The sequence below is a fragment of the Thalassospira alkalitolerans genome (assembly GCF_002115745.1).
Lineage (GTDB): Bacteria > Pseudomonadota > Alphaproteobacteria > Rhodospirillales > Thalassospiraceae > Thalassospira > Thalassospira alkalitolerans.
This window is the reverse complement of record NZ_JFKB01000001.1, coordinates 1-115,343: the sequence shown is the minus strand read 5'-3', so window position 1 is coordinate 115,343 and position 115,343 is coordinate 1. Positions and strand designations below refer to the sequence as shown.

Here is a 115,343-nt window from a genome sequence, read left to right as displayed (position 1 = left end):
TCATGATCGGTCATCATGCCTTCTTGTTGGTGGCGATGCTGTTGCTTTTGATGCTGTCTGTTGTGGTTTCGCTGGGTGTTGGCGGGGCGGATATTGGTGTTGGCAAGGTGCTGGTTCATCTTGCGCATCGGATCGGCTTGATTGGAGCCGGGGTTGATGATTTCAGCGCCCGGGTTCTTGATAGCTTGCGATTGCCGCGTATTTTGCGCGGGGTCGTCGTCGGTGCCGGGCTTGGCGTTTCCGGGGCGGTGATGCAAAGCCTGTTTCGCAATCCGATTGCCGATCCCGGCTTTGTCGGGGTGTCGGCCAGTGCTGCCTTTGGTGCGGTGGTGATGATTGTCGCAGGCGGGGCAGTCCTTGGATCGTATTATAGCCAGTTTGGCCCCTTTGCGGTGCCGGTCGCGGCCTTTGTGGGGGCTGTCTTGGCGACCAGTCTTATCCGCATGTTGTCACGCCAGGATGGCCATACCGATGCGGCCTTTATGTTGTTGATCGGGGTTGCGATCAATGCGATTGCCTTTGCCGGTGTCGGGATATTTACCTATATGGCCAATGACGCCGAATTGCGCAGCCTGACATTCTGGCAAATGGGGACGTTGTCGGGCGATGGTCCGGCGGATATGCCCGCACTTGCGATTATGACGGTTGGTATCTTGTATCTGGTCACGCTGGGAACGCCGCTTAACCTTTTCCTGCTGGGCGAGGCAGAGGCACGCCACCTTGGTATCGATGTTGAAAAACTCAAACGCCGGGCGACGGTGGTCACAGCACTTGTGGTCGGGGCGGCGGTGGCAGTTTCCGGGATTATCGGGTTTGTCGGCTTGGTGGCGCCGCATCTGGTGCGTTTGGTCACTGGGCCGGACAACAAGATGGTGTTACCGGCATCTGCCCTTGGCGGGGCGATTATCCTGACACTGGCTGATGCGATTGCGCGCATCATTGTTTTGCCCGCTGAATTGCCGATTGGTCTGGTGACGGGTATTCTGGGCGGGCCATTTTTCCTTGGCCTGTTGTTGCGGGAAAAAAGGCGGCGGCGGATATGACGCTTCAGTCCCAAAATGTGACTTATGCCGTGCGGGGCACGACACTTGTCCATGACATTTCAATTGATGTTATCCCCGGTCAGGTCACCGCCATCCTTGGTCCGAATGGTGCGGGAAAATCAACCTTGCTGAAACTGCTGTCGGGCGAGATGGCGCCAACAAGCGGGCATGTGATGCAAGGTGGTCGTTTCGTAGGCGAAATGTCGGCTTTGCAATTGGCGCAACAGCGTGCGGTGATGCCACAGGCGACATCAATGACCTTTCCCTTTGTCGTGCGGGATGTGGTTGCCTTGGGTCGTGCGCCGTTTCGCAAGCAATCATCGCGCAGGCAAGACAACGATCTGGTTGATCAGGCGATTTCTCTGGCTGATATTGGCCATCTTGCGGACCGGGCCTATCCGGCACTTTCGGGCGGGGAAAAACAGCGGGTTCATCTGGCGCGTGCATTGGTGCAACTTTGGGGCATGGACAATCTGGCGGAACCAGCCCTGACAGGCCGTGGTGATCGTTATTTGTTGCTTGATGAACCGACATCCGGGCTTGATGTCAGCCATCAGCACGCCTTGCTGTCGATTGCACGCCGCGAGGCCCGTGATCGCGGTGCCGGTGTTTTGATGATCCTGCATGATTTCAATCAGGTAACCACCTATGCCGATCAAGTCGCAATCTTGCATCGTGGGGCATTGGTGGCGTTTGGCGCGGTTTCGGCGGTCATGACCCCGGCGATGCTTAGCGAGGTATTCGCCCATCCCATTCGTGCCATTGCCGACCCGGCGGGCGGGGTGGTTCTGGTCAGTCAGGCACCAAATCAGGCCTTCTGATTGTGATCCTGATTTTGCCCCTAATCCTGATCTTTGGACTGATCCGTGATTTCCCGGGCTTCCTGCGCAAGGCGGTCAAGCTGTTGTAAAACATCAAGGGTTGCAGTTTCCATGCGGCCAAAGGCGGCCTCGGCGGTGGCGATATCGTGTTTTTCAAAGGCAGAAATCGCGTCGTGGGCGGCGTCGTGCTGTGCCTGATGGGGGGCGCGGATGGCGGAAAATGATGGCAGGTGGCGGAACGGTTCTGATGCCGGGCTATCATACCATTTGCCAAACCGGCATGTTTTGGCATCCCCCATATGGATATCGGATGGCTTGCCCAGTCCGGCCAGAAGTTCGGCCACGGATTTGAAAAAGACCGCATGTTCCGCGCGTGCACTTCGAATGGTGCGGTTGGGGATTTCGTATTGCACCAGTTCGGAAACCTGCGTGTCGATCAATCCTTCGACCTGACCAATCACGCCAATCGCGGATCGGATCGCGGCAACCTGTCCGCTGGTTTGGCCCGCGATACTGGTAATGCCATCACGTACCGCGTCGGTTGCCTTGTTCTGTTCATCCAAAATGGTCGAAATATCAGCGATTCGGCGCGTGGTATCTTCCATCTTGTTGCCGATATCGCTCATTTCGTGGGCGACTTCATCCATCACGGTCTGACCGCGTGAAACTGCATTATTGCCACGGTTCATGGCATCGACAATGCCCTGTGTTTCGCCTTGAAGATTGGTAATGCGATTGCGAATTTCCTCGGTTGCGCGGGCGGTTTGCTGGCTTAATGCCTTGACTTCACCCGCCACCACGGCAAATCCTTTGCCGGCGTCACCCGCACGGGCGGCCTCGATGGTTGCGTTTAGGGCCAAAAGGTTGGTTTCGGCCGCAATCGCCTCGATCGATGCGACGATTTCGCCAATTTTTTCCGATGCCTCGGCCAAAATATCAACCCGTTCCGATGCGTCGGATACAGCACCTGCGATTTCATCCATGCTGCTAACCGCGTCGCGCACTGTTTGCTGACCATTGCGGGTTGTGGTGATGGCATCGGAGGCATTATCGGCGGCAACCTTGCCATTTTCGGCGATGTGGCTAATGCCTGATACCATTTGATCGACGGCGGCCGAAATGGATTGGGCCTTGCGATCGACATCTTCGATTACATTCATCATACGCGCGTTTGATACCGCACTTTGATTAATGGCGACCGAAAGGTCCATCGTGCGATCAAGCTGTTGATCGGCAAAGGCATTTTCCGACGCATTATGGCGTTTGATCGCGCTGGCATCGCAATAGGCTGTCAGGGTCAGTTCGATATCAAGCAACATGACCGAAGTTAGCGAGGTAACGATTTTGGCCGCTTGTCCAGCGTTCCAGCGAAACCGGGTGATGATCGCCTTGATCAGGTCATCTGTGATGGCGTTATAGGTCGCGATATAAAGTTTTGGCGTGATCCCGTGTGTTTCGTGGATTTGGCCGATGGCCGCCGATTGGGTGACGAAATCTTCGTCAATTTTGCCGTTGAACAACTGTTTCCAGTGATGTTGCAGCGATTTTATCAGGGATGCGATGTCGCTTTTGGAAAGCGGATTGCCTTTCAGGTCGTCGCTTTGGCTGATGGCCTGATAGAATTTTTCGGCGCGTTTGGCCGATTTTTCATGGATCAGGCTGGAAGCCTTGCCAAGGGCGGTAAATGTCCCCGGTTCGATACCATACAGTCCAAGGCGATTTTCAAGCTGCGACACAAGCGATTCCCTTTATCCCAATCTTCCCCGAAAGGATCTCGTTTTCTTTTTAAAAAAGGGATCCTCATCTGACCGCGTGAATGGCGGTTCTTATATATGGGCGGGAACTTTAGGGTTGGTAAATTCAATCGGCAATGAAATTCGTCGTTGGGGTGTGTGACGTTAAAGGATCTATGCCGCGGCGGATGTATCCGGTTCTGCCTTGCAGGTGGCTATGATCCAGTCACGGAATGCCCGAACGGCAAAGTTGTTTTCCTTTTCTTCGGGGTAAACAACGTAATAGGCATGCCGATTGGGGATCGATACGTCAAAGGGCGCAACAAGCCGACCGTTATCAAGTTCTTCACGGACCAGAAATTCCGGCAACAGAGCCAGCCCCAATCCGGCAACGGCGGCCTGAATAACCATGTGGAAATGCTCAAACCGGGGACCGGCCAGTTCATCAACCACTGCAACCCCGGTTGCGGCCAGCCAATCCTGCCAGGCGCGCGGGCGGGTGGAATGTTGCAACAGGGTGCAATTGCGCACCCGTTCACGCGCAATTGGCAGGTCGTCATTTTCCTTGAGGATTTTGGGCGCACAGACCGCAATCAGGGTTTCGCCCATCAGGCGATGGAAAACGCAGCCCGGCATATTCGCCTCGCCAAAATGAATGGCGATATCGATGCCTTCGCGCGCAAAGTTGAATTCGCGAGCCTGGGTGATCAGGTTAAGCTGAATGTCGGGCCAGGTTACTTTGAAGTCCCCCAGTCGCGGCACCAGCCAGCGTGCGCCAAAGGTCGGCAAGGTGCCGACATTGAGCATCCCGCCCGCATCGGAATAGGCCATGACCTGTAAGGTTGCGGCCTCGGCCCTGTCCAAAAGGTCGCGGACCTGTGTGGCATAGGCTTCGCCCGCGGGGGTTAATTTCAGGCGTTTCTTGATCCGACGAAACAAATCCCGGCCCAGATATTCTTCCAATGCCCGGATTTGACGGCTGATCGCACTTTGCGTCACGTTTAGTTCCTCGGCCGCACGGGTAAAGCTTAGATGCCGGGCGGAACTTTCAAAAAACTGCAAGGCTGTCAGGGATGGCAAGACACGACGCATGGGATTTCACCACAAAGTTCATTCCGAAATGGAATGATATGGTGCGAATATATCGTTTGTCGGATTTCTTGCCAAGTCATAGCATTTCAATGGTTCAAAAGCATCTTGTGCCATCACATGACCTTTTGGGACCGTGCCTTTGATCCGGTGATTGATAATTTTACGGAAGGAGTGGCAGGAATGCCGCAATCCGCAGCCCAGCCCGCAATCCAAGCCCGGCTTAACAATAGTCAACTTGGTGCTGTTCTTAAGGTCGCCCTTGGGGTGGATAAGGCTGATTATCTGTTTCGCATGATTGACGTTCAGGGTCGCCTGCTTGCCGAACCGATGGACGAGGCTGGTCAGGTCAGCCGTTTGGTCCTTGCCCAGGCACTAAACATGGTACTGTTTGATGGCCTTCTGACGGCTGTGCCCGACGGCAAAGCCTATTGCGAAGATAAACTGGCGGCGGGCGAGGCAATCATTTTTGATCATGGGGCAATCCGTACGGTTGATGGCCCAATGACCGGTGAATTGCCGCGTGGTTATCAGGCGGTGGCGCGTATTTTAATCCCGCTTGGATTTGAGGTTGCCGGGATTTATCCGCTGCCGCGCTTGAAAATGACCGGTCGGGCGTTTTGCCATCGCGATGCGCCGCAATTGGTCGCGCAGTTCTTTGTGTCCGAACTTCATGTCGAACAATTTAGCCCGGCATTTGGGCGCGCGGTTGCCAATACAATCGGCGGATCGGTTGATCCATTATCACCTGGTGCCAAGGCATTGCTTGATCAATTGAGTGAAAGTGGCACCATCAGCTTTGCCGATGCGACCAAGCTTTTGCCGGTGCTGGTTAAATGTTTTGGCGTGCATCATGGCCCGGTATCCGAGGCCGATTATGAAACGCTTTTGGCGGAATCGCCTGAAATGGCGTGGATTTCGACCGAGGGAAATGCGTTTAACCACGCAACGGATCGCGTCAGGTCTATTGAAGATGTTGCCAGTGAACAGCGCGCCAAAGGCCGCCCGATGAAGGAAAGCATCGAAATTTCCAGTACCGGCTTGGTCCGCCAGACCGCGTTTAAGGCCGCCCGCGTGATGCGCCAGATGCGTAATGCCGATGGGGGACTGGTAACACGCGACGTGCCGGGATCGTTTTACGAATTCATCAGTCGGGATTACCTGTGTGATGACAGGACCGGGGAAAAGAAACTCGACCTGCGCTTTGACAGCAGCAACGCACAGGGCATCTTTAAAATGACCGCCGGAAACAAGGCGGCCTAGGCAATAAAAAAGGCCGGAATGCCGGAATGGTAAATACTGTTTCGGTTTAAAAACAATAAATCAGGTGATGTGGCAATCATGGGATCAGTGGATGAAAATTATGACGTCATCATCGTCGGCGGGGCGGTTATCGGAAGCTCTGCCGCATGGTTTTTAACCGGGCGCGATGATTTCAACGGACGGGTTCTGGTTATTGAAAAAGACCCGAATTATGAATTCTGTTCGACCGCGCTGTCGGCGGCGTCGATCCGGCAACAATTTTCGACCCCGCTTAACATCGATATGTCGGGGTTTGGCATTGAATTTCTGCGCAATCTGAAACGTGACCTTGATCCCGAAGTCGAGATTTCATTCCATGAAAAGGGTTATCTGGTTCTGGCAACCGAACCCGGCCGCGATATTTTGCGCCATAACCATGCCACCCAGATCGAACGCGGCGCGGATATCATCTGGATGGAGCCCGACGAACTGGCTGCTAAATACCCATGGATGAATACATCCGATCTGGCTGCCGGGTGTTGGGGTAAAACGGGCGAGGGATGGTTTGATGCCTATTGCCTGATGCAGTCCTTTCGCAAACAGGCGCGGCGTCAGGGGGCTGATTATATCGACGGCGAAGTCGTTGACGTCCTGCGCGATGGTCCTCAAATCATCGGGGTGGTTTTAAAAGACGGCAGGCGCTTTGGCTGTGGTGCGTTGGTCAATGCTGCCGGGACCGGTGGATCAAAACTTGCGCGCATGGCCGGGCTTGAAATCCCGGTTGAACCTCGAAAACGCTGTATTTTCGTGTTTGATTGCCGCGATGCTGCCGACATTAGCGCCACCTGTCCGATGCTGATTGATCCAAGCGGGCTTTACGTCCGCCCCGAAGGCGAGTTTTTCATAACCGGCATCGCCCCGCCCAAGGATCGTGATCCCGAATGTTGGGATTTCGAGGTTGATTACAGCCTGTTTGACGACATTATCTGGCCGGGCCTTTATCAACGCTGTGAACGGTTCGAGGCGATCAAAGTCATCAATGCCTGGGCCGGGCATTATTCCTATAACCTGCTGGATCAGAACGCGATTATTGGCCCTCATCCCGATGTGAAAAACTTTTTCTTTGCCAATGGGTTTTCCGGACATGGTCTGCAACAAAGCCCTGCGGTTGGCCGGGGGCTTTCGGAATTGCTCGTCGCCGGGCGCTATCAAACGCTTGATATGTCGGTGTTTGGCTATGAACGTATCCGCGATAACGCCCCGGTTCTGGAACTGAATGTAATTTGATTTGATTTCGTAATGAAATCGAAAATTCGCCCGTTTAACGATGAAGGCCGGAGCAATCGACATGCCCCGTGACGATATGACAAACCAGAACGCCGCGGCCGCAATGGATGCTGCCGCCATCAATACGCGCCGGAAACACAGCGTTTCAAACGGTGTTCGCAATCTGCATCCGATCTATCTGGATCGGGCATTGAATGCCGAAGCATGGGATGTTGATGGCAATCGCTATATTGATTTCATCGGCGGGATCGGGGTGCTTAATACCGGGCATCGCAACCCGGTGGTGATGGCGCGTGTGGCCGGGCAATGCGAACGGTTTACCCATTCGTGCTTTAATGCGCTGCCCCATGAACCTTATGTCGCGGTGACCGACTGGCTGGCGCAAAATTGCCCGATTGAAGGCCCGGCAAAATCGATGCTGACCAATTCCGGGGCCGAGGCGATGGAAAATGCCCTGAAACTGGCGCGGGCCTTTACCGGGCGAACCGGCGTTATCGCGTTTGACGGCGCATTTCATGGCCGCACGTTGGCGACACTGGCCCTGACCGGCAAGACAAAGCCGTATAAAACCGGGCTTGGTCCGCTTCCGGGGCCGGTTTACCATCTGCCATATCCCTGCCGCGAAACCGGTATATCCGTCGCCGATGCCATGGATGCGATTGCCAAACTGTTTGCGGTGTCGGTTGATCCGGGCTGCATCGGGGCGGTGGTGATTGAACCGGTGCAGGGCGAGGGTGGTTTTCGGGCCTGTGACGGCGAATTTCTGGTCGCATTGCGCCGTCTGTGCGATGCCTATGGTATGGTTTTGATTGCCGATGAAATTCAATCTGGCTTTGGCCGCACCGGCAAAATGTTTGCCATCGAACATGCCAATGTCTGCCCCGATATTATCGTGATGGGCAAGGGCATTGGCGGTGGTTTCCCGCTGGCGGCAGTCACCGGGGCGCAAGATGTGATGAACGCACTGGCACCGGGTGGATTGGGCGGGACCTATTCCGGTAATCCGGTGGCCTGTGCTGCAGCAACCGGTGTCTTCGAGGTGCTGGAAAAGAACGAGATTTTAAAACGTGCCCGGCAACTGGGCGAAAAATATGCCACCCATATCGCATGGTTGCGTGATCTGCCCGGCGGGCATGTGATTGGCAATATGCGCGGCATTGGTGCCATGCGTGCCTTTGAACTGATCGCAGATGATGGGGCACCGTCGCCCAGACGTCTGCAAACATTATTGCAACTGGCCCGCGCAGGCGGGCTATTGTTAATGCCAAGTGGTGAACACGCCAATGTGGTGCGCCTTTTGGCCCCGCTGACCATACCGTTTGATCAGGTCGATGAAGCATTTGCCATCATCGGCAAGTTGTTGCCCCAACTGGCAGCAGTCTCGGACGGGGATGACCGGTCGTGATCACTTTAAAATTCAAAAAGAAGGGAGTTTAACCATGAGCTTCAAAAGCATTCTGACCGAACTGGGCCTGACGGATGCCGAGATTGCCAATGGCAGCCTTAAAGTTCAGACCCCGGTCGATGGTTCTGAAATCGCCGCCGTTGCTGAAACCGATCCATCGGCGATGACCGATATTATTGCGAAATCGAAACAGGCCTTTATCCAGTGGCGTCAGGTGCCCGGGCCGCGTCGTGGTGAACTGGCGCGCTTGCTGGGTGAAGAACTGCGCACCGCCAAGGAACCGCTGGGCCGTCTGGTGTCGCTGGAATGTGGCAAGATCTATCAGGAAGGTCTTGGCGAAGTTCAGGAAATGATTGATATCTGCGATTTCGCGGTTGGTCTGTCGCGCCAGCTTTACGGTCTGACCATCGCATCCGAACGTCCGGGCCACAAAATGATGGAAAACTGGCATCCGCTGGGTGTTGTCGGTGTGATTTCCGCCTTTAACTTCCCGGTTGCGGTTTGGTCATGGAATACCGCATTGGCGCTGGTCTGCGGCAACTCGGTAATTTGGAAACCATCGGAAAAAACCCCGGTTGTGGCGCTTGCCTGCCAGAAAATCTTTGAAAAAGCCTTGGCGAAATTCGGCGATGCGCCCGAAGGCCTGCATCAGGTTGTAATCGGTGATCGTCGCATTGGCGAAGCCATGACCGATAGTCATGATGTCGCACTTGTTTCGGCCACCGGGTCAACCCGCATGGGCCGCGAAGTTGCCCCGCGCGTTGCCGAACGTTTTGGCCGTACCATCCTTGAATTGGGTGGCAATAACGCGATGATCGTCACTCCGTCGGCGGATATCGATATGACGGTGCGTGCAGTGGTCTTTTCCGCTGTCGGCACTTGCGGCCAACGGTGCACAAGCTTGCGTCGGGTGATTGTCCATAAAGACGTCAAAGACGAATTGCTGCCGAAAATCATCGCGGCTTATAAATCGGTGAAAATCGGTGACCCGCTTGCCGATGGCACGCTTGTCGGCCCGCTGATTGACAAAGACAGCTTTGACAACATGCAAACCGCCCTTGCGAACGCCAAAAAAGACGGCGGCACGGTTCATGGCGGCGAACGTGTATTGGCCGATCAATATCCGAATGCCTATTACGTGACCCCGGCGGTCGTTGAAATGCCATCCCAGACCGCAACCGTGCGTCACGAAACCTTTGCGCCGATCCTGTATGTCATGACCTATGAAACGCTTGAAGAAGCCATCGCACTTCAGAACGGTGTGCCACAGGGCCTGTCATCCTGCATCTTCTCGACCGATCTGCGTGAAACCGAATTGTTCCTGTCGGCGGTGGGATCTGATTGTGGCATCGCCAATGTTAATATCGGTCCGTCAGGTGCGGAAATTGGCGGCGCGTTCGGCGGTGAAAAAGAAACCGGTGGTGGTCGTGAATCCGGTTCGGATGCATGGAAAGGCTATATGCGCCGTGCAACCAACACGATTAACTATTCCCGCGAATTGCCGCTGGCACAGGGTATCAAGTTTGATATCTGATCTTGATCAGGCTGGAATTTTTGAACCCTCGCCGGGAAACTGGCGGGGGTTTTCTGTTTTTGGTCCTGTCGACAAGTCCGCCCTTATTGCGATACACTGTATTGCGATGTATTTCATATGACCACAAAGGTGAGAACGATGAGCAAGGAAACGTTGGCAGTCCGTGTCGATGACGATATGCGTTTGCGGCTGGAAACATTGGCGGATGCGTTTGGCCAAACACGTTCGGCTGTGATCAATGATGCCTTGCGGCAATATGTCGAATATCAGGAATGGCAGGTCGACATCATTCGCAGTCGTCGTGATGCTCTTGCGGCGGGTACAGCGAAAACTGTAGCGCATGAAGACGTTCTGGCGGAATTTGATCAGCGATTTGCCGATTAATGTCGCGTATGAAAATTGAATGGCATCCGCAGGCCGTAATCGAATTGCGCGATATCGTTGATTATATTGATCATCGTAATCGTGTGGCGGCCAAGGCAACATACCAACTGATATCGGGATGTGTGTCGCAGCTTGCCATTCATCCGTTTATGGGTCGTGATGGCCGGGTCAAAAATACCCGCGAATTGATTATTGGTGGCACGCCCTATTTGATTGCCTATCAAATAGACGGTTCCGTCATTACCGTTCTGGCGGTCATGCATGCGGCGCGGCGATGGCCCGATGATTTGCCAGTTTGATAAAAAAAGCGGCCCCCGAAGGGACCGCTTTTTGGAATCTCGTCTCAAAGCTTTGGGCTAATTAGCCAGCTTTGGCGAAACGCTCTGCAACATATTCCCAGTTAACCAGGCTGTTGAGGAACGCTTTGATATAGTCCGGGCGCGCATTGCGGTAATCGATGTAATAGGAATGTTCCCAAACATCGCAACCAAGCAGCGGGGTCTGACCATGAACCAGCGGGTTTTCCGCATTCGGGGTTTTGGTCACAACCAATTTGCCTGACTTGTCCATTGCGAGCCAGCACCAGCCAGAACCGAACTGGGTCATGCCAGCTTGGGTGAAAGCTTCTTTGAAGGCATCGACCGAGCCGAAATCTTCTTTGATTTTCTTTTCCAGTTCGCCCGGAATGTTGCCGCCGCCATTTTTCTTCATCATTTTCCAGAACTCGATATGGTTCCAGTGCTGGGCAGCGTTGTTGAACAGGCCGACTTTGGCGGCATCGCCATAGGATGCGACAACGATATCTTCGAGCGACTTGCCTTCAAGGCCCGATCCTTCGAGCAGCTTGTTGCCGTTCACAACATAGGCGTTGTGGTGTTTGTCGTGGTGAAACTCTAGGGTTTCAGCAGACATGACCGGTGCAAGCGCGTCATATGCATATGGAAGTGCTGGGAGTTCAAGTGCCATGATACAGATCCTCGACTTTCGTTATTGGTTTGTGCGGTGAGCACGAGGCTACCGCAACATATCCCCATTACCGCCCGCCGTAAAAGTGAAAATCCCGTGCAAACTGTTGGAAAGCTTGTTGCTGTCGGGGAATACGGCTAAATGGCCAGCTTGGGAACGGTCAGAAAGAAATCCTGTCGGTTCCAATTCTGATCTTTATCTAGGTCAAAGGCGCAATGGCTGCGCAATCGCCTTGACCCAATCGGGCTGGATTGGCCCGGTTCTTATTCTGTAAACAAACGGCCTGGTATTTCGTTCCATCTATTTGGAAAAATTTTCGAATTTTTGTATCTGTACCGCCGATCCATGCCGATGTTCTGACAAGGGCCTTATTCCTTATACAGGCTGACCATGTTTTGAATGTCGGTACCATTGCGGATCATCACGTCATATTCGCCTTTTTGCAGGCGGGAAATATCGATACGGCACGGGAAAGAGCCGCAGTTCTTATTCATTGCAATTGATCCGTCCTGATAGGACAGGATGACCTCGCCTTTTGGCTGGTCTGCATGAATGGTGACACTGTCGGTGATCGCCTTTGGGGCGACGCGGATCGCAGCCAATGCGGCTGTCGTCACTGTCAAAACACCGACCAGGGCGATTACAACCGGTTTGCTGCGCAAAGATTTCAGCATGATGTTTCCTCGCGCGTTCTTCTTGATAATGTAAAGATGCGCGGCGAAGACGGGAAAATGGCGGCGCAATTGCGGCATTTCCGTGCCAGATGTTTCGACATTTCATGCATCACAGGTAAAAAGCCCCCTAAACAAAAGGTTAGGAGGCTTTCTACAATCGGTGATGTCGCAAAAAATTAGTGAAAGCGACTATTTACGTCGTTCCATGGCCGCTTTAAGGGCGGCTGCCATCGTACCGCCGTCACTTCCCGACATGCTTTGGCTGCTGCTATTGTTGTTGCGCGCGGTGCTGCCTTGGTTGGCTTGACGGTTGCCGCCCCCCTGATTGCCGCGCCCTGCATTGCCACGGTTGTTGCCGCCCCCATTATGACCGCCGCGTGTTTCGGTTTGGCGTTCACGGGTGGCTTCGTAATCCGGGGCTGATTTCATCGACAGGCCGATGCGTTTGCGCGGTGCATCGACTTCCATGACGGTGACCGAGACGATCTGACCCGCCTTAACGACTTCGCGCGGGTCGGACACAAATTTGTCAGCCAGTTGCGAGATATGGACCAAGCCATCCTGATGCACGCCGACATCGACAAAAGCCCCGAAATTGGTGACGTTTGTAACCGTACCTTCAAGCCGCATACCGGTTTTAAGGTCCTTGATCTCGTTCACACCATCGGTGAATTTCGCGGTTTTAAATTCCGGGCGCGGATCGCGGCCGGGTTTATCAAGCTCGGCCAGGATATCGCGGATGGTCGGAACGCCAAAAACATCATCGGCATAATCATCGGGACGCAGGGTTTTGATAAACGGCGAGTCGCCAATCAAGGCTGCCAACGGTTTGTTTGACCGTTTGCTGATCCGTTCGACGAGTTTATAGGCCTCGGGATGAACGGCCGAGCTATCAAGCGGGTTTTCCCCGCCGCGAATGCGCAAAAAGCCTGCACATTGCTCGAACGCTTTTGGGCCAAGGCGTTCGACCTTGCGCAGATCAGCACGTGACCGGAATGCGCCATTAACGTCACGATAACCAACGATATTGCGTGCCAATGTTTCTGAAAGCCCCGCGACACGGACCAGAAGCGGGATCGACGCGGTGTTAAGGTCAACACCGACCCCGTTTACGCAATCCTCGACCACGGCATTAAGCGATTTCGCCAGTTTGGTTTCCGACACGTCATGCTGATACTGACCAACGCCAATGGATTTGGGTTCGATCTTGACCAGTTCGGCCAGTGGGTCTTGCAAACGACGCGCAATCGATACTGCTCCGCGCAGCGTCACATCCAGATCGGGGAATTCTTCGGCGGCAAATTGGGATGCGGAATAGATCGATGCCCCCGACTCGTTGACAATGACCTTGGTCGCCTGAAGGGCCGGGAACCGTTTCAGCATCTGACCGGCCAGATCGTCGGTTTCACGCGAATAGGTGCCATTGCCAATCGCGATCAGTTCGATCTTGTGACGTGCGGCAAGGGCGGCCAATGTGTTGATCGCACCGTCAACGTCATTGCGCGGCTGGAACGGGTAAACTGTTGCGGTATCAACCATCTTGCCGGTGGCATCAACCACCGCAACCTTAACCCCGGTACGCACCCCCGGATCAAGACCCATGGTGGCCTTTTGCCCGGCTGGTGCGGCCAGCAACAGGTCTTTAAGGTTATCGGCAAAGACCTTGATCGCGTCTTCTTCGGCACTTTCGCGAAGCGAACCAAACAGATCAAGTTCGATGGATAACGATAGCTTGACCCGCCAGGTCCAACGCACCGTATCGGCCAGCCATTTATCCGCCGCCCGGCCACGATTGGAAATCCCGACATGGGCGGCAATCATCAATTCGGCCCGACCCGGTTCGTTGCGTGGACGGTCTTCGTCGGCCGCACCCAGGGTCAGTTTAACTTGCAGGATATTTTCGTTGCGGCCTCGGAACAAGGCAAGCGCCCGGTGCGATGGACAGGTTTTGATCTTTTCCGAATGATCGAAATAGTCCGAGAACTTGGCACCTTCGGCCTGTTTGCCGTCAATGACGGATGCACTGATTTCGCCGTCATTCCATAAAAGATCACGCAGCTTGGCGACCAGATCGGCGTCCTCGGCAAAGCGTTCCATCAGGATTTGACGCGCCCCATCAAGGGCGGCTTTGGTATCTTCGATGCCTTTTTCGGTATCGATGTATTTTGCGGCCTCGATTTCCGGATCAAGGTCGGGATTGCCATACAGATCATCAGCCAGCGGCTCCAGCCCGGCTTCGCGGGCAATTTGGGCCTTGGTGCGGCGCTTTTTCTTATAGGGCAGGTACAAATCTTCAAGGCGGGTTTTGGTGTCGGCCTCAAGGATTGATTTTTCCAGTTCCGGCGTCAGTTTTTCCTGTTCTCGGATGCTGTCAAGCACGCTTGAGCGGCGGTCTTCAAGTTCGGTCAGATAGCGCAGGCGTTCTTCCAGCGTTCGCAATTGGGTATCGTCAAGGCCGCCGGTCTTTTCTTTGCGATAACGCGAGATAAAGGGAACGGTCGATCCTTCGTTCAGCATTTCAATGGTGGCGATGACCTGTTCCGGCCGGACTGAAAGTTCTTCGGCGATACGCTGGGGAATTGGACGCATGGTTTCTCCTTGGTTTGCTCGTCTGCTTGAAATAGCGGCTTTCGGGCGCGCGCGAAAGAGCCTGTTTCGTTTAACGGTCTGATCGGATTTTGCACGGAATTCCAGTTTTGAATTTCAAGGTGCTGAAATCCCATGCATTTCATGCAATCCCGCCAATTTCTGTTGCCTATAACTTGCCCCGGCGCTTTGGGCAGGCTATTTCTAGGGCAGCAGATTAATCGGGAATACCCCGAACAGACGGAGATCCAAGATGGCCGGAAAATTCCGCGAAACCGTTATTCATCGCGTTCAGCAAGAAAAAGTCGAGCCGAAAACCTCGGAAGAAAAGAACGTTGAAATCGCGGGTGCGGATGTTGCACCTGTTTTGTCGCAAGATGCGATCAATGCCCTTGCCGAAGCCAAAGCAGCGAAGGAAGCCATCGAACGCCAACGCGAAATTGGCGGCCCCAAAGGCCCCGAACCAACCCGCTTTGGCGATTGGGAAAACAAGGGCCGCTGCATCGATTTTTGATGCGCTGCCCCGTAAAAGTACATTTGCTTGAAAGGATCGATGAGCTGTCGATCCTTTTTGGTTTTGCGGCTTGTGATGACAAAAGCTAAAAAATTAGCTATATTGTTAGCTAAGTTCGGAGGTGCCGCATGAAAATCGTGAAAATGCATGATGCGAAGTCGCAGCTTTCTGCCTTGATCCGGGCCGCGGAAGAAGGCGAGGAAATTATAATATCGCGGGGGAACGAGCCGGTCGCGCGGTTAACCGCCATTCATCGCAATGCCCGCATTCCCGGGTTGCTTAAAGGCAAGCTTGCCATTCCGGACGGGGTGTTTGACCCGCTGCTGGATGATGAAATTGCGGCCTGGGAAAATTGATGCGGGTGTTGCTTGATACCCACGCGCTGTTCTGGTGGTTGATTGATGCGCCACAGCTTACGCCAATGGCCCGCCAAACGATTGTTGAGGCCGACACGGTTTTGATCAGTGCGGCAAGCATGTGGGAAGTTGCAACCAAGGTGCGTTTGGGCAAATGGCCGGAAATGGCGGCGTTGCTGCCTGATTGCGAAAACTGGGTTTCGCAATCAGGATTTGAATCGCTGCCAATCAGCTTTGCCCATGCCCGTCTTGCCGGTGAAATGGACATTCCCCATCGAGACCCGTTCGACCGGATGCTAATCGCACAAAGCAAGATAGAAGCAATGCCGCTGATCAGTAATGAGGCTCTGTTTGACGATTTTGAAATTACTCGAATATGGTCATGAGCAAACGTTTTTGGTGATACGAAAATGAATAGGGCCGGGTATTTTTGCGCCGGCCCTATTCATTTTTGAATTGCCTGATAAAGCTGTCCGACAGGCTTAGTTGCCGCGGATGGCTTTGATATTGTTGGCGTATTCGGACGGTCCGCCTTTGAAGGTGGCCGATCCGGCAACAAGGACATTTGCACCGGCTGCAATCACCTTGGGTGCGATTTCCGGGTTTACGCCGCCATCAACTTCAAGGTCGATATCGCGCCCGGTGGCGTCGATCATTTTGCGGATGCGCTTGATTTTTTCAAGCTGGCTGGGGATGAATTTCTGGCCACCAAAGCCCGGATTGACGGTCATGACCAGCACAAGGTCAACCATGTCCATGACATATTCAATCACGCTTTCGGGCGTTGACGGGTTCAGCGACACCCCGGCCTTTTTGCCCAGCGACTTGATCAGTTGCAGCGAGCGATGCAGATGCGGACCGGCTTCGGCATGAATGGTGATGATGTCTGACCCGGCATTGGCAAAGGCTTCGATATAGGGGTCAACAGGTGCAATCATCAAATGCACATCAAACACCTTGTCGCTGTGCGGGCGCAGTGCTTTGACCACATCCGGGCCGATGGTGATGTTGGGCACAAAATGGCCGTCCATGACATCGATATGGATGTAATCGGCCCCGGCGGCATCAACCGCGCGGACGTCAACGCCGAGCTGGGCGAAATCGGCTGAAAGGATCGACGGGGCAATTTTGATGGCGTTTGATGCGGTCATGGCGCGGCACAGGTCCTGAAAGCGAAATGGAATATGGGAATTTCGCGGTTCTCATACCCCAAAAACACGGTCCTGTCACCCAAACGGGGTGAATGGCAGCCTTGTTGTGGATCGTTTCAGGGGGGCGATCAGGATTTTTTGACCAAACGCGCACAGAAGAAGCCATCGATCCCGCCATATTCTTGCATATATAGCGGCAGAATGCGCAGTTCGCCCGCATCGTTGATTGCCTCGTCCCAGCCACCAAGTTCGTCGGCGGTGATCGGTTTGCGTTCGTAATTTGGATGATCGGCCAAAAACGATTTGATCTGATGTTCGCCTTCTTCGGGTTGCAGCGAACAGGTGCAATAGATCAGCTCGCCGCCAACATTTAGAAGCTTGTCTGCCTGATTAAGCAGCTTTGTCTGGATCGGCAAAAGCGACCGCATCAATTTGTCATTCTGGCGCAACAGAATGTCAGGATGACGGCGAATGGTGCCGGTTGCGGAACAAGGCGCGTCGAGCAAAACAGCGTCTGCACGCGGGGTATCAGGGGCCAGATCCGTGGCATCGCCGATGACAACAGCCGCGCCAAGTTCCACCCGTTCAAGGTTTTCATAAACCCGTTTCAGGCGGCCTTCGGATTTATCAACCGCAATAGCCTGCGCGCCCATGGCGGCAAGCTGCATGGTTTTGCCACCCGGTGCGGCACAAAGGTCATAGATGGTTTTGCCTTCATAGGCTGCAAACAGCTTGGCCGGGATCGATGCGGCGGCATCCTGGACCCACCATTTGCCGTCTTTATAGCCTGGAAGTTTACGGATGCGTCCGCGGCCTTCAAGGCGGACCGTGCCGGTTGGCAAGACAACGCCATCCATTTCTTCGGCCCAATGCGCGGCTTCTGCCGGGTCTTTGACCGACAGATCAAGCATGGCGTAGCCAAGGCTTGCCTGTGCAATGCCTTGGGCCATTTCCGCGCCATAGGCTTTTTTCCAGGATCCGCGCAGCCATGCCGGAACGTTTAATTGCCATCCTTCGACATTTTCCGGCCATTCAAAGCCGTCGCGCTGAAGCCCGCGCAACACGGCATTGATCAGTTTGACATACCGATGAAGCCCGGCATCGCGCGCCAGATTGACCGTACTGTCAACCGCGCCATGATCGGCTGTATCCATGAAAAACAACTGGGCAACGCCAAGGCGCAGGATATTGGTCAGGCGGGACGCCGTGCGATCCTGCGGCGGGTGATAACGCGGTGCCAGCATGGCATCGATTTCGCCCAGATGGCGCAATGTGGTGCCAAGCAATTGGCGCAAAAAATTGCGATCCAGCGACGGCAGGCCAAAACTGTGTTTTGACAGAAGTTCGTCCAGCGTAACTTCGCCCCCGCGCAATTCTTGCAGGGTTTTGACGGCCAGCATGCGCGGATCGGGAAAATCTTCCGGTTGGGCATGACGGTTATCCGGGCGGGCGCGACGTTCTGTCAAAGGGGTATCTCCGGTTTCGGGTTATGTGCTGTAGTTAAGCGTCAGAGCATCAAGTGTAAAGTGCGAAGCAAAATGTTATCGGGCATGGCAGGGCTGCTTTGTATGCGGTTATGAATATGTCGATGGTGTTGAAAAGCCTTGCGATGGGGGCAGGTGCCCGGTAATCCAGACGTGTATTTTGACGATGATGGAAACGGAACGGGCGACACAGATGTCTTTTGCCGCACTTGCGATTTTTTCGGGTTGCTTTTTGATCGGTACGATGTTGCTGACCTGGGCGGTGTTGCTGTATCTGCGGCGCAAGGCAATTCTGGATATGCCCAACCATCGTTCAAGTCATGCCGTGCCAACCCCGCGTGGCGGTGGTTTGGCGGTGACACCGCTTTTGGTGGTGATGGTCGGCGCGGTATTTTTATGGTCGGGCGATACCGATATTGCGCGCTGGGGCATGTTGGCTGCCGCTGTGGTACTTGGCGGACTTAGCTGGCTTGATGATCGCCATGATTTATCACCGGCTATTCGGTTTGCCTGTCAGTTTATTGCCGTAATTGTCGGTGTTTTTGCTATTGATGGCCCGGTTCTTCAAGGGTTGGTGCCGATGTGGCTGGATCGCATTTTGGTGGTTCTGGCCTGGGTCTGGTTCCTGAACCTGTTTAATTTCATGGATGGGATCGATGGCATTACCGGGGTCGAAGCCGGGTCAATTGGTGCGGGCGTTTTTGTTCTGGCCCTTTTGGCGCCACTGCCGGAATTCATTGATCTGGGGTATATCGGCCTTGGTGTTCTGGCGATCATGGCCGGTTTTCTGATCTGGAACTGGCATCCGGCGAAACTGTTTCTGGGCGACGTCGGATCGGTGCCGCTGGGTTTTGTTCTGGGGTGGCTGTTATTCGAACTGGCCGCGCGTGGCGCATGGATGCCCGCCTTGATCCTGCCGTCTTATTATCTGGTCGATGCGACCTTTACCCTGATCAAACGCGGGCTTCGGCGTGAAAAAGTCTGGCAAGCGCATCGGGAACATTTCTATCAGCAGGCGACCCAGCGCAGCATGAGCCACGCACAGGTATCGTCCCTGATTACGTTGTGCAATATCGCGCTGATCATTATTATCTTCCTGCCAGTCGGAATAGCACCGTGGGTACGTTTGGTGCCCGCCGTGATCGTGGTCGGGCTTTTGATCTGGGCGATGAAATGCCTGCCGGTAAAGGGTGCGCCGTCTAAGCCACAGTGATGGCTTTGTTGCATGTTCCGTCAGGTGACTTGGCTTGACTTGTGCCGGGTCGGGCGCGAAAAGAATTTCCGTGCCTGTACCGATTACGTGTAAGTAATGTGGCAGGCATTACAAGATAGATAAATTCCGGTAAGGGACCGCATGTCGCGTTTGTTGCAACGTAGCCATATCGCCTTTGTCCATGACGTGATGATGGCGGCCATTTCGTTTCCTGCGGCCCTGTATTTGCGGGTTGGCGATGGTGTGGTCTTTTATGATCCGCAAAACATCCTGTTTTCTGCGTCGATCTTTACGGTTATTTCCGCAATTTCGTTCTGGTTCTTTGGGCTTTATCGCGGCATCTGGCGCTATGCGTCGCTTAACGATCTGACACGGATCGCCAAGGCGGTGACGGTTGGCGTTGGTGTCTTGTTCCTGATCCTGTTTTTCACCACGCGACTTGATTGGTTGCCGCGATCAACCCCGATCATCCAGTGGTTCCTGTTGATGGCGTTGTTGGGTGGGTCGCGTTTGATTTACCGGGTTGCCAAGGATAAAACCACGGCACGCGCGATGGTGCGTCAGGGAACGCAGCGGGTGCCGGTCCTGTTGATTGGTGCGGGGGACGAGGCCGAGGCCTTTATTCGTGAAACGCGCCGTTCGGCCGATACACCGTTTGATGTGGTGGGCATTGTTGCACTGACCGAGGGACGGGTGGGCCGCAATATGCACGGTGTTGATGTTCTGGCGACAATCGACAAGTTGGAAGAAACGCTGAACAAGCTGGAAAAGAACAAGCGCGGATTACCCCGCCGCATGGTTCTGACCGGTGATGCACTGCGTCATGAAGACATCACCAAGTGGGTTGAAATCGCCGATCACCATGGCATGACATTGGCACGCTTGCCGAAACTAGGCGACCTTCGTGAAGGGCTTTCTGATCCGTTGCAAATCCGTCCGGTGGCGATTGAAGACCTTTTGGGGCGGCCCCAGGCACGTCTTGATCGTGATAAAGTACGCCAGATGATTGCTGGCCGTCGGGTTCTGATTACCGGGGCGGGGGGATCCATCGGGTCGGAACTGGTGCGCCAGATTTCCGGCTATGGCCCGGCTAGCCTGACCTTGGTTGATGCCGGGGAATACAATCTGTATGCCATCGATATGGAGATGTCGGAAAAATATCCCGATTTGCCGCGGGACAGTGTTTTGGGCGATGTGCGTGATCGCACCCGGATTGATCAGGTTTTTGCCAAGCAACAGCCCGAAATCGTTTTTCATGCCGCGGCCTATAAGCATGTGCCATTGGTTGAACATAATCCGAACGAAGGCATCCTGACCAATACATTGGGGACGCGCAATGTTGCCGAAGCCTGCCGTGCGGCGGGGGTTGGCACGATGGTTTTGATTTCGACCGACAAGGCGGTGAACCCGGCCAATGTCATGGGGGCGTCCAAACGACTGGCAGAATGTTATTGTCAGGCGCTTGAAACCCTGCCTGACGATCAGCGCGGCCCGACGCGGTTTGTCACCGTGCGGTTTGGTAATGTTTTGGGATCAACCGGATCGGTGGTGCCATTGTTCCGTCGACAGCTTGAAGCCGGTGGCCCGTTAACGGTGACCCATGAAGGCATTACGCGGTACTTCATGACGATTGCCGAGGCGGTTGAGCTTGTCCTTCAGGCCGCCGAACTTGGCAATCATGGCGTGACTGATGGCGGCAAGATTTTCGTTCTCGATATGGGGCGCCCGGTGAAAATCATCGATCTGGCGCGTCAGATGATCATGTTGTCGGGCCTGCGCCCGGGCAAGGACGTGGATATCAAGGTGACGGGCCTGCGCCCGGGCGAGAAGCTTTATGAAGAACTTTTTCATGATGCTGAACCGCCCGAACCCACTGAAACCGATGGTTTGATGCTGGCCGCACCGCGTGTTGTTGATTATGCCTTGATCAAACAGGTGTTTGCCGAGCTTGGTGAAAGTGCGCAAAGCCGCGATACGCATAAAACGCTGGAATTGATCAGTCGCCTTGTCCCGGAATTCCAGCCGCCCGAGATCGGTGTAAAATCGTTTTTTGCTGATGATGCCCCGGCCAAGATTGATCAGGCGGCTGGGGGCCTTTAGGCCGGTTACCGCTGTACTGTTTTAAATGTCTGCGTCAGGCTGCACACCGCCATGCAACATTTCGGGGTCCACTTTTTGACCGCTGCGTGATAAAGCTCCGCGCGAAACATGGTTCGGACTCATTGATCATGTGTCGGCCCGAACGGGACCAAAGCCGGGATTGAACCAATTTCCCGGAAGACGTTTTCGTTTCGATGCAGGCCGGTTGCCCGGAACGTATGGCGTGCGCAGGCGCTTGATCGGGTCGATATATCATCAATGGGTCCGCTGCCTTCATCCATGACGATGTATTGAAAGCGAACCCGATGACTGCTCGTATTGCGCGCGCGCTGATTTCCGTTTCCGACAAGACCGGTCTGGTCGAATTTGCCAAATCCCTTCATGAACAGGGTGTTGAAATCCTGTCGACTGGTGGTTCCGCCAAGGCCATCGAAGCGGCCGGTATTCCTGTAAAGGAAGTTGCCGACCATACCGGTTTCCCTGAAATCATGGATGGTCGTGTTAAAACGCTTCATCCGAAAATCCATGGCGGCCTTTTGGGGCGCCGTTCTCTTTCAAGCCATATGCAGGCGATGAAAGATAACGACATTTCCCCGATCGATCTGGTCGCGGTGAACCTGTATCCGTTTGAAGAAACCGTTGCCAAGGGTGCCGATTTTGACACTTGCATTGAAAATATTGATATCGGCGGCCCCAGCATGATCCGTTCGGCGGCGAAAAACCACGAGACGGTTACCGTCGTGGTTGATCCGGCCGATTATGGCCGTGTGGTTGCGGAAATGGCAGAAAACAACGGTGCGACCTTGACCGAGACCCGCCGCGTTCTGGCGGCCAAGGCATTTTCGCGCACGGGTGCTTATGACTCGGCGATTTCAACCTGGTTTGCTGGTGAACTTGGCGAAACCTTCCCGCAGCGTTTGAATGTTTCATCCGAACTGAAACAGACGCTCCGTTACGGTGAAAACCCGCATCAGCAGGCCGCGTTTTATACCAACGGTAAAAACCGTCCGGGTGTTGCCACCGCGACCCAGCTTCAGGGCAAGGAACTGTCGTTCAATAACCTGAACGACACCGATGCCGCGTTTGAACTGGTTTCGGAATTTGGCACAAAACCGGCTGTAGCGATCATCAAACACGCCAATCCTTGCGGTGTTGCCGAAGGCGATAGCCTGATTGATGCCTATCACAAGGCGTTGTCATGTGATCCGGTTTCGGCCTTTGGCGGTATCATTGCGGTCAACCGCACACTTGATAAAGCCACTGCCGAAGAAATTGCCAAGCTGTTTGCTGAAGTCGTGATTTGCCCGGATGCGGATGATGCTGCGCGTGAAGTTTTGTCGGCCAAAAAGAACCTGCGTGTTTTGATCACCGGCGGCATGGCCGATCCCGAAGCCGAAGACATGACGCTGCGTTCGCTGGCCGGTGGGTATCTGTTGCAAAACCGCGATGCGGGCCGTGTAAAGCGTGAAGACCTTAAAGTCGTTACCAAGCGCAAACCGTCTGATGCAGAACTTGATGATCTGTTGTTTGCCTTCCGTGTTGGCAAACACGTCAAATCAAACGCGATTGTTTACGTTAAAGACGGCAAAACCGTCGGTGTTGGTGCCGGTCAGATGAGCCGCGTTGACAGTTCGCGCATTGCCGCATGGAAAGCTGAAGAAGCCAGCAAAAATGCCGGTGAAGCCGAATTGCGCACCAAGGGTTCGGTCGTATCATCTGATGCGTTCTTCCCGTTTGCCGATGGCCTTTTGGCTGCGGTCAATGCCGGTGCAACGGCAGTGATCCAGCCGGGCGGCTCGATGCGCGATGAAGAAGTCATTGCCGCCGCGGATGAACATGGCATCGCCATGGTCTTTACCGGGATGCGTCATTTCCGTCATTAATTTGGTGACGTGATCCATATGTAAAAAGGGCAGCAGACATTAATGTCTGCTGCCCTTTTCTTTGTTTGGATGCGGATTTGATCAGGCCGCTGGTTGGCTGTCTTTGGTTTTGGTATCTGCGGTATCCGTTGGGGGGGCATTTTCGATAATCGCGCCGTCCTGCTTGATCGCAGCAGGTTGTTTGGGCGCGGTCTGTTTGGATGCCGGAGTATCGTTATGCACACGGAGCGGCGCACGCCAGTCGATGCTGCCAAAGGAATGACAGGACGGGCAGGTAACAGCCCATTTATCGGTTTCTGCACCACATGCCCCGCAACGCCAGCCCGGATCAGGATTGGCATGGCTGGCCTTGACCAGAAGTTCCCGTGCCTTGGCGGCGTCTTTCTTTTCGCGAAATTCAAGATCGGAAAGCAGGCGGTAATGGCGCGCCTGTGCTTTATTGGCAATGGCCTTTTCCAGATTGCCACGCGCCATGCCCCAAAGATCGGCGGCAAGGGCAGCCTCGGCAATCAGAAGCTGGCTTTCGATATGGTCGGGGTTGGTCGCAATCAGTTTTTCAACCGCTTTGACCTTGGCCAGGGCATCGCCATCAAGGCTGTTCACATAAATCGAACCAAGGGCGGCCGATGGCGATGTTCGCCAGCTTTGCAGCACAACATCGCGGGCCTTGGCGGCCTGATTGTTATCGGCATAAAGCTTGGCCAAAAGCACAGCCGCGCCGATAAAGTCCGGGCGGGCGTTTAGTGCTTTGCGCAGAAGTTTGATGGCTTCGGTATTTTCACCATCGGTGATGGCATCTTCGGCCTTTGCCGTGATCAGAAGCGCACGACGACGGGTAAGTTCGTCTTCGTTGAAAACATTGGCTTTTTGCGCATCAACCAAAAGGGTCAAGGCACGGTCCCAACGTTTGGCGCCGAGTAAAAGATCAAACAGGGTCACCAGAACGGCCGGATTGCGAGGGCGCAAACGATGGGCGCGTTCGGCATAGTCAAGTGCGGCTGATCGATCATCGGCCTTTAGCGAAAGTTGCAACAAACCACGCAGCCCGAAAAAGGCCGAGTCCGGTTTTTCCAGCATGGCTTCGAACTGGCGTTTGGCGGCATTGTTATCGCCATCCAGTTCTGCGGCCTGTGCGGTTAGAAGCCGGGTCAGGGTGTCGTCTTCGAGGTAACGATCCACCGCACGGGTATGTTTTAACGCCTGACGGACATCACCCGACGCCAGTTCCAGCAAGCCCATGGTCAGAGCCTGTTGGCCTTTTTTACGGCGGCGACTGCCCAGAATACGGCCAAGCCAGCTTGGTGAATTGGCAATTGCCGACCAGCAGCGCCATAAAACAACCAGCAGGGCGGTTAATGCCAAAAGACCAAGGGCAACCATGCCGATGGACCCGTCAAACCGATAGCCCAGCCAAACAATGGTCATATTGCCCGGATTGTTGGCAAACCAGACCGTGCAGGTCACCAGAAGGGCCGTGATCAGGATGAAAAAGCCGATACGGATCATTGGCTATCCCCCGTATTTCCTGTTCCGTTCCCTGTTCCGTCGCCGGTCAAAAGGTTAATTGCATGCGCGCTTAGTGTTGAAATCGCACCGTTTAGAACCTGACGGTTTTGGGCATTGCCAAGCCATGTGTTGATTGCGGCCCTGGCATTGTCACCTTCGACACCGTCAAGGGCGGAAATTGCAGCATCAAGGTCGTTGTTTTCAAGCGCTGTTTCCGCCGTGACAAGCCGCCCATCAAGCGAACCTTCGCCTGCAACGTCAACACGACGGATCGGGATCAATTTTTTGATATTGGCCCAAGTTGCGTCAAGGACCGTGCCGGAATGATCGTCACTTGCGGCTTTAATAGCTTCTTGCGCCATGACCGGGAAGGACTGGCGCAGTTTTTCAACAGTTGGTGCCCCTTGATCAGCAAGTGGTTTCAGGATTGCGATCTGTTTTGCAATTACCGGATCGTCCGATCCGCTGCGTTCAAGCTGGTGAAGGGCGATCATGAATGGCCCGCCACGTTGCAGGGCATCACGCAAAATGGTCACGGCCATGGCGATTGCCTGACCACGGCTTTCGACACGAAGACCGGCCGTTGCGCGGACTTCGGCTTCCATGGTGGAAAGACGGGCAGAAAGCTCGCGCATTTCAGATGCGACACCGGCCAGTTCCGCTTCGACGCGCGCCAGTTCTTCGATCGGGGCGGTACGGGTTTCGATTTCCGCAATCCGCCGGGCGACCGAATTATTTAATGTGTCGCCACGTTCGCTGTTTAGCCGTTCACGCAGGGCGTTGATCGTACCTTCCAGACGTGACAGGCGTTCGGTCAATTCAGGATCGACAACAACCGGGCTATCCTTGGCCGCCGTCATTGGCATATTGCCGCCATTTGCCAAGGTGCCGTTATTTTCCGGTGGGGTCAGATTGTCTTCATTGCCGAGCATGGCATCATCACGTTCCACGACATCGGATGAGGTGTCTGTGTTTGTTGCTGTGTCTGACCCTGAGGGGGTGCCGGTACTCGTTGGGCTGGTATTGCCGGTATCTGCGTCGGATGTAACCGTGCCCGATGTTAATTCGGAACCGGTTCCGGCTTCGGGCGCGATTTCGGCAAGGATTTCAGCCGGGACATATTCGCTTAGAACCGGTTCGGCATCGCGCCACCAAAGGGCGCGGGTTAGCCATCCGGCGGCTAATGCGCCGGCAATGATGATCACAAACAGCAAGATCGCCTTGCCACCACGTTTTTGGCGGGCGGGTTCGTCTTTGGCCTGTTTGGCTTCGTCCGAAGATGGTTTTTGGTTTATGCCCGGTTTGATCTGGGGTTTTGTATCGGTTGCCGGTTCGGATGCCCCAGATGGCGCTTTTGGGCCGTTACCCGTCGCGCTTGCAGATGCGGTTGCTGCTTTCGCTTTGGAAGCGGCATCGGATTTCTGTTCGGCAGCTTCCTTGGCAACGCTTGCATTGCCTTTGCTGTCGATTGAAATGGTTTCAGATGGCCTGGCTTTTGGCTCGGCCGGATTTGCGGAAGCGTCGGGTTTTGGCGTTTCTGGTTTTTTCACGGTCGGACCATTGCAGTTTGCGGTTGTTCCGGGACACTACCTGGATGCTGAAAAGTCAGGCAAATGCGGTGTCTAGTGCAGAAAGAAGGTATTCCTGTGTCGGACGTTTTGCGAGCATTGTCTTATGCCATGTAAGAACGCCAATGCGATCTTGCACTGCCATGCTCAGACAAATTGCACGTGTGCCGAGCAGATCGTGCTCCAGCTTGTATCGTTTGATCAGTTTAACAAAGCTTTCTGCAGTTCGGGGAGAGAAAAATAAAACGGCATCAATGTGATGTGCGGAAATTGCATTGATTACATCATCGGGCAGGTCATCGACCGGGATTGCATCATAGACGGTTTGACGTCGAATATCGAAATTGCGATCCTTTAAAAGCGTTGCCAAATCCCCGGCAACCTTGCGGGCCGCCGGATGGAACAGAGCCCCGTTCAAGGGATCAATTTGGACGTCAATCAGATGTGCAAGATCATGAATATCGCCATTCGCACTGTAGATTTCGGTGAAACCGACCTGTTTTGCCATCCGAGCGGTAGAATCGCCCACGCATAAAACTGGAAAATTGCGATCATGGCTGTGATGGACAAAGGCCCGCACCCCGTTGGCCGAGGTAAAGATCAAGGCCTGTACGCCGGCAAGATCAAGTCCGTCAGGACAGGGGGGGAATGCAATCTGTAACATCGGTGCCGACAGCAAGCGATACCCACGCGCCAATAACGTGGTTTCAAGTTCCTGCGAGTCGGTTTCTGGTCGGGTGTTAAGGATCAATTGTCCCATATTGTCCCTGTTTGACGCCTCTTTGTGTGGTCAGCGGGTTCTCAGGCCGAAATAAAGTCGGGTCCGCCACGTGTTTTAAGCTCGTTCCCGGCATCGGTTCCGGCATTGGTCGCATTGGTCATGTCCGGATCGTCAATCAGACGTTCGGTATCAAGCCGTTCGCTGCCATCCGGGCGGATAATGGACACCCGCAGGCGCATTTTGCCATCCGGCAGGTATTCTGCAAGCGCGGCAATCGGTGTGCGGCATGATCCATCCAGCGCCCTAAGGGCGGCCCGTTCGGCGCAAACACGAATGGCCGAGGTCGGACAATGCAAAATATCAAGCAAGTTACGGGTTTTGGCATCATTTTCGCGGATGGTGATGCCGATCGCACCCTGAGCCACGGCAGGCAACATATCGTCTTCGGCAATCGCGGCGGTTGCAACATCCGGGCGGCCCAGACGGTTCAGCCCGGCCATTGCCAAAAGGGTGGCATCAACCAAGCCTTCTTCAAGCTTGCGCAGGCGGGTCTGAACATTACCACGGAAGGTAATGACCTTAAGGTCGGGGTATTTGTTCAGGATTATCGACTGACGGCGAAGTGACGCCGACCCGATCACCGATCCGGCGGGCATTTCGGCAAAGCTTTTGTATTTAAGCGAGATAAACGCATCGCGGACATCTTCGCGCGGCAGGATCGTTGGCAAAATCATGCCATCGGGCAGCACGGTTGGGACGTCTTTCATGCTGTGAACGGCAAGATCAACCTCGTTGCCCAAAAGGGCATCGTCGATTTCTTTGGTGAACAATCCTTTGCCACCGATTTCCGATAGCGCCCGATCAAGAATTTGATCGCCGGTGGTGGAGATCACCGTAATGGTAATCGCGCCTTCGGCGGCGAATTCCGGATGGGCTTTGGCAAGTTTGTCACGGACTTCATGTGCCTGGGCCAAAGCCAAGGGGGAGCCACGGGTGCCGATGCGAAGTTTTGCGGGTTCAGATATGTTTGTCATGTCGCCGAGTTGTAGTGATAAAAGTAGTTGAAAACAAGGGTGGTAGCGTAGGTTGCAATCTGTGCCGACCAAGCCCGATTGGTGTCGGATTATAACGGCGAATGTCCGGGCTTCATTGACTTATGTGGTAGTCTTTTCGTCCTAACGTCTTTCCTGCATGGGGCCAATGCGCAGGCCCGGGGTGGAAAGCTTGCGCAGTTTGAGCTACATCACTGCCAGAATTATTGTCAAACTATTGTCAATCGGGGCGCGTCAATATGGCGCGACACATTGCGGGTCCACATGACATGATCGTATTGGGTATCGAAACAAGCTGTGATGAAACAGCCGCGGCTGTTGTTAATGACAAGCGCGAAATCCTGTCAAACAGGGTCTTGTCGCAGCTTGACGATCATCGCCCCTATGGCGGGGTCGTGCCGGAAATTGCCGCACGCGCACATCTGGAACATCTTGATCGTCTGGTGGCCGAGGCGATGGACGATGCCGGTGTTGATTTTGCCGATCTTGATGCGGTCGCCTGTACTGGTGGGCCGGGCCTTATCGGTGGTGTTATGGTTGGGGCCATGACCGCCAAGGCGATTGCCTTTGCCGCGCAAAAGCCGTTTCTGGCGGTTAATCATCTTGAAGGTCATGCGCTTACCGTGCGGCTCACCGATGATGTGGCCTTTCCCTATTTGCTGTTGCTGGTATCGGGAGGGCATTGTCAGGTTCTGATCGTCGAAGGTGTCGGTCTATACAAGCGGATTGGCACGACGATTGACGATGCGGTTGGCGAGGCGTTTGACAAGACCGCCAAAATGATGGGCCTTGGATATCCCGGTGGTCCGGCGCTGGAAAAAGTTGCCGAGACCGGTGATCCCAACCGGTTTAGTTTGCCGCGGCCGTTGCGCGGGCGTCCGGGCTGTGATTTTTCGTTTTCCGGTCTTAAGACCGCCGTTCGGGTCTATCTTGACGGATTTCCAGTCGAACAGCAGACCCCTGAAGTCAAAGCCGATCTGGCTGCATCTTTCCAGCGGGCTGTGGGGGAAACCCTGATTGATCGTACGCGCAATGCGATTTTTGATTTCATGCGCGATTACCCGACGGGTAAAACATTGGTTTTGGCTGGTGGCGTTGCCGCGAATAAATATTTGCGGGCCCGGTTAAGTGAATTGACCGATCAGGCGGGCATGACTTTGGTGGCGCCCCCCTTGGAACTTTGTACCGATAATGCCGCGATGATTGCCTGGGCCGGACTTGAACGGTTTCGCCTGGGGCAACATGATGGACTGGATTTCAAGCCGCGTCCGCGCTGGCCGCTTGACCCCGAGGCACCAAAACGCCCGGGGGCCGGTGTGAAGGCCTGATCGACGCATCACCACAGAGTTACACGTAAACTATCATCGGGATCGGGAAGAAACATGTCGGGCAAGCGTATTACAGTTGTTGGTGGAGGGGCATGGGGAACCGCACTGGCCATTCAGGCTGTGCGTGCCGGTGCCGATGTTGAACTTGTCTTGCGCGACAATGCATTGGCGGGTCGCATCAATGCCGACGGTGAAAACGATCTTTATCTGCCCGGTATTAAACTTCCCGAAGCATTACGGGCGACCACTGCCATTGATGGCATCCGCGATTCGGATGCGGTTCTTTTGGTAACACCGGCACAGCATTTGCGCGCAACACTGATCAAGCTTGCGCCGCATTGGCCCGAAACCCTGCCAGCCATTATCTGTGCAAAAGGGATCGAAAAAAATACCGGTGCCCTGATGGCCCAGGTTGTTGCCGAAACGCTTGGCGATGTTCCGGTGGCGGTTTTGTCCGGCCCGACATTTGCCCAGGAAGTTGCCAAAGGTTTGCCTGCTGCGATTACGCTGGCCTGTTCGGATCGTGATCTTGGCCGTGATTTGGTCGAATTGATCGGTACACCAGCATTCCGGCCTTATTTCAGTACCGATGTTGCCGGTGTTGAGGTGGCGGGGGCGATCAAGAACGTGTTGGCCATTGCAAGTGGCGTGGTTGCCGGGCTTGCGCTTGGCGATAATGCACGTGCGGCTCTGATTACCCGCGGACTTGCAGAAATGTCGCGTTTGGCGGTTGCGATGGGCGGGCGGATTGAAACCATGATGGGCTTGGCCGGTCTTGGCGATTTGACCCTGACCTGTACCGGGTCACTGTCGCGGAATTACACCTTCGGTGTTGCCCTTGGCCAGGGGCGCAAAGCCGGGGATATCCTTGCCGAACGTCGTTCGGTAACCGAAGGGGTCCATACGGCGGCCTCGATCACGGCGGTGGCGGTTAAATACGGGATCGAGATGCCGATTTGCCGTGCGGTCGATCAGGTTGCCAATCATGGTGCGGATTTGCGCAGTACGATTGATGCACTTTTGCAGCGCCCGTTCCGTGATGAACTTGAAACCGGCGCATAATCCGGTCACTTCCGCGCTATGATGACATGGTTCGGCTTGAGCCTTTGCGACGGTTCTGTCAATTTAGCGGCATTGAAGCCAATTTTTGACAGGAAACGTTTCCATGCATTTCTATATTCGTTGTGTCGATAAACCCGGTCACCTTCACGTGCGTAAGGCCAATCGCGATGCGCATCTGGCCTATATCAAGGATGGTTTCGCCGACAAGATTGTTGCGGCGGGTCCGACCCTTGATCCTGACCTCGAAGGGATGAATGGCTCGGTTTTCATTATCGAGTTTGATACGCAGGCCGACGCCGAAAAATTTGCCGCCAATGATCCTTATGGCAAGGCGGGGCTGTTCGAGTCTGTCATCGTTCGTCCGTTTAAAAAGGTATTCTGATCCATGGCATTCTGGCTGATCAAAACCGAACCGGGAAGCTGGTCGTGGGACGATCAGGTCAGGAAGGGTGTTGAAGGTTGGGATGGGGTTCGCAGCCATCAGGCGGCAAAGAATTTGCGGACAATGCAGATTGGCGATCAGGCGTTCTTTTACCATTCGGTGAATGAAAAACGGATCGTCGGCATTGTCGAGGTTGTGCGCGAAGCCTATCCCGATCCAACCGATGCCAGCGGCAAATTCGTTCAGGTTGATTTCAAAACCGTCAAACCGTTGCCAAGCCCGGTGACCCTTGCCGATATTAAGGCCGATCCACGTTTTGCCGATCTGGCATTGCTTCGGCAATCACGTCTTTCGGTCATGCCGATTGATGCATCGTCATGGGCGGCTATTTGCCAGATGGGCAGGGTATCGCCATGATGGCGGGGCTTCCGCCATCCGGAACGGTGCTTTGTGATGTGGCGGATCTTGATGCGACCGGTGCCAAGGGAATTTCGCTTGGCGATGGTGCGGATAGGATGGGCATATTCATTGTGCGTGATGGTGCGGGGGTCTTTGGTTACGTTAACAGTTGCCCGCATATCGGTGTGCCGCTTGACCTTGAGCCTGATGAATTTATCAGTAATCTGGGTCATGATATCATCTGTTCAACGCATGGCGCGCGTTTTCGGGTTGAAGACGGCCATTGCATTTCCGGCCCCTGTGCAGGTGATGCACTGGCGCCGGTTGCGGTAAAGATCGACAATGAAAAAATCGTTTTGGCCTGATGATCAAAATGACGTGTGACGGTCCGGTCGCTGGTTACGGGGTCGTCACTTTTTCAATGACCTCATCAAGATGTTTTGTGATGACGGCAAGCTGATCTGGTTCAGACAGGCGATGGTCGCCAGTTTTGATCAGGTCAACACGGACATCCTTGGAAACCAATGCATCGGTCAGGCGAATGGCGGTTTGCCAGGGTACATCAGGGTCCTGCATGCCCTGAACCAAGCGGATCGGGCAATCAAGGTCAATTGGTTTGCGTAAAAGCAACTGATTGCGACCATCCTTAATCAAGGCATGGGTAATTGTATAGGGATCGTCGCCGTATTCTGTCGGCTCGATCAAGGCACCTTTTTCAGCGATTTCGGATTTCTGGGCGTCGGTGAACTGTGCCCACATCAGGTCTTCGGTGAAATCGGGTGCGGCGGCGATACCAACCAGCCCGGCGACACGGTCCTTGCGGGCAAGCGCGGCCAGTAACATGATCCATCCCCCCATTGATGAACCGACCAAAATTAGCGGGCCGCTTGTGATTTCATCAATTACGGCAACGGCATCGCGTGCCCATTGACCAATGGTGCCGTCTTTGAATGCGCCTGCTGATTGTCCGTGACCCGTATAGTCAAAGCGGGTATAAGCCAGCCCCTGCTTAATGCAATGGGCCTCAAGATGGGTGGCCTTGGTGCCGGTCATATCGGACATGAAGCCCCCCAGAAACAGGATGCCGGGCTTTTGATCGCCTTGTACATCTGTCAGCTTGCCGGGAGTCGCATGGTATGCGATTTTTAATCCGTCAGGCCGGTCGAGATACTGAGGCGTCGGCATGTCATGTGTCATCCGGGAAGGGTATCCTTGGGTGTTAGTGATTGGAAGTGAATGAGCGCGTCAGAAATTAAGACCCAGTCAGTTTATCGTTCGGAACAGCAGACGCAAGGTGCGGACTATCGCCCGGCGGTAATTTTGCAGGTTCTGCCCGAACTTGATACCGGTGGTGTCGAGCGTGGAACGGTTGATATCGCACGTGCCATCGTTGATGGCGGCGGGGTGGCACTTGTTGCATCTCAGGGCGGGCGGCTTGAGCGTGAGCTTGAGCGATTTGGTGCGCGTCATATTACGCTGCCGCTGAAATCTAAGAATCTTTTTACAATGCGCCGCAATGTGGATGCGCTGGTAGAATTGATCCGCACTGAAGGTGTCGACATCATTCACGCGCGGTCACGCGCCCCCGCCTGGAGCGCCTATTTTGCCGCGCGCAAAACCGGTATTCCGTTGGTTACTACGTTCCATGGTACTTATTCAGGGTACAATAACCTGATCAAGAAACGTTATAATGCGATCATGACCATGGGCGATCAGGTGGTTGCCATTTCCAATCACATTGCGGCGCATATCCGCAAGTTTTACAAGATGGATCCGGAGCGTCTTAATATTGTGCCGCGCGGTACCAATACCGATCTGTTCAATCCGGAAAATGTCAGTCAGGAACGGCTGATTTCCTTGTCAAATCAGTGGCGTCTTAGTGGCGAGGAATATGTCATCATGTTGCCGGGACGTATCACGCGCTGGAAGGGACATTGTTTCCTGGTGAAGGCGTTGCCGGCTGTGCTTGAGGCGCTTGGGCATCGTAATGTCCGGTGTTTGATGGTTGGTTCCGATCAGGGAAGGACGGGGTATCGTGACGAGGTTCTGGACCTGACCAAAAAACTGGGACTCGAGGATATCGTTCACATCGTCGATCATTGTGCAGATATGCCTGCGGCCTATATGCTGGCTGATGTTGTGGCATGTCCATCGATTGAGCCCGAGGCCTTTGGACGTATTCCATCCGAGGCTCAGGCCATGGGGCGCCCGGTGGTTTCGACGGCGCATGGTGGGGCCATGGAAACTGTTTTGCCCGGTGAAACCGGTTGGCTTGTCACCCCGAACGAAGTTGGGCAATTGTCGGTGGCGTTGACACAGGTCTTGCGGTTGACGCCGGAAAAACGTGCGGCATTGGCCCAGAAGGGTCGCAAGCATGTGATTGAAAATTATTCCCTGATCCAGATGGCTGAGAAAACTTTGGCGGTATATGAGAAGGCGCTGAAAGGCGCGATCAGGAACGCAGCATGACGAGTTCGACGATCTTGAACACCGCGCAGGAAGCCGAAATTGTTGCGGGTGTGGCATCTGATGACGCCACACAGGAACGCATTCTGGTTATCAAGCTTTCTGCGCTTGGCGATGTCATCCTTGCAATGGGGGCCTTTGCCGCCATTCGGGGTGCCCATCCTCGTGCCCATATTACGGTTCTGACAACTAAACTCTATGTCGATCTGATCAAATCAAGCGGCTATTTTGATGCCATTGCGATTGATCGGCGCCCGAAGCTGTTTCAGATACGTGAAGTTCTTGCCCTGCGCCGGTTCCTGCGCAAGGGCAATTTTGACCGTATATATGATTTGCAGACATCGGATCGAAGCGGTTTTTACTATCGCCTGTTTTGGCCGGGGAAAGCGCCGGAATGGTCGGGAATCGCCCGGGGCTGTTCACATCCGCACAGCAATCCGGATCGTGATAGCCTGCATGTAATTGATCGTTTGGCAGATCAATTACACTATGCCGGGATTGAAAATGTGCCGCTGCCATTCCTTGCCGGAGCGGATATTGATCTGGATCGCTTTGGTATCCGAAGCCCGTTTGTGTTGATCTGTCCGGGGGGCGCACCGCACCGCCCGGCAAAGCGTTGGCCGGCGGAACGCTTTGGCTTGCTGGCCAAAAAGCTGGCCGACTATCGCCTGACGCCGGTCTTGATCGGAACAAATAACGAAGCCGAGGTTCTGGGCAAGATTGATGGCATGTGTCCCAAGGCGCGCAATTTGATGGGCCGGACCGGTTTCCTTGATATCGCCGGGCTTGCCGCGCGTTCGGTCTTGGCAATCGGTAATGATACGGGGCCGATGCATATTGCTGCGGCTGCCGGGGCGCCCTCAATCGTTTTGTTTTCGAGCGAATCTGATCCGAAACTAAGCGCGCCGCGCGGCACAACGGACAATGCTGTCAGTATTGTCCGCGAGAATGATTTGCGCGAACTGACCGTCAACCGGGTGATGGACGAGGTGCGCCGTCGTTTGGATCTTGTTGACTGATCGGGGATATTGCCCCGGGCAGCTGCAAGGCGGCAGGGGCGTGACAATGAAGTGGCGGACTGCAAAGGTTTGATCGCCAATGCAGAAGTCTAAAATCATTGCTTTCTGACTGTGGCCCGATATGCTAGGCAATGGTCCGTTCCATAGGATATACAGCGCGATGAGCGCCCCGGTGACGGATTTGTTGCCTGCAACTTGTTTCTGCGCTTTTTGTTTGATTACCATAGGAGATTATCCATAGCACGACCACGCAAACCGATGCAGCCGACCAAGGACGGTCCGCGCGTCAATGAAGATATCAAATCCCGCGCCATATGTGTTGTCGACGGTGAAGGCAACATGTCAGATCCGATGACGGTTCGTGAAGGCATTGAAATGGCTATGGAAGCTGGACTCGACCTTGTCGAAGTCGCTCCAAATGCCGAGCCTCCCGTCTGTAAACTGATTGATTTCGGCAAGTTCAAATACGAACAAAGCAAGAAACAGAACGAAGCTAAGAAGAAACAGAAGGTTATCGAAGTTAAGGAGATCAAACTCCGCCCTAACATCGATATCCATGATTACAATGTGAAGCTTCGTGCCGCACAAAAGTTTCTTGGCGGTGGAGACAAGGTGAAAGTTACTTTGCGTTTTCGTGGACGTGAAATGGCTCACCAGGATCTCGGTCTTGGCATGTTGCAACGGTTCTCGGGAGATCTTGAAGATCTTTCCAAACCGGAAATGATGCCCAAGATGGAAGGCCGCGTGATGATTATGGTACTGGCGCCGCGTTAATTCGCGGCGTTTTGCCTTTCCAAGTAAGAGGGAATGCCATGGCCGCCGGGAATGATCTTCTGATCGTCGGAGTCGATGACGACCCCAAAAGTCTCGTGCTATTGAAGCGAATCGTCGAAAGTGGCGGTTATAGTTTCGTTGGTGTTTCGTCTGGCAAGGAGTTGCTTCAGACTCTTAAGTCAAAAAAACCGCGTGTCATTTTGATGGATATCATGATGCCCGGTATGAACGGCTTTGAGGCCGCGATACGGGTGCGCACGGGTTTCCCCGATCTTGCCTGTGCGATTATTTATGTTACCGCGCGCCAAGGGGAAGAAGACCTGCGTGGTGGTGTGGCGGCCGGCGGGAATGATTTTGTTCTCAAGCCGATTAATCGTGAAAAGCTATTAAGCCGAATCGAGAAATGGATCGGTCGGGTTCACACCATCAAAACGGCAATTTGATCGCAGCATTCCGGCAAACACCTGATTTCCAACGATATATCACGGACCCTTGGCAGCCCATGTTGCAATGGGGTTTATATATAATGTGAACAGTGAAAAGCTGACCACACCGATTGCTGTTGTGATCAGGACAATGGACGAGCTGCGCACAACATAGCGATCATATGTTGCCGCAATGACAAACACATTGCCTGCTGTTGGCAAGGCCGCAAGCAGAAGAACGGCTTTTACTTCGATCTCGCTAAGCGAACCAATCAGGTAAAAGGCGGCAAAAACAATCAACGGGTGCAGCACAAGCTTTGCAATCGCCATGGCGCCAAGTTCGGCGCGCTTTTCTGCGATCGGGCGTCCAACCAGGGCAACGCCGATTGCAAACAGAGCCGCAGGACCCGCCCCGGCGCCGAGTAATTCCAAAAGATAATCAAAGCCGCCCGGCCAGTCGAGGTCACAGGCACTGGCAATGACGCCACAGACAATCGCAATTAGCACCGGGTTCGATACTGTGCCGCGCAGGATTTTTGGTAGCGGGTTCGGGCCCACCGTCCCCGTGGTTCTTTTGTGTTTGGCGCTTTCCAAAAGCATAAGACTGACTGGCAGGGTGACGATCAGATCAAAGGCCAAGGCGACAATCAGGGGGATGGCCGCGGCCTCGCCCAAAAGACCGATGATTAGTGGCAGCCCCATAAAGCCGGCATTTGAAACAGTTCCGGCAAAGCCGAATAATGTGGCGCAGGAACGATCAAGCTGAAACATCCGTCCGGCCAGAAAGCGCAGGCAAAAGAATAATACGAGTGTCGCAGAGCCATAGGAAATCAAAAGATCCGGTTGCCAGATCAGATCGAAATCCCGGGAGCCAAGTGCCCGAAACAAAAGGGCCGGCAGGGCAAAATAAAACACAAAGCCGTTGATGCCGCGCATGCCTTCATGGCTCACAATTTTGCTTTTTCCCCCGATCCAGCCAAGGGCGATAAGGCTGAAGAACGGCAGGATGATAGATGTAATTTGGGTCATGTCTGTCTGTGATCCGTGACGGGGACGCCACCATGGCGGGCAAGACCGGCGATAGGCAAGGAGAAAGCACATGAAAAGTCCCTTGAAAAAGGCAAGGGTGGAGTCTATAACCACCCGTCCCCGAAAAGGTGGTGAGGCTGGAAAGATCAATGGTCTTTCAGGGCATGCCCAGCCGCCGTGGGGGATTTCGTGTTTCATTGCTTATGCAAGGATAGAAAAATGCCCAAGATGAAGACCAAAGCGAGCGCTAAAAAACGCTTTAGCCTGACCGCAAAGGGTAAAGTTCGTCGCAATGTCGCTAACAAGCGTCACTTGCTGACTGCGAAACCCACCAAGATGAAGCGCCAGTCACGTGGCACAGAGATTCTCTGTGCAGCAGATGCCCGCATCGTCAAAAAATTCCTGCCGTACGGTTAGGCTAAGGAGAGTTAAATGGCTCGTGTAAAAGGGGGCGTGTCTTCACACGCTCGTCACCGCAAGGTTATTAAGGCTGCCAAGGGTTACCGCGGTCGCCGCAAGAATACTTACCGCACAGCAGTGCAGGCTGTCGAAAAAGGTTTGCAGTATGCATATCGCGACCGTCGCGTTAAGAAACGTCAGTTCCGCAGCTTGTGGATCCAGCGTATCAACGCCGGTGCTCGTGAAAACGGTCTCAGCTATTCGCTGTTCATGAACGGCCTTAAGAAGGCTGGCGTTGAGCTTGACCGTAAAGTGCTTGCAGACATCGCCGTGCGCGAACCCGAAGCTTTCAAAGCTTTGGTTACCCAGGCGCAGGCTGCACTCGGCTGATAAACCTTTTGTAAAAAGGTTTAGACGGGACTTGCCTGATTTGATCGGGGGCAGCCATATTGGCCGTCCCCTTTCTTTTTGTTTATTTCTTTTCCCTTGAAGCAAAGCGTCGGAAGTTATGGAAAACATCGAAGCATTGCGCGAAGAGGTTCTGGGTGAAGTCGGAAAAGCAGCCGATTTGCAGGCGCTTGAAGACGTTCGCATCAGCGCCCTTGGCAAAAAGGGCCGCATTACCGGCCTGATGAAAAACCTTGGCCAGATGGATCCTGATCAGCGCCGTGAATTCGGTCAGACGCTGAACGCGGTTAAGGACACGGTTGCCGAGGCGATCGAAACCCGTAAAGCAAGCCTTGAAGATGCTGCGTTGAATGCGCGTCTGATTGGCGAGCGGATCGATGTCACCTTGCCCGCACGCGCAGACGAGACCGCAGGCCGCATTCACCCGATCAGCCAGACGATGGACGAAATTGTTTCCATCTTTGGTGAAATGGGCTTTGCCCTGGCCGAAGGTCCCGATGTTGAAGACGATTTTCATAACTTTACTGCCCTGAACATCCCGCCGGAACATCCCGCGCGTGAAATGCAGGACACTTTTTATCTGCCTGAACAGGAAGACGGTTCGCGCCTTGTGTTGCGCACCCATACATCCCCGGTGCAGATCCGTACCATGCAGTCGAAAACGCCACCGATCCGCATTATTGCACCGGGTCGGACCTATCGTTCAGACAGCGACATGACCCACACCCCGATGTTCCATCAGGTCGAAGGTCTGGTGATCGACAAGAAAACCCATATGGGGCACCTCAAAGGTTGCCTGCTTGAATTTGTTAAAACCTATTTCGAGCTGGATGACGTTCCGGTGCGTTATCGCCCAAGTTTCTTCCCGTTTACCGAACCCAGTGCTGAAATGGATATTGGTTGTTCGCGCAAAGGCGGAGAGCTCAAGATCGGCGAAGGCGACGACTGGCTTGAGATTTTGGGCTGCGGCATGGTTCATCCGCGTGTTCTGGCGGCCTGTGGCCTTGATCCTGATGAATATCAGGGCTTTGCCTTTGGCATGGGGATCGAACGTATTGCGATGCTGAAATATGGCATTCCTGATCTTCGCACCTTCTTCGATACCGATCTGCGCTGGCTGAAACATTATGGTTTCGTGCCGCTGGATGTACCGAATATGGTAAGGGGCTGAGACCATGAAATTCACACTCGACTGGCTTAAACAGCACCTTGATACCGATGCATCAATTGATGTGATCGCCGAAAAATTGACCGATGTTGGGCTTGAAATCGAAGCCGTGACCGATCGGGGGGCGGCGCTCAAAGACATCCGTGTTGCTCATATCATCGAAGCTGGACAGCATCCCGATGCTGACCGCCTGAAATTGTGCAAGGTTGATACCGGCGATAAAGTCATTCAGGTGGTCTGTGGTGCGCCCAATGCGCGCACCGGGATTAAAGTCGCCTTGGCCCAGCCCGGCGCGATCATCCCGATTGATGGCTCGAAACTTAAACCGGGCAAAATCCGGGGTGTCGAAAGCCAAGGGATGATGTGTTCAACCCGTGAGCTTTGCCTGGGTGAAGATCATGATGGCATTATTGAATTGCCCGAAAATGCCGAAATTGGCGCACAGGTGGCCTCGGTTTTAGGCGCTGATGATCCGATCCTTGAAATCGGCCTGACACCAAACCGCCCCGATTGCACGGGTGTGCGCGGTGTGGCGCGTGATTTGGCGGCGGCGGGTCTTGGCACGCTTAAAGCCGATCCGCGTCAGGAAGCCGTTGTGGGTGCTTTTGATAGCCCGATTGGTGTCACGATTTCGACGGACATTACTCAAAATGCGGCTGCGCCCGTATTTTATGGACGCTATATTCGTGGTGTTAAGAACGGCGAAAGCCCGGATTGGTTGAAAGCCCGTCTGGAATCCATCGGCTTGCGCCCGATTTCTGCCCTTGTTGATATCACCAACCTTGTGACCCACGATCTTGGTCGTCCGTTGCATGTGTTTGATGCCGATAAATTGGCGGGGGATATCAATGTTCGCTACGCCACCAATGGTGAAAAAATTGCGGCGCTTGATAACAAGGAATACGCGCTTTCCGACACGATGGTGGTTATTGCCGACCAAGCCAAGGCGCTTGGTATTGGCGGGATTATTGGCGGCGAAGAAACCGGCTGCCTTGCTGAAACGACCAATGTGTTTGTTGAATGCGCCCTGTTTGACCCGATCAGTGTCGCTAAAACCGGTCGTAAATTGCAGATCAATTCCGATGCGCGCTATCGTTTCGAACGCGGTGTTGATCCGCAATCGGTGATCTGGGGCATGGAAGTTGCCACCCATCTGATTACCGAGATTTGCGGCGGTGAAGTTTCTCATGTCGTCAAAGCGGGCGAGGTTCCAAACCCGCGCAACAGTTTCGATTTGCGGATTGACCGTATTCTTGAGCTTGGCGGCGTTGCCGTTGACGCAGATCGTGCAATTGAAATTCTGAAATCGCTTGGTTTCGAGGTTAGCGGTTCAGCATCGGTGATCACAGCTATCGCACCGACCTGGCGCCCGGATGTCGTGGGCGAAGCCGATCTGGTCGAAGAAGTCCTGCGCATTGTCGGGTACGACAAAATCCCAACTGTCCCGCTTGAACGTGAAACCAGCCTGCCTGTTCCGGCCCTGACCCCGTTCCAGAAACGGGTTGGTCTGACGCGCCGGGTTTTGGCGGCGCGTGGCATGTATGAAACCGTGACCTGGGCGTTTACCGACTCGCGCTGGGCCAAACTGTTCACGGATCTCAAGCTAGGCCTGTTTCTGGCCAATCCGATCAGTTCGGATCTTGATGTGATGCGCCCGAACGCGCTGATCAACCTGATCGCTGCCGTTGGGCGCAATCAGTCGCGCGGCTTTGCCGATCTGTCCCTGTTTGAAGTGGGGCCGGAATTCTTTGGCGATCAGCCTGGTGATCAGCGTTTGGTGGCTGCGGGCCTTCGCGCCGGGGCAACCACGCCGCGCAGTTGGACCGGGTCGCGCCGTGATGTCGACCTGTTTGACGCCAAGGCCGATGCGGAGGCCTTGCTTGAAGCGCTTGGAACGGCGGCGGCCAATGTGCAGGTCAATGTTGATGGCGCGCCACAGTGGTATCATCCGGGTCGTTCGGCTGCCTTGCAGTTGGGGCCGAAAAATGTGCTTGGCTATTTCGGCGAATTGCATCCCAAAGTGTTGAAAGCACTGGGTGTGAAGGGCCGGGTTATGGCGTTTGAGCTGTTTATTAAAAATGTCCCAAGCCCCAAGAAAAAAGGCACCGGTCGCCCGGCATTGAATGCGTCAAGCTTCCAGTCGGTTGAACGTGATTTCGCCTTCTTGCTGGACGTGGATGTAAAATCTGATGCCATCGTCAAGGCGGCACGCAGCGTTGATCGTAACCTGATTACTGATGTGACGATCTTTGATCTTTATGCGGGCAAGGGTATCGAAGACGGCAAGAAATCGATTGCCTTCTCAATCACCTTGCAGCCAACCAAGGCGACGCTTACCGAGGAAGAAATCGACGCGGTCAGCAAAAAGGTCGTTGCGGCGGTCGAAAAAGCCACAGGCGGTGCATTGCGCGCCTAGATGTGATGCATGGAAATGCCATTAAAAAAACGGGCTGCCCCTTGGGTGGCCCGTTTTTGTTTGTTCGGAAACGGTATAAAAACCGCGGTTGGGGAATATTTTACCGGCCAGGTCGTTTGCGCAGAACGGCAAACTCATCTTCATCGAGATCAATTGCGATCAAATCTGGCCCATTGGTGTAAATCCGCCATTCCATATCGGTATCATCGCATTCAAGGTTCAACTGGTCGACCATGCTGTTCCAGATGCATTTTTCGCGGTCATCATCGGCTTCAAGTCGCCCGGTCCCGTTGTCGGATAAATGCATGACCAGCAGTTCTTCATCTTCATCCACTGAATAGACAGCATATGTTTCGTTTGCAAAACGGTAGTTGATTTCTGCACCATTCAATTGCCGCCAGCCACGTGGCATCGGCGCATCAACATCGCGTTTGGCAAACAGATAGGCAATCGTCTGCATGTGATTGTCGGGCATTGTTCGCATGTCCGACCCACAAGCCGCCAGCAGTGATAAACCCAACAGGGTCAAGATTGTCCGAAATGCGATGCGTGTCATACGATGCTCCGTGGCGTTCAGGGGTCATTGCAGCCGTCTGCAGGCAGGTTTTACCGACCCGCAATGATTTGGACATTCCCAAGCAATAAGCTTGCCACGGTTTGAATGGCACAAGGGGCTTAAGGTGTCGCACGCAGCGTGAAGATAAAGGTCGCCCCCGGATCGGTCAGCGGACGCGAGGTATCAAGCCAGATGCGCCCGCCATGCTGTTCGACAATCTTGCGGCACAGAGACAGGCCAAGACCGGTGCCGGAAAATTCATCTTTATGCAGGCGCTGGAATAGCCGGAAAATCCGATGGGCATGTTCGGGGTGAATGCCAATGCCATTGTCGCGCACTGAAAAACGCCAGAAACCGGGCGTGTCCGGATCGACTGAAACCTGTATGTCGATATGGGGTGGAACGCCCGGGCGGCTATATTTGATCGCATTTGACAACAGATTCTGGAACAGGCGTGACAGGCTTATTCGGTCCCCGGAAATTGTCGGGAGTTCGGTATGGGTGATAGTGGCCTGTTCTTGGGCGATAATGGATTTAAGGTCGGCTTGTGCTTCGCTCAGAGCCAGATTGCAGTCGATCTCGGTTCCATCATCGCTGCCACCGGTTTTGGCGTATTCCAATAGGTGACTGATCAATTTGTGCATGCGTTTGGCGCCATCGACGGCATAATCGATATATTCATCCGCTTCGGGGTCAAGCGCCCCGCCGTAGCGACGTTTAAGAAGCTGGGTATAGCTTGCCACCATGCGCAGCGGCTGTTGCAGATCGTGTGAGGCAACATAGGCAAATTGTTCAAGGTCTTCGTTGCTGCGTTTAAGCTGATCAAGTGTGTCGCGCAGTTTATTGGCATTTTCGACAAATTGCGTCACGTCGCGCGCACTGCCAAACATCATGTCATCGAAGGGCCCGATACAGTGCCATGCAAGCCAGCGGATGCCGCTGTTCTGGCTGCGAATGCGAAAGATCAGTTCGCGTTCATGGTCCCGGTGTTCCATGCATTCCTGAAAGGCTGCAATCGCACTTTCCTGGTCTTCGGCTTCGAAGATTCTGAAAAATGGTTGCCCGATCAGATCATGAATATTGGCCCCGATAAGGTGTTCGAGTGCCGGGCTAAGCCCACGCAGGATGCCTTGCGCGTCAACGGCAACGGATGGTTCGGGTGTATGGCGCAAATAGGTTTCAAACGGATGGCAAAGTTCTTGTTGTTCTGCCGTTTCCAACAGCATCACCGTGATGGTTTCCTGGGTGCCCTGAATGCGCCGATGCGCCATCATATAGAAACGTTGGGTGTGATCGGCCGAGGTGTGCATATCCACCATGGTGCCGATGCGATTGGCCGGCCATTCATTTTCAAAAAGTGGACCGCGTAATTGTGCGCGCGATGCATCGCTAAGCCGAGATAGAAAGCTTTCAGCCGTCGGTTTGATATCGCTAAAGGCAAGGCCAAGTATTTCCGGCCAGTTCAGACGCACGCCAAATGCCGTATCGGGGGCATCTGGGGACCAGCTTAGAATGGCACAACCGCATTCAGAAAGGGTGTTTTCAGAATCGCTGAAATGTTCGGCAAGGTCGGCGGCGCGCAGATGTTGCCGTTTCAGACGTTGCCATAGCCAGATTGAAAGACCGGCCATGATCGTAAGGACAATCAGGAATAGCGCTGCATGTAAGATGATTGCTTGTCGCCAGCCATCCAGCAGCAAGCGCCTTGGAATATAGGTGACGACGATCCGGTCAAGTTGCGGCAGCGTGCTGTATCCCATCAGCATGACGGTGTTGCCATGCATGCAGAAAACGGTGCCGCGATCGGTTTTTTGCGTGGCAATGGCATCAAACAGATCGCCGATCAGATGGGGGGGGATGATGCCGCTGATCTGGGTGCGGTTGCTATCAATGACACCGACTGAAAGATTGGGGTTTTCATCGATGACGCGTTGCAGGTTAATGTCGATGTCTTGTGCCAGAACCGCACTTAGCTGATATGTTATGGCCATCATTTGTGCGCGCGCCTGATCAATGGCGCTGTCATAAAGCGTTTTCTGAATGAAGAAGAAAGAAAACAGCAAGATGACCATGCCAGTCAGGGTCAGAGCCGCCAAACGTTTGCGCAATATGCTTAGCCCGCGTCGGGACAAGGATGGTTCTATGGATGTCAGAAACATTTTCTAAGATGTACTCTTGTCAAAATCGACCGCGTTGTCCCTGATCGAAAGCCTATTTCCTTTTGACCCGGTTGAAAAGCATTCAACCGGAAATATCATCAACCATATGGGATAAAAAACGGCACGATGACAGAGGCTTGTGGCGGTTTTAGCCCGACGGGATGTGGTATGTCCTGTCTATCATGCAAATCCGGTGCAGGGTGTGGGCAAGTTCACCGGACGGAAATCAAACACAGCACTTCTAATTGGTATGAAAACCCCCTATAAACCCGCTGTCGGCGATTGCGATCTAATCGCCTTGAATACCAAGACGATCCGAAATTGCCGGTATCGCCCGATTGCGCCACAGCAGAATATGATTTTTTGCTGCGTTTTTCCCCGAAGTCGCTGCCGTGAACTGGTGGGCTGACCGGGGTGATGCAAACGGCGTGACACCGGCTTTGTGATAAGTGATCGATTAAAACGCGATCATGATTTGGCCAATGCCGAACCGAATTTTTAACATAACCTTTGCCCAGTGCCAGAAGCAGCAATATGACCGATCTTAAGAATATTCGAAATTTCTCGATTATCGCGCATATCGACCACGGTAAATCGACCCTGGCTGACCGTCTGATCCAGTTAACCGGTGGTTTGACGGATCGCGAGATGTCTGAACAGGTCCTCGACTCGATGGATATCGAGCGCGAACGCGGGATCACGATCAAATCCCAGGCCGTGCGTTTGAAATACATCGCCAAGGATGGTCAGGAATACACCCTGAACCTGATGGATACGCCGGGCCATGTTGACTTTGCTTATGAAGTCTCGCGGTCATTGGCGGCCTGTGAAGGATCGCTTTTGGTGGTGGATGCCGCCCAAGGGGTTGAAGCACAGACGCTTGCCAACGTTTATCAGGCGATTGAAAACAATCACGAAATCGTACCGGTTCTGAACAAGGTCGATCTGCCAGCCGCAGAACCCGAGCGCGTCAAAGAACAGATCGAAGAAGTGATTGGCATTGATGCCAGCGATGCGGTGATGATTTCGGCCAAGACCGGTCTTGGCGTGCCTGACGTGCTTGAAGCATTGGTCCATCGTCTTCCGGCACCAACCGGTGACGCGACTGCACCGCTTGAAGTTCTTTTGGTTGATAGTTGGTATGATGCTTATCTTGGCGTGATGATTTTGGTGCGGGTCAAGGAAGGCACGCTGAAAAAAGGCCAGAAAATCCGCTTTATGAATGCCAAGGTCACCCACACGGTTGACCGTGTTGGGGTGTTTACGCCCAAACCGATTTCACTTGATCAAATGGGGCCGGGCGAAATCGGCTTTATCAATTGCGGCATGAAAACCGTGGCGGAATGTGAAGTTGGTGATACGATTACCGAAGAAAAGCGCCCTTGTGCCAAACCATTGGCTGGTTTCAAACCGTCCATTCCGGTCGTGTTCTGTGGTATGTTCCCGGTTGATACCAGCGAATATGATGTTCTTCGCGATGCGCTGGAAAAGCTGCATCTTAACGATGCGTCGTTCCAGTTCGAACCGGAAAATTCGACCGCATTGGGTCTTGGTTTCCGTTGCGGCTTCCTTGGTCTTTTGCATCTTGAAATCATTCAGGAACGGCTTGAGCGTGAGTTCGAACTTGACCTGATCACGACGGCCCCGTCTGTGTCGTATAAGATCACGATGATGAAAGACGAGGAAATCACGCTGCATAATCCGGCGGATTTCCCCGACGTCACCAAGATCAAGGCGATCGAAGAACCTTGGATTAAAGCATCGATCATGGTGCCCGATGAATACCTTGGCGGTATTCTGACCCTGTGTACCGAACGTCGTGGGATTCAGCAGGACCTGACCTATGTCGGGAACCGGGCAATGGCGGTTTACAAATTGCCATTGAACGAAGTGGTGTTTGATTTTTATGACCGTTTGAAATCAATTTCACGTGGCTATGCTAGCTTCGATTACGAATTGGCCGGTTATGACGAAAGTGATTTGGTCAAAGTATCGATCCTGGTTAATGACGAAGCCGTTGATGCCTTGGCGTTGATGGTTCACCGTTCGGCCGCCGAACATCGTGGCCGCGAGATTTGCAAACGTCTTAAGGACCTGATCCCGCGCCAGATGTTCAAGGTCGCCATTCAGGCGGCCATTGGCGGCAAGGTGATTGCCCGTGAAACGGTATCTGCGATGCGCAAAGACGTGACAGCCAAATGTTATGGCGGTGACGTGTCGCGTAAACGCAAACTTCTGGATAAACAGAAGGCCGGTAAGAAAAAGATGCGTCAGTTCGGCAAGGTCGAAATTCCACAATCGGCCTTTATCAATGCGCTTAAGATGAGCGACGATAAATAAACCGAAATTACGATATCGAAACAAAGGCTGTATTCCCTTGCGGGTGCAGCCTTTTTGTTTGGTGCTTTTGGCAAATTCACATCCTGCGCTATGCATAGTGAATTGCCGTATTTCCCAACAGGAGCCCGTCATGGATCTCGATCTTCTTAATCATCAGGAACATATTCTGGTCTTTGATCGCTTTGACGAGGATACGGCATGGGAAATCGGGTCGGCCCTTGTTGCTGTGGCGCGGGGGCAAAAGGCCCCGGTTGTGGTTAATATCCGCACATCTGACCGCACTCTGTTTCATGCGGCCCTTGCCGGGGCTGTTCCGGCCAATGATTCCTGGGCGCGGCGCAAAAGCAACCTGACTCTTCGCGAACATCAATCATCGATGAAGTTCGGCATGGCTTTGAAAGCCAAGGGCAAGACGCTTGCCGATCACGGCATCGATTTTGCCGATTACGCCGATCATGGCGGTAGCTTTCCGGTCCGGGTCAAGGGTGTTGGCGTGATCGCGGCGATCACGGTTTCCGGTCTGGCCTCGGCCGAGGATCATGCAATGATTGTTGGCGTACTTGCCGACTGGTTAAAGGTGGATGTTATCTGATCCAAGCACCGGATCGGATTAACCATGTGGATTATTCTTCCAAGATTGCCTGTACTTTGCGCGATACCCATTTCGAGATAATGGTCGAACCGGCAACTAGAAGGCCGATGGCGACAGCTGTGCCAATGACAACGATGAAGCTGCCCGCAGATCGGCCATGCATCATCATTTCAAGTGCGGCCTGAACCGTCACCATCAAAAGAAGCGTTCCAAGTAGCAAGGTGCTTGACCCAAAAAGAATCAGTTTATGCATGTTGTTAATCGGGTTCGGCTTTTTTTGTGCTTCCTGACTTTGGTCACTCATAAAGGCCCCCTTAATGGCGTTGTGTGCAGATTTCTATTGTAAGTGGAATTTTGCAGCCTGACATGAATGCACGCCAAGGGCCAGAGCCGAAATCCCTTATTTATACTGTGTTTGGTGAGGTTTGATTGAGTGCAACATACTCTGGGCTTGAAAAGGTTCAGCTGCCCTGATCGAAATGGTCGATATCGGGATCAATCTTGGAGAACCCGGACAGGGCCGTGCTGATCCAAAGGTGTTTTTGTGCTTTAAAGGGGGTTGGGTCATCAAAGCTGCCAAGACGCAGGTCGATGGTATTGGCATCTTCGACGCTCCGCCATGTCAGGCTGGAACCGCATTTTGGGCAAAAACCGCGATATTTACCCGGTGAGCTTTCGTAATCGGTTGGGTTGCGATCCCATGTAACAGCATTTGCCGGAAACGTGACAAAAGTCGAAACGCCCGATCCGCTATCCTTGCGACACATGCCGCAATGGCAATGATTTCCACCGGTCGGCTCACCTGAAACGCAAAAGCGCACCGCGCCACAAAGACAGCCGCCAGAATGAAGGGGGGAGTCTGTGGGCGACATGGCGCGCTTTTCCTGTATTGAATACCAGCGGTGGATTATTCGTTCGGAACGCCGGTCGTGGTTGAATATTCGAAGTGGAATTCCTTGTCCGGGAACAGATAGCTGCGTGCGGCATGGATGGCACTGGCACCTTCGGCAAAGCCCGACAGGATCAGTTTTAGTTTGTGGTCGTAATTGGCGATATCGCCAATTGCAAAGATGCCGGGGACCGAGGTTGCCATGGTCGCCTGCGTTACCCCGATATGGTTTTTATCAAGGTTCAGGCCCCAGTCGGCAATCGGGCCAAGTTCCATGGCAAGTCCAAAGAACGGCAACAGGTGATCGGCTTCAAGTGCCAGTTCTTCGCCTTTAAGGGTTGCGACAACAACGTGGGAAAGGGTGCCGTTTTCACCTTTAAGGCTTTTAAGCTGATAGGGGATGACCATTTCGATCTTGCCGGCTTCGGCCAGTGCCTGAAGTTTGGCACTGCTATCGGGGGCTGCGCGGAATTTCGGGCGACGGTGGACAACCATCACCTTTTCGGCGATATCATGCAGCGACAAGGCCCAATCAACGGCCGAATCACCGCCACCGGCAATCACGACCTTTTTACCTGCGAAATCCGCACGGCGTTTGACGTAATATTGAACCCCGCCCGATCCTTCGTAATCTTCAAGGCCTTCCATCGGTGGCTTGTTCGGGCCAAACGCCCCACAGCCCGCCGCAATGACCACCGCACCGGCATCAATTACGGTCCCGACCGAGGTTTCAAGCGTGAAACGGCCATCATCACGTTTTTCAAGTTTGATAACCTGTTGGCCCAGATGATAGGTCGGTTCAAACGGCGCGGCCTGTTTGGCCAGTTGATCGATCAAATCCTGACCGGCAATCTGCGGATGGGCCGGAATATCGAAAATCGGCTTTTCCGGGTATAGCGCGCTGCATTGGCCGCCAACCATTTCAAGCGCATCAATGACATGCGTATTCAGCCCCAGCATCCCGGCTTCGAATACGGCGAAAAGCCCAACCGGGCCGGCGCCAATGATGGCGATATCGGTGCTGTGCGACGCGTCTGACATGTTCATTCCATCCAAATATCATCAAGTCGGTAAAAACGACGGTGATTTATAGCCTGATTTATACATCAGCGAGATAGCATTTTGCCCCTCATGTCGCAATGTAAACCGGCCTGTTTTGCGGTTTGGTGTCGCGCCATGGTCTTGTGATTGGCAATGGGTGTAAAATCATTGCGAAGGGTGGTCCCGTCGCCCTACAACAGAGGGCAGGATATAATTTAACGACGGATATCATGATCAAAACAGTCGCAGTTGGCGATCAAAACGGTACGGAAATCCTTGCAGGGCAACTTGCTGCATGTGCGAAACCCGGCGATGTGATCCTGATGCATGGGACATTGGGGATGGGGAAAAGCGCGTTTTGCCGGGCCTATATCCGCGCGTTTGCCAATAATCCGCATGAAGAAGTCCCAAGTCCGACCTTTACCCTGGTGCAGGTCTATGAACTTGACCCGGTTCCGGTTTGGCATTTTGATCTTTATCGGCTGTCCGATCCCGAAGAAGTTCATGAACTTGATATCGAAGATGCCTTTGCCGATGGTGTCAGTCTGATCGAATGGCCGGATCGGTTGGAATATCTGACGCCGGAAAACCGGCTTGATATTCATATCGAACCCGGATCAAATGTGGATGGTCGGGTGTTTCAGTTGATACCGCACGGCGAAGACTGGGAAAATCGCATCGCCAAACTTGGCGGGGACGGGGCATGAGCATGGTAAGCGATGTCGTTTCATCCCGCGCAGACGCGATCAAGGTTTTTCTGACGACCAATGGCTGGGCCGGGGTGGTGCCGGTTCCGTTGGTTGATGATGCCTCGGCGCGGAAATATTACCGGCTGGATGATGGACGTCAAACCGCGCTTTTGATGGATTTTCCGCCTGACGCGGTCAGTGTCGATCCGCATGGTATTCATGAAAATCCCGAACGTTTGGCATCCGTTGCCCCGGTGATCACAACAACCGCCCTGTTTTTGCAGGCCGGTTGGCGGGTTCCCGTGATTTATGCCAGTGACGTCACACAGGGTTTGGTTCTGATCGAGGATTTTGGTGATCTGACCCTGACGCATGCGCTGGAACTGACCCCAACATCAAAACCGGCCCTTTATCTGCGGGCGGTTGATCAGCTGGTTGCCCTGCATCGTCATTGTGGCGCCGGGATGGAAACCGCGCGGGGGCATTTGGTCCATTACCAACCCGCCAATTTCAAACGCATGCTGGAAAGTTTCAAGACTGATTACCTGCCGCTGATTGTGCCTGCTCCGGCAAAGCGCGTGGCGGCCATTACCGATTTCGATGCCATGCTCGATCGTGTCTTGCCGCAATGCTGGCGGGTGGGGGATGTGATTATCCATCGTGATTATCACGTCGATAACCTGATGCTGGTTGAAAATGACGAGGGCGAGGAAGATTGCGGTATTATCGATTTTCAGGATGCTGCGATTGCACCACGGCCCTATGATCTGGTGTCGCTTTTGCGCGATGTACGTCATGATATCGGCCCGGAATTGGAATCTAGCCTGAAGAATCGGTATTGCGCAGCATTTGACGACCTTGATCGTTCTGATTTCGAAACATCATATGCGGCGTGCAATATGGTCCGGAATTTCAGGATATTGGGCCGATTTGGCTGGTTGGCGATCAAGGCGGGCAAGCGGCGCTATTTTGATTTTATCCCGCATTGCTGGGAATTGATCCTGCGCGATGCCGATCAAAACCTGCCTGAACTGGCCACATGGATTGCAACGTATATCCCGGCCGAGGCCCGGCTTGCTCCGACAATGCTACCGACCGATGAAGGGGCGCAGTGATGAGCGACACCAATTCAAAGCCACGAACCAAAGCCCAGGCAATGGTTCTGGCCGCCGGGTTTGGCAAACGCATGCGCCCGATCACCGATCATATGCCAAAGCCATTGGTGCCGGTTGCGGGCAAGCCAATGCTTGATCATGTGCTGGATAAGCTTGCCCTTGCCGGGTTTGATCAGGCCGTCGTCAATAGTCACTATCTGGGCCAGATGATTGTCGATCATGTTGCAACCCGCATAATGCCAAGGGTTTTGACATCCCCCGAGGAAGACTTGCTTGAAACCGGCGGCGGGGTGAAAAAGGCCCTGCCGATGATGGATGATCAAGCGGTGCTGGTGGCCAATGCCGATGTGTTTTGGACCGAGGGGGCGGAACCGCTTTTTGATCGCCTGACCGAGGCTTTTAATCCCGAGCATATGGATGCACTTTTGGCGATTTATCCGGTCGAGGGGGCATTTGGCTATGACGGGGTGGGGGATTTCTTTTGGCAGGTTGATGGCCGGTTGAAACGTCGCGGCGATGCACCGTCGGCACCCTATTTCTTTACCGGGGTTCAAATCCTGTCGCCGCGTCTGTTTGACAATACCCCCGATGGGGCGTTTTCATCAAATGTGGTCTATGACAAGGCATTGGCAGCGGGACGGTGCTTTGGCCTTGTCCATGACGGGCGGTATTTTCATATCGGTACACCCGGGGCGCTTAAAGACGCCGAACCGGCGATTGCCGATGCATTGGCCGAGGAACAGATCGCCAAATCGGCGGTCTTAGCCAAAGCCGGGGGTGTTTGATGGCGGATCTGTTTGATTACATGGATGCGGCGGATAATTTTGCGGCCCCGGGCGCAACACCAGAAAACTTGTTTTACATTCCACCGGGGCAGGCCTTTGCCGATCTGATTGCCAAACAACTGATTGTCGAAACGGCTGATCAGCCGGTCCGTTTGCCCGATTATGTTTTGATGGTACCCAATCGCCGTTCGGCCAAGGTGATGCGCGATGCGTTTTTGCGCCAATCGAATGGCGCGGTGACGATGTTGCCGACCATTCGTGCGCTGGGCGAGGCCGATGAAGACGAACTGGCGATCTATGGCACCGGTGGTGAGCAGGCTGCCCTTGATTTGCCGCCATCCATTCCGGACTTGCAACGAAAACTGCTGCTGACCCGGCTGATCATGAACCGACCCGATCATAAGGGTGAAAGACCAACCGCGGATCAGGCGGCGCGCCTGGCCGGGGAATTGGCGCGATTTTTGGATCAGGTGCAAACCGAAAACTGTAAATTCGATGATCTTAAGGGGCTGGTGCCCGCCGAGTTCGCCGAGCATTGGCAACTGACCCTTGAATTCCTGCAAATCCTGACCCTGCATTGGCCAGCCATTCTGGAAACCCAACAGGTCAGTGACCGGGCGATGCGTCGCAATGCCCTGATTGCAGCCCAGATTGACCTTTGGCAGGATAACCCACCGCAAACGCCGGTGATCATTGCCGGGTCCACCGGGCCGTTTCCGGCCCTGCGCGATTTGATGAAGGCGGTTTTGGGAATGCCACAGGGGCGTGTGGTTTTACCGGGTTTGATGGCCGGTTTGGGCCGTGATGATTGGCAGGCGATAGGCGAGGACGCGACCCATCCGCAGCATTTGCTGGGTAAGACAATGGGCCATATCGGGCGCGACCCGGCCAGTGTCCTATTGTGGCCTTCAGTCCCCGATGCCGCGCATCATGAAGACGAACGTCGTCGTTTGGCGCGTGAAGCACTTCGCCCGGCTCAGACCACCGATCAATGGCGCCATATTACCAATTTTGCGCCCGATGTTCTGGATGGTGTATTGCGCGTCGATTGTTCCGGTGCGCGTGAAGAGGCTGCAACCATTGCGCTTATGATGCGCGATGCATTGGAAAATCCCGGCAAAACCTGTGCGCTGGTGACACCGGATCGGGGGTTGGCGCGCCGTGTCGCAACCGAGCTGCGCCGGTGGGAGGTCGAAATCGATGATTCGGCCGGTATCCCGTTGCATGATACCGCCCCGGCGATTTATCTGCGCCTTGTGGTGCGCGCGGTGCAAGAACAATTTGCCCCCGTGCCGTTGCTTGAACTTTTAAAGCATCCGCTGAGTGCGGCGGGCCTGCCGCCGGAACAATTCCGCGTTTTGACCCGCCAGATGGAACAATATGTGTTGCGCGGTGCGCGCCCCGGACCGGGGCTTGACGGGCTTCAAACTGCATTGGATGGCTGGCGCGACGAAACGATTGATCGCATTACCGCAAGCGGCGCGGATAACACAGCCCCTCGAATTGAACGTATTCGGGATGATTATGCACGGTTATCGGATCTTATTACACGGTTTAGGGCCTGTTTGGCGCCGTTGCTTGACCTTATGGATGAAAAATCGATCTCGCCGATTGGGGCCTTGCGCAGCCATGTCATGGCCGCCGAGGCACTGGCCGCAAGCGATGTGCAGGATGGGGCCGAACGGCTTTGGCGCGGCGAAGCGGGCGAAGCACTGGCCGATTTTATCCACGAGCTGTTGCAGGCTTTGACGGAATTTGTTGCCATGCCGGGCATTCGATATGCCGCCTTTATTGATGCATTGATGGCCGATCGTGCGGTGCGTCCGCGTTATGGCAAACATCCACGCCTGTTTATCTGGGGCACGGTCGAGGCCCAGATGCAACAAGCCGATCTGACCATTCTGGGTGGTCTGAACGAAGGCGTCTGGCCCCCCGAAGCCGGTGCCGATCCGTGGATGAGCCGCCCGATGCGGCGTAAATTTGGTCTGCCAGCACCGGAGCATCGGGTGGGCCAATCGGCCCATGATTTTCAACAGCTTTTTTGTGCGCCTGATGTGGTGATGACCCGTGCATTGCGGGTTGAAGGTACACCAACCGTGCCGTCACGGTGGTTGTTACGGATTGAAAACATTCTGCGGAAATCGGACGTTCCGATGGAAAAACCCGATGCTCATGCCTGGCGGGAACTTGCCGAAATGTTAGATGAGCCGCGTGATGACATGCGCCGCAAAATTGGCCGCCCCGCGCCAACGCCACCGGTTTCGGCCCGCCCGAACAGGCTTTCAGTGACCCAGATCGAAACGTGGATGCGTGATCCCTATGCGATTTATGCCCGTCATATTTTGGGTTTACGCAAACTGGACGGGGTGGATGAAGACCCCGGTGCGGCCGATTACGGCAATCTGATCCATGATGCGCTGGATCAGTTCATCTCAAAACATCCTGATCATTTGCCAGCTGATGGTGAACATGAGCTGATCATGATTGGCCGCGAAGTTTTCAAACCATTGGCGGCGCGCCCCGGTCTTTGGGCATTTTGGTGGCCGCGCTTTGAACGGATTGCCCGCTGGTTCATCCAGACCGAGGCGGCGCGCCGTGACCATGTGCGCAAATCCTATACCGAACAATCGGGCACCCTTGAAACCGCCACGGGGTTTGAAGTTTATGCCCGTGCGGACCGTATTGATGTTTTGCGCGATGGCGGGGTGGCGATTATCGATTACAAAACCGGTATGCTGCCCAGCCAGACTGATGTTGCCAATGGTTTTGCCCCGCAACTGCCGCTTGAAGCCGCGATTGCGCAAGATGGCGGATTTGGCGATGTACCGGCCGGTCCCCCGGCATCAATGGCGTTTTGGAAACTTTCCGGCGGTGATCCGGCCGGTGAAATCCGCGAAATTGATACCAAACGTATGAAAACTACCCCGGCGGAATTGGCGCGTGATGCGGTGGCGGGGGTTAATGCGCTGGCCAAGGCCTTTGCCGATGAAAATACACCTTATCTAAGTGTTCCACATCCCGATCATGCACCGAAATATTCCGATTACGTTCATCTGGCACGCCTGCGTGAATGGATGGGTAGCGAGGATGTTGGCCCGGATACCGATCAATCTAGCCAAAAGGATGGTGACGCATGACCGAAATTCGCGGAACTGATCCCAATATCTTGCAACGTAATGCGTCTGATCCGATGGCATCTGTCTGGGTGTCGGCATCAGCCGGGGCGGGCAAGACCAAGGTGCTGTCTGACCGGGTGTTGCGCTTGATGCTGTCGGGGACTGAACCTCATCGTATTTTGTGTCTGACCTTTACCAAGGCGGCGGCGGCTGAAATGGCCAACCGTGTTAATGAACGGTTGGGTCACTGGGCCACGATGGAAGATCGTGACCTTCACGACGATCTTTTCAATCTGGCCGGAATCGCGCCAAGTGGCGATGAAACGCGCCGGGCGCGCCGCCTTTTTGCGTCGGTTCTGGATGCGCCGGGCGGGATGAAAATTCAGACCATCCACGCATTTTGCCAGTCATTATTGCGCCGTTTTCCGCTTGAAGCCGGTCTGGCCCCGCATTTTGACATCATGGATGACCGCACCGCGGCCGAAACCATGACCGATGTGCAGGAAGAAGTTCTGGCCTTTGCCCGAAATGGGCGCGATGACGGTTTGGCGGATGCGTTGTCGGTTGTGACCGGGCAGGTCCGCGAAGGCGCCTTTGGTGAAGTCATGGGTGAATTGGCCCGTGAACGCGGCCGGTTGAAACGTATGTTGGCCCATCATGGTGGTGCGGCGCGTATGCGTGACGCGGTCTATGCCGCCCTTGGGGTTCCGGTCGGCCAAAACGAGGATGATGTGCTGCGCAAGGCGCTGTCAGATGACGCCTTTGATCGTGATGGTTTGATGCGCGGGCTTGCCGCGCTTGAAGCCGGGACCAAAACAGATCAGGACCGGGTTCCGGCATTGGCGCAATTCCTTGAAAAAACCAGTATCGAAGATCGGCTGTCCGTTTATAGCGATTATCGTGGCGTATTCTTTACCGCTGCCGGGGAACCGCGCGCAAAACTGATTACGAAAAAGGCCGCCGAAAATCACCCGATGGGGGCCGATGCGCTGGAAGCCGAATGTGCGCGTCTGGTCGAAGTGGATCGGCTGCGCAAGGCGGCGGCAATGGCAGGTGCAACCGCGGCCCTGATCACGATTGGCAATGCGATGCTGGATCGTTATGCCGCCAAAAAGGCCCTGCATGCCCGCCTTGATTATGACGATCTGATCCTGATCAGCCTGCAATTGCTGCAACAACAGGTCGGGATTGCCGGCTGGGTGTTGTTCAAACTTGACGAAGGTCTTGATCATATCCTGATTGACGAGGCACAGGACACCAACCCTGAACAATGGGAAGTGGTACGTATTCTGGCCGAAGAATTTTTTGCCGGTGCCGGGCAACATGATGAAAAACCGCGGACAATCTTTGCCGTTGGGGATGCGAAACAATCTATTTATAGTTTCCAGCGCGCCGATCCGGAAAAATTTGTGCAAATGCGGGCCTATTTCCGCGAACGGGCACGTGAAATCGAAGCCGAATGGCGCGAAGTGCCGATGAATATATCGTTTCGGTCCACGGATGCGGTTTTGGGCACAGTGGATCGTGTTTTTGCCGGACTGATTGCCAAACAGGGTGTCGGGGATGATGGTGCCGACGTCAGTCACAGCCCATTTCGCATCGGGCAGGCCGGGCGGATTGAATTATGGCCCGCGGTCGAGCCACAAGAACGTGCCGCCGAAGACCCGTGGACCCCGCCAACCCGCATTGTGCGTCTTGAAGACCCGGAAATCAGACTGGCGCGTGTGATTGCCGGGCGTATTCGCCATGCGATTGACGCCGGCGAGGAACTGACATCACGTGGCCGTCCGGTACGGGCCGGTGATTTCATGATTTTGGTCCGCCGTCGGACCGCCTTTGTTGATGAAGTGGTTAAGGCGTTAAAGGAACGCAATGTCCCGGTTGCCGGTGTTGACCGTATGCAAATTACCGATCAGTTGGCGGTGATGGATCTGATTGCCTTTGGTCGGTTCCTGTTGATGCCCGAAGATGATTTAACGCTGGCCGAGGTACTTAAAAGCCCGCTGATCGGTTTTGATGATGATCAGTTGTTTGCGATTGCCCATAACCGCCCCAGAACGCTTTGGCTTGCACTGCGTGAAAAGGCGGGTGTGGATGGTGTTGATCGGGCATTTGCCAGGGCCTATGAGTTTTTGTTCAAATGGTTGGGGCGGGTTGATTACGAACGTCCGTTTGAATTGTTTGCCGAACTTTTGGGCGGGCGTGGGGATGATGCGCGTGGTGTGCGGGCGCGACTTGTCGGGCGTCTTGGGATCGAAGCCAATGACCCGATTGATGAGTTTCTTAACCTTGCCATGGGCTATGAAGCCGATCATGCCCCGACCTTGCAGGGCTTTCTGCACTGGTTGATGGCAGGGGACGCCGAAATCAAGCGTGACCTTGAACAAAGCGGGCGTGATGAAGTGCGGATCATGACGGTGCATGGGGCCAAGGGGCTTCAGGCGCCGATTGTGTTTTTGCCCGATACCATGCAGGTCCCAACCCAATCCCCCAACCTGTTCTGGCAGGAAGACCGGGATTTGATGTATTGGCTGCCGCGTGTGGCGTTGGAGACCGAGGTTGTTTCACGTCTGCGCGATGGTATTTCGATCAAACGCGATCAGGAATATAACCGTCTGCTTTATGTTGCGCTGACGCGCGCCGAAGACCGGCTTTATCTTTGCGGCTGGCAGGGCAAGCGCAAGGCACCTGATCATTGTTGGTACAATCTGTGCCAACAGGCGATGGAAGGTTTTGCGCGGCCCGAACCGTTTGATTTTCATCTCTATTCCGGTTCCGGCTGGGATGGGGATGGCTGGGTTTGGGAAACCACACAGCGCGAAGCCCCAAAGCCCGACAAGGTCAAAATCACAAGCGGCCTAGCGGATTTGCCCAAACGCAGGTTGATCCGTGAAACTGCCCCTGTTGAAGCCTTTCCGCCCAAGCCATTGGCGCCAAGCCGCCCGCTAGAAGAAGAACCATCTGTGCAATCACCGCTTGGCGGGGATCAGGGCCAAAGCTTTAAGCGCGGGATCCTTATTCACAAACTGTTGGAACTTTTGCCGGATCTGCCCGATGCTAAACGCCGGGCCGCAGCCGAACGTTTCCTTGCCCAGCCGGTGCATGCGCTGGAAGCGGATCAGCAACGCGAAATCACCGACGAGACAATCGCGATCTTTGAAAATCCGGAATTTGCGCCGGTATTTGATGCCGGATCAAAGGCCGAGGTGCCGCTGGTCGGGATCGTTGGTGGTGACGTTGTTTCGGCCCAGATTGACCGTCTGGTTGTGCGTGAAAACGAGGTCATGATCGTTGATTTTAAAACAAACCGCCCGCCCCCGCGCGATGTTGACGGCACACCGCGTGCCTATCGCCGTCAGATGTCGATCTATCGGGCGGCATTGAACCAGATGTATCCTGACAAACTGATCCGCTGTTACATCCTTTGGACCAATGGTCCCTGGATGGTTGAACTGCCCGATCATTTGCTGCGTGCTGATTGACTGTCGCAAGACCGTAACGCGCGCTTGACGTTTGGGCCGGTGCTGCCTACCTTTGCCTCCATACAGCGGATCGAGGTAAGTGGGGATACCCTAACTTGGCCTCGTAACAATCAGGAACTGATAGTATGACCACGATTAAAGTATCTGATACTTCGTTCGATTCCGACGTTCTGGGTTCCAGTGACCCGGTTTTGGTCGATTTCTGGGCGGAATGGTGCGGCCCGTGCAAACAGATCGCGCCGTATCTGGAAGAAATTGCCGGTGAACTGGGTGGCAAGCTTAAGATCGCCAAGGTGAATATCGATGAAAACCCGAACACTCCGGCGAAATACGGTGTGCGCGGTATCCCGACCCTGATGATCTTTAAGGATGGCGAAGTTGCTGCGATGAAAGTTGGCGCGCTGCCGAAAAGTGCGCTGGTTGAGTGGATCAACCATTCGCTCTGATCACATGGATCGGTGACGATCATTAAAACATCAAAAGGCGGGCTGTGTGATGCAGCCCGCCTTTTTCTTTGCGCGGTTTATTGGGGCGTTTTGTTGGGCTTTTGCTTTGGCCGACGGGCGTAACGCGCTAAAAGATAACGGTGTGATCGGGTTTATGGTGATTTAAGGGGACGGTATGAATCTTAAGGCGTTGCGCCTGTTTCGATTAACAGTCCTGCACGGAACTCTTTCCGGTGCCGCAGCGGCCGCAAATCTAAGCCAATCTTCGGCCAGTCGACTTATCGCAACACTTGAGGCAGAGCTTAAAATACCGCTGTTTGAGCGCATCAATCAGCGTCTTGTCCTGACCCCCGAAGGCGAACGGTTCTTTCAGGAAGCTGGTCATATCCTGAACGGTGTCGAAGAAATTCCCAAGATCGCGCGCGAAATCCGCGAAGATGTTTCTGATACGCTGCGTATCATCACGGTTGGTCCGATTGGCGCGTCATTACTGCCACCGATTATCGACATTCTGCACGACGAAAATCCTGATTTGAAATGCAAGATCGATATCGGAACGCGGGCCGATGTGGAAAATCTTGTCGGATCGCGGCGCTATAACCTTGGCCTGTTATCGCTTCCTGTGCGCAATGCGGTGGTCGAATTGGGGATTGAACCGGTCTTGGAAGCCCGCACACAGGTTTTGTTGCCTGTCGGGCATCCGCTGGCGAAACTGGATTCGATTTCGGCCGACATGCTGGTCGGGGAAAAGTTTGTTTCCCTGCGCGCCAATCAGATTTGGCGCCAGCGTCTGGACCGTGTGTTTGAAAGCATTGGCAAAATCCCCGATATCAGCCTTGAAATCGGGTCGAGCCTGCTGGTGCCGAAATTTGTTGAAAGTGGCTATGGGCTTGGCGTTATGGATTTGATCAACAGCGCGTTTAGCGACCCAACCCGAACGGTGCTTCGCCCGATTGATCCTGAATTCTGGTTGCCATATGCCTGCATCATGCCACCGGCGGGCAAAAACGGTGTCGCCATGCGTTTTATCGAACTTTTGCGTGACTATGTTGCCAAGCGGTGCCGCGATGATATGGCCTATGGTGCGGGTGTTCGCCCGTTTCAGGCAGTATAAGTTTCAAATGCATCGATGTGGCCGCGAAGATACTGCCCCGCGTTTGTTGCACGGTTCGCGCTATCAAGGGCGATGTCGCTGCTGCACCCCGTGTAACCGGTTGGATCAAGCGCTTTTTGCAGGGATTTGATATCGCCATAATATTGCTGAACGGCGGGTTCCCTAAAGAGGGCTTCTTCAAACAATACCCCGTCCTTTTCAGTCATTACGATGGCGTGATGAACGATGTCATGGGCGTTCTGGCGTCCGGTTTCTGTGGCCAGTTCCAACATGATCTTTTCTGACATCAGCGGGGCCGGATTGGCCATAAGGTTGCGTGTCATGCCGATACGATTGGGTTTAATGTGCCGCAATAGCGTTTCCAGCTTGGTCGCAACCCCATAGCCGGAAATCCCGGCGGTATCGATCAAATCGTAAAGCCGGAAATTATACGCCGCATCGCCTTCGTGGCTTGGTCGGCAGGCTTCAAGTGCCGGTGCGGCCATGGAACGCAAACCGGCACTTTCGCTGAGCAGGGCGACAACATATTTCGGGTTTGTTTTGTGCGGCATCGTGCTGCTGCCGACGATATTGGCATTCTGGATTTCACGGACTTCGTCAAATTCATTCGACATCAGGGTGTAAAGCTCGGTGCCTATGCGTTCACAGGCAACGGCAAACAGGCCAAGGGTCGTGATATATTCGCCAAGTCCGTCATTGGCAGCCCGCGAATGGACGTCCGATACGCCAAGGCCAAGTAATTCACCCATGCGGCGCGCCAGATCATATCCCGCCTTGCCATAGCTGTGCATGGCCCCGCTTGCCCCGCCAAATATCAGGGTAAAGGTGCGCTTTTCAACTTCTCTCAGGCGTTCGGCACAGCGCAGGAATTCATCAATCCATCCTGCCACTTTATAGCCAAAGGTAATCGGCAGGGCCTGACGGCGGTTAGTGCGTGAAACGGTTGGCCAATCGGCAGTGTCTTTGGCAAGATCGGCCAAAAGATCCAGACTGTTAGCCAGCCTAGATAACATCATCGCATGTGCCTTGCGCAGTTGCAGGACCTTGCCGGTGATGATGATGTTTTGGGTGGTTGCCCCCCAATGAACATATCCCCCCGCATCGCCATCGCATTTTGCCGCAAGGGCACGAACAATGGTCATGATCGGGGACATGCTTTGTTCGATATCGCGTTCAAGTGCCGCTAAATCAAAGCCATCAATTGCAAGATGACGGCGGATTTCGTCGCTTGCAGCAACGGGGATCATGCCCAGATCCCCCTGTGCCTGTGCCAATGCCCCCTCGACGTTAAGCCAGGACTGCCAAGTTGCCGTTTTGGTAAACAGGTCAATGGTGGTGGCAGGCAGTTTTTTATCGGTCATGTCAATTTGCTCGTATTTGGTGGCGTCAGATAAGGGCAACGGGGCATTGGCACGTATGGTTCAGGTCATGCGGCCGTCAGGAACAGCACATTATAGGTGAACAGCACGATCAATGCGCCGATCAACGGAATGGCGGTTCGTTTGACGATATCAATCGGTGAACATCCCGCAACCTCGGCAACGGCGATAATCACACCCGATACCGGTGACAGGGACCGGGCAATACCGGCGGTAAACTGCAATGGTAAAAGCAGCGATACCGCACCGGCGGTGCTGTTGGCGGTAATTTGCGGTGCCAGATTGGCAAAGGAAAAGAACGCCGCATTGCCAGAACCGGTCATCACCGCGGTAACGGCGACCAGAATACAGGCAACAAACATCATCCCGACAATGCCAAACCCGGCATTTTCCGCCGTTGTGATCATAAAGCTGATGGCGCCGATTGCCTTAAGGCCAGCGGCAAAGAATTCAGCACAGATGATCAGGGAAATGATGCCCGAAAACATGTTGCCCATGCCTTTGAAGAACACCATAAAGCCCTTGAAAACGGCGCGCATGTCATGACGACAGCGGATCATCTCAAGGAACAGACCAAGCAGCGCACCGATAACCATCGCCGTGACAACGCCGATTTCAATGTGATCGATGAACAGTTTTGAAAAGATCAGAATAAGGGTCAGGGGAAGGATCGGCAGCAGGGCATAAAACCCCGGTGCAGTTCTTGTTTCCCCGTCACTGTCGGGATCGCCCATACCTGTGTCGATGCTGCTTGCCAGAACTGTGTGACCATCACGTGCGTCAAAATATTTGGCACTGAAATAAGTCAGAATACAGATCGTCGGAATGATGAAAGCCGCAAGCGGGATCTGATATTGGGCAAAAAACAGCGCCACATCAATATTGGCAGTGCTGGCCGCAAGGTTGGCCGTTCCCGATGCCGGGCCAAGGTCAAGGACCGATGTTGTGCCGATCATGGCCGCCGCAGCGGCCTTGCTGACACCAAGGCGCACCAGCATTGGATAAAGGGTAACCAGAAGCAGCATGGCAAGGCCAGCCGCACTGGGGATAAAGATATTAAGCGCCTGTCCGACCGCATATCCCAGAGCCAGCACAACATAAGGCGCACCGACAAAGGCAAGTGGCCGGGTGCAGATATTCACCATCGCATTGGTGGCGCCGATATGGTCCATATATTTGGCAAAACCACCGGCAGCCATGATGATCAGGCCCAGTCCCGCCAGACGATAGGACATGATGCCGTGAATATGTTCAAAGATGTCAAACCCGATCCAGCCGGTCGGATCGGATTTGCGAAAGACAACATCCTGCGACGGGAAAAAGATGGCCGTGGCAACAAACAGTGCCAGACCCGCCAAAAGCAGAACGGTATGTGGTTGGTATTTTTTGACAATTAGGGTAGCCGCAATCGCCGTAACGGCGATTGCAATCAAAAATTCGATCATTATTTCCTCCCAGACGTTTCCGCGGCCACGATATGGGCGGGGGAAGTCCGGTGTATATTGCTATAACGCGATAAACTGATCGCATTTTTGCATCATCGTAAACATGAAAAAGGCGGGCTGAAAATCAGCCCGCCCCAAAATTATCAAATGGTTTGCCTGATCAGGCCGCTCGGATATCGGCCAGGAATTTGTTGATCTGGTCCAACAGAACATGTGACTTGTCGCTAAGACTTTCAGCCGCATCCCGGACTTCACCCGAAGCCCCGCGTTCGTCTTCGGCCGAATGACGCAGGCCGTTGACATTGCGCGACACTTCTTTGGTGCCGGTCGCGGCCTCGGCGACGTTGCGCGCAATTTCACCGGTTGCGGCGTCCTGTTCGCTGACGGCAGCAGCAATGCCACCGGAGACTTCGTTAAGTTCGTTCATGCGCCCCGAAAGATGTTCGATTGCGCCAAGCGCATTCTGGGTCGATGACTGGATATCGTTGATCTGAGTGGCGATTTCCTCGGTCGCGCGTGTGGTCTGATTGGCAAGGTTTTTGACCTCTGCGGCAACCACGGCAAAGCCTTTGCCAGCTTCGCCCGCCCGGGCGGCTTCGATGGTGGCGTTAAGCGCCAGAAGATTGGTCTGTTCGGCAATCGACTGGATTAGTTCAACGACTTCGCCAATTTTCTCTGATGCACTGCCAAGGGCGGCAAAGATCGTGCTGGCTTCATCGGCTTCTTCGGCACCTGATTGGGCAATCTGCGAACTGCGATTAACCTGAAGGGTGATTTCGTCAATTGCCGCTGCCAGTTGTTCCGCGGCCGAGGCAACGGTATCGACATTGGTTGCGGCTTCTTCGGTGGCGGCGGCAACGGCGGTGGCCTGATCGGTGGTGGCGGCCGATTGATCCATCATATGGCTGGCCGTACCGCGCAATTGGGTAACCGCGGCATTGACGACGGTCAGATTGCCGGTCACTTCGGCTTCGAAACGTTGGATCATGGCATCGATATTCTTTGCCCGATCAAGCTGTGCCTGGCGGTTTTCATGCTGTTCCTGTGCCAGTTTATCGGCCTGAATGCGGTTGGCGCGAAAAATCACCAAGGCCCGTTGTAAATCACCAACTTCATCACGGCGGTCCGAATTTTCGATCTCGATGGCGGTATTGCCATCGGCCAGATGATTGATCGCCGTCGTAATCGATTTCAACGGGCGCGATGTTGAACGTTCAATCATGATACCAAGCGCCGCGATGATCGCCAGCATGGCAAGGGCGACGATGATATTGGTGATGGCACGTTGCCAGAACAGAGTATCGACATCATCAATGTAGATGCCTGTTGCAACGATCCAACCAAACGGGCCGATTTTGGCATAGGAAAGCTTGGGAAATACGCCGTTTTCGCCCGGTTTGTTCCACATGTAGTGAACATAGGCGCCATCGCGTTGACCGGCGGCCTTGGCCAATTCAACAAACAGGGAAACTCCGTTTGGATCCTTGATGTCGCGGCCGGTTGTGCCATTCAGTTTTGGTTGAATCGGATGCGAAACAATCGTTGTATCGGGCTTGATGACAAAGACATAGTTATCCCCGCCATATCGCTGATCATTCAAACTGGCAAGTGCCTGTGCCCGGGCGTCGTCATCGGAAAGCTCGCCGCTTTGGCTTCGTTTCTGATAATGGCTCAGGGTCGAATTGGCCATTTCGACAACATTGCGAAGAGTATTCCTGCGATCATCAAGCATGGTCGCGCGCAGGTTGATCAGGTCAACAGTTGAAATGATCGTAAGGGCAAGAGCAATAAGGACGAGAACAAGGCGCAGTTTTGTCGAAATTGAAAGATTGGACAAACTCATTTTCTTTTCCGAATAAGCAGTTAATGGCGGTGGCGAATTGTTCTTATCATGCATGGCTGAGGGCAGGATGAACAATGAATTTTGCGGTTCTGGTTTTAGGGTTTTTACCGTTCAAAACCTTGCGATATATCAAAATCAACCAAAAGTTGTTTGTTCGGCATGAGGTGGCTTTATGATCTTGTCCCCAAATGGTTGTCCCATCTTGGAACAAGCACGAAAAAGGCAGGCTGAATTTCAGCCCGCCTTTTGTTTAGGTATGATCGCCCCGGATCAGTGGTGATCAAAGTTGAAAAGTGCTGCCAGCCGGGATACGGCGTCCCCAATAGGATATTTCCTGGTCGCGCGTCAGGCCAAAACGTTCAAGCGCTTTCCAGGACGCGGCGTTTGTCGCATCGGCATAGCCGATGATCGGGACATTCCAGCGATCAGCAACATATTGCGCCAGATGCTGTGACATCAAATCCGAAGCACCGCTTCCCCAATGTTTGCGCAGGCTTGCATATTTGGGCGACAGTACTTCTTTACCCAGAAAGCTGCAAAACATGGTGCTTGCAACTTCATCACCGAGTTTCGTGATCAAGATATCATTTGCATCTTTGTCATAATGGCTGCGGATGTGTTCTGCCGTTGTCTTTGTGACCGACGCCCAATTTAAAAAAGCCCGGTTGAGGAGATCGGCGAGTGTTTCAAAAATGTCCGGATGGGCGGCGACGTAGGCATCATCAATAATTAGTGTTTCATAGCCCCTTTTGCGGGCTCGTTCGGCATAGGGAAACTCACCTGGTCTTGGTGGTCCGGGGGCGCGGACGTATCGATAATTGCCGACTATTCTTTCAAATCCGATAGCTTCGAGGTCTTTTCCAATCAGAGGCGCTTCTTCATCTTCGAATATTTTATAGATCGTGTCCTGCTCTGCGGTGTGGCCTTTTTCATCAGACAAGATTTTGCATATTATGTTTGTCAGATCCTGGGGGGCTTTTTCCCGCGTATCGGCAGAGATCATGACAACTATGCTGCGATCGCGATGGGGGCTTCGGGTAAGCGAGATCGCGGCAGTGATTTGGCCAGCACGATCTTCATAGAAAAACTCTGTTCCTTGACGGAGCAGTGCTGCGGGCAGGTCGATTGTGTTGTAGTAGCTGCGCAGTTCTTCTGAAGCAATTTCCATGCGGAATGCGGCAAAGCGTTCAACATTTTCTGGTGTGACCGGTATCAGATCCATGCGCGCCAAAACTTTTCTTGCAGAAGATTTATACTTTAAGCTTTATCTATCAGGGCGTTAATCGGCGCAAAGGTCAAGGGGAACAAATGGAAGTCGATCCGTTTTGGACAACGATTGCCATCAAGGCAGCCACCATTGATGAGAGATTATCGGGAAAATACGCCCCGGTAATGACCGATGTTCCCAATGCTTCCGATCATGTAGGGCCATCGAATGATCAGGTTCAGGAGAATTTGAAAAACTGGTGTGATTACGCCACAAATGGGGATCGGGACCTTTTTGCTAGACGGTTGGCTCGCGATGGTCTGAACGAAGACGATGTGGCCCCGTTTATGGGTGATCTATGTCTGGCTGATGGTGAAGAACTGCCTGAATGGGTGGTGACTGCACGCTGGATATTTGAACGTATCGTTGCGGGTGATAACGCCAAGGCCGAAACCTGCCCGCCCGATATCAGCCAAAAAGTCCCCTTTGCCGATTTTTTCTGGCCTGTTGTGGTGGGGGCGCGTCATCGGACAAAGCGCGATACTTCAAGAAATTTACGGCCAGATGCCCAATCTGACCTTGATCGTATTCTGATTCTGCGCATGGCACAGGTTTATGAACTGACGCTGTTTGAAAGTTTCACCAGCTATCGGCAGGCGGTTGGTGTGTTGGGCACAGAGATTACAGGCAGTGCGCATTACGAAGCCTTTAAAAGTGCATTGCGCAATGGGCCTTTTGCCAATCTGATTGCGGCTCGCCCGGTGATGATCCGGCTTTTGGCGGTGATTGTTGATCAGTGGATTGCAACCAGCAGCGCGTTTGTAAACCGTCTTGAAGCCGATATTGCCGGACTTGTTCGGGAATTTCCTGAATTGTCGGACGGTGGGAAAGTTCAGGCGATTACCGGCGGCATATCCGACCCCCATAATCATGGCAAGATGGTCTTAATCCTGCGGTTTGAGAACGGGGAAAAGATCGTTTACAAGCCCCGCCCGATCACGGCAGAGGCCGCTTGGCGGGGGCTTTCGGACTGGTTTGATCAAGCTTCGGACGATATTCGCCTTGGCGCGGCAAAGGTCTGGCCGCGTGGTGATTACGGCTGGATGCGGTTTGTGAAACAGCAAACCAGCCTGTCATACGATCAGGCGCCGGGCTTTTATCGGGCGGCGGGGCAGTTGCTTGCGATCATGTACTGTCTGAAAGGCAGCGACATGCATCACGAAAACATTCTGCTGGCGGATGGCCGCCCGGTAGTGATTGATCTGGAAACTCTTTTCCAACCGGAATTGCGTCTTCTTCACGGCGCTGCGACGGCCTTGCACGCGCAAGAGTTGGCACAGCATCAGCTTGACGGTGGGGTGTTTGCCGTGGGGCTTCTACCACGGTCCAAACAGGAAGGCGGCTTTTGGATCGATGACGGTGGGCTTGCCTGCGCGAAACCACAAACGGTGCGGGTGCCCAAATTTCGGTCACTCAATCACGATGACATGGTCCGTGAATGGGTTGAAGAAGAAAAATTGCTGTCGGGATTGCCGATCACGATTGCCGGTGAACCTGCTGATATTGCGCTTTATGCGGATGACGTTCTTGCCGGTTTCTCTGATACGATCCGGTTTCTTGATGCCAACAAGGCGGCGTATCTGGCCAAAGGTGGGCCGGTGGACGGGTTTTCTGATGTGTCTATTCGGCATGTCTTGCGTCCGACGGCTTATTATCAAGAACTCGAACGTGCCGCATATATTCCGCAAAATCAGGAAAACGGTTTTGTCTGGAGCCTGAATTTTGAACGCCTGTGCCGACGCTCGCGGTGGGATCTGGAAACCTATTCGGGATGGGTTGTGCATCGTGCAGAACGCACAGCGATGACGCGCCTTGATGTGCCCCTGTTTGTTGGCAAGGCCGATCAGGACGGGGTTTGGGCGGATGGCCTTCTTTTGACGGCTGACCTGACAAAACCGGCTGTTTTGCCAACCATTGCGGACCGGATTGAAAACCTGTCGCAAAGGCTTGCGCAGGATCTGTCGATCATCCGCCAAGCGATACTTGCCAATGTCCCGGCAGATTTGCCACCCCGACGTCCGTGGCCGGATCTTGTTGTGCCAGATGATTTGCCAAAAAGGGTCAGACAAGCCGCCCTTGCTATCGCAACCGACCTTGCGGATCAGGCGATTATATCCGGCGATAGTGCGACATGGCTGATCGCGGATGTGGCCGGGCATGGTAAAGGGCTTGAAGTATCCGTAATGGGGGATGGGCTGTATGGCGGCACTGCCGGGGTCGCGTTGTTTTTTGCGAGCTGTCATGCGGTTGATGGGGCATCAAGATGGCGTGACATGTCTTTTGCGGCCCTTGCCGCCCCGCGTCATGCCGCACGGGAAGGCGGGGGTGATGCATTGCGGACCATTGGTGGCTTTGATGGTCTTGGTGGTTTTGTTTATGTCCTGACACGATGTGCGAAGCTGCTTGATGCGCCGGAACTTCTGGATGAAGCGGTGTCGGTGTCGGCGTATATTGATGGCAACGCGATTGCGTCTGACGGGACGCTTGATGTGATTAGCGGTGTTGCCGGTGCCATTTTGGCACTTCTTGCTCTTTATGATGCGACGGGCAATCAGGCAGTACTGGACCGGGCCATTCAGTGTGGTCGTCATCTTCCGGATGATCCGGCCAATTGGAAAGCTGAAAATATGCCAGCCCTGGCCGGGATGTCACACGGTGCTGCCGGTACGATTTGCGCCCTTTTTAAATTATATCATGCCAGTGGTGAAAAGGCCTTTCTTGTCGCGGCGCAAAAGGGTCTGGATTTTGAGCGTGGTCTGTTTGATCCCGCGATGAATGGATGGCCGGATTTGCGATCCGGGGCGGCCAATCCTGATCCGATTCAGTGGTGTCACGGTGCTGCTGGTGTTGGTTTGGCACGGATGGCAACACTTCATATTTTTGATAATGCGTCTGTTCGGGCCGAGATTGAGATAGCCATCGCATCTGTCATGTCTGTTCCTGATGGCGGGCGAGACAATATTTGTTGTGGACATGCCGGGCGATTGTCGATGTTGGCATATGCGAGGCGTTTGGGGCTTGGTCCCAAAAATCTTGATAATGTTCTGTTGTCACGTATCGCGGCATGGTTGCGGCGCGTCGAGGCTTCTGTTGGCCCGAATGCATCCGACAGGGCTGTGGGGTTGATAGCAAGGGACAAGACGCTTCAAACCGGTCTGATGCAGGGGCTGGCCGGAATTGGTCAAGTTCTTCTTGAAATCGCAGCCCCGGATCAAGTGCCCCCAGTATTAATGCTTGAATAGCCAAGTGCGGGTTGGAATACGATCTGTATTTGTTGACAGCATGATGAAGTTAATGTTCATTCAAAGAGTAATTTTTTACCATATTTCAAGGATATAGACATGGAACAGATGCAAGACACGACACAGGGTTTGATGGATGCATGGATGGCCAGCGGCGGGACTGTGATGGCGTCGAACGTCGTAAAAACCATGAATGATCCTGCGCTGAGTGCGGCCGCTGTTACGGCGAATACAGGTGGTCAGTGCAGTGTTGAGGTGGAATCAATTGATCCTGCGCTGAGTGCGGCTGCTGTGTCGACCGGCCATGCAGGTTTTCCGTGTCGGGCTCCGATGTAGAAAACGGTTCTTTCCGTTAGCTGCGTGAAGACAAGGCAGGCCGATACGGCCTGCCTTTGTTTTTGGCGGGCTATAGAGTGCGATCAGAAATCCAATCGTGAACCTGTCGGGAATGTGCGCTGCCAACTGAAATGTTCCTGAACCGGATATAGTCCAAAACGTTCCATCGCGCGACGGGATGCCGCGTTGCTTTTATCGGCATATGCAATGATGGGGAAGTTCCAGCGTTTGGCAACTTCTTGGATCAGATGTTTGCAAACCAGATCAGTAGCCCCGGTTCCCCAGTGTTTGCGCAGGCATTCCAATTCGGTTACCAGAACTTCCTGATCAAATTTTAGAAAATGTGTGCTGGCGACAAGATCATCCCTCAGCATGCAGATAACAAAACCACTATCAGATTGATGGTAGTATTTTTCCCGTTCCTCAGCGGTTATTTTCGGCATATTGGGGCGTCCGGAAAAAGCCCGCTCATAGACATCCGTTATGCGGGCAAAGATGTCGGGATATTGCGCAATCAGATCATCATCAAGCACCATCGCACGATAGCCAAGCTTTTCTCCCTTGGGGGCATGGGGGAACTCGCCAGCGCGTGACGGGCCTGGATCGCGGATATATTTGATGTTTTCTGAGACCTGTGAAAATCCCATTGCCATCATATCCGCTTCGATGAAGGAAAGCCCGCTTGATGGATAAAGGTGGTAGCGGACTTCTTGGTCAACACCTGACAGGTTTTCAGTTTTAAGCAATTGTATGACAAGGTCGGTCAGATGCTGTGCATCGCGCATTTGCGGATCAATCAATATGTGAACCGATATGCAATCGTCATCACCTACACGTTTGAAGACCGCTGTCGCGATTATGACATCATCTTCAAGCAGGAAATGATGGACCGGGTTGGCAAGAATGATGGACGCCTGATCTGTTCTGGAAAGGTAGCTGGCCGTACTGGCATCGACGATGGAAACTCGAAATGCCAAGTAGTCTGCAATGTTTTCTTTTGTTACTGGAAGGAGGGTTAAAGTCACAAATATTTCCTTTGGGCCTATCGGTAAAATGATGTTCCATCACATGGCATACTGATCATGATATCGACTGCCAAACAATTGTTTTGAAAGTTTGTTTGTCTATAATCAAGATATATTGACTTCGGTATTCAGTTATCGTTCAATCACTACGCAAATATATTCAAGGGTAATTTTAGGATAATGAGCATGGAACGAATGGAAAGCACAACGCATGACCAGATGGCCACGTGGTTGGCTTCTGGCGGTGCTGCTTCAGTCGAATCTGTGATTGCAATGCAGGATCAGGACATGGAATTGCAGGCCGCAATGCTGACGCGCTCACCGCAGACCTGCTACAGCATTGATCGTGAAGACACAGGCCTTTCGGCTGCTGCGGCGACCCATAGTATCGAATGTCGTATTCATTTGTAAGATACGGGCATGTCTGTGCAGTTCTCTGAACTGCTGCTTTGATATGTTTTAGTTATCAGAAAGAGGCGGGCTGAAATTCAGCCTGCCTCTTTCATGATTGGCTGGAACAGCGATAAAAGTGCCGACAACTGAGATATGGCATTCTCAGGTATGTATCTTGGTGGTGAGAGGTCTTTTTTCTTATTCTCGTGACGACCGATGTGCTGATTGATCAATACTCGTACGGCGAACCATCCATATTTTCCATCAGCACCTCGCGTTTACCAACATGGTTGGCACCAGATACGACGCCGTTTTCTTCCATCTGTTCGATGATGCGCGCGGCACGGTTATATCCGATCGACAATTTGCGTTGGATAAAGCTGGTGGATGCCTTCTTTTCGCGCAGGACAATGCCAATCGCCTGATTATACAGATCATCATCCGATCCATTGCCGCCTGATCCGGCATTGCCGCCGCCGGTAAAGGCCGCCAGCGGGTCTTCGTCGGGTTCTTCGGTTACAGTTTCAAGATAGGCCGGATTGCCTTGATCGCGCAGATGTTTGACGATGCTTTCGACTTCTTCATCGGATACGAACGGGCCATGGACACGTTGCAAACGGCCACCCTGACCCATGTAAAGCATATCCCCCTGACCCAAAAGCTGTTCGGCGCCCATTTCACCAAGGATGGTGCGCGAGTCAATTTTTGATGTCACGGAATAGGAAATACGGGTCGGGAAGTTGGCCTTGATCGTGCCGGTGATCACGTCAACCGACGGGCGCTGTGTCGCCATGATCAGGTGCAGGCCGGCGGCACGGGCCATCTGTGCCAGACGCTGGATCGATGCTTCGACATCCTTGCCCGCCACCAGCATCAAATCGGCCATTTCATCGACAATGACGACGATAAACGGCAATGGCTCCATCGGCAGTTCCTGATCTTCAAAGATCGGTTTGCCGGTTTCCGGGTCAAAGCCGGTCTGAACGCGGCGCGTTAGTTGTTCGCCCTTGGCGGCGGCTTCCTTGATGCGTTTGTTATAGCCCGCAATGTTCCGTACGCCGACCTGACTCATGGCGCGATAACGGTCTTCCATTTCGCGCACGGCCCATTTAAGGGCAACAACCGCTTTGTGCGGGTCGGTGACGACCGGGGTCAGAAGATGGGGAATACCATCATAGATCGATAGTTCCAGCATCTTTGGATCGATCATGATGAACCGGCATTCTTCGGGTTTCAGACGATACAGCAATGACAGGATCATTGCGTTCACACCAACCGATTTACCCGAACCGGTCGTCCCGGCAATCAGCAAATGCGGCATTTTCGACAAATCGGCAATTACCGGCGTACCGCCGATATCCTTGCCAAGGCTCATATTTAGTTTGCCGGTGTTTTTTTCGAAATCGCTTGAGGCGAGAATTTCATGCAGATGCACGGTTTCGCGCCGTGAATTTGGCAATTCGATGCCGATCACGTTGCGACCGGGGACCACGGCCACACGGGCGGCGATTGCACTCATGGATCGGGCAATGTCATCGGCCAGACCAATGACGCGTGATGATTTAACGCCTGCTGCGGGTTCCAGTTCATAAAGGGTGACCACCGGACCGGGGCGAACCTGAACAATCTCGCCCTTGACGCCAAAGTCCTGCAGAACGGTTTCAAGCAATCGGGCATTTTGCGCCAGTGCTTCCTGATCGATCTGAGAGGCATCTGCGGGATCGGGTTCATGCAAAAGATCAAGCGGCGGATATCGGTAATCATCAGACCCAAGATCAAATGATGACTGGCGTTGCGCGGTGGCCTTGTCGCTGGGTTGCAGTTTGGCGGCAGGGGCGGCAACGATGTGGATGGGCGGCGCATGGGCGGCATCGTCGTAATCGTCGTCGATATCATCATCGGGATCGTTATTTGATGATCCCGATTGCAACCGGGTGCTGATCGCAGCAGCAAGGCCGGTCTTGGCCTTGTCCATTGACGGTTCCTGACGTGTGCGCGGATTGTGCGCGGCGGTGCGTTCAGCCCCGCGGTCACTCATCTGGCCACCACGGCGTTCGTCAATTGTATTGCCCGGAATGGCGCGGCGGATGCCCGAAATGATGCCGCTTGCGATCCGCAACAAGATCGATCCGACCTTTTGCCATTCCGACAGGTGATAGGCCATGCAGAACATGGTCAAAAACAACCCCAGCACCATCGCCAGCAAGGCAATCAGCGGACGTGCCCCCGGTACGCCAATCATTGCGAAGCCGGATTGAAGTTTCGATAGCAGTAAATCACCGGCAAAGCCGCCAAACCCAACGGTCAGCGGCCAATGCATGCCGGGTGAAATGGCGGCGGCGGATGTGGCAACCAATAACAGCGCCAGCGGCAAAACCAAAAAACGTGCCCACATCCAGCTAAACGGTTTAACGGCAATCAACCGCAATCCCCAGCCAAGGATCAGAACGGTTAAAAGGGCGGATGCCAGACCAAGTGTGCGCAACAACAGATCGGCGGTATAGGCGCCAAATGTACCCAGCGGATTGAAAATCACATCGCGGTCTGCCGCGTGATTAAACGATGGGTCGCCCGGATGGAACCCGATCAACATCATGAAAAGTGTGATTGCCATCGTCACCAGCGCCAGCCCGCAGATTTGCAATCCGCTACGTTTAAGCAGATTGACAAGACTGCCCGGCATGAAGGCGGTGCTGCGTGCTAGAATGTTGGACTGGCTGCTCATCAGGTTATCCGTTGTCGTTTTCGCAGTGGTTGGTCGGCGGTATTTAGTTTTGGGCCGTGTGAATCGGTTCGGTCATTATGGCTTAGCTTTCCAGCGCATCGGCAATTCGTGTCAGGCCGTCACGCGTGGTTTCAAGATCATGGACAAGGGCAATGCGGATAAACCGTTTGCCGGGATTATCGCCATTTTTATCGGTGATTGATAAATAGCTGCCCGGAATGACTTTGACTCCGGCCTTGGTCCAGATTTTGCGGGTTGCGGCCTCGTCATCGCCGACATCAAGCCACAGGAAAAATCCGCCAGCCGGGCGATAGAACCCGAACCGGTTACCAAATATTTCCTGCGCGATATCGATTTTGGCGCGATATAGCTCGCGATTGTCCGATGCATGCGCATCATCGGCCCAAAGTTCGGCCGATGCGGCCATGATCGGCATCGGGATTGTAGCCGAACAATAACTGCGCAGTGCATTGAACCGTTTGATAATCTTGGCATCGCCCGCCACAAAACCGGATCGAAGGCCCGGCGCGCTGGATCGTTTCGAAAGACTGTGGAAAACCAAAACATTGTCCATCTTGCCACCTTGGGTGGCACAGATTTCAAGCGCACCGGTCGGGGCTTCACGGTCATAGATATCGGCGTAACATTCATCCATCGCCAGCACGAAGTCATATTGCCGGGCCAGACCGATGATGCGTTCCAGATAGGCAGGTGATGCAACCGATCCTTGCGGATTGGCAGGCGAACACAGGAAAAACAGACGGCAATCCTTAAGCGTTTCGATATCGATTTGATCAAGGTCGGGCAAAAACCCGTTTTCTGGTCCGGCGGCCAAGGGCACCATTTCTGCATCGTTGAGAACAGCAGCCCCGCAATAGACCTGATAGAACGGATTGGGCAGAAGCACCTTGGGTTTCGGACCGGGCTGATCCTGGGGGATGACGCAGGTCGCAATCAGATAAAGCGCTTCGCGCGTGCCTGCGACGGGCAGGATATGGTCATCGCGATCAATCATGCCGTCCGGCAGATTATAGCGGCGATCAAGCCATCCCTTGATGGCGTCGCGCAATTCCGGGGTGCCGGCACCCGGCGGGTATTTGTGCCAAAGACTGGCATATTTCACCATTGCTTTGGTGATCATCGCGGGCGGTTCGTGCTGCGGCTCGCCAATCGACATCACCAGCGGCGTCTGGCCGGGTTCAAGCCCGTCCAACAGGGCGGCAAGCCGTGGAAACGGATAGGCGGGCAATTGATCAAGGCGCTGGTTAAACATCGGGTTCGGTATTCCGGTCATGAAGGGATCCGTTGCAGATCAACATCTGTCAAAATGCAGGGTTCCGTAAAATATGGGCAATCTTCCCTGACTCTACCCCTAGTCCAAAAATACAAAGAAACATTTAAGGGGGATGGCAAAGACGGTATTTCTGGCATGAAAAAAAGCCCGGAAAGATGCGCTTTCCGGGCTTTTAGCCGTAAATTTTGGCAAAGGATTGGCAATTGCGCATAAAGACCGTGCAAAGATCAGCTGGCGCGAAGATCATCCTCGGGATAGGCACCGATCTTGTGGATCGAGATATCAGCCCCGTCAAATTCGTCTTCTTCGGTCATCCGCAGGCCAATTGTGCGTTTGATTGTGCCATAGACAACAAATCCGGCGATGGCAGCAAAGACCGCCCCGGTTACCGACCCGAAAAGTTGGGCGCCAAATGAAACGCCGCCCATGCCGCCAAGGGCTTCAAGGCCAAAGACACCACAGGCAATCCCGCCCATCAGGCCGCACATGCCATGCAATGGCCAAACGCCCAGAACGTCGTCGATCTTCCATTTCGCCTGACACTTGTTAAAGCCCCAGACAAATAAAACCCCGGCAAACCCGCCCGTGATCAACGCGCCAATCGGGTGCATTACATCCGACCCGGCGCAAACAGCGACCAGACCGGCAAGTGCACCGTTATGGACAAAGCCCGGATCGTTGCGACCGGCAATCAGGGCGGTCAGGATGCCGCCAACCATCGCCATCAGTGAATTGACTGCGACAAGGCCGGTAATACCATTAACAGATTGGGCGGACATGACGTTGAACCCGAACCAACCAACACACAGAACCCACGACCCCAGCGCCAGAAACGGAATGTTGGATGGCGGGATACCGATTAACCCGCCGGTTTTGGTATAGCGCCCACGCCGTACGCCAAGCGACACAACCGCGCCAAGCGCGATCCAGCCACCAATCGCATGAACAACGATTGACCCGGCAAAGTCGTGGAAAGCCACACCAAATATGCCTTCGATCATGTCCTGGAAGCCGAAATTATTGTTCCAGACCATGCCTTCGAACAGGGGATAGAAAATGCCCACCAGAACGGCGGTGGCGATCAGTTGCGGATAGAAACGTGCCCGTTCGGCAATGCCACCGGAAATGATCGCCGGGATGGCGGCGGCAAAAGTCAGCAGGAAGAAGAATTTGACCAGATCATAGCCGCTGGATGCGAACAGATGGTTGCCGTCAACCATGGCTGATCCACTTAGAACAGCAGCATTGCTAAAGAAATCAACGCCATAGGCAACACCATAGCCGATGAAAAAATAGGCAATGGTTGAAACAGCGAAGTCGACGATGATTTTAACCAGGGCGTTGACCTGGTTCTTCTTGCGCACGGTTCCGACTTCTAAAAAGGCAAAGCCGGCATGCATTGCGAGCACCATAATGGCGCCCATCAGGACGAAAAATACGTCCGAGGCGGTTTGGAATGCCTCCATTGGGCGACCCCTGTTTGTTGAATGCGTTTCCTCACGGCCTGATCTGCGGGGCGCAGCCAGGTTCTTGTTCGAGGCCTTCAACATCAATTTCTGTGCCAACCGACACGTATGATTGATTAGGGCTATGGAAACCGGGGCTTTGATCGGAAGGACGCGATCCTGATCGTCTGGGGGATTTTGGGCCCGGAAATGCGGTTTGCCCGCCTTGTGATCATGTTGCTGCCTAAAAAGGCAGCATGGGTCATCACAAAAAAAGGCCCGCCAATGGAAAATTCCGGGGCGGGCCTAATTGATCTGAAAGGCGGGATGCCGTGCGAACACGGCATCCGTCAGAAATCTTAAAGGAAACCCTGGCGCTTAGAAGCGCTGGGAACCTTTGCCGAATTCCGGATAGGCTTCAAGGCCAAGCTCGGCAGCATCGCTGCCCATTGCTTCGTCTTCTTCGCTAAGCCGGATACCGACAGTGAATTTCAGGATCAGCCAAACGATTGCCGAAGCAACGATGGTGAAGGCGCCCATGGCAACCACACCGGTAAGCTGAACACCAAACGATGCACCGTCATTGGTGAACGGAACAGCAAGCGTGCCCCAGATACCGCAAACAAGGTGAACCGAAACAGCACCGACAACGTCGTCGATTTTCAGTTTGTCGAGCAGCGGAACCGCAACAACAACCAGAATACCGCCGATGGCGCCAATGATGATGGCCGAACCAATGGTCGGGGTGTCCGGACCGGCAGTGATCGAGACCAGACCAGCCAGTGCACCGTTAAGTGCCATGGTAAGGTCGACCTTTTTGTAAAGGAGTTGGGTCAGGATCGCGGCGGCAACAACACCACCAGCAGCCGCCATCGTGGTGTTGCCATAGATATTGGCAATCGCGATAACATCGGCACCGGTACCCATCGCAAGCTGCGAGCCACCGTTAAAGCCGAACCAGCCAAGCCACAGGATAAAGGTACCAAGCGTTGCAAGCGGAAGGTTCGAGCCCGGCATCGGGTGAACCGAACCATCTGCACCGTATTTGCCTTTACGTGCGCCAAGGATGATGGCACCGGTCAAAGCAGCCCAGCCACCGACCGAGTGAACAATGGTCGAGCCTGCAAAATCAGAGAAGCCCATTTCCGACAGCCAGCCGCCGCCCCATGTCCATGCACCGGTAATCGGGTACAGAACGCCGGTCAGAACGACGACAAAGATCATGAACGGCCACAGTTTAATACGCTCGGCAACTGTACCCGATACGATCGATGCTGCGGTCGCAACGAACACCATCTGGAAGAACCAGTCGGAAGTAGCGGAATAACCGCCCGAGAAATCGCCACCGAGTGCCGCAGCGTCATCAGCACTCCACAGGCTGATCGAACCGATCCAGCCGGAGACATCCATATACATCAGGTTGTAACCGATCAGGTAATACATGATACCTGCAACGGCAAAGAGTGCGATGTTCTTGAACAGGATGGTTGATACGTTTTTGGTACGAACCAGACCGGATTCCAGCATCGCAAAGCCAGCAGCCATCCACATCACCAATGCGCCACTAAACAGGAAGCTAAAGGTGTTGAAGATATATTGGACTTCGGCTGAAACGCCCGCGTCCTGAGCAAAGGCTGGTGACGAGATTGCCACCGCAGCGACGCCGACAAGTGCGGCAAGGCCGGTTTTCTTCATCGGAATATTCATAATGTCTCCCCTTGTCTCTGGACTTACAGGGCGTCGTCGCCGGTCTCACCCGTGCGGATACGTACCGCCTGGCTCACATCAAGAACGAAAATCTTTCCATCCCCGATTTTCCCGGTCTGAGCAGTTTTGGTAATGGCTTCGACAACCTGATCAACCAGATTATCCGTGATCGCGACTTCCAGCTTCACTTTCGGCAGGAAGCTGACCATGTATTCAGCGCCACGATAAATTTCAGTCTGACCCTTTTGGCGGCCAAAACCTTTTACTTCAGTTACCGTCAGGCCCTGAACGCCAAGCGCACTAAGCGCCTCACGAACTTCATCGAGCTTGAACGGCTTAATGACAGCAGTAACGAGTTTCATAATATTGCGACCTCCCGGCATATCCGTTGAGTACCGATGTGGTAATCACGATTTCGCAGTCATGATCTGTAAACCAAGAATCGTGCCAGATTCGAAATTCATCTTTTAATGAATTGAAATTGTTGAATTTATGCTCAAAATTTCGATAAATATGCCTCTGTGCCTGAAACGATTCAGAGCATAAAATGTGCATAGATTTTGGTGCTGTTTAATATTTATGCATAATTTTTAATCAACCGGGGTGATCTTGAAAATCTGTTGTACGTCAAGGCAGTGTCTTGCACGTATGGTTATTCCTTGTGCCCGGGTTGATGAATTTCCGGCGGGATGCCGCCATTTCGGATGATTTATCGCGGGTCCGGGGGGCAAATTGTTGCTCTGGCTTGTGGCGGGGATCGTGGCAGGTTAAACCAGATGCATCTTTCGACCGGTTTGTTGCGTAAAACCTGTTGGAAAAGGGATAGACCGGTGCAGGCAATGTCTGGCCGGGGCAGAAAGCAGAGGTACGGTGTGATGGGTTCTTTGGAAGAAATCCAGACTGATGTCATTATTCTTGGCGGCGGGCTTAACGGGGCGGCCATGGCGCTGGCGCTGGCGCATGGGGGGCTTCGGTCCGTTGTGATCGATTATGCTGATCCCAAAACCATCCTTAGTGCCAATTATGATGGACGTACCTGTGCAATTGCGGCTGCCTCGCGGTCGGTTCTGGATGTGATCGGCGCGTGGAAATATATGGCGGACGAGGCCGAACCAATTCTTGATATCCATATTGCTGATGGGGCCAGCCCGTTTTTCCTGCATTACGATCATCAGGAAGTCGGGGACGAGCCGTTGGGTTATATTGCCGAAAACCTGATCACGCGCGGGGCTTTGTATCGCGCGATTGCCGAAACCGACCTGATTGATATGATCGCACCGGCCCGTGTTGAAACCATTGCACGCGACCAGGGCGCGATGACCATCGTGCTGGCCGATGGCCAGGTTATTCGGGCCCCGCTTGCCATCGGGGCCGAAGGTCGCAATTCAATGCTGCGCAAATGGGCCGGGATCAAGACCTATGACTGGAGCTATAAACAAAGTGCGGTGGTTTGCACCGTCAAGCACAAGGTGCCCCATAACGGTTTGGCCGTGGAACATTTCCTGCCAGCCGGGCCGTTTGCCATTTTGCCGATGACCGGTGATCGCTGTTCGATTGTCTGGACCGAAGGCACCGACCTTGCCAATTATCTGGTCAGTCTGGACGAGGAAACTTTTATCAATGAACTGCATCGTCGGTTTGATGGCTATCTGGGCGATCTTGAAGTTATCGGGCCGCGCTTTTGTTATCCGCTGGGGCTGCAACATGCCTATCAGTATACCGATGCCCGGATCGCCCTGATCGGGGATGCGGCGCATGGGATGCATCCGATTGCCGGTCAGGGTCTTAATATGGGGATCCGTGATGTTGCCGCCCTTGCTGAAATACTGGTTGAAGCACGCCGCCTTGGCCGCGATATCGGTGGTGCCGATGTGCTGGGCGAATATGAACAATGGCGCCGGTTTGATAATACAGTGATGCTGGCGGTGACCGATCTGACCAACCGGCTGTTTTCCAATAACGTTGCGCCGGTGCGTTGGGCACGCGATATCGGGCTTGCCGTGGTTCAGAAAATTCCTCCGCTCAAGAAAACCTTCATGTCCCATGCGATGGGCTATGCCGGGACTCTGCCGCGCCTGATGCAGGGAAAACCGCTTTAGGGGGCTTTTGAAGCGTCCTTGAAATGTTCGAATGAAAACCAAAAGGCGAAATTGAAATATTTCATATATCCTTTCAGTTTAGTTTTATAGGCGCAGATAAAAACAATTCAAAATTGTGTCGCTTTTCGTCAGCTTTTGTTGATTTGAGTCAAGTATTTCGCATTTGCGAAGGCGCATTTTCTCCCCGACGTATTTTTGAATGCAGGGGATGATTATGACATTTAGTCGGAAATTGATGACCACCGTGGCCAGCTGTGCCGTAGTCGGCACCATGATGATTGCTGGGGGCAGCGCACAGGCGCAGGATGCTGCTTTTAAAATAAAACAGGCAGGCGATTTTCTTATCCGTGGCCGTATTGTCGGTGTGGTTCCGGATGAAGACATCACCAGTAATACTTTGCCGGGCGAAGGCAAGGTTGATGATGATGTGATTCCGGAGGTGGATTTCTCTTACTTCATTACGGATAACATTGCGTTGGAGCTGATTGCTGGCACTTCTAAGCATGATGTCAAATGGAATACTGGTTCAAGTGAGGTCGACTTGGGTAGCGTTCGTTTGCTGCCGCCGACTCTGACCGCCCAGTATCACTTTATGCCAGATCAGCGCTTCAGTCCGTATGTTGGTGCAGGCATTAACTATACTTTCTTCTATGATGCTAAGTCTGGTGGTGCCCAGTCTATTAGCTATGATGACGGTTTCGGTTATGCCTTCCAGGCTGGTTTTGATTATGCGATTTCCGGTCCGTGGTCTCTCAACGTTGACGTTAAGAAAATTTTCCTCAATACCGATGTGACTACGAATGTTGGTGGTACGACCTACAAAGCCGATGCGGATCTTGATCCGTGGCTGTTTGGTATCGGTGTCGGTTACCGCTTCTAATCGCTGCCAACAGCAAAGTTTCCGGTTTGTTGTTTGATTCCGAAAACGGTCCTGTCTTTGTTGGCAGGGCCGTTTTGGGTTATGGGGCAGGATGGGGTGTGCGTTTGGAATTTGAAGAGTCAGGATGCCTGCTGCCCTAACGGCGCACAGGATCACGTGACAGGCCGCGCTGTTCAAGGGTGCGAAGGTAGTCAGCCCAAAGCGTATCCCTGTTGGCGTGCAGATCGCGAAGAAATTGCCAACTATACAGCCCGCTATCATGCAGATCGTCAAATGTGATGCGCACGGCGTAATTGCCAACCGGCACGATATCGATAATGCCGATATGACGGCGGCCGGGAATGATTTTCTTTTCTGACGGATGATGGCCCTGTACTTCGGCAGATGGGCTTTCAACCCGCAAAAGTTCGGCGGCAAATTGTGATTTCAGTCCGTCATCCCAGATAATCTCCAGGATATGCTCATCGCGCAGATAGTTGATTTCAACCGGGGCAAAGCGCGGTGTAAAACTGTCATCGGACATGATTGTTTTTATTCCGGTCAGTCTTCGATAACGCGGGCTTCGTCTGGCAGCATGATCGGAATGCCATCGCGGATCGGATAGGCAAGACCGGCCTTGACGCTGATCAGTTCATTTTGGTCGCGATTGTATTCCAGCGATTCTTTGGTGACCGGGCAAACAAGGATTTCAAGCAGTTTCGGGTCTACCGGGCTGTGGGTCGCGGTCATTGTTCTGGGCCTTCACATCAATAATGTATCAGTTGCTTGCTGTTTGCGATGCCTGCGCATGCGCGGCCATTTCCAGCAAGGTTGTCAGCATGTCGCCGCGATCATACAGGCTTGTGCATTCGAGCAAAGCCTGTTTTTCAAGTGGGCTTAGTCGGCAGCCCATCGCAATGGCGGTGACCAGCATTTCATCGTCGGTATCGCTTAGTGTATCCCAACATGATTGCAGGGAATTCTGGGCGAAATAGGTATCGAGAGCCAGACGCAGTCGTCCGCGATTGATCGGACGCATGTTGGGCGATGGAAGGGACAAATCTTCCTTCCAGGGGGAAAAATCACCGTTCACAACACGATAGCCACCATCGGGCTTGGGCAGTTCTTTGGTGATGTTGAAGCGGCACACCCCGGTCAGGGTAATCAGGAAACGTCCGTCATCGGTTTCACTGAATGCGGTAATGCGCCCGGCGCAACCGGTTTGGAACACCGGTGGGTTTTCCGGGTCCATATGCAAGGTGTTGCGCCCATCCGGGCGCGGTTGAACCATGCCGATCATGCGATCCTGTCCCAATGCGTCGGCAATCATGTTCAGATAGCGCGGCTCGAAGATGTTAAGCGGCAAATGCCCGCGCGGCAGCAAAAGCGCACCATTCAGCGGGAAAACCGGCAATGTATCGGGAAGGTCCGAAAAATTGGGATCAAAGGGACCGCATATGTTCATGAAAACAAAACCGTCGATAAGGCGCGGCGACCCGCGACACTGGCTGGGTCCATCGGGCCCCATGCCTCGAAAAATTTGATAAGCTGTGTGCGGCCGGCATCGTCGTTCCAGCTGCGATCCTTGCGGATGATGGTGATCATGGCGTTTACGGCATCGTCACGCTTGTTGGTGGCAAAACAAGCCATGCCAAGATCAAATTGCGCCTGAAGATCGTTTGGATCGGCTGCGACCTTGGCGCGTGCATCATCCAGATCTTCTTTGCTGTAGCCTGTTTCGGCCAGTTCCAGCGCGCTGATAGCGGCCGAAATCGGAGCCTTAAGGCGATCAGCCTCTGCCATGTTTTCAACGAAATGGCGTGTTTCTTCAATTTCTCCCATTGCCACCATGCAACGGATCATGCCGCCAATGGCAATTTCGTTCTGTTGGTCACGTTCTAGCACACTGACATAATGTCCATGTGCGGTTTCGTGATCATTTTCCGCCAGTGCGGCGGCTGCCTGTTCCAGAATGGCTTCGATCGGGCTTTCGATCGGGCCGCCAGCAAGGCGTTCATAAAATGCGCGCACTTCGCTTTCGGGCTGGGCGCCCTGAAAGCCGTCAACCGGGCGGCCACCCTTAAAGGCATAGACCGTCGGGACCGACTGGATGCGCAGTTGTGCGGCCAGTTCCTGGTTTTCATCGATATTGACTTTAACAAGCTTTACCCGCCCACCAGCTTCGCGTGTGACCTTTTCGATAGTCGGGGTCAAACTTTTGCACGGACCGCACCAGGGTGCCCAGAAATCGACAACAACAGGGGTTTCCATCGAAGCTTCGATGACATCCTGTGTAAAAGTCTCGACGCTGCTGTCCTTGATCAGGTCTTTGTCCTGGCCTTTGGCGGCGGTGGCGTCCGGGGCGTTAGCGTCAAGGATAATCGACATTATTGTTCACTCGCTATTTCTGAATTCTAGATGATGCCGCAACCGCTTTTCGACAAGGGGTTCGCATATCACATTAGGTAAATCTTATAGATTAATGTTCGATGATATAAGGCGTTGCAATCGGTTGTCCACGGTCAGGACAATACCGTTTCCTGTGCGAAATCGACAATTTTTGATGGATAACCGAGGCTGGCAATGAATTTAAGCAGGTCCGCTGATTGAATTGTCGTGGTTCGGTCATTGCGCAAGGGGTGGAAGTTAAGAATACCGCCATTTGCAAGCTTTTCATCCAATGCGAAATTTACGATTCTGTTGTGATCATTGATCAAGGCAAATGGCGTGACCGATCCGGGGATAACGCCCAGTGTTTCAAGAAGAAGTTCCGGTTTGCCAAATGACAATCGTGCGCAGCCCAGTGTTTTGTGCAGATGGTTCATGCGGATTTGAGTGTTTTCCTCGGCCACCACCAGCCACAGCGTATCCTTCTTGTCCTTAACAAACAGGTTCTTGGCATGCAGGCCGGGCAGGTCCCCGCGCAGGCTTTGCGAATCCTCGACCGTAAACAGCGGTACATGGCTGTGTGTGCGGGTTTCGATCCCAAGATTTTCGAGATAATCGAAAAGTATGGTTGATGGATCGCTCATCCTGTTTTCCTTCTGGCTGGGTCGCGGGAAGATAGCCAAATTGCAACTAGGACGCAAATTGCAGCATCCTGCAAAGATTTCTGCGTTTTGAAGCGGAAAAGTCAAGGAAAACTGCCATTCTTGCTGATGTGGCGATTTGGCGGAAAAAAGGGTTGCAATCACGTTTTGTTGGGCTATTATCCGCGCCGCTCCACAGGGGCAGAAAATACTGATGAATGCGGGCGTAGCTCAGGGGTAGAGCATAACCTTGCCAAGGTTAGGGTCGAGAGTTCGAATCTCTTCGCCCGCTCCATCAGGTCATTTTCTTTCGTCATGCTTTCATGATGATGCGGGCGTAGCTCAGGGGTAGAGCATAACCTTGCCAAGGTTAGGGTCGAGAGTTCGAATCTCTTCGCCCGCTCCATGATGAAAGTATCAAAAAAGGCTGTCCTTCGGGGCGGCCTTTTTGCTTTTTCGGCCTTGCCTGATCCGTCATTTTGTCGTGTCCTTGGGGGATGGATGAAAATACGCACGCCAAGGCCCCGAGCGGGCCGGAAAAGATAATCTGGACTGTCGGCTATGCCGGGCATGACCGTGATAGCCTGCTGTCGCTTTTTCGCGCATATGATATTACCGCTGTGGCCGATATCCGAACCTTTCGGGGGTCGAGTTACTGGAAGGATTTTGACGCCAGTGCCTTTGGCCCGTTTCTGCGTGAAAACGGCATTGCCTATGTCTTTATGGGGGATGTTCTGGGCGGGAAGCCGCAGGATCCGGCGCTTTATCCCAATGGGCAGCTTGATTATGATCGGGTCGCGGCCAAGCCTGAATTTCAGGGCGGGATTGACCGGCTTTTATCCGGGGCGGGCAGATATCGTATCTGTTTGATGTGTGCGGAAAAAGATCCCCTGGATTGCCATCGGACCCTTTTGATTGCTCCGGCGCTTAAAGCCTTGGGGTTTGATCTGCGCCATTTGGTTGCTGATGGTCAGGTCGAAAGCCAGGCTGATGCCGAGGCCAGAATGTTGGCAATCAATGTCGGGGATGCGCCCGATCTGTTTGCAACAGCCACCCCTGATCCTGACGCAGAATACAAGCTGGCCCTGCATCGCCAGATTACACGTGTTGCACCAAAGGCTGAGGATGCCATCAAGCGCCGCTAGGGAAGGCTCCTAGCCCATGATGCTGTAGCCGCCGTCAATATGGATGACATCGCCGGTAATGCCGCGTGACCGGTCGCTGGCAAGGAAGGCTGCCAGTTCACCAATTTCGTCAATGGTGACAAGCCGACGGCCTGGTGCCCGGGTTTGGGCGGTATTCATCAGGTGATCAAATTCGGCAATGCCCGATGCGGCGCGTGTTAAGAGCGGGCCGGGCGAAATCGCATGAACCTGAATGTTCTTCGGGCCAAGTTCGGCGGCCATATAGCGGGTTGCACTTTCAAGGGCGGCCTTGACCGGGCCCATGACGCCGTAATGATCAATCACCCGTTCCGATCCCATATAGGTTACGGTCAAAAGCGCACCGCCATCGGTCATCAAGGGTTCGGCGCGTTTTGCCAGTCGTTGAAACGAATGGCATGAAATATCCATGGCCGTCAGAAATCCATCGCGTGAACAGTCGATGACGCGGCCGTGCAGATCATCGGCCGGGGCATAGGCGATGGAATGCAGGATGAAATCAAGTTTTCCCCAGCTTTCGGAAATGGCATCAAAAAGCCGGTCCATCTGGTCTTCGTTCTGAACATCCAGCGGGGCGATGATCGAAGCATTTAGTGCCGATGCCAATGGGCGGACATATTTTTCTGCCCGATCATTCAGATAGGTGATGGCAAGGTCTGCACCCTCCCGGTTGAAAATGCGCGCACAACCATAGGCAATCGATTTGTCATTTGCGATCCCGACCACAAGTCCCTTTTTTCCGGCCAGCATGATGTGACTCCTGTCCAAAATTCGTTCGCAGGCGCGAAAGAACGCTTTGATTTGCACGCATATCAAAGCCTAAACTATTTTGCAGCGCAGCAAAGTGTAAAATTTTGTGACAATCACCATATGCAATACGATCCGTGATCATTCCGAAGCTATTGATGAAACGATTTTTTTTTGTGCAGAAGCATAGTTTTTAGGCAGATGATCCGCTATGTGTAGCCTTGGAAGGAAGCCGCAGTTTTCCGTCATTTCCGGGTGTTGGTAACTACGGGTTGTCTTGCCAAGTATATGTGACATCCGAGGTGTGAGGTGCCGCCCGCAAAGGTCGACACTTCGGTTCTGGCAAACAGAGCCGATAAAAAGGGAAATTGGACATGAAAGTTCGAAGCGACGACCCGAAACGGGAAGTCATCGACAAGGTTGTCGAACAGATCCAGCAACGCTTAACCGGTAAGATGGCGAAGGATGCAGAAGTATTCGTTCGCCTTTTTTATAAGGATGTACCGCCTGACGACATGGCTGGTCGATCCGTCGACTCGCTTTATGGCGCGGCACTGACCCTTTACAAATTTGCGCAAAAGCGCCCGTCGGCCAAAGCTGCCAAGATTAGGGTCTATAACCCCGATCTTGAAGAGCACGGCTGGAAATCCGATCACACCGTGATCGAGATAATCAACACCGATATGCCGTTCCTGGTTGATTCTGTCACATCCGCCCTTAATGAATTCGATTTGACGGTTCACCTGGTGATCCATCCGATCATGCGTATGGCGCGTAATGATCGTGGTGAATTACAGTCGGTCGAAGGGGTTGAAGGTTCCGATGCGCCGCGTGAATCGGTTATGCATCTGGAAATTGACGAGCAGACTGACGAAACGGTTCTGCAAAAAATCAGTGACCGTCTGGAAGATGTTCTGACCGATGTCAGCCTGTCGGTTGAAGATTGGCGGGCGATGCTGACCAAGGTCGCCGCAGTGCTTGAAAGCATCAGAACGACACCGGCAGGCATTTCCGAGGAAGCCAGCAAAGAAGCCCAGGATTTCCTTGGCTGGGTTCATAACGATCACTTCACCTTCCTTGGTTACCGCGAATATAAATTCAGCGGTTCGGGCAAAAAGGCCAAGGTTGATGTCAATACGGATAGTCAGTTGGGCATCTTGCGTCGTGAAGGCACGCATGTCTTTGACGAACTGCGCCAGATTGGCAGCCTGTCATCCGAAGTTCAGGCATTTGTCGCGCAACCAAGCCTTTTGATGGTCACAAAGGCCAACAAACAGTCGACCGTTCATCGTTCGGTGCATCTTGATACCATTGTCGTCAAACAGTTCGATGATGATGGCAAGGTGATTGGTCAGCACGTCTTTGTCGGCCTGTTCACCTCGGTTGCCTATAATCTTAGCCCGCGTCTGATCCCGCTTCTGCGTATGAAGCTGACGGAAACTATCAAGCGCGCCGGTTTCGCCCCGGCAAGCCACGATGCCAAGGCGCTGGTCAACATTCTGGAAACCTTCCCGCGTGACGAGTTGTTCCAGATTGAACTCGATGATCTGTATCATATCTGCATGGGTATCCTGCATCTTCAGGAACGCCAGCGGATTGCCTTGTTTGTGCGTCGCGATGCGTTTGAACGGTTCGTTTCGTGTCAGGTATTTTGTCCGCGTGACCGTTTTTCGACCAAGCTTCGCTTGAAGTTTCAATCGGTGATCGAAGCCGCCTTTGATGGTGAAGTCACAGCCCATTATACCCTGATCGGCGATAGCCCGCTGGCGCGGTTGCATGTGCTGGTCAAAACTACGCCGGGCGAATTGCCTGAATACAATGTTCTCGATATCGAACGTCAGTTGGTTGAAACAGCGCGTGACTGGTCCGATACGCTCCGACAGGTTCTGGTGCGTGAAATGGGCGAAGAACGCGGTCTGACGCTGTATCGCCGTTACGGTGAAAGCTTTACCAGCGATTATCGCGAACGTTTTAGCGTCGAAACAGCGGCCCTTGATATTGAACGTATCGAAGATGTGGTCAATTCATCCGATCTGCGGGTGAATTTGTACCGCCCGATCGAAGCCGCCGAGAACGAGCTGCGGTTCAAGATTTATAACCCCGGTGCACCGGTGCCATTGTCTGATGTGCTGCCGATGCTTGAAAACATGGGGCTTAAGGTCATTACTGAGAACCCGTTCAAGGTCGAGCCGCGTGACGCCGATGTGAATGTCCGCATTCATGATTTTGGCGTTGTGGTTGAAGGCGAGTTCCGTCTGCATGATGTGCGTGACAAGTTTCAGGAACTGTTCATCCGCATGTGGCATGGCGAAGTTGAAAACGACGCCTTTAACCGCCTTGTCCTGTTGGGGAATTTGCATTGGCGCGAAGTTGTTATCTTGCGCACCTATGCCCGTTATATGCGTCAGATGGGATCGGCTTTCTCGCAGGATTATATGGCCAAGACACTGGCCAATAATGCCGGACTGGCAGCCGCCATTGTCGATCTGTTTGTGACACGGTTTGATCCGGATCGGGATCCGGGGTTGGCGGTGGAGGTCGAGTCTCTTGAGGGGGATATCATTACCCGCCTCGAAGACGTGATGAACCCGGATGAAGACCGCATTTTGCGTGCCTTCCTTAACCTTGTTCAAGCAACCCTGCGGACCAACTATTTCCAATTTGGCAAAGACGGCAATCCAAAACCCTATCTGTCGGTTAAATTCAATTCCGGCATGGTCGAAGATTTGCCGTTGCCCCGCCCGTGGCGCGAGATTTTTGTTTATTCCCCAAGGGTCGAGGCTGTCCACCTTCGTGGTGGACCGGTGGCGCGTGGCGGTATTCGCTGGTCGGATCGTCAGGAAGATTTCCGCACCGAGATCCTCGGTCTGGTCAAGGCCCAGATGGTCAAGAACGCGGTCATCGTGCCGGTCGGATCAAAAGGCGGCTTTGTCGTTAAACGTCCGCCGGTTGATGGTGGCCGCGAAGCCTTCCTCGAAGAAGGCATTGCCTGCTATAAAATCCTGATGAGCGGCATGCTCGACATTACCGACAACATTGTCGACGGGGACATTATTGCGCCCGAACGTGTGCGGCGGCTCGATAAGGATGACCCCTATCTGGTTGTTGCGGCCGATAAGGGGACGGCGACGTTTTCCGATATCGCCAACGGCGTTGCCCGTGATTATGGCTTCTGGCTTGACGATGCTTTCGCATCGGGGGGATCGCAGGGGTATGACCACAAGAAAATGGGCATTACCGCGCGTGGTGCTTGGGAATCGGTCAAACGCCATTTCCGCGAAATGGGCAAGGATATCCAGAAAGAACCATTCACCGTTGCTGGTGTCGGCGACATGTCGGGTGATGTGTTTGGCAATGGCATGCTGTTGTCCGAACAGATCAAGCTGGTGGCGGCGTTCAACCACATGCATATCTTTGTTGATCCGAACCCGGATATTGCCAAAAGCTTTGCTGAACGCAAACGTCTGTTTGATATGCCGCGCTCCAGCTGGTCGGATTATGACGTCAAGCTTCTGTCAAAAGGCGGCGAAATCTTTGATCGCAAGGCCAAGACGCTTGATCCCTCGTCCGAGGTGCGAAAACTTTTGCGGCTTGGTTCCGGGCGGATCACGCCGGCTGATATGATGAAGGCGATCCTGCAAGCCGATGTCGAACTTTTGTGGTTTGGCGGGATCGGGACTTATATCAAATCGCATGCGGAAACCAATGCAGATGCCGGTGACCGCGCCAATGATGCCATCCGTATCAATGGCAAGGATATCCGCGCCAAAGTTATTGGTGAAGGTGCCAACCTTGGTGCGACACAGCGTGGCCGTATCGAGTATGCGCAGGCTGGTGGGCGATTGAATACAGACGCCATCGATAATGCGGCGGGTGTGAATTGCTCGGATCACGAGGTCAATATCAAGATCCTTGTCGGTGCCGTGGTTGCCGCCGGGGATATGACCGAAAAACAGCGTAACAAGCTGCTGGTTGAAATGACTGACGAGGTCGGCGATCTGGTGCTGCGTGACAACTATGTGCAAAGCCAGGCAATTTCGAATGTCTTTGCCGGGGGCGGGGATGCGCTTGATGCGCAGGTTCGCCTGATCCGCATGTTGGAACGCGAAGGTCGTCTGAACCGCGAAATCGAATATCTTCCCGATGACGAGGAATTGGCACGTCGCAGTGCAGCGCATCAGGGCTTAACGCGTCCTGAAATGTCGGTTCTGATGCCTTATGCCAAGCTGTGGCTGTATGACGAGGTCCTGAAATCCGATTTGCCGGATGATCCGATTCTTGTCGAAGAGCTGGTGCGGTATTTCCCGACTCCGCTTCGTAAAAAATACAGTGCTGCGATTTCGGGCCATCGTCTGAAGCGTGAAATCATCGCCACCGTCGGAACCAACAGTCTGGTTAACCGGGTTGGCGGGACCTTCGTTCATGACATGATGGAGGCCACCGGCCTTTCGGCGGTTGATGTGTCGCGCGGATATCTGATCACGCGGGCGGTGTTTGATCTGCGCAAATTGTGGTCGGGGATCGAAGGCCTTGATAACAAGGTCGATGCCAAGATCCAGATTGCGATGTTCTCGTATATCAATCGTATGGTCGAAGACGTGACATTGTGGTTCCTGCGCAATTGCGAAGAACTTAATGTCGGGGCCAAGATCGAACAGTTCGGTCCGGCGGTTGCCAAGGTCATCGAGGCCTTTGACGATATCGTTCCGGCCGATGCGGCTTTCCGCACAGCACTCGATCAAAAATCGCAATCCCTGATCGATCAGGGGGTGCCCGATGATCTGGCACGCCGTGTGGCATCAATGCAGCATATGGTCGCGGTCTGTGACGTTGTTCGCATTGCCGAGGCCACCGGGCGTGATGTTGTTGATGTTGGGGCGACCTATTTTGCCCTTGGGGCACGCTTCCAGCTTGGCCTGTTGCGGGCTGCGGCCGAGTCTATCGAGGCCGAAACCCATTGGCAGAAGCTGGCCCGTGCGGCGGCGATTGACGACCTGTTCGGTCATCAGCGCGAATTGACCCGTGTGGTGCTGTCTTCTGGCACCAATGGGTCGGTTGGCCGCGATTTGGTAACCAAATGGGTCGATGAGCATCAGCGTGGATGCATGCGCTGTGATCAATTGCTTGACGAGCTTCGCGCCGCGGGGCAGATCGACTTGTCGATGATCACGGTCGCAAACCGTCAAATCCGTGCGATGGTCGGCGGCTGATCTTCCTAATCAACTGATCCCGTTTAAAAGAGGGCGCTTTGGCGTCCTCTTTTTTTTGCCTGTGTGATGTCGTCTCGTTGTCGCCGTCTTCTTATTGTTGCCCGCGCCCGTCCGTCCTCGCTGCGCCGCGCCGCGCCGCGCCGTTTATCCGCAGGGTGTTAACATTGTCAGGAGCGATTTTGCGCTATCCAGTGCTGTCCGGTTTGGTCGGGTTTTCGAAATTTCCGAACCGGGTGAAGTCATTGAAGCTAATTGCTTTCCTGTCATTCTCCTGCCATTTTTATATGATTAAAACGCAATGAATGCTGGGTTGGCCTTGATAAATACCGACCGGTTCGTATATTTACTGCGGATAAACAATAAAATGGTGTGAGATATGAGGAACGCCGCCGAGACCCGAACCAAACTGCTTGAAACGGCAATTCAATTGCTTTGGACAAGCAGCTATCATGACATTGGTGTCAGTGATGTCTGTAAGCATGCAGGGGTCACCAAGGGCGCGTTCTATCATCATTTTGATAGCAAGGCCGCCTTGTTTGCCGCCTCGGCCCGCCATCATTGGGACAAGGGCAAGGACGAACTCAGATCGATCTTTTGCCCGGAAAATGCCCCGCTTGATCAGCTTAACCGCTATATTGAACTGATCATCAACAAACAGAAAAAGGCCGGTGTTCCCGGAGATACCGAGATTTGCGTCTGTCCGATCTTTACCGCCGGTGGTCAGGTTGGGCCAGAGGATGTCGAAATTCAGGATTGCTCGCGCGAACTGGCGAACGAACAGATAAAATATCTGGCCTCGATGGTGCGTGGTCTAAAAGGCGAAGGCATGTTGTCAGGCGATGCCGATGTCACGACTCTGGCGCGGCTGGTTTTCCAGTATATTCACGGCGTTTTGGCCTATGGCAAGGTTTTTGGTGATTTGGATACTGTTCGGTCTGATCTGCGCAAAGGTATCTATCGAATTCTTGATTTACGTTGTGAACTCAGGAACTTGGCGCCTAATAAGGCCCCGTCTCTGGGGGTGGTTTCGGCGATCTGATTCAAATTTTTTGTAAAAAACTTCCATTTTTCCCTTGCGAACATACCAATCGGTACGCATCTTCCCGTTATTCTGTCCGCAGAATTGCGGGTAACCCTATTGGGAAATGGAAAGATGCAACCACGATCCAAATTAAAAATGTTGCTGTCGGCCACAACTGCCATCATCACGATTGCTGCGGGTGGTTACGGCGTTAGCACCATCACACAGGCCGATGCCGACGAAGTTGCCGTTCAGGTCGCTGCACCACAGGCCACGCCGGTCACGGTCGAAGGCATTCATAGCCAGTCCGTGCGCCTTTGGAACAATTTCTCGGGCCGGCTCAGTGCGGTCGAGGAAGTCCAGCTTCGCCCGCAGGTCAGCGGTGCCATCGTCGAAATCCGGTTCGAAGACGGCCAAATGGTCACGAAGGGCGATATTCTTGCCGTGATTGACCCGCGCACCTACAAGGCCGCCGTTGATCAGGCAAATGCCGAGCTGACGGCGGCGCGTCAAACCCTGTCACTTGCTGCCAAGGAAAAGGCCCGTGCGGAAAAACTCGTTGCCAATGGCACGGTTTCCAAACGCGTCTTTGACGAACGTGTCAGCGCCCAGCAAGTCGCACAAAGTCAAGTCAATCGCGCCTTGGCACAGCTTGATCTGGCGGAAATCGAATTTGACCACGCCTTTGTCAAAGCCCCGATTGATGGCCGTGTCAGCCGTGTTGAACTGACAGTTGGCAATCAAGTCAATGCCGGGACCAATGCGCCAGTTCTGACCACCATCGTTTCGACCGGCCAGATTTACGCCGATTTTGATCTTGATGAACAAACATATTTTGCCAGCCTTTATGAAGCGGGCAAAATCAAGGATGCCGCTCATCAGATTCCGGTGCGCTTGAAGGCGACAAATGGCAAAACGGTTGCGGGTTTCGTTCATAGTTTTGACAATCGGATTGATGCCCGTACCGGCACCATCCGTACCCGTGCCCTGTTTGAAAATCTTGATGGCGCCCTTTTGCCGGGCAGCTATGCCAGTCTGCAACTCGGCACTGTTGCCGAGGAAAACGTCATCATGATTTCACCGGATGCCATCAGCACCGATCAGGACCGCAAATTCGTTTATGTGGTTCAGCCTGATAATACGGTTGCCTATCGTCAGGTGATGCTGGGCGTTGAAGTTGACGGCCGTCGCATTGTGACATCGGGTCTTGAACCGGGCGATCTGGTGATCGTCAACGGCATCATGAAAGTCCGACCCGGCATGCCCGTTACCCCCGAAATTCTGCAGGCCTCAGCATCCTGACGGATGCTTGACTGCGCGCATAAGCAAGGCTGACCGTCATGCAGAATATATCCAGATTTTTCGTGGATCGCCCGATCTTTGCCGGCGTTCTTTCCGTTCTTTTCCTTTTGGCAGGCCTGATTGCCATGTGGCGGTTGCCGATTTCCGAATATCCGGAAGTCGTCCCGCCCTCGATCGTGGTCGAAGCCAAATTCCCCGGGGCAAACCCGGCGGAAATCGCCGAAACTGTTGCATCTCCGCTTGAAGAACAGATCAACGGCGTCGAAGGCATGCTTTACATCAACTCGCTTGCGACCACTGATGGCAATTTGTCTTTGACGGTAACCTTTGAGATCGGCACCGATCCCGATCTGGCCCAGCAAAAGGTCCAGAACCGCGTGTCGCAGGCTGAACCGCGTTTGCCTGATATTGTCCGTCAGCTTGGCGTGACAGTGTCCAAACGTTCACCTGATTTGACCATGGTCGTGCATTTATTGTCGCCCAATGATCGCTATGACATGCTGTATCTGCGCAACTATGCGACGCTGAATGTCAAAGACCGTTTGGCGCGCATCAAGGGCGTTGGTCAGGTGGGGCTGTTTGGTTCGGGCGACTACGCCATGCGTGTCTGGCTTAACCCGGATCGGGTGGCTGAACTTGGCCTGACGGCGGGGGATGTTGTTTCCGCTATCCAAAGCCAGAATATTCAGGTTGCGGCGGGTACCATCGGTGGTGCGCCCTATGATACTGGCGTTCAGTTCCAGTTGCCGATCAATGTGCACGGTCGTCTGGAAACCCCCGAAGAATTTTCGGAAATCATCATCAACCGCAATCAGGATGGCACGGTTACCCGCCTTGGTGATGTTGCCCGGGTCGAGTTGGAGGCCCAGCAATATGCGCTGCGTTCTTTGCTTGATAATAAATCGGCGGTGGCGATTCCAATCTTTGCGTCCCCGGGCTCGAACGCGCTTGATATTTCAAGCAACGTCCGCGCCACCATGGCCGAGCTGAAAGAACAATTCCCCGAAGGCCTTGATTACAGCATCGTTTACGATCCAACTGTCTTTGTGCGCAGTTCGATCAAATCGGTGATCAAGACCCTGCTTGAGGCCGTCGCCCTTGTGGTTTTGGTGGTGACGATCTTCCTGCAAACATGGCGAGCATCAATCATTCCATTGCTGGCCGTGCCGGTTTCCATCGTTGGTACCTTTGCCATGATGTTGGTGTTGGGTTTTTCGATCAACGTGCTGTCATTATTCGGTCTGATCCTGGCGATCGGGATCGTGGTCGATGATGCGATTGTTGTTGTCGAAAACGTTGAACGTAATATTGAACGCGGGCTTGGTCCGCGTGATGCCACGGTGGCGGCCATGCGCGAAGTTACCGGGCCAATTATCGCAACCTCGCTTGTGATTACCGGCGTGTTTGTGCCGATTGCGTTTATTTCTGGCCTGACCGGTCAGTTTTATAAACAGTTCGCACTGACCATCGCGATTGCGACGATCATCTCGACGATCAATTCTCTGACACTCAGCCCGGCCTTGTCGGCCTTGTTGTTGCGGCGTCATGACGCACCAAAGGATTGGCTGACGCGCGCAATGGACTTTGCCTTTGGCTGGTTCTTCCGCTGGTTCAACCGGTTCTTTAACCGCAGCACGGAAATGTATGGCGGCGGTGTGAAACGCCTGTTGGGCATCAAATCCGTCATGATGGTTGTCTATGCCGGATTGCTGGTGCTGACCTGGCAAGGGTTCCAGATTTTGCCCGCCGGGTTTGTCCCGCTTCAGGATAAGCAATATTTGGTCAGTTTTGCCCAATTACCACAGGGTGCCACGCTTGATCGCACCGAAGACGTCATTCGCGAAATGTCTGACATTGCACTGGCTGAACCCGGTGTTGAAAGTGCCGTGGCGTTTCCGGGCCTGTCGATCAACGGCTTTGTGAACAGTTCAAGTGCCGGCGTCGTCTTTGTGACGTTGACTGACTTTGCTGAACGCAAATCCGATGAACTGTCGGGGCTGGCGATTGCCGGTAAATTGCAACAGAAATACGCCGCCATTGACGAGGCCTTTGTCGCCATCTTCCCGGCACCGCCGGTGCAGGGGCTTGGTACGGTTGGCGGGTTCAAATTGCAAGTGCAGGACCGTGGCGATCAGGGATATGGCGCGCTTGACGACACCATGAAACAAGTGCTGGCCAAGGCATGGGCGGCACCTGAGCTGACCGGGGTGTTTTCAAGCTACAATGTCAATGTGCCACAATTACAGGCCAATCTGGATCGGACAAAGGTCCAGCAACTGGGCATCCCGGTGGATGAAATTTTCCGGACCATGCAGATTTATCTGGGGTCGATGTATGTCAACGACTTCAACCAGTTTGGCCGCACCTATCAGGTGATTGCACAGGCCGATAAACCCTATCGCTCCAGCCCGGAAGATATTCTGCGCCTGCAAACGCGCAACGCAGATGGCGATATGGTGCCGCTTGGCAGTGTTCTTTCCGTATCCGAAACGTTCGGTCCGGATACCGCCATGCGCTATAATGCCTTTCGTTCAGCCGATCTGAATGGCAATGCCGCCCCCGGTTATTCCAGTGGCGAGGCCGAGGCCGCGATTGCCAGGATTTTGGAAGAAACCCTGCCGCCCGGTATGTCCTATGAATGGACGGAGCTGACCTATCAGCAGATCCTGGCAGGCAATACGGCGATCTTCATCTTCCCGATCTGTATCTTGCTGGTTTTCCTGGTTCTGGCCGCTCAGTACGAAAGCCTGACCTTGCCGCTGGCGGTTATTATGATCGTCCCGATGAGCACCCTATCGGCTGTCTTCGGTGTTTATCTGTTTGGCGGCGATAACAATATCTTCACCCAGATCAGTCTGTTCGTTCTGGCCGGGCTGGCATCGAAAAACGCCATCCTGATTGTCGAGTTTGCTCGCGAACTTGAACATCAGGGCCGCAGCACGGTTCAGGCGGCGATTGAAGCCAGCCGCCTGCGTCTGCGTCCGATCCTGATGACGTCGCTTGCCTTCATCATGGGCGTTTTGCCCTTGGTGGTGTCAAGCGGGGCGGGTTCGGAAATGCGTCAGGCGATTGGCATTGCCGTGTTCTCGGGCATGCTGGGTGTGACCATCTTCGGTCTGATCCTGACACCGGTATTCTACGTTCTGGTGCGCATGATCGGTCGACGCAACGAGGTTCGTTCATCTGACGGGGCTGACGCGTAGCACCCTGCAGAATAACGAAGATCGTTGCAAAACAGCCGGACCAAGTAGTTCCCCCGACCCCGCGGTCCGGCTGTTTCTTTCTTTTGGGTCCTGATCCTAATGATCACCTAGCAAGTTGTTGGAAAACCGTCAGTGGGGCTGGCTGTCGATTTTTTGCGAAAGACATGACAGGCGGTAGCCCCGCTTTTGGGCGCAACAGTCACATGCAAACTATCAAGCGCATTTGCGGGGATCGTGCCGCCGGTGTGTGCGCCTTTGATTAGAATGCAGGTTCCATTGGCATAGCCCGTGCGTAATGCGGCGTTTTCCGAATTCTCAATGCGTGTGTTCCACCCTTTAAGACCTCCAAGCGCCTGATAATTGTTTCCAATGGAACAGGCGGCAAGGCTTGGGCTTGCGCTAAACGCGATGAAAATACCCCCGAACGTCGCGACGAGAATTGCCTTCTTCATCTTCATCTTGATTTCTTCCTTTTGATCATGACTAAGCTGCCGGACTTTTGCCCGTGTAAAGTCTGACGTTTTGTCATTTCAGCTGTGATCAACGTTGCTATCTTGGCCGATGGGAATTGCTTTTATGCCCGTTCGATCTATCTTTTGAGGCGTATGCTTTGGCTAGGGTTGTCTAAGGACGTGATGACGATGAATTACGTGCGTACAGGTTTGTTGCTGGCGGGGCTGACCGCGCTGTTTGGCGTGGTCGGGATGATGATTGGTGGCCAACAGGGCATGATCATCGCGTTGCTGTTTGCGGCGGCGATGAATGTGTTTGCCTATTGGAATGCGGATGCGATGTTGCTGCGTATGCGCGGTGCGCGTCAGGTCGATGATCGCACCGCGCCTGAATTGGTATCGATTGTGCGTGAACTGGCGCAAAATGCCGGGCTTCCGATGCCGCGTGTTTATGTGGTCGAAAACCCCCAACCCAATGCCTTTGCCACTGGGCGCAATCCGGAAAATGCGGCGGTGGCGGCGACCACCGGATTGTTGCAATTGCTGGATCGTTCGGAAATTGCCGGGGTGATGGCCCATGAGCTGGCCCATGTCAGAAATCGTGATACGCTGACCATGACGATTACCGCGACCATTGCCGGGGCGATTTCGGCCCTGGCCAACTTTGCGATGTTTGCCGGCATATTTGGCGGTCATCGCAATGACAATAACAATCCGCTGGGCGGTTTGGGGATGATATTGGTCGCTATTCTGGCCCCGCTAGGCGCGATGCTGGTGCAGATGGCGATTTCGCGGACCCGCGAATACGAAGCCGACAAAATCGGGGCTGAAATCTGCGGTCATCCGATGTGGCTGGCATCCGCACTTGGCAAGCTCGATAAAGGCGTTCGTACGATCCCCAATATGGATGCCGAACGCAATCCGGCGATGGCCCATATGTACATTGCCAATCCACTATCGGGCAAAGGCGTGGACAGCCTGTTTTCGACTCATCCTGATATGGGCAATCGGATTGCCAAATTGCATGCGATGGCAAAACAGCCAGTGGGATATCAAACGGGGGATGCCCCGATGAACCCAGCAAAGCCGCCCCGTTCATCCGGGCCCCGCCGGATGCGTCGCAGGCCGTGGAACTAGCTAGGGCGTAAAGCCGGGCATCAACCTGATCACGGCACGGGCCATGAAGCAGGTTGATAAAAAGGTTCATAAAACCTGACGGCAATCGCGAAATCATTGAAAACAAGTGATTTTTTCGGCATCAGGATGATCAAGATTATCCTTATGTATGGTTTTGTATGGCGAGTCGTATCATTGACGCCATCTGTCACGCGAGAGAAGATAAGACCGTTATCCAAGCCTCTCTTTCGACCCTGACCATACGCTTGGGATAACCAAAAAGGATTGTTGGCAGGGGGCGAATGGCTGATTTCTGGTCGATGGTCGGGCTTGTTTTCAAGTCCATGTTTGTAGCCGGTGAAACGGTTGACGACGATTCCTTGCCAATAAAAGGTCTGGCGAAGCCGGAAAACATTTGCCTGTATGCCATCGCACCTTTCGCGGCCAATGACCCGTCGGGCACCGCCGCCCTTGATCCGTTTGGGCAGTGGCTGCAAAAAGTTCTTTCTGACATTCCTGAAACCGCAGCGGTTGCCCTTGATCGCCATATTGTGGTCAATGCCGATGTCGCGGATCCATTTTTGGGGATACGCGAAGCCAATTCCGGTGCGTTGAACCAAGCGCGGCGTCAGGATGCCTCGGCGGTATTCTGGGGCCGGAATAATGCCGAAGCCAGGTTGCTTGATGTGCATTTCATCAACGACACCCTGAATTCACCGCTTTACGAATTGCTGATGCCGCTGGTTCACAGTTTCCGCCAGCCACAGCATAAGGATACAGCGGCGGCCATGCGTGTGCTGTTGGTATGTGAAATGTTGTCACAGGCGCGCGGTCATGACCGTCGCGCGCTTCAGATCGCACAACTGGTTTCGCATGTTGAAGATTTTCAGGAACGGATTAAAAACGGCGAGTATTTTACTGATGTCGGGCAGGGCGTTGCAACCGCCTATGCCCTTGGCGTGGTCATGCTGGCTGAAACCGGTGAACGCAGTTATTGCGTCACGGCGATCCGGGTGCTTAAGCCCATCGTGCGCAATATCCTAAAGAAGATCGGTGAACAGCCCAAAGAAGCAAAACCGGAACAGAAAGCAACCGGGTTGCTCAATCAGCGGGCCGCCCTTCCGCAAGCAACAGGAACTGTGACAAAGATCGAAGACCTGTTGCGCAATGTTGCCGATCTTGCACTGATCGATCCGGAAAAATCAGCAATCCTTGCCCTGTATGGCACGCTTTTAAACTGGTCAATGATCAGCAACATGAATGCGGGGTCGGCCAAGGAAGCGATTGGCATCTGGAAGCTTTTGGAACGTCGGTTTGAACTGATGGCCGGAACCCCGGTGTCGCGTGCGGTGGCCATTGCCAAACTTGGCGAAGCGATGATGATCCACGCCAAGGAAATTGATGATATCGAAACGGTTGAAGCCGCCAATGGCCATTGCCGTCGGGCACTGGCCTTGATTAATTCACGCGCTCATACGGTTTTATATGCTCAAACGGCTTATGGTTTGGCGGAAACCGTCGTTGCCCATTCGACAATCAGCGGTATTAGCATCCCGTCCGAACAGGTTATTCCTGTCTTTCAGGCAGCACTTAAGGTCTGCAGCAGACGCGATAATCCCTATTTGTGGGGCCGTGCGATGTTTGCCTTGGGTAGTGTTCAGTTTTCCGTCGGTGCCAGTGACAAGGACATCAAACTGATCGGGCAGGCGCGGATGAATTTCTCGCAGGCCTATGACGCCTTTGACGAGGCCGGGGCACGCGGTGCTGCACGCGCCGCATCAAGCAGCTATACCCGGTCGGAAAACATAATGCATCAGCTTGAACAGCGTCAGTCGATCATTGATGCAACCGGCGGTGCGAGTGAAGCCAAAGCGTCGTAATCGGCTCGGTCCTGACCCTGGATGCCAGCAAAAGATTACCTGAACGACAAACCAAAATAAAACCCCGCAGCCTTTCGGATGCGGGGTTTTATGATTGCGATTGTCAGGTTCGGTTCTATTCGCGATTGCCAAAGAACTGAAGCAGCATCACGAACAGGTTCACGAAATCAAGGTAAAGCTGCAGGGCGCCAAAGATGGCCTTTTTGCCTGCAGTCGCCTGATCATCATGTGCGTGATAGCTTTCTTTGATCCGCTGGGTGTCATAGGCGGTCAGACCGGTAAAGATCAGAACGCCCGCAGCCGAGATCACGAACTGAAGCATCGAACTGCCCAGGAAGATGTTCACAACACTGGCCAGGATGATCCCGATCAGGCCCATGAACAGGAAGCTTCCCCAGCCCGACAGGTCTTTCTTCGTCGTATAGCCATAAAGGCTCATAGAGGCAAAGGTGCCTGCGGTGATGAAGAAGGTCCGGGCGATGCTTTCACCTGTGTAAACAAGGAAGATCGACGATAGCGACAGCCCCATCAGCCCGGCATAAATCCAGAAAGTGGTCTGGGCAGCGCCAAAGCTCATTTTGTGGATGCGGACACTCAGGAACAGAACAACCCCGATCGGCGCAAGCATGACAATCCAGCTCAAACCGGAGCCAAAGATCGCATTCATCAGGGCAGGGCTGGTCGACACAGCCATCGCGACGATCCCGGTCAGGGCAAGTGCGGATGCCATATAGTTGTAGACACGCAGCATATAGGCGCGGAGACCTGCATCGATCTCGGCTGCCGACCGGCCAACCGAGACGTCAAAGCCGCGTTGACGCGTTTCAAAAGCCATTGAAATCCCTCTTTGATCCATTACGAGCAGAATCCACATAGAACTCTGCAATGATGAAAATATGGCAGGATTTCCGTGAAAAGCAACGGTTTGGCTGATTATGCCGCAAGCGGAGCTGACAATGTTGTGATCTTGTTCACTGTTGTGTGGCCACGACTTTCGCGGTGTTTGACACTATAATGGCCAAATACAGTCTATGAACCGCATGCAATGATACGGTTTCACCGGGGAATGACCGGAAATGGGCCAAAACGTTTTGGATAACAATCCGATACCAAATCCGTTTGCACCGGCATCGTACCGGGCGGTCTGGCGGTGTGTCCTTGCGCGGGTGGTTGGCGTTGTTGTGTTTCTGGCAGCCCTTTGTGCGATTTCTTTGGCGGTATGGGCGCAAAACCCGAATTTTGTTGCGTCGAAAAGGGGCAATGAAGTCCCGATTTTCGATGCAGTTTACCCCGATGATGAGTTTTGTGCGACGGCGGGTCTTGGCGGGTTATGCGCAGCCGCCCCGGTCGATGTGCCGGAATTTGATGCCAATTTCATTTATCGTTTTGTCGCTTACGAGGCCCAGCGCCCGTTTGACCGGTTTTCATGGCAATCACTGATATCGCTGGTCTGGCCCCATGACGGGGCCGGGCAACCGATTTTGGCCGGTTATAAATACCCCGATGCCGGGCGGGCCCCGTGGGAAAGTTACCCCGGCAAACGCGATGTGTTTTCCGGCCTTGCCCGCATTAATGATGCTGATGCCGGGTGCCGCGCGGATTTGCCGCAAGGCAGCCTGTTGTTATCGGCCTTTGTGCAATCATCGGGCGATGTCCTGATCGATCAGGCGGGGAATTTCATCCTGTATGACACGCGGGTGAATAATGTTACGGCGGATTATATCCGCTGGAACAATCTTGAAACGGCGGCGGGCCGGATGGCCTTTGCGCAAAGCGGACGCAGGGTCGAATTCCCGATGATGACGCTGTCGGCCGGGCCTTCGGCCGCTGTCGTAGCCGATAATTCCGGCCTTCTGGCCAGCGATAAAACATGGTTCAAGCCCGGCGCCCAAATGATCAAATTTGCCTGGCGGATCATGGCGGAGCCCCAAAACGCGGTAAATTCGGGCGCTTCTGGCCAGTCTACTGATCTGGATCGTTATTATACGCGCCCGGCCCGGATTGCGATTGCGTCAAAGGATGCGGTTGATGGGGCGGCAAAATGTCTGGATGTCACCGTTGGGCTGGTGGGGCTGCACATGGTTCAACGGGTCAAAAGCGGCAATGGCGACCGCTGGATATGGTCCAGTTTCGAACATATCGATAATGCCCCATTGGCATCGAATGCACGCCGTCCCAACAGCATCGTCGCCACTGATTTGTTCCCCGATGGCTGTTTGGCGCCTGATACGGTGGATCGCGACTATGTTTTTTATCATCACGGCAAAGGGGCGCGGTTGAGGGACAATCGTGTGGCCAACCGGGTCGTTAATGCCGATCTGCGTTGGTCCGATCATGCGCCCTATGCCCGTGATCGGAATGGTAATCGGGTAACAGCCCCCGATATCGTCCGGTGCTGGCGATTGTTTTCCGGAACTGCCGAAGCAAACTTTGTCTGGCAACGCAAACTTGGCGGCAGTGTCTGGCAAAACTACTTTTTGTTGGGGACCCAATGGATCGGCAATGGCGGTGGTGTGCCGTTCGGCGTGGGCGAAGTACCGCGTTTTTTGACCAATGTCGCGCTTGAAAGCTTTATCCAGCATCAGGATGATGGCACCTGCCTTGGCTGCCATGCGGCGGCCTTTACGGATGCGGGCCAGCCCGCCAATTTCACCTTCCTGCTTGATCCTGATCGTTAGGGCCCGGTTTTGTGCTGCATGAAACAGCGGAAAATCCGGCAAAAAGCCCCGATTGTCACGAACACAAAACTTCCAATTGTCCTGCGGACGCACTAGCATGTCGCCAACCAAAACGTCGAGAACTTAAAAATCAAAAAAGACGTCGCGGATACAGGGAGGATACATGCTGGCCGGTCGTAACGATTACGCGACGGTGCGTTCGGACTTTGTCTGGGACGTGCCCGATTATTTCAATATTGGTGTCGATGTTTGCGACAAATGGGCCGACGATCCAGATCGTCTGGCGCTGATGTATCGCAGGCGCGATGGGTCCAGACGCGATTACAGCTTTGCACAGCTTAAACGTCTGTCGAACCGTTTTGCCAATGTCATGCGCCGTCATGGCATCCGGCGCGGGGATCGGGTGGGCATTCTGTTGCCACAAAGCCCCGAAACCGCAGTCGCCCATATCGCAACTTATAAAATGGGTGGCATTGCCGTGCCGCTTTTCACCCTGTTCGGGGTTGAAGCACTTGAATATCGTCTGGGCAATTGTGCCGCCAAGGCGCTGGTCACCGATCAGGAAGGGGCACGCAAGATCGCCGAAATCCGCGATCTGTTGCCGGCCCTTGAATACGTCTATGTTATTGATGGTGCCCCCGATGGCTGTTTTGACTTCAAGGCGCTTTCGGCCGAGGCATCGGATGAATTCGAACCGGTTAAAACCCGGGCTGATGAACCAGCTTTGATTATTTATACCTCGGGCACCACCGGCCAGCCCAAGGGGGCGCTGCATGCCCATCGGGTGTTGTTGGGTCATTTGCCCGGTGTTGAAATGTCACATGATTTCTTTCCGCAAGACGGCGATGTTATGTGGACCCCGGCCGATTGGGCGTGGATTGGCGGGTTACTGGATGTGTTGTTGCCCGCTTGGCATCACGGCAAGCCGGTTGTGGCACATCGGTTTGAAAAATTCAGCGCCGAGGCTGCCTTTGAACTGATTGCCGAATATGGCGTGCGCAATACCTTTCTGCCGCCAACCGCGTTAAAAATGATGCGTGCTGCTGGTGATGATGTGGCGGCAAAGTTCAAGTGTAATATTCGTTCTATTGCAAGTGGCGGTGAAACATTGGGTGCGGAATTGCTTGATTGGGGGCGTCGGGTGTTTGGCGTGACGATCAACGAATTCTATGGTCAGACCGAATGCAATATGATCGTCAGTTCCTGCCAGTCAATCATGGCGCCCAAGCCCGGAGTGATGGGCCGTCCGGTGCCAGGTCACAATGTGGCGGTCATCGACATTCATGGCAATGTTTTACCCATTGGTGAAATGGGCAAGATCGCGGTTAAAGCCCCCGATCCGGTGATGTTCCTTGAATATTGGCGCAACCCGGATGCGACGCGCGATAAATACATTGGGGAATGGCTTTTGACGGGTGATATCGGTCAATTTGACGAAGACGGCTATATCCGCTTTGTCGGGCGCGATGACGATCTGATCAGTTCGGCGGGCTATCGCATCGGCCCGGGCGAAATCGAAGACTGCCTGATCGGCCATCCTGCCGTGCGCATGGCCGGTGTGATCGGCAAACCCGATGAACAGCGCGGCCAGATCGTTAAGGCGTTTATTGTGTTGGTTGATGGCTTTGCCCAAAGCCCGGAACTTGAAGCCGAAATTCGCAATTTCGTCAAAACCCGATTGGCCGCGCATGAATACCCGCGCGAAATCGCCTTTATGGAACAATTGCCGATGACCACGACGGGCAAGGTCGTCCGCCGGGCGTTGCGCGATATTGCTTGATCGGGTTAAACGCAAATCGAAATGAAATGAAAAGCCAAAGGGGCCGGTACATCGTGACCGGCCCCTTTGGTGTGATGGATATGCGGTTTGGTTTTTGGCTTACTCGTTACGCAGCAACGGTGCCGCCGGGCTGCGCAATGCCTGCCATGTGCCGATAAAACCTGCTGATAATGTGGCGATCAGGCCAATCGCGATTGGACCAAATATCGTCATTGGCAGGAAGGTCCAACTGGCTCCCATGATCAGGACAAGGACAGACCAGGCGGCAAGGCTGCCAACCAAGGCGGCAATCACCCCGGTCGCCAGTCCCAAAATCCCGTATTCCAAGCCATAGGCATAAAGGATATTGGCCCGTGTCGCGCCAAGGGTCTTAAGCACCACGGCATCATAGATCCGCTTGCGCCGTCCGGCGGCAACCGCCCCGGCAAGAACCAGAACCCCGGCAATGATCGCAATCGAACTGGTTGCGTTTAAGGCGGTGCCAATCCCGGCAAGGATCGCATTGGCCGCTTCAAGCGCTTCACGCACCCGGATTGCCGATACATTGGGGAAATCCAGACCGATCATGCGATCTACCGGTTCTTCCATGTCGCGCGGCATATGGGCGGTCGCAATCAGGCTATAGGGGGCCTTGTCGATCAGGCCCGGTGAAAACACCATCGCGAAATTCATCCGCAGGCTCTGCCATTCGATTTCGCGCCAATTGGCAATTTCGGCGGTAATGTCACGGCCCAGCACATTGACCGTAATCGTGTCGCCCGGTTCAAGTGCAAACGCTTCGCCGATATCGCGCGATATTGAAACCAGTGGCTTGCTGGCGTCATCATAATCCGCAGGCCACCATTGGCCGCGGACAATCTGTGTTTCCGGCGGCGGGCTGGCGGCAAAGGTCAACCCGCGGTCCCCGCGCAGGAACCACCGGTCATCGCCGGGGCCAACATCATTGGCATCCACCCCGTCAATTGCCGTGACACGCCCGCGCAACATCGGTGTTTGTTCGATATCCGAAACATTATCTTTTTCAAGAAGTTGGGATCGGAACTGATCCATCTGGTCCGGGCGGATATCCAGGAAAAAGAATGCCGGGGCCGATTCCGGCAGGCTCTCGCTGATCTCGTGATCAAGATTGCCCTCGATCCCCGATATCGTCACCAAAAGCGTTAACCCAAGACCAAGTGACAGGGCGACAGGCACCGTGTTGGCACCCGGCCGGTGCAGGTTGGCCAGTGCCAGGCGTGAAAATGCATTCCGCCCGCCCTTGATCCGTTTTGACACCGATACAATTGCCTTGCCCGCAACGGTGAAAACCGCAATCGCGGCCAGCGACCCAATGATAAAGCCAATTGCAATACTGTAATCCGTCGCGGTTAAAACCGTCAAAAGCAACAACAGCACCAGCGGCACAATGATAAACGGCAGGTCGCGTTTGCGGATCGCATTGTTACCCATCAACCCGGCACTGGCCCGAAACAACCGGGCGGCCGGAATTTCACGCGCCCGTAAAAGCGACGGCATGGCAAAAACCAATGTGGTCAGAATGCCAAATCCTGTCGCAATCAAAAGCGATGGCAATGCCGGGCCGACGGTAACATCAATCGGCAAACGATCTGCCAAAAGCGGCGCGATGATCGCCGGGGTAACCGCGCCGATGACAAGCCCGATCGCAATTCCGACAAGCGACAGCATCAGGATTTGCAAAAAGTAAATCCGCAGGACAAGCCCATGCGATGCCCCGATTGATTTCAAGGTGGCGATGACGGATGTTTTGCTTTCGATATGGCTGCGCACCGCATTGGCGACCCCGATCCCACCGACCAAAAGGGCGGAAAGCCCGACCAAGGTCAAAAACAGGGTCAGTCGTTCGACAAAACGGCGCAGGCCGGGATTGGCATCTGTTACGTCGCGAATACGCCAACCGGCATCTTCAAAGCGGTCCGTCAGGCGATCCCGAAAGGCTTTTGGGTCTTCATTATCATTCAAATCCAATGCGTAATGATAATGGATCAGGCTGCCCGGTTGTACGAGGCCGGTTTCGTTAAGCGCCCCCGTCGCGACCATCAGGCGCGGCCCGAAATTGAAAAAGCCAACCGCCTTGTCGGGTTCGGTGGCAATTACGCCCCGGATCTGGATGTTGATATCACCAAGGCGCAAAGTATCACCCACCTTGATCTGCAACCGTTCCAGCAAGCCTGCCTCGGATACCCCGCCCCAGACACCATCCTTTTTATCAAGGATGCCCTTAAACGGGATCGCGTCCTGAAGTTCCATATCGCCAAACAGCGGATAGATATCGTCAACTGCCTTAAGTTCCACCAAACGGCGCTGATCGTTGCCATAGGCGGTGGCGCGCATGGTTGCCAGTTCGCCGATGCGTTCGGTATTTTCACCCAGCCAGTCGCGCTGTTCTTTGGTGGCGGGAATATGCACCAGACGTAATTCAACATCGCCGCCCAAAAGGGCGCGACCATCGCGTGCCAGCGCACTTAGAACGGATTCCGAAACGTTTCCAACTGCGGCAATCGACCCGACACCCAGCGCCAGACAGGCCAGAAAAATCCGAAACCCTGAAAAGCCGCCGCGCAATTCCCGCCGACATACTCGCCAGGCAATCGACCACAGTTTCTCTGTCTCAGGCAAAGATGTGGATACGCCGCTCATGATTTGGCGTCCTGTTGGGGGGCTTGACGGGTTTCAGGATGGTTTTCCTGTTGCGAAACAATTTCCCCGTCACGCAGCATGATCGACCGGTCGCATCGCGCGGCAAGCTCCGGATCATGGGTAATCAGCAACAGGGTCGATCCTTTGCGCTTCGCCAGATTAAACAGCAATTCGATGATCGTTTCGCCGGTTGCCCCGTCAAGATTGCCAGTCGGTTCATCGGCAAGCAACAGGGCCGGATCGGTGGCAAGGGCCCGCGCCAGCGCCACACGCTGTTGCTCGCCACCGGAAAGCTGGCCGGGGTAATGGTCTATGCGATGGCCAAGGCCCACGGCCTTAAGTTCGGTTTTTGCCCGTTCAAACGCATCGCGGCGCCCGGCAAACTCCATCGGCAGGGCCACGTTCTCAAGGGCTGTCATCGTCGGGATAAGGTGAAAATCCTGAAACACGATGCCCACATGATGGCGGCGATAAAGCGCTAGCCCGTCTTCATCAAGCTGGCGCAAATCCTGTCCACAAACCTGGATCGCACCGGCCTGCGCCTGTTCCAGCCCGGCAATCACCATCAAAAGCGACGTTTTGCCTGATCCCGACGGCCCGACAAGGCTGACGCGTTCCCCCGCATCGATCTGGATATCAACGCCTTTTAGAATATCCACAACCCCGGCCGGCCCTTTAAGGCTCAGCTTAAGACCCTTTACATCGACGGTGTGCTGTTGTTTCCCGGCGACGGATGCTGGGGAATCCGGTGAAATATTGGTGGTTTCAAGCACAGTCATGTTTGGTCCAATCTGGCGCTGTGGCGTTACAAGGCATTGCAAGGACAATGAAACGGGTTAAATAACTTTACGGAAATCAACGTTGCTGGTTCAAACTTGTTTATCAAGGGGTAACCGAAGGGTAACCAACAGGTAACCGCACCAACACGATGACAGAACATAAGGTGAGATTTGTGGCAAATGCGCTGTGCAGGCAAGACCTCGTTGTTAACCAGTTCACTTCTGGCCAGACCCGGCACCTGTTTAAACGGCTGTTTCGCCGTACGGGCGTATTCTTTGGTATTCTGATTGGCGCGACAAGCCTGCTTTGTGCCCAGGGTGCCAGTGCGGCTGCAAACCGGCCACAAACCCTGATGCTATATGGCGATAGCCTGATGGCAGGTTATGGCTTGTCCCATGAAGATGGCTTTGCCCCGCGCCTTGAAGCCGCCCTGCGTGATGCCGGTCATGATGTCAAAGTCATCAACAGTTCGGTATCTGGCGATACGACGGCTGCCGGTCTTGCCCGGCTGGACTGGGCGCTGGCCGATAACCCCGATATTGTGTTGCTTGAACTGGGGGCCAATGATGCGCTGCGCGGTATCGAACCGGCGCAAACCCGTGCCAACCTTATGGAAATCGTCGGAAAACTGCGCGATCGCGATGTCGTGGTTCTGTTGGCCGGGATGGTGGCCCCGCCCAATATGGGCAAGGAATACGGCGATGAATTCAACGGTATCTATCCCGATCTTGCGACCCAATATCAGATCGATTTCTATCCCTTCTTCCTTGATGGCGTAGCGGCAAATTCAGCCCTTAATCAGGATGACGGCATGCACCCCAATGCTGATGGCGTCAAAATCATCGTCGAACGCATCCTGCCACAGGTTGTTAACGTTCTTGGCGCTGGTTCCTGACCCTGTTCTGGTGCGGGGCCGGTTAACCGGTATTTCGTTGGGTGGATCAAAGATTTGCAAGGCTGCGATACCTATCGCAGCCTTGCGCCGTTTTGGATCAGAGGTTGGAAAACAACACGATAACAATACGCTACGTGGTTGGCGGTGGTGTTCGTCGCCGGGCAGAAACGCTGTTTTGGGACTTGAATCTAGCCTGATTTTTATAAAAAAATAACATACGTAGATAGTTTTTGAAAACAAATCGAAACGATGTCTGCTGTTCTGTCGTGGCAAGTAGGGTTGCGAACAGGAATTCAGATATTATCTTTTAATTTCATATATTTAAGTGATTATTCGCAAGGGTGCGAAATGCAGAAAATGCGGGGAAAAACCGGGAAAAGCACCCCAAAACACCCGGTTTGGTGTGAAATTAACACTCCATTTACTTTCGGTTCTGTTTCGAATATCTCAACTGCAACTGCATTCGTAGGTAAAAATGTTGACCGTAATATCGAAATAGAATGCCGCCTCGTGAAATCGTCAAATAGGGGTTGAATGCGGTGCTGTTCCTTCGCGTTCTGATGTCCGAAAAATATGTTTAGTAACAGTATCTTATGGGGTATTCGCCGCAACGGGTGCAATTTGCAGCCAGATTGATCCATGACGGATGAAAAATTGACCGCCGTGCTTTGGAGTTGCGGATATTATTCAAGTTTTACTGTTAAATATCAGTTAGTTAAAAGATAAATTTCCAAGTGCCCATCGTTCAAAAAGGATAAAAATAGGCATAAAAATGCCTGTGGATGAATCGGAAGCGATTCAAGTTTGCCTACAAACGCAGTTGCAGGCCGTAACCACGATCGCTACACTTTCGTTCAAACGGGGTGTTTTTGGGTGATCTTGGCCGGAAATACACCCCAAGCCGTTGAAAAACTAGGCAGAGGACATTGGGCAGGGCAATGGCGACAGCAACGGTCAAACAATCCTATACCATTCCGTGTTCGTCGGTTTTCCGCGATGCTGTTTTGGAACTTGCAGGCAAACGTGGCGTTAATGCTGCTGATTTGGCACGTTCGGTGATGCTGATCGTGCCCGAAGCCGCGATTGAAGACTATGATGATCCCGGCGATCCGCCCCCGGGGGATCGTGAAACCATCGTGTTGAAATCTGGCCCCGCCGAAGGCCGCCCCTGGCGGCGTAAACCAAGGCTGCAATTGCGTTTGCCCGCCGGACATTCGATCATTGCCGTGCGCAAGGCCTTAAACATGGCGCTGCATTTCGATTTGGGCGAGGTCAAGATGCGGGTCGAAAAGGCCGATGTCCTTGCCGCCGAACGTCTGGTGCTTGAAGAAGCCCACGCCCTTAAAAAGCGTCAAAACGAACCCCCGGTCGAGCTGTTGCAATCGCGCGAGGAACTTGAACGGTTACGCGCCATTGTCGATAATCTGGCGTTTGAACCGCTTGATCGTGGTGTCACAACCTTTAACGAGGCGCTGCATGTGATGGGCTTTGCGCCCAGTGCCCGGCCCGATATCAAGTCCATTCGGATCAAGTACCGCGTTCTGGCCTCGATCCATCATCCCGACAGTAATTATGGCTCGCATCAACGCATGACCCAGCTAAATGCTGCCATGGATTTGTTGCGTCGTCATATTGCCTAATGCGATTGTCCGGGATTGGGTAGCCCATTTTGGGGGCATTGTGGGGCCTGTTCCTGATGTATCCCGGATTGAATTAACGCCGACTGACTTGTGAATGCCCGATTGGAATGCTTAGATAATAGCAGAATAAGAACACGGACCGGGCCCGGGGGATGATGTGCGGTGCGCATCCGGCCTACGGCAATGCCAACCCAAAACACAGCGGGAGAATGCATGACGGCGGAATTTCAGGCGGCACATGCCAGCGGCGAAAATTGGGCAGCGGTCGCAAGCGAGCTGGCAGACCAGCTGCAAAAACAGCCCTTGTCAGAACGCGCTCTGGCTTTTTTATATGTCACCGAATCCCTTGCTGGTGATCTTGGCAGTATCCTGACTTTCCTGCGGTCGCGCCTGTCACTTGAACATTGGGTGGGTACGGTTGGCATTGGTGTTTGCGGATCGGGCCGGGCGTATTTCGGGGTGCCTGCCGCATCTGTTATGATTGCCCCGATTGATCCCGATGATTTTCATATTTTTGAACCACTGAAAACCGATGCCGATCTTGATAACCCGCAATTGCAAGCCGCGATTGACCGGCTGCAACCGATCTTTGGCCTTGTCCATGGCGATCCCGGTGCGCCCGAAAGCCTTGCGACCTTGTCTGAGCTGGCCCGTCTGGGATCGACCTATCTTGTCGGCGGCATTGCATCGGGCGAACGCGGTGCACCGCAAATTGCCGACAAGGTCGTCAAAGGCGGATTATCGGGCGTGTTGTTTGCCGGTAAAACCGCCGTTCAGGTCGGCATCAGTCAGGCCTGCACCCCAATTGGCCCGGTACATCGCGTCACCGAAGGCCGCGAAGGCATCATTTCTACAATTGATGATCAACCGGCTTTGGATATCTTTCGCGCCGAACTTGATGGCGATGGCAGCGAACATTCCCTTGCTTCGGGGCGTTATCACGTTGCGCTGATGGTACCGGGCTCTGATACCGGTGATTTTGTCGTGCGCAATCTGATGGGGGTTGATCCCCATAATAACCTGATCGCCATGAGCAACGATGTGCAGGTGGGCGATACCATCCGCTTTGTCCGTCGTGATGGGCTTGCCGCCGAGCAGGATTTGCGCCGTATGCTGGCGGATGTGCAAAACCGCCTGCCGGGCAAACCGCGCGGGGCGCTGTATTGCAGTTGTGTGGCGCGTGGCCCGCATCTGTTTGGTACCGAAAGCCGCGAAATGATGATCATCCGCGAAGAAATCGGCGATCTGCCGCTGACCGGGTTTTATGGCAGTGGTGAGGTCTGCAATGATCGCTTTTACGGTTATACCGGGGTTTTGACCCTGTTTGTCTGATCGCGAAGGGTTCGCAAATTCATTGCAATAACATGATGTTGCAAGAAAATTTGTGCTAAACGCTTCCATCGGCGCGTGACCGGGATATATTCAACCCATTGAAAATAAAGCGCGCTCAATCAGGGCGCAAAAGGGGATTGATCTATGGAATATCGTCGATTGGGACGAACTGACATTAATGTCAGTGTGATTTGCCTTGGCACCATGACCTGGGGCCAACAAAATACGCAGGACGAAGCGTTTGAACAGCTTGATTACGCGACCTCCAATGACGTCAATTTCATCGATACCGCCGAAATGTACCCGGTCCCGGCGATGGAAGAGACCTTTACCAAAACCGAAACCATCATTGGCAACTGGCTTGAAAAACGCGGCCGTCGTGATGATTTGGTGATCGCCAGCAAAATTGTCGGCCCGGCGGAACGGTTCCCCTATGTTCGTGGCGGCCCGCGCCTGACCCGTGCGCAGATCAATGAGGCCATCGACGGATCGCTTAAACGCCTTAAAACCGATTATGTTGATCTTTATCAGCTTCATTGGCCGGACCGGAATGCCAATTTCTTTGGTAAATTGGGCTATGTCCATGAAGCAAAAGAAGAATTCACCTCGATCGAAGAAAGCCTTGAAGCCCTGCATGACCTTGTTCAGGCAGGTAAAATTCGTCATATCGGCCTGTCGAACGAAACCCCTTGGGGGTTGATGAAGTTCCTTGAATGGGCCGAGAAAAAGGGCTGGCCGCGTGTGGTTTCGGTCCAAAATCCTTATGGCTTGCTCAACCGCACCTATGAAGTCGGTCTTGCTGAATGCTCGATCCGCGAAGATGCCGGTTTGCTGGCCTATTCGCCGCTGGGTGGTGGGGCTTTGTCGGGCAAATATCTTGGCGGTGCGCTGCCCGAAGGCAGTCGTACAGCCCTTTGGCCGCAATATTTCAGTCGTTACCTGACCGATAATGGCATCAAGGCGACCGAGGCTTACGTCAAACTTGCCAAGGATAACGGTCTTGATCCGGCCCAGATGGCGCTGGCCTATGTCAATACCCGCCCGTTCCTGACCGCCAACATCATTGGCGCGACCAGCATGGAACAGCTTAAATCCAATATCGGCTCGGCCTATGTTGAATTGTCCGATGATGTTCTGGCCGAAATTGAAAACATCCAGACCATGTGGCCAAACCCTTGCCCCTAAGGCCGGTTCGACCCAGATGAAGGTCTGAGAGATAGATAAAGGAGGCGGCGCATGGTAAAGCTGATTTCAGGCAAGGTAACCGATATGGGAAACCTGACCGTGCGCCGCATTCTGCCCCATCGCGATGCGCGTGCGGTCGGTCCGTTTATCTTTTTCGATCATATGGGGCCGGCTAATTTTGCCGCCGGGGATGGTATTGATGTTGCCCCGCATCCCCATATTGGTTTGGCAACCGTGACCTATCTGTTTGACGGGGCGATCCTGCATCATGACAGCCTTGGCAATCATCTTGAAATCCGTCCTGGTGATCTCAACTGGATGACGGCCGGGCGGGGCATTACCCATTCCGAACGCGAAACTGGTGATGTTAAAAACCGTGACCATGCCTTGCATGGGCTGCAATTGTGGGTCGCCTTGCCGACCGAGGACGAAGATTGCACCCCTGATTTCACCCATGTCGCCAAAGATGACCTGCCGATCATCGAAGATGCCGGATTGCATATGCGCCTGATCGCGGGCGAGGCCTTTGGCAAAACCGCCCCGGTGCCGGTCAAATCCAAATTGTTTTATCTTGATATTCATATGGACGAAGGCGCGCAATTGTTGCTACCGGGTGAAAATCAGGAAGCCGCCCTTTATGTGATTGATGGCACGCTTGCCATTGACGGCGATAGCCATGGCGCGTTCAGTTTCATCACGATAGCCCCCGAAGAAATCCCCGATATCATCGCCCAAACCGATTGCCGGGTGATGTTGCTTGGCGGCTTGCCGCTGGGCCATCGCCATATGTGGTGGAATTTCGTTTCCAGTTCCAAGGATCGGATCGAACAGGCCAAATCCGATTGGGTCAAGGGTGACTTTCCCCAAATACCGGGTGAAGACGACATCATTCCGCTTCCGGGCCGATCGACCAGCTAAACCGGCGATACCGCCTATACCGCCTGATCCGGGCATTCGGGGCATTCTGTCCTTTCTTTCCCATGATATTGCCGAGTTCTGAATATGCGTTTGTTTGTTGGCATCGAAATCCCGGCTGATATCGCAGCCGATCTTTACCCGCTGGCCCGTGGCATCCGGGGGATTGAGGCCCAAACCCCGGCAAATATACACATCACATTGAAATTCATCGGTAATGTCGATCCCGGCCTTGCCAAAGAAATCGACGGTGTTCTCTCCAACCTGCCGTTCAAGCCCTTTGAACTTCAAGTCAGCGGTCTGGGCGTCTTCGCCTCAGCGCGGAAAATCCGCATTCTCTGGGCCGGTGTCGCAAAGCAACCGGAATTACACGCACTGGCGCACCGGGTGGAAAATTCATTACTGGCAATGGAAGAATGCCCAAACATGGACATGCGCAACTTCACCCCGCATATCACATTGGGCCGTAACCGCGATGCGGCGCGTGCCACCGTCGAACAAACCATCGCCGATCACCTCGACCTGACAAGCAGGGCGTTCACCGTTGATCGGTTCTGTCTGTATGAAAGCCATTCAACAACAGACGGTCCGGAATTTCGGGTGGTTGCGGCGTATGATGGGATAGGTAATTAGAGGAGGGGCGTAAATCTCCACCCGCATTAAAAAATAAATCTGTCCCCTTTTCTTCTGTAAACAGGAATTCCTGTTCCTTCGCTGCAAAACCTTTGAGGATCTCAAACAGTTGGTCGCCGAGGCCATACAAACCTACAACACCAAACGACCACACCTCGCTCTGGCAATGCAAACGCCAGAACTGGTCCATCAAAAAGCCAGCGAGACTAGCCCGCTGGCTTCGTAAAAACCGTCAACGTATTTTAGGACGGCACACGTCATGCAAGTATTAATCACTATAGTCCACTTCAACATGACCAAATTTTAATTTTATCCAGTCTTCTACTGCGTTAGTGGCAGATTCGAGATTTTGATTCTGACCAGAAATTATCTTTGCTCCTCGACGATAAAATACGATTCCCCCTTGAAGCAATTCAACCTCAAAGTCGATGATTGAATTGCCTTTTTCGTACCGGACTGTATGCCGATGTGGCATAGTGATTCTCGTATCGCTCATAACTAAAATCCTTGGATCATCTGTAATGCGTCACCAAAAGATGTTCCCCTTGGAATATTTATTTGCTGGCCGTTTATTGAGCGTATCGTAATTTGTGTAACATTATTGTTCTGCAACAAGGTTGGCAGTTCCTCTGTGAGAAAGATGCTGTTTGGACGAGGATTATTAATAACAGCTGTTACACGTCCAGAAGCTTGCGATGCATAGTTAGCCGAAATTTCCCCCCACACTAATAAAGGGGACAGTCCCCTTTTTACT

Annotated in this window: 97 protein-coding genes and 2 tRNA genes; 59 read left to right on the top strand and 40 right to left on the bottom strand. The window is 53.7% G+C overall.

What is annotated here, in order from left to right; all coding sequences use genetic code 11:
• Positions 1-2: 2 nt before the first annotated feature.
• Positions 3-1,043, top strand: coding sequence for a FecCD family ABC transporter permease (locus tag TALK_RS00495; RefSeq protein ID WP_085614795.1), 1,041 nt, complete (start codon positions 3-5; stop codon positions 1,041-1,043).
• Entirely contained in the window at positions 1,040-1,864 is an 825-nt protein-coding gene (locus tag TALK_RS00490; protein ID WP_085614793.1) for a heme ABC transporter ATP-binding protein, read from the top strand. Before TALK_RS00495 ends, TALK_RS00490 begins: the two co-directional genes overlap by 4 nt.
• A 20-nt stretch (positions 1,865-1,884) precedes the next feature.
• On the opposite strand, the gene TALK_RS00485 is transcribed toward TALK_RS00490, so the two are convergent.
• Entirely contained in the window at positions 1,885-3,600 is a 1,716-nt protein-coding gene (locus TALK_RS00485; RefSeq protein ID WP_085614791.1) for a methyl-accepting chemotaxis protein, read from the bottom strand.
• 171 nt (positions 3,601-3,771) lie between these two features.
• Positions 3,772-4,689, bottom strand: a complete 918-nt coding sequence (gene gcvA / locus TALK_RS00480) for a transcriptional regulator GcvA (RefSeq protein ID WP_085614789.1) — start codon at positions 4,687-4,689, stop codon at positions 3,772-3,774.
• Between the two features lie 180 nt (positions 4,690-4,869).
• Between gcvA and TALK_RS00475 the strand changes: the two genes are divergently transcribed.
• From TALK_RS00475 to TALK_RS00450, 6 genes are all read left to right on the top strand, one after another.
• Complete coding sequence (locus TALK_RS00475) at positions 4,870-5,949, top strand: DUF1338 domain-containing protein (RefSeq protein ID WP_085615665.1); 1,080 nt, start codon at positions 4,870-4,872, stop codon at positions 5,947-5,949.
• 78 nt (positions 5,950-6,027) lie between these two features.
• Positions 6,028-7,215: an NAD(P)/FAD-dependent oxidoreductase gene (locus TALK_RS00470; protein ID WP_085614787.1), complete on the top strand. Its 1,188-nt coding sequence runs from the start codon at positions 6,028-6,030 to the stop codon at positions 7,213-7,215.
• Positions 7,216-7,276: 61 nt separating this feature from the next.
• Complete coding sequence (locus tag TALK_RS00465; RefSeq protein WP_085614785.1) at positions 7,277-8,620, top strand: aspartate aminotransferase family protein; 1,344 nt, start codon at positions 7,277-7,279, stop codon at positions 8,618-8,620.
• A gap of 34 nt (positions 8,621-8,654) precedes the next feature.
• Positions 8,655-10,154 (top strand): L-piperidine-6-carboxylate dehydrogenase, encoded by a 1,500-nt coding sequence (gene amaB, locus TALK_RS00460; protein WP_085614783.1) that lies wholly within the window; start codon positions 8,655-8,657, stop codon positions 10,152-10,154.
• 138 nt (positions 10,155-10,292) lie between these two features.
• Positions 10,293-10,538, top strand: a complete 246-nt coding sequence (locus tag TALK_RS00455; protein ID WP_085614781.1) for a CopG family ribbon-helix-helix protein — start codon at positions 10,293-10,295, stop codon at positions 10,536-10,538.
• Positions 10,538-10,837: a type II toxin-antitoxin system RelE/ParE family toxin gene (locus TALK_RS00450; RefSeq protein WP_245829612.1), complete on the top strand. Its 300-nt coding sequence runs from the start codon at positions 10,538-10,540 to the stop codon at positions 10,835-10,837. Before TALK_RS00455 ends, TALK_RS00450 begins: the two co-directional genes overlap by 1 nt.
• Before the next feature lie 61 nt (positions 10,838-10,898).
• On the opposite strand, the gene TALK_RS00445 is transcribed toward TALK_RS00450, so the two are convergent.
• The 3 genes from TALK_RS00445 to TALK_RS00435 all read right to left on the bottom strand — a co-directional run bounded on the left by TALK_RS00445 (position 10,899) and on the right by TALK_RS00435 (position 14,767).
• Entirely contained in the window at positions 10,899-11,504 is a 606-nt protein-coding gene (locus tag TALK_RS00445; protein ID WP_085614779.1) for a superoxide dismutase, read from the bottom strand.
• 368 nt (positions 11,505-11,872) lie between these two features.
• Positions 11,873-12,178 carry a hypothetical protein gene (locus tag TALK_RS00440; RefSeq protein ID WP_245829611.1) on the bottom strand — a complete coding sequence of 102 codons (306 nt, stop codon included), beginning with the start codon at positions 12,176-12,178 and terminating at the stop codon, positions 11,873-11,875.
• Between the two features lie 189 nt (positions 12,179-12,367).
• A complete protein-coding gene (locus tag TALK_RS00435) occupies positions 12,368-14,767 on the bottom strand; it encodes a Tex family protein (RefSeq protein ID WP_085614777.1) in 2,400 nt (799 codons plus the stop codon).
• Positions 14,768-15,017: 250 nt separating this feature from the next.
• Between TALK_RS00435 and TALK_RS00430 the strand changes: the two genes are divergently transcribed.
• The 3 genes from TALK_RS00430 to TALK_RS00420 all read left to right on the top strand — a co-directional run bounded on the left by TALK_RS00430 (position 15,018) and on the right by TALK_RS00420 (position 16,020).
• Complete coding sequence (locus TALK_RS00430) at positions 15,018-15,278, top strand: DUF1674 domain-containing protein (protein ID WP_085614775.1); 261 nt, start codon at positions 15,018-15,020, stop codon at positions 15,276-15,278.
• Positions 15,279-15,406: 128 nt separating this feature from the next.
• The gene (locus TALK_RS00425; protein ID WP_085614773.1) at positions 15,407-15,634 is read left to right on the top strand and encodes a type II toxin-antitoxin system Phd/YefM family antitoxin; all 228 of its coding nucleotides are present in this window, start codon (positions 15,407-15,409) and stop codon (positions 15,632-15,634) included.
• Complete coding sequence (locus TALK_RS00420) at positions 15,634-16,020, top strand: type II toxin-antitoxin system VapC family toxin (RefSeq protein ID WP_085614771.1); 387 nt, start codon at positions 15,634-15,636, stop codon at positions 16,018-16,020. The genes TALK_RS00425 and TALK_RS00420 overlap by 1 nt, the downstream gene beginning before the upstream one ends.
• 96 nt (positions 16,021-16,116) lie before the next feature.
• Here the strand turns inward: TALK_RS00420 and rpe are convergent, their stop codons facing one another.
• Both rpe and TALK_RS00410 read right to left on the bottom strand, forming a co-directional pair.
• Complete coding sequence (gene rpe, locus TALK_RS00415; RefSeq protein WP_085614769.1) at positions 16,117-16,785, bottom strand: ribulose-phosphate 3-epimerase; 669 nt, start codon at positions 16,783-16,785, stop codon at positions 16,117-16,119.
• 128 nt (positions 16,786-16,913) lie between these two features.
• On the bottom strand, positions 16,914-18,251 hold the full coding sequence (locus TALK_RS00410; RefSeq protein WP_085614767.1) for an RsmB/NOP family class I SAM-dependent RNA methyltransferase: 1,338 nt from the start codon (positions 18,249-18,251) through the stop codon (positions 16,914-16,916).
• 211 nt (positions 18,252-18,462) lie between these two features.
• Between TALK_RS00410 and TALK_RS00405 the strand changes: the two genes are divergently transcribed.
• The 3 genes from TALK_RS00405 (at position 18,463) to purH (ending at position 23,465) form a co-directional block, all read left to right on the top strand.
• Positions 18,463-19,482 (top strand): MraY family glycosyltransferase, encoded by a 1,020-nt coding sequence (locus TALK_RS00405; protein ID WP_085615659.1) that lies wholly within the window; start codon positions 18,463-18,465, stop codon positions 19,480-19,482.
• Between the two features lie 141 nt (positions 19,483-19,623).
• Positions 19,624-21,582, top strand: a complete 1,959-nt coding sequence (locus TALK_RS00400) for a polysaccharide biosynthesis protein (RefSeq protein ID WP_085614765.1) — start codon at positions 19,624-19,626, stop codon at positions 21,580-21,582.
• Between the two features lie 305 nt (positions 21,583-21,887).
• Complete coding sequence (gene purH / locus TALK_RS00395) at positions 21,888-23,465, top strand: bifunctional phosphoribosylaminoimidazolecarboxamide formyltransferase/IMP cyclohydrolase (protein ID WP_085614753.1); 1,578 nt, start codon at positions 21,888-21,890, stop codon at positions 23,463-23,465.
• 81 nt (positions 23,466-23,546) lie between these two features.
• Here the strand turns inward: purH and TALK_RS00390 are convergent, their stop codons facing one another.
• From TALK_RS00390 to hemC, 4 genes are read right to left on the bottom strand one after another with little or no spacing between them, the layout of a single operon-like run.
• Positions 23,547-24,971, bottom strand: coding sequence for a heme biosynthesis protein HemY (locus TALK_RS00390; protein ID WP_085614751.1), 1,425 nt, complete (start codon positions 24,969-24,971; stop codon positions 23,547-23,549).
• A complete protein-coding gene (locus tag TALK_RS00385; protein ID WP_085614749.1) occupies positions 24,968-26,521 on the bottom strand; it encodes a COG4223 family protein in 1,554 nt (517 codons plus the stop codon). The genes TALK_RS00390 and TALK_RS00385 overlap by 4 nt, the downstream gene beginning before the upstream one ends.
• Positions 26,522-26,576: 55 nt before the next feature.
• Complete coding sequence (locus tag TALK_RS00380; protein ID WP_085614747.1) at positions 26,577-27,299, bottom strand: uroporphyrinogen-III synthase; 723 nt, start codon at positions 27,297-27,299, stop codon at positions 26,577-26,579.
• A gap of 41 nt (positions 27,300-27,340) precedes the next feature.
• A complete protein-coding gene (gene hemC, locus TALK_RS00375; RefSeq protein ID WP_085614745.1) occupies positions 27,341-28,294 on the bottom strand; it encodes a hydroxymethylbilane synthase in 954 nt (317 codons plus the stop codon).
• A 287-nt stretch (positions 28,295-28,581) separates the two neighbouring features.
• Between hemC and tsaD the strand changes: the two genes are divergently transcribed.
• The 5 genes from tsaD to TALK_RS00350 all read left to right on the top strand — a co-directional run bounded on the left by tsaD (position 28,582) and on the right by TALK_RS00350 (position 31,848).
• Positions 28,582-29,640 carry a tRNA (adenosine(37)-N6)-threonylcarbamoyltransferase complex transferase subunit TsaD gene (gene tsaD / locus TALK_RS00370; RefSeq protein WP_085615657.1) on the top strand — a complete coding sequence of 353 codons (1,059 nt, stop codon included), beginning with the start codon at positions 28,582-28,584 and terminating at the stop codon, positions 29,638-29,640.
• Between the two features lie 54 nt (positions 29,641-29,694).
• Positions 29,695-30,702, top strand: a complete 1,008-nt coding sequence (locus TALK_RS00365; RefSeq protein WP_085614743.1) for an NAD(P)H-dependent glycerol-3-phosphate dehydrogenase — start codon at positions 29,695-29,697, stop codon at positions 30,700-30,702.
• Between the two features lie 103 nt (positions 30,703-30,805).
• Positions 30,806-31,084: a YciI family protein gene (locus TALK_RS00360; RefSeq protein ID WP_085614741.1), complete on the top strand. Its 279-nt coding sequence runs from the start codon at positions 30,806-30,808 to the stop codon at positions 31,082-31,084.
• Positions 31,085-31,087: 3 nt separating this feature from the next.
• A complete protein-coding gene (locus tag TALK_RS00355) occupies positions 31,088-31,501 on the top strand; it encodes an EVE domain-containing protein (RefSeq protein ID WP_085614739.1) in 414 nt (137 codons plus the stop codon).
• Positions 31,498-31,848, top strand: coding sequence for a Rieske (2Fe-2S) protein (locus TALK_RS00350; protein WP_085614737.1), 351 nt, complete (start codon positions 31,498-31,500; stop codon positions 31,846-31,848). Before TALK_RS00355 ends, TALK_RS00350 begins: the two co-directional genes overlap by 4 nt.
• Before the next feature lie 34 nt (positions 31,849-31,882).
• Here the strand turns inward: TALK_RS00350 and TALK_RS00345 are convergent, their stop codons facing one another.
• On the bottom strand, positions 31,883-32,668 hold the full coding sequence (locus TALK_RS00345) for an alpha/beta fold hydrolase (protein ID WP_245829610.1): 786 nt from the start codon (positions 32,666-32,668) through the stop codon (positions 31,883-31,885).
• Between the two features lie 51 nt (positions 32,669-32,719).
• On the opposite strand from TALK_RS00345, the gene TALK_RS00340 reads away from it, so the two are divergent.
• From TALK_RS00340 to TALK_RS00325, 4 genes are all read left to right on the top strand, one after another.
• Positions 32,720-33,952, top strand: coding sequence for a glycosyltransferase family 4 protein (locus TALK_RS00340; RefSeq protein WP_085614733.1), 1,233 nt, complete (start codon positions 32,720-32,722; stop codon positions 33,950-33,952).
• On the top strand, positions 33,949-34,968 hold the full coding sequence (locus tag TALK_RS00335) for a glycosyltransferase family 9 protein (protein WP_085614731.1): 1,020 nt from the start codon (positions 33,949-33,951) through the stop codon (positions 34,966-34,968). The genes TALK_RS00340 and TALK_RS00335 overlap by 4 nt, the downstream gene beginning before the upstream one ends.
• Before the next feature lie 258 nt (positions 34,969-35,226).
• Positions 35,227-35,742: a translation initiation factor IF-3 gene (infC, locus tag TALK_RS00330; RefSeq protein WP_085614729.1), complete on the top strand. Its 516-nt coding sequence runs from the start codon at positions 35,227-35,229 to the stop codon at positions 35,740-35,742.
• Between the two features lie 38 nt (positions 35,743-35,780).
• A complete protein-coding gene (locus tag TALK_RS00325) occupies positions 35,781-36,185 on the top strand; it encodes a response regulator (protein WP_085614727.1) in 405 nt (134 codons plus the stop codon).
• A 39-nt stretch (positions 36,186-36,224) separates the two neighbouring features.
• Here TALK_RS00325 and TALK_RS00320 read toward each other — a convergent pair whose 3' ends face one another.
• Entirely contained in the window at positions 36,225-37,196 is a 972-nt protein-coding gene (locus TALK_RS00320; protein WP_169714906.1) for an AEC family transporter, read from the bottom strand.
• A 219-nt stretch (positions 37,197-37,415) separates the two neighbouring features.
• Between TALK_RS00320 and rpmI the strand changes: the two genes are divergently transcribed.
• The 4 genes from rpmI to pheT all read left to right on the top strand — a co-directional run bounded on the left by rpmI (position 37,416) and on the right by pheT (position 41,587).
• The gene (gene rpmI / locus TALK_RS00315) at positions 37,416-37,613 is read left to right on the top strand and encodes a 50S ribosomal protein L35 (protein ID WP_085614723.1); all 198 of its coding nucleotides are present in this window, start codon (positions 37,416-37,418) and stop codon (positions 37,611-37,613) included.
• A gap of 15 nt (positions 37,614-37,628) precedes the next feature.
• Positions 37,629-37,985, top strand: a complete 357-nt coding sequence (gene rplT / locus TALK_RS00310; protein ID WP_085614721.1) for a 50S ribosomal protein L20 — start codon at positions 37,629-37,631, stop codon at positions 37,983-37,985.
• A 118-nt stretch (positions 37,986-38,103) separates the two neighbouring features.
• Complete coding sequence (gene pheS / locus TALK_RS00305; protein ID WP_085614719.1) at positions 38,104-39,174, top strand: phenylalanine--tRNA ligase subunit alpha; 1,071 nt, start codon at positions 38,104-38,106, stop codon at positions 39,172-39,174.
• Positions 39,175-39,178: 4 nt separating this feature from the next.
• Positions 39,179-41,587, top strand: a complete 2,409-nt coding sequence (pheT, locus tag TALK_RS00300) for a phenylalanine--tRNA ligase subunit beta (protein ID WP_085614717.1) — start codon at positions 39,179-39,181, stop codon at positions 41,585-41,587.
• A 100-nt stretch (positions 41,588-41,687) separates the two neighbouring features.
• Here pheT and TALK_RS00295 read toward each other — a convergent pair whose 3' ends face one another.
• Together TALK_RS00295 and TALK_RS00290 are read right to left on the bottom strand one after the other, a co-directional pair.
• The gene (locus TALK_RS00295) at positions 41,688-42,062 is read right to left on the bottom strand and encodes a hypothetical protein (protein ID WP_245829609.1); all 375 of its coding nucleotides are present in this window, start codon (positions 42,060-42,062) and stop codon (positions 41,688-41,690) included.
• Positions 42,063-42,262: 200 nt separating this feature from the next.
• On the bottom strand, positions 42,263-44,302 hold the full coding sequence (locus TALK_RS00290; protein ID WP_085614713.1) for a sensor histidine kinase: 2,040 nt from the start codon (positions 44,300-44,302) through the stop codon (positions 42,263-42,265).
• Between the two features lie 534 nt (positions 44,303-44,836).
• Here TALK_RS00290 and lepA point away from each other — a divergent pair.
• Together lepA and TALK_RS00280 are read left to right on the top strand one after the other, a co-directional pair.
• Positions 44,837-46,642 (top strand): translation elongation factor 4, encoded by a 1,806-nt coding sequence (gene lepA / locus TALK_RS00285; RefSeq protein WP_085614711.1) that lies wholly within the window; start codon positions 44,837-44,839, stop codon positions 46,640-46,642.
• Positions 46,643-46,772: 130 nt separating this feature from the next.
• Positions 46,773-47,234, top strand: coding sequence for a heme-degrading domain-containing protein (locus tag TALK_RS00280; protein WP_085614709.1), 462 nt, complete (start codon positions 46,773-46,775; stop codon positions 47,232-47,234).
• A gap of 31 nt (positions 47,235-47,265) precedes the next feature.
• Here TALK_RS00280 and TALK_RS00275 read toward each other — a convergent pair whose 3' ends face one another.
• From TALK_RS00275 to TALK_RS00265, 3 genes are all read right to left on the bottom strand, one after another.
• Complete coding sequence (locus tag TALK_RS00275; RefSeq protein ID WP_085614707.1) at positions 47,266-47,538, bottom strand: hypothetical protein; 273 nt, start codon at positions 47,536-47,538, stop codon at positions 47,266-47,268.
• Between the two features lie 157 nt (positions 47,539-47,695).
• Positions 47,696-48,106, bottom strand: a complete 411-nt coding sequence (locus TALK_RS00270) for a GFA family protein (RefSeq protein ID WP_085614705.1) — start codon at positions 48,104-48,106, stop codon at positions 47,696-47,698.
• A 35-nt stretch (positions 48,107-48,141) separates the two neighbouring features.
• Complete coding sequence (locus TALK_RS00265; RefSeq protein ID WP_211274747.1) at positions 48,142-49,164, bottom strand: NAD(P)/FAD-dependent oxidoreductase; 1,023 nt, start codon at positions 49,162-49,164, stop codon at positions 48,142-48,144.
• 230 nt (positions 49,165-49,394) lie between these two features.
• Between TALK_RS00265 and tsaE the strand changes: the two genes are divergently transcribed.
• From tsaE to TALK_RS00230, 7 genes are all read left to right on the top strand, one after another.
• Positions 49,395-49,871, top strand: coding sequence for a tRNA (adenosine(37)-N6)-threonylcarbamoyltransferase complex ATPase subunit type 1 TsaE (gene tsaE / locus TALK_RS00260; RefSeq protein ID WP_085614702.1), 477 nt, complete (start codon positions 49,395-49,397; stop codon positions 49,869-49,871).
• The gene (locus TALK_RS00255; protein WP_245829608.1) at positions 49,868-50,968 is read left to right on the top strand and encodes an aminoglycoside phosphotransferase family protein; all 1,101 of its coding nucleotides are present in this window, start codon (positions 49,868-49,870) and stop codon (positions 50,966-50,968) included. The genes tsaE and TALK_RS00255 overlap by 4 nt, the downstream gene beginning before the upstream one ends.
• A complete protein-coding gene (locus TALK_RS00250; RefSeq protein ID WP_085614698.1) occupies positions 50,968-51,753 on the top strand; it encodes a nucleotidyltransferase family protein in 786 nt (261 codons plus the stop codon). The genes TALK_RS00255 and TALK_RS00250 overlap by 1 nt, the downstream gene beginning before the upstream one ends.
• Positions 51,753-54,890, top strand: coding sequence for a double-strand break repair protein AddB (addB, locus tag TALK_RS00245; RefSeq protein WP_085614696.1), 3,138 nt, complete (start codon positions 51,753-51,755; stop codon positions 54,888-54,890). The genes TALK_RS00250 and addB overlap by 1 nt, the downstream gene beginning before the upstream one ends.
• The gene (gene addA / locus TALK_RS00240; protein WP_085614694.1) at positions 54,887-58,351 is read left to right on the top strand and encodes a double-strand break repair helicase AddA; all 3,465 of its coding nucleotides are present in this window, start codon (positions 54,887-54,889) and stop codon (positions 58,349-58,351) included. The genes addB and addA overlap by 4 nt, the downstream gene beginning before the upstream one ends.
• 125 nt (positions 58,352-58,476) lie before the next feature.
• Complete coding sequence (trxA, locus tag TALK_RS00235; protein ID WP_085614693.1) at positions 58,477-58,797, top strand: thioredoxin TrxA; 321 nt, start codon at positions 58,477-58,479, stop codon at positions 58,795-58,797.
• A gap of 175 nt (positions 58,798-58,972) precedes the next feature.
• A complete protein-coding gene (locus TALK_RS00230) occupies positions 58,973-59,911 on the top strand; it encodes a LysR family transcriptional regulator (RefSeq protein ID WP_085614691.1) in 939 nt (312 codons plus the stop codon).
• Here TALK_RS00230 and TALK_RS00225 read toward each other — a convergent pair.
• From TALK_RS00225 to TALK_RS00210, 4 genes are all read right to left on the bottom strand, one after another.
• A complete protein-coding gene (locus TALK_RS00225; protein WP_085614689.1) occupies positions 59,899-61,272 on the bottom strand; it encodes a lyase family protein in 1,374 nt (457 codons plus the stop codon). The two genes, TALK_RS00230 and TALK_RS00225, sit on opposite strands and share 13 nt — an antisense overlap.
• Positions 61,273-61,337: 65 nt before the next feature.
• Positions 61,338-62,735: a C4-dicarboxylate transporter DcuC gene (gene dcuC / locus TALK_RS00220; protein ID WP_085614687.1), complete on the bottom strand. Its 1,398-nt coding sequence runs from the start codon at positions 62,733-62,735 to the stop codon at positions 61,338-61,340.
• Positions 62,736-62,895: 160 nt separating this feature from the next.
• Positions 62,896-64,578 (bottom strand): methyl-accepting chemotaxis protein, encoded by a 1,683-nt coding sequence (locus TALK_RS00215; protein ID WP_085614685.1) that lies wholly within the window; start codon positions 64,576-64,578, stop codon positions 62,896-62,898.
• A 280-nt stretch (positions 64,579-64,858) separates the two neighbouring features.
• The gene (locus TALK_RS00210) at positions 64,859-65,809 is read right to left on the bottom strand and encodes a hypothetical protein (RefSeq protein ID WP_139833677.1); all 951 of its coding nucleotides are present in this window, start codon (positions 65,807-65,809) and stop codon (positions 64,859-64,861) included.
• Positions 65,810-65,886: 77 nt separating this feature from the next.
• Here TALK_RS00210 and lanM point away from each other — a divergent pair, with 77 nt between their 5' ends.
• Positions 65,887-69,087 carry a type 2 lanthipeptide synthetase LanM gene (gene lanM / locus TALK_RS00205; protein ID WP_085614681.1) on the top strand — a complete coding sequence of 1,067 codons (3,201 nt, stop codon included), beginning with the start codon at positions 65,887-65,889 and terminating at the stop codon, positions 69,085-69,087.
• A gap of 99 nt (positions 69,088-69,186) precedes the next feature.
• Entirely contained in the window at positions 69,187-69,423 is a 237-nt protein-coding gene (locus TALK_RS00200; protein ID WP_085614679.1) for a hypothetical protein, read from the top strand.
• 83 nt (positions 69,424-69,506) lie between these two features.
• Here TALK_RS00200 and TALK_RS00195 read toward each other — a convergent pair whose 3' ends face one another.
• Positions 69,507-70,400 (bottom strand): GNAT family N-acetyltransferase, encoded by an 894-nt coding sequence (locus tag TALK_RS00195; protein WP_139833676.1) that lies wholly within the window; start codon positions 70,398-70,400, stop codon positions 69,507-69,509.
• A 234-nt stretch (positions 70,401-70,634) separates the two neighbouring features.
• Here TALK_RS00195 and TALK_RS00190 point away from each other — a divergent pair, with 234 nt between their 5' ends.
• Positions 70,635-70,859, top strand: coding sequence for a hypothetical protein (locus TALK_RS00190; RefSeq protein WP_085614675.1), 225 nt, complete (start codon positions 70,635-70,637; stop codon positions 70,857-70,859).
• Positions 70,860-71,070: 211 nt separating this feature from the next.
• On the opposite strand, the gene TALK_RS00185 is transcribed toward TALK_RS00190, so the two are convergent.
• The 5 genes from TALK_RS00185 to TALK_RS00165 form a co-directional block, all read right to left on the bottom strand.
• A complete protein-coding gene (locus TALK_RS00185; RefSeq protein ID WP_085614673.1) occupies positions 71,071-73,566 on the bottom strand; it encodes a DNA translocase FtsK in 2,496 nt (831 codons plus the stop codon).
• Positions 73,567-73,648: 82 nt separating this feature from the next.
• A complete protein-coding gene (locus TALK_RS00180; protein ID WP_085614671.1) occupies positions 73,649-74,860 on the bottom strand; it encodes an aminotransferase class I/II-fold pyridoxal phosphate-dependent enzyme in 1,212 nt (403 codons plus the stop codon).
• A gap of 227 nt (positions 74,861-75,087) precedes the next feature.
• Positions 75,088-76,326 carry an ammonium transporter gene (locus tag TALK_RS00175; protein WP_085614669.1) on the bottom strand — a complete coding sequence of 413 codons (1,239 nt, stop codon included), beginning with the start codon at positions 76,324-76,326 and terminating at the stop codon, positions 75,088-75,090.
• Between the two features lie 357 nt (positions 76,327-76,683).
• Positions 76,684-78,012, bottom strand: coding sequence for an ammonium transporter (amt, locus tag TALK_RS00170; RefSeq protein WP_085614667.1), 1,329 nt, complete (start codon positions 78,010-78,012; stop codon positions 76,684-76,686).
• A gap of 23 nt (positions 78,013-78,035) precedes the next feature.
• The gene (locus TALK_RS00165; protein WP_007088725.1) at positions 78,036-78,374 is read right to left on the bottom strand and encodes a P-II family nitrogen regulator; all 339 of its coding nucleotides are present in this window, start codon (positions 78,372-78,374) and stop codon (positions 78,036-78,038) included.
• A 513-nt stretch (positions 78,375-78,887) separates the two neighbouring features.
• Here TALK_RS00165 and TALK_RS00160 point away from each other — a divergent pair.
• Entirely contained in the window at positions 78,888-80,111 is a 1,224-nt protein-coding gene (locus TALK_RS00160; RefSeq protein WP_085614665.1) for a UbiH/UbiF/VisC/COQ6 family ubiquinone biosynthesis hydroxylase, read from the top strand.
• A gap of 214 nt (positions 80,112-80,325) precedes the next feature.
• On the top strand, positions 80,326-80,991 hold the full coding sequence (locus TALK_RS00155) for an OmpW/AlkL family protein (protein WP_085614664.1): 666 nt from the start codon (positions 80,326-80,328) through the stop codon (positions 80,989-80,991).
• A gap of 136 nt (positions 80,992-81,127) precedes the next feature.
• Here the strand turns inward: TALK_RS00155 and TALK_RS00150 are convergent, their stop codons facing one another.
• The 5 genes from TALK_RS00150 to TALK_RS00130 all read right to left on the bottom strand — a co-directional run bounded on the left by TALK_RS00150 (position 81,128) and on the right by TALK_RS00130 (position 84,002).
• Positions 81,128-81,514 (bottom strand): gamma-butyrobetaine hydroxylase family protein, encoded by a 387-nt coding sequence (locus TALK_RS00150; RefSeq protein ID WP_085614662.1) that lies wholly within the window; start codon positions 81,512-81,514, stop codon positions 81,128-81,130.
• A 17-nt stretch (positions 81,515-81,531) separates the two neighbouring features.
• Complete coding sequence (locus TALK_RS00145; protein ID WP_085614660.1) at positions 81,532-81,720, bottom strand: Trm112 family protein; 189 nt, start codon at positions 81,718-81,720, stop codon at positions 81,532-81,534.
• Positions 81,721-81,748: 28 nt separating this feature from the next.
• Positions 81,749-82,435: an LON peptidase substrate-binding domain-containing protein gene (locus tag TALK_RS00140; RefSeq protein ID WP_085614658.1), complete on the bottom strand. Its 687-nt coding sequence runs from the start codon at positions 82,433-82,435 to the stop codon at positions 81,749-81,751.
• Entirely contained in the window at positions 82,432-83,358 is a 927-nt protein-coding gene (gene trxA / locus TALK_RS00135; protein ID WP_085614656.1) for a thioredoxin, read from the bottom strand. The genes TALK_RS00140 and trxA (TALK_RS00135) overlap by 4 nt, the downstream gene beginning before the upstream one ends.
• Before the next feature lie 134 nt (positions 83,359-83,492).
• Entirely contained in the window at positions 83,493-84,002 is a 510-nt protein-coding gene (locus tag TALK_RS00130) for a prolyl-tRNA synthetase associated domain-containing protein (protein WP_085614654.1), read from the bottom strand.
• A gap of 217 nt (positions 84,003-84,219) precedes the next feature.
• On the opposite strand from TALK_RS00130, the gene TALK_RS00125 reads away from it, so the two are divergent.
• From TALK_RS00125 to TALK_RS00115, 3 genes are all read left to right on the top strand, one after another.
• A tRNA-Gly gene (locus TALK_RS00125) sits at positions 84,220-84,294 on the top strand.
• Positions 84,295-84,330: 36 nt separating this feature from the next.
• Positions 84,331-84,405, top strand: a tRNA-Gly gene (locus tag TALK_RS00120).
• Between the two features lie 91 nt (positions 84,406-84,496).
• The gene (locus TALK_RS00115) at positions 84,497-85,144 is read left to right on the top strand and encodes a DUF488 domain-containing protein (RefSeq protein WP_085614652.1); all 648 of its coding nucleotides are present in this window, start codon (positions 84,497-84,499) and stop codon (positions 85,142-85,144) included.
• 9 nt (positions 85,145-85,153) lie between these two features.
• Here the strand turns inward: TALK_RS00115 and fabI are convergent, their stop codons facing one another.
• The gene (gene fabI, locus TALK_RS00110; protein WP_085614650.1) at positions 85,154-85,912 is read right to left on the bottom strand and encodes an enoyl-ACP reductase FabI; all 759 of its coding nucleotides are present in this window, start codon (positions 85,910-85,912) and stop codon (positions 85,154-85,156) included.
• A 371-nt stretch (positions 85,913-86,283) separates the two neighbouring features.
• On the opposite strand from fabI, the gene TALK_RS00105 reads away from it, so the two are divergent.
• From TALK_RS00105 to TALK_RS00090, 4 genes are all read left to right on the top strand, one after another.
• Positions 86,284-91,119, top strand: coding sequence for an NAD-glutamate dehydrogenase (locus tag TALK_RS00105; RefSeq protein WP_085614648.1), 4,836 nt, complete (start codon positions 86,284-86,286; stop codon positions 91,117-91,119).
• A gap of 376 nt (positions 91,120-91,495) precedes the next feature.
• Complete coding sequence (locus TALK_RS00100; RefSeq protein ID WP_085614646.1) at positions 91,496-92,158, top strand: TetR/AcrR family transcriptional regulator; 663 nt, start codon at positions 91,496-91,498, stop codon at positions 92,156-92,158.
• A gap of 114 nt (positions 92,159-92,272) precedes the next feature.
• Positions 92,273-93,442, top strand: coding sequence for an efflux RND transporter periplasmic adaptor subunit (locus TALK_RS00095; RefSeq protein WP_169714905.1), 1,170 nt, complete (start codon positions 92,273-92,275; stop codon positions 93,440-93,442).
• A 38-nt stretch (positions 93,443-93,480) separates the two neighbouring features.
• Positions 93,481-96,645, top strand: coding sequence for an efflux RND transporter permease subunit (locus TALK_RS00090; protein ID WP_085614644.1), 3,165 nt, complete (start codon positions 93,481-93,483; stop codon positions 96,643-96,645).
• A 107-nt stretch (positions 96,646-96,752) separates the two neighbouring features.
• Here TALK_RS00090 and TALK_RS00085 read toward each other — a convergent pair whose 3' ends face one another.
• Positions 96,753-97,103, bottom strand: a complete 351-nt coding sequence (locus TALK_RS00085) for a hypothetical protein (RefSeq protein WP_085614642.1) — start codon at positions 97,101-97,103, stop codon at positions 96,753-96,755.
• 183 nt (positions 97,104-97,286) lie between these two features.
• On the opposite strand from TALK_RS00085, the gene htpX reads away from it, so the two are divergent.
• A complete protein-coding gene (htpX, locus tag TALK_RS00080) occupies positions 97,287-98,234 on the top strand; it encodes a zinc metalloprotease HtpX (RefSeq protein WP_085614640.1) in 948 nt (315 codons plus the stop codon).
• A gap of 281 nt (positions 98,235-98,515) precedes the next feature.
• On the top strand, positions 98,516-100,093 hold the full coding sequence (locus TALK_RS00075; RefSeq protein ID WP_085614638.1) for a hypothetical protein: 1,578 nt from the start codon (positions 98,516-98,518) through the stop codon (positions 100,091-100,093).
• Positions 100,094-100,208: 115 nt separating this feature from the next.
• Here the strand turns inward: TALK_RS00075 and TALK_RS00070 are convergent, their stop codons facing one another.
• A complete protein-coding gene (locus tag TALK_RS00070) occupies positions 100,209-100,928 on the bottom strand; it encodes a Bax inhibitor-1/YccA family protein (RefSeq protein WP_085614637.1) in 720 nt (239 codons plus the stop codon).
• A 241-nt stretch (positions 100,929-101,169) separates the two neighbouring features.
• Between TALK_RS00070 and TALK_RS00065 the strand changes: the two genes are divergently transcribed.
• Positions 101,170-102,771: a hypothetical protein gene (locus TALK_RS00065; protein WP_085614635.1), complete on the top strand. Its 1,602-nt coding sequence runs from the start codon at positions 101,170-101,172 to the stop codon at positions 102,769-102,771.
• Positions 102,772-102,934: 163 nt separating this feature from the next.
• Positions 102,935-104,551 carry an acyl-CoA synthetase gene (locus TALK_RS00060; RefSeq protein WP_085614633.1) on the top strand — a complete coding sequence of 539 codons (1,617 nt, stop codon included), beginning with the start codon at positions 102,935-102,937 and terminating at the stop codon, positions 104,549-104,551.
• A gap of 99 nt (positions 104,552-104,650) precedes the next feature.
• On the opposite strand, the gene TALK_RS00055 is transcribed toward TALK_RS00060, so the two are convergent.
• Together TALK_RS00055 and TALK_RS00050 are read right to left on the bottom strand one after the other, a co-directional pair.
• Positions 104,651-107,209 carry an ABC transporter permease gene (locus TALK_RS00055; protein ID WP_085614631.1) on the bottom strand — a complete coding sequence of 853 codons (2,559 nt, stop codon included), beginning with the start codon at positions 107,207-107,209 and terminating at the stop codon, positions 104,651-104,653.
• Positions 107,206-107,988, bottom strand: a complete 783-nt coding sequence (locus TALK_RS00050; protein WP_085614629.1) for an ABC transporter ATP-binding protein — start codon at positions 107,986-107,988, stop codon at positions 107,206-107,208. Before TALK_RS00050 ends, TALK_RS00055 begins: the two co-directional genes overlap by 4 nt.
• Positions 107,989-108,161: 173 nt before the next feature.
• On the opposite strand from TALK_RS00050, the gene TALK_RS00045 reads away from it, so the two are divergent.
• The 7 genes from TALK_RS00045 to TALK_RS00015 all read left to right on the top strand — a co-directional run bounded on the left by TALK_RS00045 (position 108,162) and on the right by TALK_RS00015 (position 114,815).
• Positions 108,162-108,884 carry an arylesterase gene (locus tag TALK_RS00045; protein ID WP_245829607.1) on the top strand — a complete coding sequence of 241 codons (723 nt, stop codon included), beginning with the start codon at positions 108,162-108,164 and terminating at the stop codon, positions 108,882-108,884.
• Between the two features lie 938 nt (positions 108,885-109,822).
• Positions 109,823-110,524 (top strand): J domain-containing protein, encoded by a 702-nt coding sequence (locus tag TALK_RS00040; protein WP_085614625.1) that lies wholly within the window; start codon positions 109,823-109,825, stop codon positions 110,522-110,524.
• 213 nt (positions 110,525-110,737) lie between these two features.
• On the top strand, positions 110,738-111,856 hold the full coding sequence (locus tag TALK_RS00035) for an FIST signal transduction protein (protein WP_085614623.1): 1,119 nt from the start codon (positions 110,738-110,740) through the stop codon (positions 111,854-111,856).
• 144 nt (positions 111,857-112,000) lie between these two features.
• The gene (locus TALK_RS00030; protein ID WP_085614621.1) at positions 112,001-113,041 is read left to right on the top strand and encodes an NADP(H)-dependent aldo-keto reductase; all 1,041 of its coding nucleotides are present in this window, start codon (positions 112,001-112,003) and stop codon (positions 113,039-113,041) included.
• Between the two features lie 51 nt (positions 113,042-113,092).
• Positions 113,093-113,959 carry a pirin family protein gene (locus tag TALK_RS00025; protein WP_085614619.1) on the top strand — a complete coding sequence of 289 codons (867 nt, stop codon included), beginning with the start codon at positions 113,093-113,095 and terminating at the stop codon, positions 113,957-113,959.
• 84 nt (positions 113,960-114,043) lie between these two features.
• Complete coding sequence (gene thpR / locus TALK_RS00020; protein ID WP_085614617.1) at positions 114,044-114,589, top strand: RNA 2',3'-cyclic phosphodiesterase; 546 nt, start codon at positions 114,044-114,046, stop codon at positions 114,587-114,589.
• Between the two features lie 37 nt (positions 114,590-114,626).
• The gene (locus tag TALK_RS00015; RefSeq protein ID WP_085614615.1) at positions 114,627-114,815 is read left to right on the top strand and encodes an integrase core domain-containing protein; all 189 of its coding nucleotides are present in this window, start codon (positions 114,627-114,629) and stop codon (positions 114,813-114,815) included.
• Between the two features lie 42 nt (positions 114,816-114,857).
• Here TALK_RS00015 and TALK_RS00010 read toward each other — a convergent pair whose 3' ends face one another.
• A complete protein-coding gene (locus TALK_RS00010; RefSeq protein WP_085614614.1) occupies positions 114,858-115,085 on the bottom strand; it encodes a hypothetical protein in 228 nt (75 codons plus the stop codon).
• A gap of 2 nt (positions 115,086-115,087) precedes the next feature.
• Positions 115,088-115,343: hypothetical protein (locus TALK_RS22215; RefSeq protein ID WP_211274746.1), on the bottom strand; the 256-nt coding region annotated here is incomplete at its 5' end.

Bases quoted from the DNA above. Each gene is read 5' to 3' on its own strand.
- lanM (WP_085614681.1), top strand. From the start codon at position 65,887: ATGGAAGTCGATCCGTTTTGGACAACGATTGCCATCAAGGCAGCCACC.
- TALK_RS00435 (WP_085614777.1), bottom strand. From the start codon at position 14,767: ATGCGTCCAATTCCCCAGCGTATCGCCGAAGAACTTTCAGTCCGGCCG.
- TALK_RS00445 (WP_085614779.1), bottom strand. From the start codon at position 11,504: ATGGCACTTGAACTCCCAGCACTTCCATATGCATATGACGCGCTTGCA.
- tsaD (WP_085615657.1), top strand. From the start codon at position 28,582: ATGATCGTATTGGGTATCGAAACAAGCTGTGATGAAACAGCCGCGGCT.
- TALK_RS00190 (WP_085614675.1), top strand. From the start codon at position 70,635: ATGGAACGAATGGAAAGCACAACGCATGACCAGATGGCCACGTGGTTG.
- TALK_RS00345 (WP_245829610.1), bottom strand. From the start codon at position 32,668: ATGCCGACGCCTCAGTATCTCGACCGGCCTGACGGATTAAAAATCGCA.
- TALK_RS00090 (WP_085614644.1), top strand. From the start codon at position 93,481: ATGCAGAATATATCCAGATTTTTCGTGGATCGCCCGATCTTTGCCGGC.
- TALK_RS00065 (WP_085614635.1), top strand. From the start codon at position 101,170: ATGGGCCAAAACGTTTTGGATAACAATCCGATACCAAATCCGTTTGCA.
- TALK_RS00085 (WP_085614642.1), bottom strand. From the start codon at position 97,103: ATGAAGATGAAGAAGGCAATTCTCGTCGCGACGTTCGGGGGTATTTTC.
- TALK_RS00075 (WP_085614638.1), top strand. From the start codon at position 98,516: ATGGCTGATTTCTGGTCGATGGTCGGGCTTGTTTTCAAGTCCATGTTT.
- TALK_RS00425 (WP_085614773.1), top strand. From the start codon at position 15,407: ATGAAAATCGTGAAAATGCATGATGCGAAGTCGCAGCTTTCTGCCTTG.
- TALK_RS00250 (WP_085614698.1), top strand. From the start codon at position 50,968: ATGAGCGACACCAATTCAAAGCCACGAACCAAAGCCCAGGCAATGGTT.
- rpe (WP_085614769.1), bottom strand. From the start codon at position 16,785: ATGACCGCATCAAACGCCATCAAAATTGCCCCGTCGATCCTTTCAGCC.
- TALK_RS00040 (WP_085614625.1), top strand. From the start codon at position 109,823: ATGGCGACAGCAACGGTCAAACAATCCTATACCATTCCGTGTTCGTCG.
- htpX (WP_085614640.1), top strand. From the start codon at position 97,287: ATGAATTACGTGCGTACAGGTTTGTTGCTGGCGGGGCTGACCGCGCTG.
- trxA (WP_085614693.1), top strand. From the start codon at position 58,477: ATGACCACGATTAAAGTATCTGATACTTCGTTCGATTCCGACGTTCTG.
- TALK_RS00350 (WP_085614737.1), top strand. From the start codon at position 31,498: ATGATGGCGGGGCTTCCGCCATCCGGAACGGTGCTTTGTGATGTGGCG.
- TALK_RS00025 (WP_085614619.1), top strand. From the start codon at position 113,093: ATGGTAAAGCTGATTTCAGGCAAGGTAACCGATATGGGAAACCTGACC.
- dcuC (WP_085614687.1), bottom strand. From the start codon at position 62,735: ATGATCGAATTTTTGATTGCAATCGCCGTTACGGCGATTGCGGCTACC.
- TALK_RS00280 (WP_085614709.1), top strand. From the start codon at position 46,773: ATGGATCTCGATCTTCTTAATCATCAGGAACATATTCTGGTCTTTGAT.
- TALK_RS00115 (WP_085614652.1), top strand. From the start codon at position 84,497: ATGGATGAAAATACGCACGCCAAGGCCCCGAGCGGGCCGGAAAAGATA.
- TALK_RS00100 (WP_085614646.1), top strand. From the start codon at position 91,496: ATGAGGAACGCCGCCGAGACCCGAACCAAACTGCTTGAAACGGCAATT.
- TALK_RS00495 (WP_085614795.1), top strand. From the start codon at position 3: ATGATCGGTCATCATGCCTTCTTGTTGGTGGCGATGCTGTTGCTTTTG.
- TALK_RS00390 (WP_085614751.1), bottom strand. From the start codon at position 24,971: ATGATCCGTATCGGCTTTTTCATCCTGATCACGGCCCTTCTGGTGACC.
- addB (WP_085614696.1), top strand. From the start codon at position 51,753: ATGGCGGATCTGTTTGATTACATGGATGCGGCGGATAATTTTGCGGCC.
- TALK_RS00070 (WP_085614637.1), bottom strand. From the start codon at position 100,928: ATGGCTTTTGAAACGCGTCAACGCGGCTTTGACGTCTCGGTTGGCCGG.
- pheT (WP_085614717.1), top strand. From the start codon at position 39,179: ATGAAATTCACACTCGACTGGCTTAAACAGCACCTTGATACCGATGCA.
- TALK_RS00470 (WP_085614787.1), top strand. From the start codon at position 6,028: ATGGGATCAGTGGATGAAAATTATGACGTCATCATCGTCGGCGGGGCG.
- thpR (WP_085614617.1), top strand. From the start codon at position 114,044: ATGCGTTTGTTTGTTGGCATCGAAATCCCGGCTGATATCGCAGCCGAT.
- gcvA (WP_085614789.1), bottom strand. From the start codon at position 4,689: ATGCGTCGTGTCTTGCCATCCCTGACAGCCTTGCAGTTTTTTGAAAGT.
- TALK_RS00340 (WP_085614733.1), top strand. From the start codon at position 32,720: ATGAGCGCGTCAGAAATTAAGACCCAGTCAGTTTATCGTTCGGAACAG.
- amaB (WP_085614783.1), top strand. From the start codon at position 8,655: ATGAGCTTCAAAAGCATTCTGACCGAACTGGGCCTGACGGATGCCGAG.
- TALK_RS00465 (WP_085614785.1), top strand. From the start codon at position 7,277: ATGCCCCGTGACGATATGACAAACCAGAACGCCGCGGCCGCAATGGAT.
- TALK_RS00450 (WP_245829612.1), top strand. From the start codon at position 10,538: ATGTCGCGTATGAAAATTGAATGGCATCCGCAGGCCGTAATCGAATTG.
- purH (WP_085614753.1), top strand. From the start codon at position 21,888: ATGACTGCTCGTATTGCGCGCGCGCTGATTTCCGTTTCCGACAAGACC.
- TALK_RS00010 (WP_085614614.1), bottom strand. From the start codon at position 115,085: ATGAGCGATACGAGAATCACTATGCCACATCGGCATACAGTCCGGTAC.
- TALK_RS00475 (WP_085615665.1), top strand. From the start codon at position 4,870: ATGCCGCAATCCGCAGCCCAGCCCGCAATCCAAGCCCGGCTTAACAAT.
- lepA (WP_085614711.1), top strand. From the start codon at position 44,837: ATGACCGATCTTAAGAATATTCGAAATTTCTCGATTATCGCGCATATC.
- TALK_RS00155 (WP_085614664.1), top strand. From the start codon at position 80,326: ATGACATTTAGTCGGAAATTGATGACCACCGTGGCCAGCTGTGCCGTA.
- TALK_RS00360 (WP_085614741.1), top strand. From the start codon at position 30,806: ATGCATTTCTATATTCGTTGTGTCGATAAACCCGGTCACCTTCACGTG.
- TALK_RS00455 (WP_085614781.1), top strand. From the start codon at position 10,293: ATGAGCAAGGAAACGTTGGCAGTCCGTGTCGATGACGATATGCGTTTG.
- TALK_RS00420 (WP_085614771.1), top strand. From the start codon at position 15,634: ATGCGGGTGTTGCTTGATACCCACGCGCTGTTCTGGTGGTTGATTGAT.
- TALK_RS00185 (WP_085614673.1), bottom strand. From the start codon at position 73,566: ATGAGCAGCCAGTCCAACATTCTAGCACGCAGCACCGCCTTCATGCCG.
- TALK_RS00380 (WP_085614747.1), bottom strand. From the start codon at position 27,299: ATGGGACAATTGATCCTTAACACCCGACCAGAAACCGACTCGCAGGAA.
- TALK_RS00215 (WP_085614685.1), bottom strand. From the start codon at position 64,578: ATGAGTTTGTCCAATCTTTCAATTTCGACAAAACTGCGCCTTGTTCTC.
- TALK_RS00320 (WP_169714906.1), bottom strand. From the start codon at position 37,196: ATGACCCAAATTACATCTATCATCCTGCCGTTCTTCAGCCTTATCGCC.
- TALK_RS00490 (WP_085614793.1), top strand. From the start codon at position 1,040: ATGACGCTTCAGTCCCAAAATGTGACTTATGCCGTGCGGGGCACGACA.
- TALK_RS00130 (WP_085614654.1), bottom strand. From the start codon at position 84,002: ATGAGCGATCCATCAACCATACTTTTCGATTATCTCGAAAATCTTGGG.
- TALK_RS00165 (WP_007088725.1), bottom strand. From the start codon at position 78,374: ATGAAACTCGTTACTGCTGTCATTAAGCCGTTCAAGCTCGATGAAGTT.
- TALK_RS00270 (WP_085614705.1), bottom strand. From the start codon at position 48,106: ATGTCGCCCACAGACTCCCCCCTTCATTCTGGCGGCTGTCTTTGTGGC.
- TALK_RS00365 (WP_085614743.1), top strand. From the start codon at position 29,695: ATGTCGGGCAAGCGTATTACAGTTGTTGGTGGAGGGGCATGGGGAACC.
- TALK_RS00175 (WP_085614669.1), bottom strand. From the start codon at position 76,326: ATGGAGGCATTCCAAACCGCCTCGGACGTATTTTTCGTCCTGATGGGC.
- TALK_RS00160 (WP_085614665.1), top strand. From the start codon at position 78,888: ATGGGTTCTTTGGAAGAAATCCAGACTGATGTCATTATTCTTGGCGGC.
- TALK_RS00355 (WP_085614739.1), top strand. From the start codon at position 31,088: ATGGCATTCTGGCTGATCAAAACCGAACCGGGAAGCTGGTCGTGGGAC.
- TALK_RS00140 (WP_085614658.1), bottom strand. From the start codon at position 82,435: ATGAACATATGCGGTCCCTTTGATCCCAATTTTTCGGACCTTCCCGAT.
- TALK_RS00225 (WP_085614689.1), bottom strand. From the start codon at position 61,272: ATGACCGATAAAAAACTGCCTGCCACCACCATTGACCTGTTTACCAAA.
- TALK_RS00430 (WP_085614775.1), top strand. From the start codon at position 15,018: ATGGCCGGAAAATTCCGCGAAACCGTTATTCATCGCGTTCAGCAAGAA.
- TALK_RS00050 (WP_085614629.1), bottom strand. From the start codon at position 107,988: ATGACTGTGCTTGAAACCACCAATATTTCACCGGATTCCCCAGCATCC.
- fabI (WP_085614650.1), bottom strand. From the start codon at position 85,912: ATGCTGGCCGGAAAAAAGGGACTTGTGGTCGGGATCGCAAATGACAAA.
- TALK_RS00325 (WP_085614727.1), top strand. From the start codon at position 35,781: ATGGCCGCCGGGAATGATCTTCTGATCGTCGGAGTCGATGACGACCCC.
- TALK_RS00145 (WP_085614660.1), bottom strand. From the start codon at position 81,720: ATGACCGCGACCCACAGCCCGGTAGACCCGAAACTGCTTGAAATCCTT.
- TALK_RS00440 (WP_245829611.1), bottom strand. From the start codon at position 12,178: ATGCTGAAATCTTTGCGCAGCAAACCGGTTGTAATCGCCCTGGTCGGT.
- hemC (WP_085614745.1), bottom strand. From the start codon at position 28,294: ATGACAAACATATCTGAACCCGCAAAACTTCGCATCGGCACCCGTGGC.
- TALK_RS00290 (WP_085614713.1), bottom strand. From the start codon at position 44,302: ATGTTTCTGACATCCATAGAACCATCCTTGTCCCGACGCGGGCTAAGC.
- trxA (WP_085614656.1), bottom strand. From the start codon at position 83,358: ATGTCGATTATCCTTGACGCTAACGCCCCGGACGCCACCGCCGCCAAA.
- TALK_RS00275 (WP_085614707.1), bottom strand. From the start codon at position 47,538: ATGAGTGACCAAAGTCAGGAAGCACAAAAAAAGCCGAACCCGATTAAC.
- rpmI (WP_085614723.1), top strand. From the start codon at position 37,416: ATGCCCAAGATGAAGACCAAAGCGAGCGCTAAAAAACGCTTTAGCCTG.
- TALK_RS00230 (WP_085614691.1), top strand. From the start codon at position 58,973: ATGAATCTTAAGGCGTTGCGCCTGTTTCGATTAACAGTCCTGCACGGA.
- TALK_RS00200 (WP_085614679.1), top strand. From the start codon at position 69,187: ATGGAACAGATGCAAGACACGACACAGGGTTTGATGGATGCATGGATG.
- tsaE (WP_085614702.1), top strand. From the start codon at position 49,395: ATGATCAAAACAGTCGCAGTTGGCGATCAAAACGGTACGGAAATCCTT.
- TALK_RS00150 (WP_085614662.1), bottom strand. From the start codon at position 81,514: ATGTCCGATGACAGTTTTACACCGCGCTTTGCCCCGGTTGAAATCAAC.
- amt (WP_085614667.1), bottom strand. From the start codon at position 78,012: ATGAATATTCCGATGAAGAAAACCGGCCTTGCCGCACTTGTCGGCGTC.
- TALK_RS00405 (WP_085615659.1), top strand. From the start codon at position 18,463: ATGTCTTTTGCCGCACTTGCGATTTTTTCGGGTTGCTTTTTGATCGGT.
- TALK_RS00295 (WP_245829609.1), bottom strand. From the start codon at position 42,062: ATGCCCGACAATCACATGCAGACGATTGCCTATCTGTTTGCCAAACGC.
- TALK_RS00265 (WP_211274747.1), bottom strand. From the start codon at position 49,164: ATGTCAGACGCGTCGCACAGCACCGATATCGCCATCATTGGCGCCGGC.
- TALK_RS00180 (WP_085614671.1), bottom strand. From the start codon at position 74,860: ATGACCGGAATACCGAACCCGATGTTTAACCAGCGCCTTGATCAATTG.
- TALK_RS00060 (WP_085614633.1), top strand. From the start codon at position 102,935: ATGCTGGCCGGTCGTAACGATTACGCGACGGTGCGTTCGGACTTTGTC.
- TALK_RS00335 (WP_085614731.1), top strand. From the start codon at position 33,949: ATGACGAGTTCGACGATCTTGAACACCGCGCAGGAAGCCGAAATTGTT.
- TALK_RS00255 (WP_245829608.1), top strand. From the start codon at position 49,868: ATGAGCATGGTAAGCGATGTCGTTTCATCCCGCGCAGACGCGATCAAG.
- TALK_RS00095 (WP_169714905.1), top strand. From the start codon at position 92,273: ATGCAACCACGATCCAAATTAAAAATGTTGCTGTCGGCCACAACTGCC.
- addA (WP_085614694.1), top strand. From the start codon at position 54,887: ATGACCGAAATTCGCGGAACTGATCCCAATATCTTGCAACGTAATGCG.
- TALK_RS00035 (WP_085614623.1), top strand. From the start codon at position 110,738: ATGACGGCGGAATTTCAGGCGGCACATGCCAGCGGCGAAAATTGGGCA.
- infC (WP_085614729.1), top strand. From the start codon at position 35,227: ATGCAGCCGACCAAGGACGGTCCGCGCGTCAATGAAGATATCAAATCC.
- TALK_RS00055 (WP_085614631.1), bottom strand. From the start codon at position 107,209: ATGAGCGGCGTATCCACATCTTTGCCTGAGACAGAGAAACTGTGGTCG.
- TALK_RS00105 (WP_085614648.1), top strand. From the start codon at position 86,284: ATGAAAGTTCGAAGCGACGACCCGAAACGGGAAGTCATCGACAAGGTT.
- pheS (WP_085614719.1), top strand. From the start codon at position 38,104: ATGGAAAACATCGAAGCATTGCGCGAAGAGGTTCTGGGTGAAGTCGGA.
- TALK_RS00030 (WP_085614621.1), top strand. From the start codon at position 112,001: ATGGAATATCGTCGATTGGGACGAACTGACATTAATGTCAGTGTGATT.
- rplT (WP_085614721.1), top strand. From the start codon at position 37,629: ATGGCTCGTGTAAAAGGGGGCGTGTCTTCACACGCTCGTCACCGCAAG.
- TALK_RS00400 (WP_085614765.1), top strand. From the start codon at position 19,624: ATGTCGCGTTTGTTGCAACGTAGCCATATCGCCTTTGTCCATGACGTG.